Annotated in this window: 90 protein-coding genes, 1 pseudogene and 1 other annotated feature (1 of these 92 running past the window's edge); of the genes and pseudogenes, 19 read left to right on the forward strand and 72 right to left on the reverse strand. The window is 50.4% G+C overall.

Annotation, left to right across the window (positions count from 1 at the left end):
* Positions 1–247 precede the first annotated feature (247 nt).
* Positions 248–838 (reverse strand): TetR/AcrR family transcriptional regulator, encoded by a 591-nt coding sequence (locus Psch_RS07375; RefSeq protein ID WP_243124042.1) that lies wholly within the window; start codon positions 836–838, stop codon positions 248–250.
* Positions 839–1,084: 246 nt separating this feature from the next.
* On the opposite strand from Psch_RS07375, the gene Psch_RS07380 reads away from it, so the two are divergent.
* From Psch_RS07380 to Psch_RS07395, 4 genes are all read left to right on the forward strand, one after another.
* Entirely contained in the window at positions 1,085–2,374 is a 1,290-nt protein-coding gene (locus Psch_RS07380; protein WP_190239710.1) for an aconitase X, read from the forward strand.
* Positions 2,374–2,817 (forward strand): aconitase X swivel domain-containing protein, encoded by a 444-nt coding sequence (locus tag Psch_RS07385; protein WP_206663733.1) that lies wholly within the window; start codon positions 2,374–2,376, stop codon positions 2,815–2,817. Before Psch_RS07380 ends, Psch_RS07385 begins: the two co-directional genes overlap by 1 nt.
* A 22-nt stretch (positions 2,818–2,839) precedes the next feature.
* On the forward strand, positions 2,840–4,825 hold the full coding sequence (locus Psch_RS07390) for an oxidoreductase (protein WP_206663734.1): 1,986 nt from the start codon (positions 2,840–2,842) through the stop codon (positions 4,823–4,825).
* A gap of 62 nt (positions 4,826–4,887) precedes the next feature.
* On the forward strand, positions 4,888–5,694 hold the full coding sequence (locus Psch_RS07395; protein ID WP_486644310.1) for an aminotransferase class IV: 807 nt from the start codon (positions 4,888–4,890) through the stop codon (positions 5,692–5,694).
* Here Psch_RS07395 and ltrA read toward each other — a convergent pair.
* Complete coding sequence (gene ltrA / locus Psch_RS07400; protein WP_190239712.1) at positions 5,630–6,928, reverse strand: group II intron reverse transcriptase/maturase; 1,299 nt, start codon at positions 6,926–6,928, stop codon at positions 5,630–5,632. The genes Psch_RS07395 and ltrA overlap by 65 nt on opposite strands.
* 474 nt (positions 6,929–7,402) lie before the next feature.
* Here ltrA and Psch_RS07405 point away from each other — a divergent pair, with 474 nt between their 5' ends.
* From Psch_RS07405 to Psch_RS07415, 3 genes and pseudogenes are all read left to right on the forward strand, one after another.
* Positions 7,403–7,618: a hypothetical protein gene (locus Psch_RS07405; RefSeq protein WP_243123974.1), complete on the forward strand. Its 216-nt coding sequence runs from the start codon at positions 7,403–7,405 to the stop codon at positions 7,616–7,618.
* A 156-nt stretch (positions 7,619–7,774) separates the two neighbouring features.
* Positions 7,775–8,922 (forward strand): IS3 family transposase gene (locus Psch_RS07410; protein ID WP_243123975.1). Its coding sequence is split into 2 segments (ribosomal slippage): positions 7,775–8,027 and positions 8,027–8,922, totalling 1,149 coding nucleotides; the frame shifts between segments, so codons are not numbered across the junction.
* Between the two features lie 434 nt (positions 8,923–9,356).
* A pseudogene (locus Psch_RS07415) lies at positions 9,357–9,938 on the forward strand (transposase); the annotation flags it as partial.
* Between the two features lie 294 nt (positions 9,939–10,232).
* Here Psch_RS07415 and Psch_RS07420 read toward each other — a convergent pair.
* The 14 genes from Psch_RS07420 to Psch_RS07485 all read right to left on the reverse strand — a co-directional run bounded on the left by Psch_RS07420 (position 10,233) and on the right by Psch_RS07485 (position 27,588).
* Positions 10,233–11,441: an NADP-dependent isocitrate dehydrogenase gene (locus Psch_RS07420; protein WP_190239714.1), complete on the reverse strand. Its 1,209-nt coding sequence runs from the start codon at positions 11,439–11,441 to the stop codon at positions 10,233–10,235.
* 19 nt (positions 11,442–11,460) lie between these two features.
* Positions 11,461–13,386 (reverse strand): aconitate hydratase, encoded by a 1,926-nt coding sequence (locus Psch_RS07425; protein WP_190239715.1) that lies wholly within the window; start codon positions 13,384–13,386, stop codon positions 11,461–11,463.
* A gap of 142 nt (positions 13,387–13,528) precedes the next feature.
* The gene (locus Psch_RS07430; protein WP_190239716.1) at positions 13,529–14,188 is read right to left on the reverse strand and encodes a GntR family transcriptional regulator; all 660 of its coding nucleotides are present in this window, start codon (positions 14,186–14,188) and stop codon (positions 13,529–13,531) included.
* Between the two features lie 120 nt (positions 14,189–14,308).
* Positions 14,309–15,685, reverse strand: coding sequence for a 2-isopropylmalate synthase (locus Psch_RS07435; protein WP_190239717.1), 1,377 nt, complete (start codon positions 15,683–15,685; stop codon positions 14,309–14,311).
* Positions 15,686–15,928: 243 nt separating this feature from the next.
* Positions 15,929–16,645, reverse strand: a complete 717-nt coding sequence (locus tag Psch_RS07440) for an SAM-dependent methyltransferase (RefSeq protein WP_190239718.1) — start codon at positions 16,643–16,645, stop codon at positions 15,929–15,931.
* Between the two features lie 451 nt (positions 16,646–17,096).
* Entirely contained in the window at positions 17,097–19,046 is a 1,950-nt protein-coding gene (locus Psch_RS07445) for a serine hydrolase domain-containing protein (RefSeq protein ID WP_190239719.1), read from the reverse strand.
* Positions 19,047–19,076: 30 nt separating this feature from the next.
* Positions 19,077–19,646, reverse strand: coding sequence for a TetR/AcrR family transcriptional regulator (locus tag Psch_RS07450; RefSeq protein ID WP_190239720.1), 570 nt, complete (start codon positions 19,644–19,646; stop codon positions 19,077–19,079).
* Between the two features lie 244 nt (positions 19,647–19,890).
* On the reverse strand, positions 19,891–20,307 hold the full coding sequence (locus Psch_RS07455) for a Coenzyme F420 hydrogenase/dehydrogenase, beta subunit C-terminal domain (protein WP_190239721.1): 417 nt from the start codon (positions 20,305–20,307) through the stop codon (positions 19,891–19,893).
* Positions 20,308–20,415: 108 nt separating this feature from the next.
* Positions 20,416–21,651 carry a signal peptidase I gene (lepB, locus tag Psch_RS07460; RefSeq protein WP_190239722.1) on the reverse strand — a complete coding sequence of 412 codons (1,236 nt, stop codon included), beginning with the start codon at positions 21,649–21,651 and terminating at the stop codon, positions 20,416–20,418.
* A gap of 346 nt (positions 21,652–21,997) precedes the next feature.
* A complete protein-coding gene (locus Psch_RS07465; RefSeq protein WP_134220426.1) occupies positions 21,998–23,119 on the reverse strand; it encodes an IS91 family transposase in 1,122 nt (373 codons plus the stop codon).
* On the reverse strand, positions 23,116–23,988 hold the full coding sequence (locus Psch_RS07470; RefSeq protein WP_134220427.1) for a tyrosine-type recombinase/integrase: 873 nt from the start codon (positions 23,986–23,988) through the stop codon (positions 23,116–23,118). The genes Psch_RS07465 and Psch_RS07470 overlap by 4 nt, the downstream gene beginning before the upstream one ends.
* 232 nt (positions 23,989–24,220) lie before the next feature.
* Positions 24,221–25,381, reverse strand: a complete 1,161-nt coding sequence (locus Psch_RS07475) for an ABC transporter permease (RefSeq protein ID WP_190239723.1) — start codon at positions 25,379–25,381, stop codon at positions 24,221–24,223.
* The gene (locus Psch_RS07480) at positions 25,378–26,532 is read right to left on the reverse strand and encodes an ABC transporter permease (RefSeq protein ID WP_190239724.1); all 1,155 of its coding nucleotides are present in this window, start codon (positions 26,530–26,532) and stop codon (positions 25,378–25,380) included. The genes Psch_RS07475 and Psch_RS07480 overlap by 4 nt, the downstream gene beginning before the upstream one ends.
* A gap of 3 nt (positions 26,533–26,535) precedes the next feature.
* Positions 26,536–27,588, reverse strand: a complete 1,053-nt coding sequence (locus Psch_RS07485; RefSeq protein ID WP_190239725.1) for an HlyD family secretion protein — start codon at positions 27,586–27,588, stop codon at positions 26,536–26,538.
* Between the two features lie 208 nt (positions 27,589–27,796).
* Here Psch_RS07485 and Psch_RS07490 point away from each other — a divergent pair, with 208 nt between their 5' ends.
* A complete protein-coding gene (locus Psch_RS07490) occupies positions 27,797–28,096 on the forward strand; it encodes a TetR/AcrR family transcriptional regulator (protein WP_190239726.1) in 300 nt (99 codons plus the stop codon).
* Between the two features lie 259 nt (positions 28,097–28,355).
* Here the strand turns inward: Psch_RS07490 and Psch_RS07495 are convergent.
* Positions 28,356–29,503, reverse strand: a protein-coding gene (locus Psch_RS07495; RefSeq protein ID WP_243123975.1) for an IS3 family transposase whose coding sequence is annotated in 2 segments (ribosomal slippage) — positions 28,356–29,251 and positions 29,251–29,503 — 1,149 coding nt in all. Because the reading frame shifts where the segments join, the coding sequence is not laid out codon by codon here.
* On the opposite strand from Psch_RS07495, the gene Psch_RS21650 reads away from it, so the two are divergent.
* Positions 29,483–29,890, forward strand: a complete 408-nt coding sequence (locus tag Psch_RS21650) for a TetR-like C-terminal domain-containing protein (RefSeq protein ID WP_427910078.1) — start codon at positions 29,483–29,485, stop codon at positions 29,888–29,890. The genes Psch_RS07495 and Psch_RS21650 overlap by 21 nt on opposite strands.
* A gap of 80 nt (positions 29,891–29,970) precedes the next feature.
* Here Psch_RS21650 and Psch_RS07505 read toward each other — a convergent pair whose 3' ends face one another.
* The 6 genes from Psch_RS07505 to Psch_RS07530 all read right to left on the reverse strand — a co-directional run bounded on the left by Psch_RS07505 (position 29,971) and on the right by Psch_RS07530 (position 36,352).
* Positions 29,971–30,627, reverse strand: coding sequence for a nitroreductase family protein (locus Psch_RS07505; protein WP_190239728.1), 657 nt, complete (start codon positions 30,625–30,627; stop codon positions 29,971–29,973).
* A 17-nt stretch (positions 30,628–30,644) separates the two neighbouring features.
* Positions 30,645–31,223, reverse strand: a complete 579-nt coding sequence (locus Psch_RS07510) for a hypothetical protein (RefSeq protein ID WP_190239729.1) — start codon at positions 31,221–31,223, stop codon at positions 30,645–30,647.
* On the reverse strand, positions 31,217–32,272 hold the full coding sequence (locus Psch_RS07515; RefSeq protein ID WP_190239730.1) for a type IV toxin-antitoxin system AbiEi family antitoxin: 1,056 nt from the start codon (positions 32,270–32,272) through the stop codon (positions 31,217–31,219). Before Psch_RS07515 ends, Psch_RS07510 begins: the two co-directional genes overlap by 7 nt.
* Before the next feature lie 219 nt (positions 32,273–32,491).
* The gene (locus tag Psch_RS07520) at positions 32,492–32,950 is read right to left on the reverse strand and encodes a TetR-like C-terminal domain-containing protein (RefSeq protein WP_190239731.1); all 459 of its coding nucleotides are present in this window, start codon (positions 32,948–32,950) and stop codon (positions 32,492–32,494) included.
* A 348-nt stretch (positions 32,951–33,298) separates the two neighbouring features.
* Positions 33,299–34,921: an SWIM zinc finger family protein gene (locus Psch_RS07525; RefSeq protein WP_190239732.1), complete on the reverse strand. Its 1,623-nt coding sequence runs from the start codon at positions 34,919–34,921 to the stop codon at positions 33,299–33,301.
* A 993-nt stretch (positions 34,922–35,914) separates the two neighbouring features.
* Positions 35,915–36,352 carry a PaaI family thioesterase gene (locus Psch_RS07530; RefSeq protein WP_190239733.1) on the reverse strand — a complete coding sequence of 146 codons (438 nt, stop codon included), beginning with the start codon at positions 36,350–36,352 and terminating at the stop codon, positions 35,915–35,917.
* 634 nt (positions 36,353–36,986) lie between these two features.
* On the opposite strand from Psch_RS07530, the gene Psch_RS07535 reads away from it, so the two are divergent.
* The gene (locus Psch_RS07535) at positions 36,987–38,027 is read left to right on the forward strand and encodes an MBL fold metallo-hydrolase (RefSeq protein WP_190239734.1); all 1,041 of its coding nucleotides are present in this window, start codon (positions 36,987–36,989) and stop codon (positions 38,025–38,027) included.
* 157 nt (positions 38,028–38,184) lie between these two features.
* On the forward strand, positions 38,185–38,592 hold the full coding sequence (locus Psch_RS07540; RefSeq protein WP_190239735.1) for a molybdenum cofactor biosynthesis protein MoaE: 408 nt from the start codon (positions 38,185–38,187) through the stop codon (positions 38,590–38,592).
* Positions 38,593–39,515: 923 nt separating this feature from the next.
* Here the strand turns inward: Psch_RS07540 and Psch_RS07545 are convergent.
* Positions 39,516–40,070, reverse strand: coding sequence for a TetR/AcrR family transcriptional regulator (locus Psch_RS07545; protein WP_190239736.1), 555 nt, complete (start codon positions 40,068–40,070; stop codon positions 39,516–39,518).
* Between the two features lie 178 nt (positions 40,071–40,248).
* Here Psch_RS07545 and Psch_RS07550 point away from each other — a divergent pair, with 178 nt between their 5' ends.
* Both Psch_RS07550 and Psch_RS07560 read left to right on the forward strand, forming a co-directional pair.
* Entirely contained in the window at positions 40,249–41,307 is a 1,059-nt protein-coding gene (locus Psch_RS07550; RefSeq protein WP_190239737.1) for a DUF1786 domain-containing protein, read from the forward strand.
* 305 nt (positions 41,308–41,612) lie between these two features.
* Entirely contained in the window at positions 41,613–43,484 is a 1,872-nt protein-coding gene (locus tag Psch_RS07560) for a heavy metal translocating P-type ATPase (protein WP_190239738.1), read from the forward strand.
* Between the two features lie 105 nt (positions 43,485–43,589).
* Here Psch_RS07560 and Psch_RS07565 read toward each other — a convergent pair whose 3' ends face one another.
* The 16 genes from Psch_RS07565 to ilvE form a co-directional block, all read right to left on the reverse strand.
* A complete protein-coding gene (locus tag Psch_RS07565; protein WP_243123977.1) occupies positions 43,590–44,024 on the reverse strand; it encodes a DUF3795 domain-containing protein in 435 nt (144 codons plus the stop codon).
* A gap of 637 nt (positions 44,025–44,661) precedes the next feature.
* Positions 44,662–46,491: a glutamine--fructose-6-phosphate transaminase (isomerizing) gene (glmS, locus tag Psch_RS07570; protein ID WP_190239739.1), complete on the reverse strand. Its 1,830-nt coding sequence runs from the start codon at positions 46,489–46,491 to the stop codon at positions 44,662–44,664.
* Between the two features lie 634 nt (positions 46,492–47,125).
* The gene (gene glmM, locus Psch_RS07575) at positions 47,126–48,463 is read right to left on the reverse strand and encodes a phosphoglucosamine mutase (protein ID WP_190239740.1); all 1,338 of its coding nucleotides are present in this window, start codon (positions 48,461–48,463) and stop codon (positions 47,126–47,128) included.
* A gap of 138 nt (positions 48,464–48,601) precedes the next feature.
* On the reverse strand, positions 48,602–49,564 hold the full coding sequence (locus Psch_RS07580; protein WP_190239741.1) for a CdaR family protein: 963 nt from the start codon (positions 49,562–49,564) through the stop codon (positions 48,602–48,604).
* Positions 49,565–49,568: 4 nt separating this feature from the next.
* Positions 49,569–50,402 carry a diadenylate cyclase CdaA gene (cdaA, locus tag Psch_RS07585; protein ID WP_190239742.1) on the reverse strand — a complete coding sequence of 278 codons (834 nt, stop codon included), beginning with the start codon at positions 50,400–50,402 and terminating at the stop codon, positions 49,569–49,571.
* 229 nt (positions 50,403–50,631) lie between these two features.
* Complete coding sequence (gene cimA, locus Psch_RS07590; RefSeq protein WP_190239743.1) at positions 50,632–52,239, reverse strand: citramalate synthase; 1,608 nt, start codon at positions 52,237–52,239, stop codon at positions 50,632–50,634.
* Positions 52,240–52,304: 65 nt separating this feature from the next.
* Complete coding sequence (locus Psch_RS07595; protein WP_134219132.1) at positions 52,305–52,664, reverse strand: four helix bundle protein; 360 nt, start codon at positions 52,662–52,664, stop codon at positions 52,305–52,307.
* 48 nt (positions 52,665–52,712) lie between these two features.
* Entirely contained in the window at positions 52,713–53,792 is a 1,080-nt protein-coding gene (gene leuB / locus Psch_RS07600; protein ID WP_190239744.1) for a 3-isopropylmalate dehydrogenase, read from the reverse strand.
* Positions 53,793–53,849: 57 nt separating this feature from the next.
* Positions 53,850–54,341, reverse strand: coding sequence for a 3-isopropylmalate dehydratase small subunit (gene leuD, locus Psch_RS07605; protein WP_190239745.1), 492 nt, complete (start codon positions 54,339–54,341; stop codon positions 53,850–53,852).
* Entirely contained in the window at positions 54,342–55,604 is a 1,263-nt protein-coding gene (gene leuC, locus Psch_RS07610; protein WP_190239746.1) for a 3-isopropylmalate dehydratase large subunit, read from the reverse strand.
* A gap of 29 nt (positions 55,605–55,633) precedes the next feature.
* Positions 55,634–57,175, reverse strand: a complete 1,542-nt coding sequence (locus Psch_RS07615; protein ID WP_190239747.1) for a 2-isopropylmalate synthase — start codon at positions 57,173–57,175, stop codon at positions 55,634–55,636.
* A 283-nt stretch (positions 57,176–57,458) separates the two neighbouring features.
* Positions 57,459–59,120: a biosynthetic-type acetolactate synthase large subunit gene (ilvB, locus tag Psch_RS07620; protein ID WP_190239748.1), complete on the reverse strand. Its 1,662-nt coding sequence runs from the start codon at positions 59,118–59,120 to the stop codon at positions 57,459–57,461.
* 183 nt (positions 59,121–59,303) lie between these two features.
* Positions 59,304–60,296 carry a ketol-acid reductoisomerase gene (gene ilvC, locus Psch_RS07625; RefSeq protein ID WP_134219126.1) on the reverse strand — a complete coding sequence of 331 codons (993 nt, stop codon included), beginning with the start codon at positions 60,294–60,296 and terminating at the stop codon, positions 59,304–59,306.
* Positions 60,296–60,817, reverse strand: a complete 522-nt coding sequence (ilvN, locus tag Psch_RS07630) for an acetolactate synthase small subunit (protein WP_190239749.1) — start codon at positions 60,815–60,817, stop codon at positions 60,296–60,298. Before ilvN ends, ilvC begins: the two co-directional genes overlap by 1 nt.
* Before the next feature lie 226 nt (positions 60,818–61,043).
* Complete coding sequence (ilvB, locus tag Psch_RS07635) at positions 61,044–62,702, reverse strand: biosynthetic-type acetolactate synthase large subunit (protein ID WP_190240264.1); 1,659 nt, start codon at positions 62,700–62,702, stop codon at positions 61,044–61,046.
* A gap of 113 nt (positions 62,703–62,815) precedes the next feature.
* Entirely contained in the window at positions 62,816–63,718 is a 903-nt protein-coding gene (ilvE, locus tag Psch_RS07640; protein WP_190239750.1) for a branched-chain-amino-acid transaminase, read from the reverse strand.
* 113 nt (positions 63,719–63,831) lie between these two features.
* Positions 63,832–64,077, reverse strand: a binding site (T-box leader).
* A gap of 176 nt (positions 64,078–64,253) precedes the next feature.
* On the opposite strand from ilvE, the gene Psch_RS07645 reads away from it, so the two are divergent.
* Both Psch_RS07645 and Psch_RS07650 read left to right on the forward strand, forming a co-directional pair.
* Positions 64,254–64,604 carry a ferritin family protein gene (locus tag Psch_RS07645; RefSeq protein ID WP_190239751.1) on the forward strand — a complete coding sequence of 117 codons (351 nt, stop codon included), beginning with the start codon at positions 64,254–64,256 and terminating at the stop codon, positions 64,602–64,604.
* Between the two features lie 27 nt (positions 64,605–64,631).
* The gene (locus Psch_RS07650; protein ID WP_190239752.1) at positions 64,632–65,183 is read left to right on the forward strand and encodes a hypothetical protein; all 552 of its coding nucleotides are present in this window, start codon (positions 64,632–64,634) and stop codon (positions 65,181–65,183) included.
* Positions 65,184–65,284: 101 nt separating this feature from the next.
* Here the strand turns inward: Psch_RS07650 and argH are convergent, their stop codons facing one another.
* The 29 genes from argH to Psch_RS07800 form a co-directional block, all read right to left on the reverse strand.
* On the reverse strand, positions 65,285–66,667 hold the full coding sequence (argH, locus tag Psch_RS07655) for an argininosuccinate lyase (protein ID WP_190239753.1): 1,383 nt from the start codon (positions 66,665–66,667) through the stop codon (positions 65,285–65,287).
* 14 nt (positions 66,668–66,681) lie between these two features.
* Complete coding sequence (locus Psch_RS07660) at positions 66,682–66,852, reverse strand: hypothetical protein (RefSeq protein ID WP_190239754.1); 171 nt, start codon at positions 66,850–66,852, stop codon at positions 66,682–66,684.
* A 305-nt stretch (positions 66,853–67,157) separates the two neighbouring features.
* Positions 67,158–67,337, reverse strand: a complete 180-nt coding sequence (locus Psch_RS07665) for a hypothetical protein (RefSeq protein WP_134219120.1) — start codon at positions 67,335–67,337, stop codon at positions 67,158–67,160.
* A 718-nt stretch (positions 67,338–68,055) separates the two neighbouring features.
* Positions 68,056–69,261, reverse strand: a complete 1,206-nt coding sequence (locus Psch_RS07670; RefSeq protein ID WP_190239755.1) for an argininosuccinate synthase — start codon at positions 69,259–69,261, stop codon at positions 68,056–68,058.
* A 204-nt stretch (positions 69,262–69,465) separates the two neighbouring features.
* Positions 69,466–70,392 carry an ornithine carbamoyltransferase gene (argF, locus tag Psch_RS07675; RefSeq protein WP_190240265.1) on the reverse strand — a complete coding sequence of 309 codons (927 nt, stop codon included), beginning with the start codon at positions 70,390–70,392 and terminating at the stop codon, positions 69,466–69,468.
* Between the two features lie 259 nt (positions 70,393–70,651).
* Positions 70,652–71,851: an aspartate aminotransferase family protein gene (locus tag Psch_RS07680; RefSeq protein WP_190239756.1), complete on the reverse strand. Its 1,200-nt coding sequence runs from the start codon at positions 71,849–71,851 to the stop codon at positions 70,652–70,654.
* 216 nt (positions 71,852–72,067) lie between these two features.
* Complete coding sequence (gene argB / locus Psch_RS07685; RefSeq protein ID WP_190239757.1) at positions 72,068–72,955, reverse strand: acetylglutamate kinase; 888 nt, start codon at positions 72,953–72,955, stop codon at positions 72,068–72,070.
* 376 nt (positions 72,956–73,331) lie between these two features.
* The gene (argJ, locus tag Psch_RS07690) at positions 73,332–74,549 is read right to left on the reverse strand and encodes a bifunctional glutamate N-acetyltransferase/amino-acid acetyltransferase ArgJ (protein ID WP_190240266.1); all 1,218 of its coding nucleotides are present in this window, start codon (positions 74,547–74,549) and stop codon (positions 73,332–73,334) included.
* A 174-nt stretch (positions 74,550–74,723) separates the two neighbouring features.
* Positions 74,724–75,767: an N-acetyl-gamma-glutamyl-phosphate reductase gene (gene argC, locus Psch_RS07695; RefSeq protein ID WP_190239758.1), complete on the reverse strand. Its 1,044-nt coding sequence runs from the start codon at positions 75,765–75,767 to the stop codon at positions 74,724–74,726.
* A 198-nt stretch (positions 75,768–75,965) separates the two neighbouring features.
* Complete coding sequence (pdaA, locus tag Psch_RS07700; protein ID WP_190239759.1) at positions 75,966–76,949, reverse strand: delta-lactam-biosynthetic de-N-acetylase; 984 nt, start codon at positions 76,947–76,949, stop codon at positions 75,966–75,968.
* A 574-nt stretch (positions 76,950–77,523) separates the two neighbouring features.
* Positions 77,524–78,390, reverse strand: a complete 867-nt coding sequence (tsaA, locus tag Psch_RS07705) for a tRNA (N6-threonylcarbamoyladenosine(37)-N6)-methyltransferase TrmO (RefSeq protein WP_345789061.1) — start codon at positions 78,388–78,390, stop codon at positions 77,524–77,526.
* A 13-nt stretch (positions 78,391–78,403) separates the two neighbouring features.
* On the reverse strand, positions 78,404–78,607 hold the full coding sequence (locus Psch_RS07710; RefSeq protein ID WP_243123979.1) for a hypothetical protein: 204 nt from the start codon (positions 78,605–78,607) through the stop codon (positions 78,404–78,406).
* 238 nt (positions 78,608–78,845) lie between these two features.
* Positions 78,846–79,418, reverse strand: coding sequence for an ECF transporter S component (locus Psch_RS07715; RefSeq protein WP_190239761.1), 573 nt, complete (start codon positions 79,416–79,418; stop codon positions 78,846–78,848).
* A 64-nt stretch (positions 79,419–79,482) separates the two neighbouring features.
* Positions 79,483–79,773 (reverse strand): hypothetical protein, encoded by a 291-nt coding sequence (locus Psch_RS21105; RefSeq protein WP_243123980.1) that lies wholly within the window; start codon positions 79,771–79,773, stop codon positions 79,483–79,485.
* 46 nt (positions 79,774–79,819) lie between these two features.
* Positions 79,820–81,100: an Ig-like domain-containing protein gene (locus tag Psch_RS07730; RefSeq protein ID WP_190239763.1), complete on the reverse strand. Its 1,281-nt coding sequence runs from the start codon at positions 81,098–81,100 to the stop codon at positions 79,820–79,822.
* Positions 81,097–82,620, reverse strand: a complete 1,524-nt coding sequence (locus tag Psch_RS07735) for an S-layer homology domain-containing protein (RefSeq protein WP_190239764.1) — start codon at positions 82,618–82,620, stop codon at positions 81,097–81,099. The genes Psch_RS07730 and Psch_RS07735 overlap by 4 nt, the downstream gene beginning before the upstream one ends.
* Before the next feature lie 103 nt (positions 82,621–82,723).
* The gene (locus tag Psch_RS07740; protein WP_190239765.1) at positions 82,724–83,314 is read right to left on the reverse strand and encodes a molybdopterin-dependent oxidoreductase; all 591 of its coding nucleotides are present in this window, start codon (positions 83,312–83,314) and stop codon (positions 82,724–82,726) included.
* Between the two features lie 112 nt (positions 83,315–83,426).
* Positions 83,427–85,277 carry an S-layer homology domain-containing protein gene (locus tag Psch_RS07745; RefSeq protein ID WP_190239766.1) on the reverse strand — a complete coding sequence of 617 codons (1,851 nt, stop codon included), beginning with the start codon at positions 85,275–85,277 and terminating at the stop codon, positions 83,427–83,429.
* A gap of 34 nt (positions 85,278–85,311) precedes the next feature.
* The gene (locus Psch_RS07750) at positions 85,312–86,886 is read right to left on the reverse strand and encodes an S-layer homology domain-containing protein (RefSeq protein ID WP_190239767.1); all 1,575 of its coding nucleotides are present in this window, start codon (positions 86,884–86,886) and stop codon (positions 85,312–85,314) included.
* 11 nt (positions 86,887–86,897) lie between these two features.
* Positions 86,898–88,721, reverse strand: coding sequence for an S-layer homology domain-containing protein (locus Psch_RS07755; protein ID WP_190239768.1), 1,824 nt, complete (start codon positions 88,719–88,721; stop codon positions 86,898–86,900).
* An 810-nt stretch (positions 88,722–89,531) separates the two neighbouring features.
* Complete coding sequence (locus Psch_RS07760; protein WP_190239769.1) at positions 89,532–90,107, reverse strand: hypothetical protein; 576 nt, start codon at positions 90,105–90,107, stop codon at positions 89,532–89,534.
* Positions 90,108–90,316: 209 nt separating this feature from the next.
* A complete protein-coding gene (locus tag Psch_RS07765; RefSeq protein ID WP_190239770.1) occupies positions 90,317–93,631 on the reverse strand; it encodes a cadherin-like beta sandwich domain-containing protein in 3,315 nt (1,104 codons plus the stop codon).
* A 73-nt stretch (positions 93,632–93,704) separates the two neighbouring features.
* Entirely contained in the window at positions 93,705–99,236 is a 5,532-nt protein-coding gene (locus tag Psch_RS07770; RefSeq protein ID WP_190239771.1) for a cadherin-like beta sandwich domain-containing protein, read from the reverse strand.
* 223 nt (positions 99,237–99,459) lie between these two features.
* A complete protein-coding gene (locus tag Psch_RS07775) occupies positions 99,460–99,678 on the reverse strand; it encodes a hypothetical protein (RefSeq protein WP_190239772.1) in 219 nt (72 codons plus the stop codon).
* A gap of 38 nt (positions 99,679–99,716) precedes the next feature.
* The gene (locus tag Psch_RS07780) at positions 99,717–100,211 is read right to left on the reverse strand and encodes a hypothetical protein (protein WP_190239773.1); all 495 of its coding nucleotides are present in this window, start codon (positions 100,209–100,211) and stop codon (positions 99,717–99,719) included.
* A 109-nt stretch (positions 100,212–100,320) separates the two neighbouring features.
* Positions 100,321–102,021, reverse strand: coding sequence for a purple acid phosphatase family protein (locus Psch_RS07785; RefSeq protein WP_190239774.1), 1,701 nt, complete (start codon positions 102,019–102,021; stop codon positions 100,321–100,323).
* Positions 102,022–102,105: 84 nt separating this feature from the next.
* Positions 102,106–104,844, reverse strand: a complete 2,739-nt coding sequence (locus Psch_RS07790) for an S-layer homology domain-containing protein (RefSeq protein WP_190239775.1) — start codon at positions 104,842–104,844, stop codon at positions 102,106–102,108.
* 38 nt (positions 104,845–104,882) lie between these two features.
* Complete coding sequence (locus Psch_RS07795; protein ID WP_190239776.1) at positions 104,883–106,559, reverse strand: chitobiase/beta-hexosaminidase C-terminal domain-containing protein; 1,677 nt, start codon at positions 106,557–106,559, stop codon at positions 104,883–104,885.
* A gap of 276 nt (positions 106,560–106,835) precedes the next feature.
* Positions 106,836–108,161, reverse strand: a complete 1,326-nt coding sequence (locus Psch_RS07800) for an S-layer homology domain-containing protein (RefSeq protein WP_190239777.1) — start codon at positions 108,159–108,161, stop codon at positions 106,836–106,838.
* 840 nt (positions 108,162–109,001) lie between these two features.
* On the opposite strand from Psch_RS07800, the gene Psch_RS07805 reads away from it, so the two are divergent.
* From Psch_RS07805 to Psch_RS07820, 4 genes are all read left to right on the forward strand, one after another.
* A complete protein-coding gene (locus tag Psch_RS07805; RefSeq protein ID WP_190239778.1) occupies positions 109,002–109,199 on the forward strand; it encodes a hypothetical protein in 198 nt (65 codons plus the stop codon).
* Between the two features lie 61 nt (positions 109,200–109,260).
* Positions 109,261–109,647, forward strand: coding sequence for a GntR family transcriptional regulator (locus Psch_RS07810; RefSeq protein ID WP_190239779.1), 387 nt, complete (start codon positions 109,261–109,263; stop codon positions 109,645–109,647).
* Entirely contained in the window at positions 109,644–110,543 is a 900-nt protein-coding gene (locus tag Psch_RS07815) for an ABC transporter ATP-binding protein (RefSeq protein ID WP_190239780.1), read from the forward strand. The genes Psch_RS07810 and Psch_RS07815 overlap by 4 nt, the downstream gene beginning before the upstream one ends.
* Entirely contained in the window at positions 110,518–112,590 is a 2,073-nt protein-coding gene (locus Psch_RS07820; RefSeq protein ID WP_190239781.1) for a DUF6449 domain-containing protein, read from the forward strand. Before Psch_RS07815 ends, Psch_RS07820 begins: the two co-directional genes overlap by 26 nt.
* Positions 112,591–112,979: 389 nt before the next feature.
* Here Psch_RS07820 and Psch_RS07825 read toward each other — a convergent pair whose 3' ends face one another.
* From Psch_RS07825 to Psch_RS07835, 3 genes are all read right to left on the reverse strand, one after another.
* Positions 112,980–114,320 carry a phenylacetate--CoA ligase family protein gene (locus Psch_RS07825; RefSeq protein WP_190239782.1) on the reverse strand — a complete coding sequence of 447 codons (1,341 nt, stop codon included), beginning with the start codon at positions 114,318–114,320 and terminating at the stop codon, positions 112,980–112,982.
* Between the two features lie 90 nt (positions 114,321–114,410).
* Complete coding sequence (locus tag Psch_RS07830; protein ID WP_190239783.1) at positions 114,411–115,139, reverse strand: ABC transporter ATP-binding protein; 729 nt, start codon at positions 115,137–115,139, stop codon at positions 114,411–114,413.
* Positions 115,132–115,343, reverse strand: the end of a protein-coding gene (locus Psch_RS07835) for an ABC transporter ATP-binding protein (RefSeq protein ID WP_190239784.1). 556 nt of this gene lie beyond the right edge of the window; only the last 212 of its 768 coding nucleotides appear in the window; its start codon lies beyond the right edge, outside the window; its stop codon occupies positions 115,132–115,134. Before Psch_RS07835 ends, Psch_RS07830 begins: the two co-directional genes overlap by 8 nt.

Below are 115,343 nucleotides of genomic sequence, written 5' to 3' on the forward strand. Positions count from 1 at the left end.
GTTCATATACTGAGATTTTATAAAGATTTATTTAAAATAAAGTTTGTTGAAAGTATAGACATATTCCTTAATATGGTAGGGGTTTTTATAATAAAGTTTGTAGTATTTCACTAGGGGACAAGGGGAAAGTTCTTCTGTCTTCTTGGGCTGGTATTTGTCCGGGTAACAAAGAAAGTGCAGATAAAAAAATAACCCCAAATTTCATGCTAAACGCAGGTTCGCATAGCTAGATAGAGAATGCATTTTTCTATTCAGTTTTGCAGCAAAGGCCGGCAAAGATTACATTCAGATCTTTGCCCACGTATTCCATGAGATTATAGGAATATTCATGCAGGCACCAGTCGATGATATCGCCCCGGACAACGCGAATTAAAAATTCCGTAAGGTAGTCTGCCGTAAAGGAGGCATGAAATTTTCCTTCCTTAAGGCAAAGCTCGATTGCTTTGCGTACGGTCCGGTAATAAAGCCTGAAGGTATCAATCGCATACTTGTCGTTTGAAGAGAGCAGCGCGCGGTAAAGCTCCGATGTGAGGGAGCCGGTCTGCTTCATTACATATTCAGTTTGATTGAGCAGTACAAAGCGCAGAAATTCAAGGGGGTCCGGGTTTTCGTAGGTTTCCAGAACCTCAGCCAGGTATTCGTCATAAGTGCCGAACCCTATATTGAGCATATCTTCCTTGGACTTGAAGTGGTGATAAAAGGCACCTGTAGAGATCCCGGCTGCGTCGCATATCTCGCGGATGCCGACATTTTCGTATCCTTTTTTCCTCATCAGGGAAAGTGCTGTGCGCACTATTTTTAATTCTGTTTCAATCGACTGCTTTTGCCGTGAATTCATAGTCTCCAAATATTGCCCTCCCGATGCCGCCATATGCTTTTCATGCAAAGTAGACAACCTACATATTTACTATTTTTAAACAATTTATTATTATATCACAATTTCCTTTTAATTAAAATCTTATCAAATTTTTTTAAAGCGGTACAGAACTTGGTTGTAATGGATATTGACATAAATATAACGAAATGCTAGCATTAAAACAGAACAGCGTTCGGCGAACGTGATTATGTAAAAGGGAGTGATCGGATGATCAAGACCAATATGAAGCTGACGCCGGAAGAAATCGATATTTTAAACGGCAGTCAGGGCGAAACCATGAGAAAAACAATGGAAACACTGGTTCGCTACGGGGATGCTTATCACGCTGAATGCCTTGTGCCTCTGGATGGAGCAATCCATGTCGTTTGTTCCTTCGGCATGCCTACTCTGCGCCCGTTCTTTAAAATCATGGAGCAGTATGTGGCGGAAGGCATTAAGACCAAACTGCCTTTTACTGCTGACCCCCGGCCTATGGATTATGAAAATGTGGAGGCCACTGAAAAAGAGAAACAGGTTTTTAACATGATCTACGCCGACCAGGAGAAGTATGAAGAAACGCTTAGAAAAGTCGGCCTCAAGGATAAAAATGCATTCAGCTGCGCCTGCTATTTCGACGAGGTCGGTAATATTCCGAAACGAGGCGACATTCTGGCCTGGGCCGAATCTTCTGCGGTTGTTTACGCCAACTCTGTGATCGGGGCCAGGACCAACCGGACTTCCGGCGTGATGGAGCTGTTCAGCGGAATTGTCGGAAAAACTCCGAAGTTCGGTTTCCTGACGGACGAAGGACGCAAAGCCGACTGGATCGTCGAAGTCAAAACCGCCAAAAAACCGCGCCCGCAGGTACTTGGCAGCGCTATCGGCATGAAGGTTCTGGAGCAGGTTCCCTATATCAGGGGGCTGGACCGTTGGATCGGCACGGAGCTTACATCAGACGCGAAGGACTTCCTGAAGGATATGGGCGCCGCAACCGCCTCCAACGGAGCGGTGGGGCTTTATCATGTGGAACATCTTACCCCCGAGGCAAAGGATTTCGGTGAGAGCCTCATCCGCCCGAATGCAAAAACCTACATTATTGACGATGCGGAACTCGAACGTGTCGTTGCTTCCTACCCGATCATGTGGAAAAATGTCGACGACTCCCCCGAGATCGCGTTTGTGGGCTGCCCACATTGCTCATTTGTCCAGCTTTGTGAATGGACACAGACCTTGGAGCAGGCGCTGAAGGAAGCAGGAAAAGAAAAGGTGATCATTCCCACTATTTTCACCACGGCGCCCGACGTAATTGCTGAATTTAAGAAATCGGAATTTTATCCTCGCCTGATGGCAACGGGTGCGCATTTAACCTATATTTGTCCGCTGATGTACATGTCCAATCCACTTTGCTCGGCTAAAAGGGTAATTACGAATTCTAATAAGCTCCGGACTTATTCCGTGGCACGTTACGTTGACGATGCCGAACTAATCCATGCAGTTGTAAAAGGAGGCTTGCACTGATGAAAGAGTTTCATGGACGTGCGGTTATTCCCGGGGAATTAAAAGGCAGCGCTCTTGTCTCCCATACCGGATTCAACGTGCTTGCTTCGTTTTGGAAAAGCCTGACCGAAGGCCAGAATCCTTCCATTTGCGTGGATCAGAATAACAAGGAATTTTTCGGAAAAAAGCTGACCGGGGAAATCCTTTGCATTCCCCAGGTGGTCGGTTCCACAACGGCCGGCATGATTATCCAGTCGGTAGCGGCCCTCGGCACTCAGCCCAAGGCAATGCTTTTCTCACACACGGCCGAATCGCTTGCAATTTCAGGCGTTTTGCTGGCCGATATCTGGGAAAATAAGAAGATTATCACGGTCGACGGGCTGGGAGACGAGTTCCTGAACTATGTCAAAGGAGGCGAACAGTTGGAAATTACGGCGGACGGTACTGTACGAATTTACGAATAAAAAATGGAAGGGGAGATTTTTTGTGAATCCGAAGTATGCAAAATTATTCGAACCTGTTTCCATAGGAAAACTGGCCATCAAAAACCGGACCTCAATGGCTCCGATGGGGCTTGTTTGCTACTCCGACGTAAACGGAGGATTCAACAGAGAAGCGCAGGATTATTATATTGAACGGGCAAAAGGCGGAGTCGGCCTGATCATCACGGGAATCTGCGCGGCGGACTACAGTGAAATGCCGGAACAGGCTTTGCCCTGCCCGACATACAATCCGCTGATGTTCTGTAAATCCACTTCCCCCATGATCGAAAAAATCCATGCCTATGACGCCAAAATCTTTTTGCAGATTACAGGCGGGCTGGGGCGCTCGGCCATACCGGGACTGATAAAAAAGGCCATCGCTCCTTCAGAAAACAGCAACCGTTTTGATCCCGCCAAACAGCATCGGGCGATGACGAAAGAGGAAATCCAGACGCTGATTCAGAATTTTATTAAAGGCGCGGCAGTTGCAAAACAAGCCGGTTTTGACGGCGTCGAGATTCACGCGGTGCATGAAGGCTATCTGCTGGACCAGTTTGCCATCGCCTTTTTTAACAAAAGGACGGACGAATACGGCGGAGATCTTCGCGGCAGGCTGAAAATCGCCACCGATATTGTCCAAGGGGTCAAAAAGGTATGCGGAGCCGATTTCCCGGTTTCGCTTCGCTACAGCGTGAAGAGCTTCATGAAAGGGCTTCGCCAGGGCGCCCTGCCCGGAGAAACCTTCACGGAAGTCGGCAAAGATTATGATGAAGGCGTCGAAGCCGCCAGAATCCTTGTGGAGGCCGGGTATGACAGCCTGAATGTGGATGCGGGCACCTATGATTCCTGGTACTGGAACCATCCTCCGATGTTCTTCAAAAAAGGAATGTACCGCGAATTCGGCCGCAGGGTAAAGGAAGCGGTGAATGTTCCTGTCATCCTGGCCGGCCGGCTGGACGATCCGGATCTCGCAATCGACGCCCTGAATGGCTGCTGCGACCTTGTTTCCTACGGTCGCCCGCTGCTGGCCGACCCGTATCTTGTTCAGAAGATAGAAACAGATCGTCTGGACGAAATCCGCCCCTGCCTTTCCTGCCATGACGGCTGCATGGGACGGATAGCAAAAGGGCTTCCGCTTTCCTGTGCCGTAAACCCTGCGTGCGGAAGGGAAACGGTCTACGGGCTTTCCCCGGTGGATGTGAAAAAGAAAGTTTTAATTATCGGCGGAGGTATCGCCGGGTTGGAAGCTGCGCGCGTCAGCGCGGTGCGCGGCCACAGCGTTACGCTTGTTGAATCCGGGGACCGTCTGGGCGGAAACCTGATTCCCGGCAGTGTTCCCGATTTCAAGACGGACGACCGCAGACTGATTGCCTGGTATGAGAACCAGCTGCGCAAGCTGGGCGTGGAGGTTAAACTGAATACAAGGGCAGACCGCGCCTATGTCGAAAAATTCGGAGCGGATGTGGTGGTCACGGCAACCGGTTCCAAACCGATTGTGCCTGATTTCGGAGGGGAAAATCATATCTGCACCGCGACGGACGTTCTTTCCGGCAAGGAAAAGGCCGGGGACAAAATTGTTGTGATTGGTGGCGGTCTTGTAGGATGTGAAACGGCGCTGTGGCTCGCCCAGCAGGGCAAAAAGGTGTCCGTTGTGGAAATAATGCCCGATATTCTCGGCGGTCCGCACAATATGCCGTTTATGAATTATGACATGCTCAAGGATTTGCTGCCCTTTAACAAGGTGGATGTCTACTGCGGAACGAAACTTACGAAAGTGGACGACACTTCCGTAACCGTTGAAAATAAGGAAGGCGCCAAAGAAATCCCGGCTGACACGGTTCTTGTCGCCGTGGGCTACCGCAGCGAAAACAAGCTTCAGGAGGAGCTGCGCGGAGTGGGTATTCCGGTTTACAATATCGGGGATTCTCGTGAAGTAAAAAATATTATTCACGCGGTTTGGAATGCCTATGAGGTTGCCCGCAGCCTCTAATCAATGATAAATTTTACAGAAAACCGGAGCGGAAATTTTCGCTCTGGTTTTTTTATTCAGTAATGAGTACCGGTTTTAATTCCGGTCGACCACACCAAAATTGCACCGTATGGGTTCGGCAATCGACCGCAAAATTACTTTGCATTCCCCCAATGGATGTTGAACAAATCCATACAGCTTTATTAAAACTTTTAGCTTTAGAAAAGGATTGGATCCCAGGTAAGCCAGGTACTTCTCTTTATATCAGGCCCTTTGTTGTGGCTAATGAACCGCAACTTGGCGTCAAGGTAGCGGATAGCTATAAATTGCTTATTATCCTTTCACCAGTCGGTGCTTACTATAAAACCGGCTTTAATCCCGTTAGCATTAAAGTAGAAGATAAATATGTTCGGGCTACTAAAGGGGGGCTAGGTGAAGCAAAAACACCAGCTAATTACGCCATGAGTTTAGCTGCACAACAAGAAGCTTATGCTGAAGGTTTCGGACAAGTTCTCTGGTTAGATGCAGTCCACCGTAAATATATTGAAGAAGTAGGGACCATGAATATTCTCTTCAAGATTAATGGTGAAATCATTACACCTGCACTCAATGGCAGTATTTTAGGAGGAATAACCCGTAAGACCGTCCTGGAATTATGCCGGAGCTGGGGGATGAAAGTATATGAACGCCAGATTTCTATTGAGGAAGTATTTGAAGCCCATGGTCGAGTAGATGTATGCCTCACGGCATACACCCCTCACAGATCCGTACGTGCCCAATTAAGGCATACGGCTCCTCATACCATCTTTTACAGAGTTGCTATGATCAGCCATAGATATTCACATAAATTTTGGGCTCGGGTAAAGGGTTGCGTTTCAGAAAGAGATTAAATTTGTCATAGGTGAAGCTTCTTCTCTGGCTCCTGCGATTTAGCCATTTGAATAACGCTTTGATGATCTGAAATTTGTATACGGACAGCGCCCGGCTATTGTCGGTTACCCCATAATAGCGGTAATGTCCTATTAGCTTGGCCCGTATTGTTTTCATTAATCTCTTCACGTCTTGATGGCGTTCTGCTTTCAACCATTCCTTGAATGCTTTCACTTTTGACTTAAACTTCTTTCCGCTTGTTTTCCTCTTTACTCTGAATTTACCCTTGCTGCTTTTGCTGCAATAGTGAGTAAAACCTAGGAAATCAAACGTCTTGGGCTTCCCTAGTCCTTTTCGTTTCCGGTTTTCTTCGGCGAAGCGTCCAAATTCCAAGATTTTCGTTTTCTCTTCTGCAATTTGCAGGTCGAATTTGGCCAGTCGCTTAACTAACGCTTGGTAGAATCGCTCTGCATCGTCCTTGTACTGGAAGCAGCACACGTAATCATCGGCATATCTGATCATACTCGCATCGCCACGGCACGCTCTCTTTACTACAATCTCGAACCATAAGTCCAAGGCGTAATGCAGATAGAGATTTGCCAGTATCGGCGAAATCAGCGACCCTTGCGGGGTGCCGGTTTCCGTTAGTTCCCATGTGCCTTGTTCCATAACCCCAGCCTTCAGAAAACGCCGGATCAGCCTTTGGATATTAGGGTCTGTTACTCTGACTCCAAGGAATTTCATGAGCCATTCGTGATTGACATTGGTGAAGAAGCTACGGATGTCGGCGTCCACGATATAGCTGGTTTTTCCATACTCGATGATGCGATTCAGGGCTTTAAGCGCGTCGTGACAGCTTCTTCCCGGTCGGAAACCGTAGGATAGGTTTAGAAAGTCCTGCTCGTAGATGGCTTGTAAAATCTTGTTCAGTCCCAACTGCACGATTTTGTCCTCGTAAGAAGGGATGCCGAGCGGCCTTTTGCTCTTTTCATCCTTGGGTATATACGTTCTTCTTACGGGCTGTGGTCGGTAACTTTTCCTCTTTAATCGCTCTACCAGGTCCTTGATGTTTAATTCAAGATTTTCCTCATATGCTGCTTTCGTGACTTGATCGACACCTGTTGCTTTATTGCCGTCTAGTTCCCGATGGCATTGTGTCAGCAGTTCCTCGTTCAAGAGGTGATACAGCGATGTGAATTGCTCTTTTGGATTTTCTTTCGCGATCTCTGCTATTCTTGCTAGTTTTGTTTGCACTTTTGGCCTACCCCTGTGTGTAGAAAATGTGTCCTTAGCAAGATCGGTGATATGTCACTGCCTTCCCTCTGCCGACATTACTCGGTTTCATTGGTAGTATGCAGTGATCCGACTCCCTGTCCATCATTTGACATTCTCCCTTGTTATCGGTTGTTTGTCATACTTCCTTTCAGAAGAATGGGCAGGGTCTCCCAAGTTGCTGTAAAGTCATTGTATAGCATGCCTGGCTCTTCGACCCCGGGAGAGCTCATTCATCCTCGTCTTTAACGCATGAATGAGTGTTGTCTTCCGTGCTTTCGAAAACGTCGACCTCTCCAGTTTACTCTTTTCGAGGCTCAATCACTTTCAGGCCTACTACCTGGCTGTCTACGCTTAACGTCTGGAATTACTTCCAGCCGTCCAAGACTCGCTATTGGTGGCTTGACTTAGCCTTTCCAAGCAGGATTTCCACCTGCTAAACTTCACGACCTAGGCTTGGTCGCACCGAAAGGTGAGTTAGAAGAAGTTTTCGGTTCCGGTACCGCTGCGGTCATCTCCCCTGTTGGCGAGCTATCTTGGAAAGGACAAAAAATCGTAATCAACAATAACCAAACCGGTGAATTTGCTCAAAAACTCTTTAATTATGTCACTGGCGTACAGTCTGGTAAAATTGCGGATCAATTTAATTGGATGGAGGAAATAACAGGTTAAACGTCTACTGATTAATCATATCTCAAGCATAGACTACCTTAACATATTAAAGAAAGATATACAGAACCCTTACCACAAAGTAACGCTACTAAACCTGACCCGATTTGATGGACACGGTAAATGGCTGGTACAATAAAACCAGTGGAGGTGTCCATCATGAAACGTTACGATAAGCATTTTAAAGAAGAAGCGGTCCGCCTGGTAGTAGAGTTGGGGCGATCCGTGGCAACGGTGGCCAAAGAACTCGGTATCCATGAGAACACCCTGCACAAATGGGTTAGTCAGTATAAAGAACATAAGGAAAACGCTTTTCCAGGCAGCGGCAATCTACTGCCAGAGGACGCAGAAACCAGGCGTTTAAAAAAAATGATAGCTGATTTACAAGAGGAAAACGCCATTCTAAAAAAGGCCACGGCCATCTTCGCAAGACACCAGAAATAGCTTATAAGTTTATTAATCAGCACCGCTTCAAATTTCGGGTGGAGAAGATGTGCCAGGTTTTTGGAGTCTCTCGAAGCGGTTACTATGCTTGGCTGAAAAGGCCGGAAAGCCGGCGAAAAATCCGGAATAAAGAACTAATTAAAAAGATCCGTAAGGTTCATCAGATTTCCCGGGGTACTTATGGTAGTCCGAGAATAACCAGGACCTTGAAGAAACAAGGCATTACTTGCAGCCGGAACCGGGTGGCCCGCCTGATGCGGGAGAACGATATAGCCGCCAAGACAAGGAGAAAATTTAAGGCTACCACTAACTCAAAGCACCATTATCCGGTTGCTGAAAACATTGTTAATCAGAACTTTACTGCCAGCCATCCTAATCAGGTCTGGGTTGCTGATATTACATATGTCGCAACGGATGAAGGGTGGTTATACCTTGCAGCTATTGAAGACCTGTTCCAAAGAAAGATTGTGGGCTGGGCTATGGACAGTACAATGACTCGCCAGTTGGTCCTGGATGCTCTCAGACAGGCAGTTTGGCGGTATCGGCCATCAGCAGGACTTATTCATCACTCAGACCGCGGGAGTCAATATGCCAGTCATGAATACCAGCAAGCTTTAAAGGACTACGAAATGAACGCCAGTATGAGCCGCAAAGGTAATTGTTATGACAACGCCTGTATGGAATCGTTTTTTGGAACCCTGAAGAGGGAACTGATTTATGGTACCCGATTTAAAACAAGAGCTGAAGCCCGTCAAGCCATCTTTGAATATATTGAAGTCTTTTACAACCGGGTTCGGCTGCATTCAGCCCTTGGATATATGTCGCCAGTCGAATACGAACAATCCTTTAAAACAGCAGCGTAAGTGGCCGTTCATCGTAGCGAAGCGAAGACCCTTTACATGGAGAATGCCCGTGTTAGCCTTGATTGGCAAGGGCCATAAGCAAAGCGATACTGGCCCCTTGGTCCTTGGCAACACGGGTGCGAGGCTCCATGTCAAGGGCGGCCACGGCTCTTATTCGATACTTGGTCGAACATGAGAAAGAATTTGCTAAGCCTCATTCCCAGCCTAAAATTGAAAATCTGTGAAAACAGAAGATAATCCGCCATTTTCTATGTCTATTTTAATGGGGCAAGCTCACTACCATGAGGGGCGTGTGGGTGACCGTATGGGTTCAGTCCCACCCTAGACACCATAAATGGGGCTTAAACATAGGTTATTTACATTCTCTAAGTAATTATGTGTGGGTCCTTCGACACTAAAAAACTTGATTTTAATGGGCTGTAGGTTTATACTGCCAGAATTCCTGGCAGGAACTTGACAACACATATGCGGTGAATGAAATCACCGTACCGCTTCAAAGCTGGGAACGGGCCAGAAGATTTGTTTTCATTAGAGAGAAAGTTAAAACAACCTCCAAAGGTAACCAAGACACTTTTGCATTTACAGATTTATATGATTACGAAGCCATCGTGACAAATATGGAAGATCTCTCACCTGAGGAGATCTGGCACTGGTACAATAAGCGCTGTAATGTGGAAAACAAAATCGATGAGCTGAAAACCGGCGTAGGCATCGAGCAAACCAGCCAGAATGAAATGTTAAGGAACAAGGCCTTTATGTGGATCAAGATATTGTCTTACAATCTCCTGAACTGGTTCAGGCTGTCGCTGTTACCGGCTGGCGCATCCAGCTATGAGATCCCAACCATAAGAAGGTTAATTCTAAATGTACCAGGCAATGTGGTTGGCAATGGCCGCTACCGTCATGTAAGGCTGGCAGCCAATCAGTGGTTGCAGGAGGTTGTAGATAACACTAAAAGCAGGCTAAAGGAATTCATATGTCAAAGAGCATGGTTACTTGTCTCACCATCTGGATGATAGCACCAAAGCTAAATTATAGTGATATTTTTACTCCCGGAATGGCCCCGGCTTGTTTGATGCACCCTTTTCAAAAGCACTATAAGCTCAACTCTTTACTAAGGGAAAATCAATGCTATTTGATTCAATAATTACCAGGAATAATGTGAGCCTACTTCCTTTTATTAGGTGATCACTTCACCACGAACAAAAAAACGGGAGTTACTTACCGGATCCAAGTTAACTACTTTGTGTTAATTTTTGTTGACAATTCCATTCTTCTATTTTTTGTGCGATTACTTGTCAGGGTGGAGTTTATATCTTTTCCAAGCGTTCTTTTATCTTATATATAAATTCTTCTGTATCGACAACGGTCCTATCGGCTGAAGTTAACAGATGATCAAGATCCTTGGTGATGACACCCTCTTCAATAGTCTGAACAGAAGCTTTTTCCAGCTTCTGAGCAAATCTCACAAGATCCTGAGAACCGTCCAGCTCCCCGCGCTTTTTCAGGGCTCCGGTCCAGGCAAAGATGGTGGCCATGGAATTCGTAGAGGTTTTCATCCCTTTCAGATGCTTGTAATAATGCCTCTGAACGGTCCCATGAGCAGCCTCAAATTCATAATAGCCCTGCGGTGAGACTAAAACAGAGGTCATCATGGCCAGGCTGCCAAAAGCGGTGGCCACCATATCAGACATCACATCGCCGTCATAGTTCTTGCAGGCCCACAGCACACCGCCTTCAGACCGGACAATACGAGCAACCACATCGTCAATGAGGGTATAGAAGTACTCTAAGCCAGCCGCTTCAAATTCGGATTTGTATTGTTCTTCATAAATTTCCTGGAAAATATCTTTAAATTGATGGTCATAAATCTTAGATATAGTATCTTTTGTTGAGAACCAGAGATCGATCTTCTGATCAAGCGCAAAAGCAAAGCATGCTTTGGCAAAGCTTCTGATGGATGCATCAAGGTTGTGCATCCCCATGACAACGCCCGGGCTCTTGAAGTCGTGAACAAGGTATTTCTCTACCTGCCCATCCTCCGATGTATAGACCAGCTCAACTTTTCCCGGCTTATCGACACGGTACTCCGTATTCTTATAAATATCTCCGTAAGCATGTCTGGCAATGGTAATGGGTTTCTTCCAGGTCGGTATATAGGAAGTCAGGTTGTTGACAAGGATCGGCGTGCGGAAAACTGTTCCGTCCAAAATACTTCTGATGGTACCGTTGGGACTTTTCCACATCTTTTTAAGTTTATATTCCTCAACCCTGGCTGCATTGGGGGTAATGGTTGCGCATTTTACACCAACGCCGTATTTTTTTATGGCGTTGGCAGCGTCTACCGTGATCTGATCCTCGGTCTCATCCCTCTTCTCAAGTCCAAGATCATAGTATTCCGTATTCAGTTCCACATAGGGCTCTAAAAGGATTTTTTTGATCATCGCCCAGATGATTCTGGTCATTTCGTCGCCGTCCATCTCGACCAGCGGTGTTTTCATGATGATTTTTTCGCTCATTTCAATTCCCCCACACCTTTTATTCTGCTATATTCTTTCTGATCCAGGAAAGCTTGCCGCCCATCTTTAAGATCTCAGCGTCCAATTCTGAAAGGGTATGCAGTAATTTAATCTTAGTTCCCTTTGTTATATTGTGCAGGAATACTTCACTCTGAAGATTGCCTATTTCCACCTCTAAAGAATCTCCAGCCTCGATCTTGTCATAATCATCAGGATTTTCAAAGGTTAAGGGTACGATACCAAAGTTAATCAAATTTGCCAGGTGGATGCGGGCAAAGGATTTCACGATAACCGCTTTAATTCCCAGGTGTTTGGGTGCCAACGCCGCGTGCTCACGGCTTGAACCCTGTCCGTAATTATCACCGGCAATGATAAATCCGCCATTTTTTTCGACAGCCCTTTGATGAAAATTATTGTCGACCACCTCCAGAACATATTTGGATATTTCTGGTATGTTACTGCGCAATGGCAATATTTTTGCGCCTGCCGGCATAATATGATCGGTGGTAATATTGTCCCCTAGCTTAATCAGAGCCTCACCCCGCAAAACATCGGGCAGCGGCGGGAATGGAGGTAAAGGCTTAATATTAGGCCCATAGTGAACCTTAATGTTTTTAGCTTCCTCAAAAGGCCGCGGCCTGATGATCATGTTATCGTTGACAAAAAACTTTTCCGGCATTTCAATTTTAGGATATTCGCCTAAATCCCTGGGATCAGATAAAACACCTGTCAGCGCTGTTGCTGCAGCCACTTCAGGACTGACCAGATAGACCTGAGCATCCTTTGTTCCGCTTCGACCTTCAAAATTTCTATTGAAAGTCCTGACAGACACCCCTTTGGAACATGGCGCCGAACCCATTCCAATACAAGGCCCGCAGGTGTTTTCCAGGATCCTCGCTCCAGCCTGGATAAGATATTTCATTTCGCCGCTGTCAATTAAGTGCTCAACGACCTGCCTGGAGCCTGCGCTAATAGTCAGATGAAGGTTTTGGGACACCGTTTTGCCTTTTAACGCATTGGCAACAACTTTCAGATCTTTTAAAGAGGAATTGGTGCATGACCCGATTGCCACCTGGTCCACCTTTAAACCAGCAACTTCCCTTACCGTTTTAACATTGCCCGGGCTGTGGGGCAATGCCACCAAAGGTTCCAACTCACTTAAGTTGATTTCAATTACTTCATCATACTCAGCATTTTCATCAGGCACTATTTCCTGCCAATGTTCTCCTCTGCCCTGTGCTTCTAAAAAACTCCTGGTTATTTCATCGCTGGGGAAAAGACTGGTTGTGCAGCCGGTTTCCGTTCCCATGTTCGTGATGGTTGCCCGGTCCGGAACAGTTAAATTTTTCACTCCGGGCCCAAAATACTCCAATACTTTTCCGACTCCTCCATTTACATTGATTCGTCTTAAAACTTCCAGGATCACATCTTTCGCAGAGATCCAGTCAGACAACTTACCGGTAAGCTTTACACCAACAACTTTCGGAAATTTTATTCTAAAAGTTTCGCCGGCCATGGCGGCAGCAACATCAAGTCCGCCAGCTCCCATAGCAAAAGAACCAATGCCACCTGCAGTAGGTGTGTGGCTATCAGAACCTATCAAAGTTTTTCCCGGACGGGCAAACCTCTCAAGGAAAACCTGATGACAAATCCCATTTCCGGGTCTGGAAAAGTGGATCCCATATTTTTGTGCTGCAGATTGCAAAAACAAGTGATCATCAGAGTTTTTAAAATCTGTTTGCAGGGTATTGTGGTCTACAAAGCTGACGCTTAACTCCGTTTTAACACGGTCGATGCCAATTGCTTCAAATTGCAGATAGGCCATTGTTCCAGTGGCATCCTGCGTTAAAGTGTGATCAATTTTTAGCGCTGCCACTTCACCTGCAGCAGCTTTCCCCTCAACAATGTGCTGTCTCAAGATTTTTTCCGTTATTGTACCGGACATGTATATTCTCCTTGTATCTCATTTTTTAAATAAAATCCATAGACTCCAAATTAAGCTTATTGACATCTGCTGCCATTAATCAGTGGAGATTTCTCCTTTTTTCATGTGAAGGTTGGTCTTGTTTTGAAGAGGCGGCCCGCTGTTATTTATGTGTCCTGATAATATGCAAGAGATTTTCTTTTGCATGGACAACATGTTCTATGGTCAGCTTCTCGGCGGCATCTTGGTCATGATCTGCGAGAGCCAACAAAATCTGGCGATGCTCCTTTATGGCTTTTTCAGCTCGTCCACCGGAGTTGAAAGAAAGCTGCCGGTAATACTGGATCATATGGTGCAGATGCGAAAGGGTATGCTGCAAAGTCCGGCTGTTGCTGTATGCGAAAACCCTTTCATGAAACTGAGAATCCAGTTGGTTGATGTGTTCCATGGCATTTTTTATTTGATAGAATTCTTGCAAATCAACAATTTCCGTCAACTCTCTAATTTGTTCTTCGGTAATATTGGCGGCAGCCCACCTGGACCCCAATCCTTCGATATACATACGGATGGTATAAATATCTTCCAGATCCTTCTCGCTGATTCCTAGAACGACAGCACCTTTATTTGGGATAATTTGTACCAGGCCTTTTTGCTCCAGCATCCGAACTGCTTCCCGCACCGGCGTCCGGCTAACGCCCAATTCCGCACAAAGCTTCATCTCAATGAGATTCTCTCCGGGTTTAATTATGCCGTTCAAGATACTCTCTTCCAGTTCTTCAAAAACGCGTACGCTTAATGAATTGGAACTGTCCGGGCTTTTCATAATCGTTTTGCCTCCTATAAGGAATATCTGGCAGGTAATGAAAAGAAGGTGCATGTTCAAAGCATTTCCTGTGGGTTTTAAACCTGTTATAGCAGCTCTATGGATAGAGCAGCTAACAAGTTATGCTTTTTTTTCAAAAGACAAATTATATTCTTCGATAACAGATGCCAGTTCTTTATCGCTGATGTTGGTGGTTCGGCCGTTGCTATATTCTTTGTCCACCCATTCTTTCACATATTTAACCAGGGGATTATTTTTACTAACTTTTTTTTCATCAGGCAAATCATAATAGGAATTTATCCAGTAAGCAATACCGGCCGAACCGGAGGTTTTGCTCACAGCTACCACTGGTGTACGATTCAACAATAGTTTTGTATCAAAAATGTTATATATTTCTTCATCTTTCAGCAAACCATCGGCATGAATGCCGGCACGGGTTAAATTAAAGTTTTTACCCACAAAAGGTGTCATGGGCGGAACGTGATAACCGATTTTCTTATCATAGTATTCAGCTATTTCTGTGATTACAGTGGGATCCATGCCGTCAAAAGCGCCTCTTAAAGAAGCGTATTCAAAGACCATAGATTCCAAAGGAATGTTTCCGGTCCGTTCCCCGATGCCCAACAAGGAACAGTTTATGGCAGAGCAGCCGTAAAGCCAGGCAACGGTTGCGTTTATCACAGCTTTATTAAAATCGTTGTGGCCATGCCATTCCAACAGTTCTGAAGGCACGTCGGCATAATGCTGGAAGCCGTAAATCAGACCGGGGACGCTTCTGGGCAATGCAACGCCGGAGAAAGGAATGCCGTAGCCCATGGTATCACAGGCACGAATTTTGATTGGGATACCTGACTCTTTTGACATGGCCATTAATTGATTAACAAAGGGTACGACAAAGCTGTAGTAATCTGCCCGGGTGATATCTTCTAAATGACAGCGAGGCTGTACACCTACTTCTAATGCTTGTGCTACCACAGACAAATAACTGTCCATGGCTTGCTTGCGGGTTTTGCCCAGCTTTTTAAATATGTGATAATCAGAGCAACTGACCAGGATGCCGGTTTCTTTGATACCCATATCTTTAACCAGTTGAAAATCTTCTTTGGTAGCTCTGATCCAGGAAGTAATTTCCGGAAAATCATAACCGAGATCCATACATTTACTGACTGCTTCCCGATCTAGTTTACTGTAGATAAAAAATTCTGTCTGCCGGATAATACCGTTAGGCCCCCCCAAACGATGGAGCATCTTATATAGATCAACTATTTGTTCCACAGTATACGGGGCACGGGATTGTTGCCCGTCCCGAAAGGTGGTGTCGGTAATCCAGATTTTCTCGGGCATTCCTATTGGCACAAGCCGGTGGTTAAAGGGTATTTTGGGCACTTCCGTATAAGGAAAGATATCTCTATAAAGATTGGGTTCTGCCACTTCCTGCAATTTGTATTTATAAGGATCCTGTTCTAATAGGTTACTGTGTTTGTTTGGCTCGATCATAAAAGCACACCCTTCACTGTATATTATACTTGTATACAATAATGCAATATATAGATTATATTGTCGAAATTTAGGATCGTCAAGAGTACTCACGGCTCTTGTCATAAATCGATCCTTTCTCATTTGAAATTAAACGGCACACATTTGGCATGTCCGTAATCAGATTTACGGGTCTTGCCCAAAGTGTGCCGTTACATCAGCTAATAATATAGCCCTTTTGAGGAGGCTCGATTTGTTAGCAACTTACTTTCTGCGTATGATTATTGCTATAAAGTTCATATACTTGCCTGCACCAGCGTTCATGGACTTGCGATCATTAACGGCATATTTATTGTCACAGACAAGCCAATCATTCCAGCATTCGTCAAAGCTTTCCATTTCGCAGACTGATATAATTTCGATGCCATCAGTAATCTCAAGCATCTTCCGCCAATATGTGGTATCATGTAAAGTTTCTATATCTTCTGCTGTCCATGAAAGCAACATTTCAGGCGGCAGATTGGCGTGAATATCCTTTTTAAGCCCAGGAACGGCAAACAGCAAGTATCCTCCATGCTTCACTAAAGGCAGCAAATGCTTACCCAGGTACTTCTCATCACGTCCAAAATAGTGATAGGAATCTATGCTTACCACTGCGTCAAAGAATTCTTCGGCATACGGCAGGCTGTGCGCCTCCGCATGGATTGGAATAATTTGCTCAGAAGTCAATCCCAGATCATCAAAACGCGTTTTATTATCGGTTGCGCTGACCCATAAATCGGTTGCAAATACACGCAGACTATACTCCTTAACCATAAAGACAGACGTAACTCCACGCCCGCATCCTAGATCAAGCACGGTTGCGTTTTGGGGAATACTGTGAAGTGCAAGTAATTCCTCCAGCAGCTTTATGGGATTTGGTCCCATTATATTTTCTTTTATATAGTTACTGTCATATTTTCCTGATTTTGTATACTTCATAATTTATCTTCCTTTCTAATAATGAATAAGCGATTTTCAATTTGGAACACACTTTCCATACAGAAAAGAAAAAAAGCATAGTACAATACTATGCCAAACCCAAGATCATATCTTAAGATCAGCTTGACATAGTTCTGTATGAAGACAAAAATTGCACACAAATAAAAGCAATCGCAATTGCCTTTTCTAACATGTACAATTATGTGTTCCTTACAGGACAATAGCCAAACAGACACTACCTTTTCGATTTTAATATGATAAAAGTTTATAGTAACTCCGATACATTGTCAAGAGAAATGGTTTTGGCTTACCTGGGCTCCATGCCAGCAGTACGCCAACAAGAATGAGTATACAGGCCAGTAAAATAGAAAGCGTGATTAACACGATACGTCCCGCCTTTCGCATAGGGGGTATGGCTCAAACTCAATTAAGGGGCTTAATAGTTAAGATATCACTTAATAAATATATTCCAATAATTAAGGATCCAGATCAATCCCATAACTGCCAGGGTAAATATACTATAATGCACCCGGGCAATCCGCCCCCAAAGTCCCTTCCACCAAGCAATCACCGTAAAAGGCACCAGTAAACAACTGAAAATCCACATAAGGGTTGGTATAAAATCAAGTAATGGATTTCCTTCTACAGGCATATACGCTTCTTTTGGTAATTGGTATACAGGATCAATGCCTGAAGAAAACAGGCTGGCGAATAAAATCAGGATGGTGATGCTCGTACAAATTCCAACCCAAAAAGCAATGGCAGAAAACCCGGAGTTTTTATTTTTTCCCCTTTTAAACCAACCTGATATCATCATGATTGCCCAGCAAATAAGCGAACTTATAGTGATTAATAATATGATTATTGCAGCTAATGCTGTAAAACTCATAGTTGAATAAAATGGAGCTTTCGAATATGTCAGGGGTCCATCGGTGGTTAACATTATTCTGCCAAAGGGATCTGTTTTAAAAATAATTTTATGAAACGGGCCAAAGGCATCCTGAGTTCTTCCTTCTCTAAGGTTCTGATACACACCAGGCTCAATTTCAATAAATTTATTTGTTTCTCCGCCATTAGTTACCAGAAGATATCCATCTTCATCCACATCAACATTAATAATACCCCCAGCCAATATGCTGGCAATTTTCTCATCAGTAGTAACGCTTTTCCGGTTCATCTGGTATTCACCTGTAAACTTCTTAGCCCTTTCCCGGCTGCCTTCGCCAGGTACTCCCTTTATTTGAGCTGTAATTGGATAGTAAAAATCCATAAACTCTTGAAAAACCTCGGAATGAAGAAGATGATTACCACCACTGTAGGAAATAAAAATTCCTGTATTCACTTCCGGCACCAGGTAAAGACCTGAGTTATAGAGCATAGTACTTCCACCATGAAAAAGCACATCTTTGTCATTAAAGACCCCCTCCATATATCCAAGAGTCATGCCTCCCAACGTCGGATCATAGGTAAAGTGCTGCTTATGCATTTCTTTTGCGGTTTCTTCCTTAAGGATTCGTCCTCCGCTATAAGCACCACCAGATAAATGGGCTATCATGAAATTGGCCATATCTGAGGCAGTACTGCTCATACTGCCTGCTGGTTCGAGCATTATGTATTCGAAACTTGCTTCAGTATATGACCCATTAATAAACCTGTAGGGTTTAGCAATACAGGCAGGCGAGTCTAATGTTGGAGGTTGCCGGTAGGTACTGTTATTCATATTTAAAGGCGTGAAAATATTTTTTTCAACATAATCTGAAAAGGGCTGACCAGATAATCTTTCTACAATATAACCTGCCAAAGCAGTACCATAATTTGAATAGGCAGCAACTTCACCAGCGGGAAATATCCTTGCAGGCAGGTAGTTCTTTATATATTCATTCAGAGGTAAAAGATCATCTTCCGAAAGCCTGAAAAGTATGTCGGGGTAATCTTCAAAACCTGGAGTGTGGGTCATCAAATGGGTCATTGTTATCGGTTCTGCTATAGTTTTTTGGAGGGGTTTTTCAAGCCGTGGTGATATTTCAAAATCCAAATATCTGTTAATATCGGTATTTAGATCCAGTCTGCCCGCTTCAACAAGCTGCATTACTGCAGTCCAGGTAATTAATTTGGAAGTAGAACCAATACGAAAAAGGGTAGTATCGGCATCAACCGGAATATTGTTCTCAATATCTGCCAGGCCGAATCCTTTCTTATATACAATTTCGCCATTCTTCACGACAGATACGGTTGCATTGGGAATATGATATTTCTCCAGCTTGGATTTCATTGTATTGTCAAAAAAGGCTTCTAAGCTGATATCTTGAATGTCGTTTGCAGAAGCAGCCGCTGCAGATAGGGCTAAAATCAAGCTTATCAAAAAACTAACGAACGTAAGATATTTAATCCTTTTAAACATTTTATCACTCCGTTCCGTTTTTTATTTTGATTAACTTTTACTTAGCCGGGAGGATAGTATTACATCATTAGCCGCACTTGATAATAAATCCATCAAATCCTGTATTTCATAATCTTTGGGCAGTAAGCCGTGGGCAACCATTACCGAGAGGCCCAATTGAAATATCTTCATTTTTAATAAAATAGTTTTTAACTCATCCACCGTGAAACCTTCCAACTCAGGGTCCTTTTTCATCTGTTCAATCAAGGCCGGTATTATTTTCTCATCATAGACTTTTATGCGGCTATTATTGGTCATGACTAAATCTCTGAAAATTATGCTGTATTCTGAGGCAAACCTTAGACTTGCCCTCCCTATATCATGAAATGGGTTTCCTGAACTTTCTTCGCTTAAAAGCTGTTGACTGACACTTATTATCTTCTCTATTAAAGCTTCATTCAGTTCATCAATGTTTTTAAAATTTACGTAGATGGGGGCTACAGAACTGCCCATTTGTTCTGCGATTTTTCTGATGGTTATACCATCAATTCCTTCTGTTTTAGCTATTTCAAAGGCTGCATCAATTATTTGCCCCTTGGTAAATTTAACCTTAGGTCCCATAGTAACACTTCCTTCTTGTAACATAAATTATATATCATATGTTATATAATTTATGTTACATCATATGCTAATTTTTTGCAATAGTTTTTCCAAATTCCTATATACTTCTTCCTCTGGGGAAGGTTGGTTTTATGGTGAATAGGCATGAAAAAACCACTATCTTTCAAGTGGCTTCTTCCAAACAATTAGGCTTATTATTAATCAGGTACTAAAAATTCATGCTTTAATTATTAACTTTCGGCACTTATTTCTTACCGTTTTTTGTTTCCGGAGCCAAGTGCTGTTCCTTGACAAAGGGAGTGTGGTCAGTTTCCCTGTGATAGTCAGGCACCGGCCAGCCAAAACGGCGTCGCTGCCTCAACCGGAAAGCAGCCGCATGTTTTTTTAATTCAAAACCCACCCCGGCCGCCAGCCGGGAAGCTTCCAGGCCGGCTGTTTCAATGTATTTATTTTTGACAGCCCTGTCCAGAATATCTTCACCTATAGGTGTGCGCACCAGGCAGGAAGAGGTCCCTATGGTCTCACCGGCTTGAGCTTGGGGATCCCAGTAATCCCCCACGGAGAGGTCTGCCAATTCCGCCGACCAGTCTACACACATCTCGCAGGGAGCCCGCTTGAAGGCCGGCATGAGATGGTGATACATATACTGGTGCCGGTCCATCTGGAAGCTTGAGCTTTACACGCATATCAGCCCAGTCATTTAAAGGCATCTTTTCAACTTTTTAATACTTAAAAAAGGAACATCCGCCAGACAGGTATTTCCTTCCAATCATTTCAAGCTTTCATTCTTTGTATTATCTATTATTTGTATAACTTTACCTGTAATCAAATCTTGAGGCAAAAACCCCCATACACGGCTATCATCACTGTTATTGCGGTTATCACCCATTACAAAATACATGCCATCAGGTATCGTCTTTGGGCCGTAATCAGAAAACTGTAAGTCCTTGGGCAAATACTCTTCAGGCACTTCTAGTCCGTTAATAAACAGGTGACTATCCTTCAAAGAAATAGTTTCGCCTCCAAGGCCAATAACTCTCTTAGCAAATACCCTCTTGGTATCTAATGGATACTTAAAAGCGATTATATCCCCACGTTTCAGTGAATTTATATTTTGATACTTTTTTACTATTATACAGCTGCCAGCAGGGATAGTCGGTTCCATAGAGCCACCAGGAAAACTATATATGTCCTGGTCTTGCCATGTTTTTTTGACTTCATCCACGGTCTTGGTATAATCATCGAGTGAACTTGGCCTGAAAGTAAACTTTGTTAGTTCATCATTTTCAGCGTACTGTAAATTCAATACACCATGTTTTATAGATCCAGTTATATCAATTACAGGAACGGTTTGGTAATGAACTGTTATGCTGATGTCAGGACCATTTTTAGTGCCTTCAAATGGAACTTGTGCACTCATTATTTCACCATTATTGATTTGAAAGCTATGGAATTCCCCTTTAAGTTTTGTGCCTGACTCTGTCCAAGTTATATAAAACACTTTATTATAATGTACAGCGAGATAGCCATTTTGCTGAGAGGATTTTGAACTCTTGTCATCATTGTTGGGTGGAGTTTCAGCAGGGTTATCTGTAGAAGAAATAGTAATTATCTGTCTAGAATCATCCCAATTTACTGTACAGCCCATAGCCTCTGATATAAACCGTAGTGGTACCATTGTCCTATCGTTGATAATTTTTGCCGGAACGTCAAGTTTTACTGGTACACCGTTCTTATATGCAGCGTCTCCGATGACTAGTTTTACTTCAGTACTATCTTTTATTGCAATAACCGTTTGAGTAGATTCGTCCCAAATAACACTTGCACCTAAGGCTTCAGATATTGCTCGCATCGGAACCAAGGTGCGACCGTTTTCAACAGTTGGGGGTATATCAAATTGAAGGGTTTCACCGTTTAGTGTTACTGTAGTTGCACAAACCAACCCCACTGGAAACAAGGCTAAACATGTTATCACAACCAACATTATTAAAACTATCCTCGACATGATAATCCCTCCTCGTTATTATTATGATATGTTCTATGCCTTGTAATATTTTACCTTTAGGGATAATGAATAGCAAATTATCTGAAGCCCAAAAAAGAAACCCCATGTAAGCAGAGGCTACGTAGGGCTTCAGATAATTTGATTGAACGGAACCGCCGATGTCGGTAGGTGCTATGGGGAAAAAGGAACTGTATAAGTTGCAGAATTTCTGGCGCTAAAAGGGTTCCGATGTTATGGGGCGAAATCTCAGTCAAAGAACAGGGTCATTATTGGGAAATTCGCCTGTCGATGGGCATAGTTTCCCCCTCCCCCATAGAAGGGGCTTTTTTGTATAAGGAATTTGTTTTTACGGAAGAGGAGATGCGCGTATCATCATTCCTATTCTGCAGCAGGGACATTTACGAAATGTATCATTGAACTTGTCAATGAGGATTTCGAATAATGAACGCGGCTTAGAGAATATGCTAAAAGGTGTATTCGTAAGTTGCCGGCATAACTGTATCCGTTTGGTTTTCCCTCCGGAAGCCAAAAGTCCGTAGTGTCGTATCTTCCGGAATCCTCGAGGCAGTACATGGAGCATAAAGCGGCGGATAAATTCTTCGGCTGTAATAGTCATCTGCTTGACCTTGTTATGGTCGGCATAGTCCCGCCAACTAAATGTGACTTTATCATCTTGAAGCGCCAGAATCCGATTGTTGGAAATAGCCACGCGATGTGTGTAGCGGCTTAAATATTGAATCACCTTGCCGGTATTGCCGAAGGGCGGTTTGCAATAGGTTACCCAGTCCTTGTTATACAAATCCTGCAGAAAGAGGGCATATTCTCTCGAACTATTGAGTTTGTTCGTAGATTCATCGAAGCGTAATTGAGCCGCACGCATGAGAGCGAGAAATTTCCCCCGGAATTTCTTGGACAATACCTTAACCGGAATGAAGAACTTCTTGCGCGAGTTTTTCCAATGACCGGCGCTGGTCAACCCGCCGCCCGGTACAACACAATGGATGTGGGGATGATACAGAAGGTTCTGCCCCCATGTGTGGAGAATTGCGGTTACTCCGAGTTTGGCGCCGAGATATTTTGGATTTTGGCCTAACTCTAACAAGGTTTCCGAGACAGCTTTGAAGAATAAAGTGTACATCGTTTCCTGGTTCTGCCGGAATACCATATACAATTCGTTCGGCACCGTAAACACGACATGGAAATAGCCAATGTTAAGCAGGCAACGTTCCTGGCTTTCGATCCATTGTTCTTTGGCAAGCATTTGGCATTTGGGGCAATGTCTGTTTCGGCAGGAATTATAAGAGATACGTTGATGGCCACATTGGTCACATGTATCTATATGCCCGCCCAAAGCATGAGTCCGGCAGTTCAAGATAGCGCGATATGCCTTTATTTGAACGGTATTAAGCGGATGCTGGCGCAAGTATTCATCGCCATGTTCCCGAAAGATGTCCTGCACTTCAATCATAATGGGCAGTCCACAAACTTCTGAGGCATGTTGTCCGCCGGACTGGTTATTCCGTTCGTGGTGTTTGCCAGATGAAGATAGATCGTGGTTGAGGAAATGCTGGCGTGTCCGAGCAAAGCCTTTATTTGGAGTAGACTTAGCCCGTCCTCTAATAAGTGAGTGGCGAAACAGTGCCGAAGGGTATGCGGCGACACACTCTTTTGGATAGCTGTCTTGGCAAGCGCTTCTTTAATCGCTCGTGCTACTGCGCTTGTTGTGATATGCCCAACATTTTTGATTCCGGGAAAAATGTATCCATCTGAGCTTTTCGGGCGGTACTTGCGCCAATAGTCACGCAACGCGAATAAAGCGCTTTCGGGCAGAAGAGTATAGCGATCCTTTTGGCCTTTGCCGCCGCGCACCAAAACCCGCATGGATGCCGAATCAATATCCGTCGTTTTGAGACTGGCAAGTTCGCTGACTCGTAAGCCGGAACCGTACGCCATTAAGAGCAGGGCTTTGTGTTTGGCATTCGTTGTCTGGGAAATTAGTTCTGCAACTTCATTCCGCGTTAAAATCTCCGGTAGCTTCTTAGGCCGCTTAAGGCGTGGAATTTGTAGATAGTTCATCGTCCGGTTCAGCGTAACTGCGAAGAAGAAGCGAATGGAAGCACTGTAAACATTGACCGTGCCTGGCGATAATTTCTTTTCGACAATCAAGTGTCCCAGGAAACTTCGAACGTCCATTTCATTGAGCTTCTCGATAGGTTTTTTGAAGTGATTAAGGAAGATCCCAACATGAGTCGTATAGGAATCGAGTGTGTTTCTGGATAGCCCCCTAAGCTGGATGTCAGCTTTCAGGCGTTGCAGCGCCTGACGGTTAGTCATCATTAAATAAACAACCCCTTTGTTTGATATTGCGGACAGGCCGCATTCTCATTTTAAAGGGGTTGTTTTGTGTTAGCCATGACTTTTGTATCTACTATGAGCAGATCGGATCATTTCGCTTTGATACTATCTTGGGTTTCTATCCACCGCGGAGCGGTTTCGTTCAATGTCGATAATTCTCACATAAAGTGTCAGTAAAAAAGTTGGCATTATCCGTCTTAGAAGTCTACCCTTTTTAATTAGCCAAAGGGTTTTTTTTCTTACGGTATATTTTAAATGCATGCAGGAAAATTGCAATCACCAGCCAGGCAATGGAAAATAAGAGGCCATTCCTGATGTAGGGCCATAATATATCCCAGCCGATTCCTTTTAAACTTAAATATTTCCAGGCATTTGCCACATGGATATACGGCCAGATGCATTTCACAACCTGGGAAAAACCTGCCGGCATCATGTATTCCGGCCAGACAGCGCCCGAAGTAAGAATAAAAAGTGTATAAATAATAGAATAAAATTCTACAAAGTAGGTGTAGTTTTGTTTATTCAGAAAAGATATAAGTACCAGGCCCATTACCGTCAGGGCCAGTAAAAATATTATCATCAGGATAAAATAAGCCAGAATATTACCCCTGACCGGTAAACTGTAAATTCTGCCGCACAGGCATAAACCGGTGAAACTGGAAATACAGATCGTGATCCACATGGTTCCGGTCCGCACCAGTAGAGACTTGCCTCTTAGTATAAGCACTTTCAAGCTGATTTTATCGTTGGCCAGAAATTTTTTCTCTTCAATTAGAGCTGGTAGGAGATAAATAATTAGATAGAAAAATTGAATTATCAAGAGAGTGGCAACATACGTTAAATAACACATATAACTTAATTGCGGGTCATATAAAGTCCGGTCTTTAAAGGCAAAAGCCGCCATGGCCTGTTTTGCTGCCTGAGGAAGCATATTTTTACCTTCAAAAATATTAAGCTGAAACTGTGCGTTGAATGTCCCTAAAATCGCACTGCTATAGCCCTGCGCATTATTTGCGAGCAATAAGTTAGTACCGTCAATCAGTAAAATTACTTTGGGCATTTTCTTCTGGCTTAAATCCTGGCTGAAATTATTCGGTATAATAATTCCGCCAATGATCTTTTTTGCTTTTATGGCATCCTGCAGTTCAATTTCAGAAACCGCATAATAATTGACGTCCAGTCCAGGATGATTTTCAAAACTCTGAACGATCGTTCTTGAAAGTGAAGAATTATCCAGATTTGCAATCCCAAAGGGTATATTTTCTATATAAACTCCTCCCAAAAAGTAACACAGCCCCAACTGGACAAGGATTGGTATTGCCAATAAGACCAACAGTAACTTTCCGTCCTTGCTTATACATTCTGCCAGTTTCATACTTCTTTTGCCTCTTTTCCCCGGCGCGTCGAAATAAAACTGCTGATCAGGCTGCGCAATTCACCAAATTTACATGCGAACAGAATACCCAACCAGGTATACAGCATGAATTTTAGCAGCCAATAGATGTCCGGTAATACTTGCTGTAACGTTGTTCCCAGCAAGGTCACATCTCTCAGGGGAATCACGTAATAGGAAATAGGGATAAATTTAGATACCTTCTGAAAAAGATCCGTCATCGCAACGACAGGAAATGTGTATCCGGCAAGGAGTAATGTGGCCATGATCAGCGTTGCAAATTCTACTGCGAGTTGCTTTTCTTTTGTAAGCAGGCTGAGCAAAATACCAATATTGGCCATGCCGGTCATGTTGAGCACAGTCAATACCAGTACCGGAATTGCGCTGCCGTTAAAGGGACTTTTAAACAAATTTATGTGAATCCATAGGGTACCCACGGCTGATAGCGTACCTGCCAAACCACAGAAAATCCCTTTTTTGAAATAGGCCGAAAATCTTTTATTTTTTTTGTCGAACATTTCTATGCCGAGAAGGAAAACTGCAACCTGCACAATATTTACCAGGATTCCCTGCAGGATAAAAGTAGGCGTACTTTTAGCAGGATTACCGAGAATTCTGGTCGTATAGGCAATTGGTTGAATATAGTTTTGTGCTTCCGCCGGTGTTAAGTTCAGTTTCCCCTGCATTACCTGCAAAAGATAGCCGCTTCTGATTGTTCCCAACACTTCAGAAATTCCTGTTTTTACAGCCCCTGCCATTGCCATTTGGGTGCCGTCATATATGACTAAAATCTCGGGTGCTTGTCCGTTAAGCATATCCGAAGAAAAGTTTTTGGGTATGATGATGCCTGTTGCAATCTCTCCAGATTCAATCAATTTTTTTACGACATCGTTTTCTTGGCCGAAGTACTTGATGTCAAAAGCATCATTTAAACTGATTTTATCGGTTAAGTTCCTGCTTAATGTAGAATTGTCATGATCTACAATGGCGGTAGGAACATGGGTGACTCGCTGACCGCTGAATTCATATCCTAATATTAAACTGCAAACTGGAGGGAGCAGCAGGGTAAATAGAATGGGTATCAAAAGACCCTTGTTGATTATATGCCTGTTCTTCATTTGCTGATTCTCCAATATTCATTTTTTCTTTTCCTCTCCGAAATTAACGAAAACAGTCATGCCTGCATAAAGCGGGACATCAACGTCTTGCAGTTCAACCTTGACCCCATAAGCTAAAATATCAAATTCGCCATTTGAATTCGTTGCTCTCTTTACGGCAAAATCAGCGCTTTTATTGATTTGTGTGATCCTTCCCTGAAATACTTCACCAGGATATGCTTGAAAGGTGACTTCGACAGATTGATCCAATTTTACTTTGCTTAAGTTGTCTTCCATCACTTTGCACTCCACCCACGGCGCAGCAGTGTCGGTAATTACAGCGATAGGCAATCCTGTGGAAATCAACTCTCCTTCCTCCACACTTAGCTGAGTAATGCCGTCGGTCGGTGCAGTGATTTCAGTTTTGCCGATATTGACTTCAACCTCCGCAAGAGCTTGCTCTAACTGTCCCTGCAGCGTAGTAATAGATGCGCTTGCCGCGTCAAGATTTGCCTGGGCCTGATCAAGCTCTTCCCGGGTTGCTCCATTTACGACTAAATTATATTGCTGTTTGGCCACTTCATACTGAGCAGCAACAGAGTCCAGTTCAGATTTGGAGATCGCACTATTTTCAAAGAGGCTTTTCTTTCGATCATAGTTTGCCTGCGCCAGATCGAAGTTTGCCTTTGCCTGGGCAATTTCTTCCGGTTTCGCCCCGGTTTGCACTTTCTTCAATGCTGCCTGAGCCCCTGCCTTTGCTGCTTCTGCCGAACTGATCTGTCCATAAACGGTGGCAATGGCGGCTTGTGCCTTTTCTCTCTGCGCCAGCAGATTATCGCTATCTATAACCGCTAAAATCTGGCCTTTTTTTACTGTATCTCCTTCCTTTACATTCAATTGCTTTATTTGTCCTGCAACCTGGGAGTTAATGTTGGTTTCTTTCATTTCCAAGGTTGACTGCACGACAAGCTTCTTGGATTCTTTAGCAATAATGTCTTCCCCTGTTAGGTGATTCATAACAGTTCCCAGCACAACCACCAGGCAAATCACCAGGAAAATGATAATGCTTTTTTTTATAACTTCTTTTTTCATAAGATTCCCTTCACTTTCGTGCAAATTATGTTACATTATAGTAAACACCGTGTATGCTTATTACCTATTGTGCTACATAAATTAATTTAAGTTTTTTGTTAGTACAAAACAATGGTCAAAAAACCAAAATGTGTGGCATATCCATGAAAACCCGTGCCGAATGTTACTTATCATTGAAAAATTTTACAGGACAAGAGGAGCACTACCCATGGTGAATCAGGCCGATCTTCGTGTTGTCCGGAGTAAAAAAATGATCAAGGATGCGTTTGTTGATTTAATTGAAAAAGAAGGGTATGAAAATATTACTATCAAGGACATTGCAAAACGGGCCATGATCAACCGGAAAACCTTTTATTCTCACTATGAAAGTAAAGCTGTTCTCTTTGATGAAATAGTCAAGGATACCCTGGATCTGCTTATGCAAAATTTACAGTATGAAAAATTGGATTTTGACGATGCTCTTTTCTCTATTGATTTACAAAGGGAAATCCTGAGCTTGCCCCATTAAAATAGACATAGAAAATGGCGGATTATCTTCTGTTTTCACAGATTTTCAATTTTAGGCTGGGAATGAGGCTTAGCAAATTCTTTCTCATGTTCGACCAAGTATCGAATAAGAGCCGTGGCCGCCCTTGACATGGAGCCTCGCACCCGTGTTGCCAAGGACCAAGGGGCCAGTATCGCTTTGCTTATGGCCCTTGCCAATCAAGGCTAACACGGGCATTCTCCATGTAAAGGGTCTTCGCTTCGCTACGATGAACGGCCACTTACGCTGCTGTTTTAAAGGATTGTTCGTATTCGACTGGCGACATATATCCAAGGGCTGAATGCAGCCGAACCCGGTTGTAAAAGACTTCAATATATTCAAAGATGGCTTGACGGGCTTCAGCTCTTGTTTTAAATCGGGTACCATAAATCAGTTCCCTCTTCAGGGTTCCAAAAAACGATTCCATACAGGCGTTGTCATAACAATTACCTTTGCGGCTCATACTGGCGTTCATTTCGTAGTCCTTTAAAGCTTGCTGGTATTCATGACTGGCATATTGACTCCCGCGGTCTGAGTGATGAATAAGTCCTGCTGATGGCCGATACCGCCAAACTGCCTGTCTGAGAGCATCCAGGACCAACTGGCGAGTCATTGTACTGTCCATAGCCCAGCCCACAATCTTTCTTTGGAACAGGTCTTCAATAGCTGCAAGGTATAACCACCCTTCATCCGTTGCGACATATGTAATATCAGCAACCCAGACCTGATTAGGATGGCTGGCAGTAAAGTTCTGATTAACAATGTTTTCAGCAACCGGATAATGGTGCTTTGAGTTAGTGGTAGCCTTAAATTTTCTCCTTGTCTTGGCGGCTATATCGTTCTCCCGCATCAGGCGGGCCACCCGGTTCCGGCTGCAAGTAATGCCTTGTTTCTTCAAGGTCCTGGTTATTCTCGGACTACCATAAGTACCCCGGGAAATCTGATGAACCTTACGGATCTTTTTAATTAGTTCTTTATTCCGGATTTTTCGCCGGCTTTCCGGCCTTTTCAGCCAAGCATAGTAACCGCTTCGAGAGACTCCAAAAACCTGGCACATCTTCTCCACCCGAAATTTGAAGCGGTGCTGATTAATAAACTTATAAGCTATTTCTGGTGTCTTGCGAAGATGGCCGTGGCCTTTTTTAGAATGGCGTTTTCCTCTTGTAAATCAGCTATCATTTTTTTTAAACGCCTGGTTTCTGCGTCCTCTGGCAGTAGATTGCCGCTGCCTGGAAAAGCGTTTTCCTTATGTTCTTTATACTGACTAACCCATTTGTGCAGGGTGTTCTCATGGATACCGAGTTCTTTGGCCACCGTTGCCACGGATCGCCCCAACTCTACTACCAGGCGGACCGCTTCTTCTTTAAAATGCTTATCGTAACGTTTCATGATGGACACCTCCACTGGTTTTATTGTACCAGCCATTTACCGTGTCCATCAAATCGGGTCAGGTTTATCCAGACGATTTTGCATAATGTCACCGAGAACAGGAGGTTATTTAGAATTCTCTTTAGCAGCAGCTCAAGCTATGAACTTACTATGCAAATAGAACGGCTCTTACAGACAAAAATTATCTATAAATTAATTAAGGCAAATCCGGCTAAGGACCTCTCTGAAATACCCCAAGAGTTGTTAACCAGTTCAGTGTCCTCGGTTTTTATGATCATTATAAAGTGGTGGATCAATCAGGATGTATATTCAAAAGAAGACGCTGCTAAAATTTTCTTGAAGCTAGTTTCTACAGGATTTACGAAATCGTTTGGTTTTACTAATTAAGAGAATTAAAACTGCGAACGTTACCAGGCAAAATAAAAGCACCCGCAAAAACTCTGCAGGTGCTTAATTTAAACAAGAGCTTATTCTACAAATATTACCATTTCATCCAGCGGTTTTTTTCCAGGACTTTTTGCTTCACCATCTGGAACACCTATGGGGAGCATAGTTGCGAGAAACCAACCTTCTCTTTCAAATCCTAATTCTTCTTTAACAAAAGCCTCAATCTCCCTGTGTGCCCAATTCTGACTTGTCATGGTGCAGGAGCCGTAGCCTAAATCCATTGCCATGAGTACGCCATTTTCTACGGCAGCACCCAAACTCTGCATACCGCAGTTCTGCAGAAACAGATGATCTAATTCCTCATGCGGCATGTTTATCATTTTATATTCAGTGTATGCAGCTGGCGGTGCCGTATACGAATAGATCATCACCAGTACGGGAGCATTAAGTGCAAAGAGCGTGAAAAGCTTCGTAAACTTTTCAAACCGTGCGGCTCTTTTTTCATCGACCTCAGCAACTCTGCTGACAACTTTCGCAAGCTTTGTATTAATGACATCAGCCAGTTTATTCATGAAATCCTTGTTTTTAACTACGATGAAATGCCAATTTTGATCGTTCTCCGCGGATGGACCTACTCGTATCGCATCAAGTATTTTCAGGATGTCTTCTTTTGGGACATCTGTATCCTTGAATTTTCTGATACTATGCCTCGAATAAATCAAATCTTTTAGTTCCACAGTCCTCTCCTCCATTCTCAAAATTCGTCTTTCTCCTTTAATCGGTCATGCAGTGCCATACCTTTCATAATAATAAATGGCACAATGGAAGCCACCCGGATGGTAGTAGTATCATTACCGCCACCCGGCAGTTCCCCTTGTATGGCTACTTCCTGGTACATTTCAAAAGACAAATCACAACCACGTGCTTTACGTGCTTTTATTTCCTGAATCTTCTGGGTGCGATGGCTTTTACCTGTTCCTTGGTATTCCCCGGCTAAAAAGTCTACTTCAACCACAACATCCCGGCCATTGACGGAAACAGTCCGGTAAAAAATAAAAGGTTGTTGAGCTCCCTGACGGTAGCCTCTCTCCAAGAGAAGTTCCATAATTGTTCTGTAATGAGTATCCATAAGCGTACGGTGATTTAAAGCCATATCAATGTCCATACTTCCAATATGTCTTTCCTGGCTTTGAGGAAGCAGAAGCTCCGGAACCCACCCCCCTACAAGCACGATATCTTCCCGGTATTGACCAAGCAGGTGGGTTAGTTCCAGCAGTACGGACCTCGCCGCTGCTACTGCATCAGCTGTATAATCTGTGCGTGTGGCTACCATTGCGACTTAATAACCTCCTCTAAAAGAACACTTGCAGCCTCTTCACCGCGTCCTCGGATCTCACGAAGATCTAAATAAACTTGGACGGGCGTCGCTACCTTAACCCAATCGTAGTTCTTGGCTCCATAAAAAACACCGTCGTCGTAAGGAACCAACAAACTGACATTAGCACCGCTAGATACTTTCTTAAGGTTCATCTGTAGAGCCAGGTTTTCAATGGCTTCCTGCTGGACATAGGCCGTAACGCGCTGGTATCGAACAGAAGGCGCCATTCTTGCAGCTCCGGAAAATCCGGTTAAAACGTAAACGTATTGGATATTTTTCATGTCACAGATTCTAGCCAGTTCATATTCAATTTCGCTTACGGATTTTAGTGAATAAAAATCATGAACTTGATTGCGCCGGAAATCGTAATTCTCTGCCCATTCAAACAACAACTGTTTCGGCTTGTTAAGCAAAAGTCCGTTCATATTAAAGCTGAGCCATTCTCGGTCAGCCAGCAGACTTTTCACGTTGGCAACCTGCCCTAAGCTTACCTCAGACTCTTCTGCCAAAGCCTGCATTTTCCACTCCCTGCCGGGATTGCTCAGAAGAACCCGCAATACTCGCGTTGCTTTGGGAGAATACAGTGACCGCAAGTCCCGCTTATGGTTAAATGGATTAGCCTTTCCTTCCTTGTATATGTAAACCTGGCCAAAACTAAGACGGCTGTTCCCCGCCAGATCGATATAACCAACTCCTTCATTGACACATATTTCCGCAGACTGTGGGGAGATGTAAGGAGCAATAAGTACAGGATAGCTATTGGGAAGTGCGTTTTTGTACCTTAATAACTGATTAATAGCATCACGTACAAGCCTCGGTTGCCCGTTGCTTTTTACTTCGACAATAAGAAACAGATCACCATCTGGAAGCTTGAGCTTTACACGCATATCAGCCCAGTCATTTAAAGGCATCTTTTCAACTTTTTTAATACTTAAAAAAGGAACATCCGCCAGACAAGTCAACAGAGCTTTTTCAGCCTTATTCTCCAATTGTTCATATTTCATTATTATCACCATTTTCAGCATTTGCTGAAAATGATTATATCAGTGAAAATACTTATTGTCAAGTTTAGGAAATTCCACAGCCCTCTGCGTATGAGTTAGATAAAATATGATGTACCCTTCGTTTTTCCAACCCGCAACACGGGTGGTGAGGGTGCTGTACTCAGTGGCCGAAATTGCTGTATTTTATGTTACCGCTAACATATAATTTGCATTTTCATTTTAATGATATAATCGATGTAATATGAAAAAATACCTGGTTAATTCTTCCGGAGACTGTGCCATATCATTTTGTATCCACCATTTGACGGTTTCAACAAAACCACCAGCCATATGATTAACAACATACTCTTTAGGGATTCCATCCAAACTTTCGTTTGTCATAAATTCATTGAACAACTGCTCCAGATACTTTTTAAATAAGCTTAAAAACAACTCTCCACTTTCACGCGTGAGAATTCCTTTCATATCTCTTTTGCTATCTTTTAAGTGATATAAAATATGCGTGATTTTAGCCTCCAGGTCGTTATTAGAAGAGGAAAAATCATGAGTGTTTTCAGAAATTAGATCCTTAGAGAATACGTGGTCAAATATATCGCTGCATAATGCCTTCAATAAACCGTAGCCATTGTTCTTTCGGTTTTGGGTCTTCTGAACCCCATTACAGGCGCTTTGGTGCATAATGCCGGATCGGTGTTGGTAGTTTTAAATGCAGCTCTTCTTTACGATAGAAATTTTGCTCAATAAAAGAAACGTATCCCTCAAGTACTCAATCTCGTTGCTTGGGGGGTACGTTGTTTTAATTATACTATTCATACACTCCGATTTGTATCTATATTGCTCTCGTTTGCCAAAAGTAGTGGTGCCGACAAAGGTTTGATTCGTAATAACCGGTTTTCCTGCTTATTTAATTCGATTTTACAGGTCTGCGCCGCTCAGAGTCCAGCTTTTCTCAATTCGTCCTGTAAGGCGGGCAAATGGGCGTATCTATTTTTTAAAGCGCCATAATATTTGGTCCAACCGGTGCTGTCACCGAGTCGCACATAAAGTTCCCCAACATGCCGTAACAACCTTGCCGCATAGGAATAGCTTTTTCGTCTGCTTAAAAGCGATAGCCTCTTCCGCCATCCCCTGGTATAACTTGATGGCTTCCCGGGGATGTTCGGACTCTGCCGCCTTGGCCACTTCACCTTTGTAGCTGTGCCCCGAGACAACCTGGGGTAACAGCTCCAGCGCCCGTGCTACATCGCCCTCGTCCAGTGCAATTTCAATCAGCAGGCCACCATTTTTCTTTTGCGTTACTGTTTCTAAAGCCTCGGTGCGCGCCTGCGGCCATACCCCCACCTGTTCACCAAGCTGGCGCATCGCTTGAAATGATTTTAGGGTGGGGAGTTGCTGAAAAACCTGGCGCTGCCATGCCAGGGCCACCTCCGGCTTATCCTGCCGGTGATGCGCTACCAGCCATTCCAGGTAACCGGAATACGCTTTTTCCGCTACCAGTTCAGTCAGAAAGCTGACCGCCAACTCCCCGGCGCTGGCTTCCACCAAGGCATCAGCCAGTTGCTTTATAGCCCCCGGCTTGTCACGCAGATGCTGCTTGGCCAAAGTCATTGCCTCTTCCGGCCTGCCTTCTTCGACTTTAAGAAATATCTGCTGTTCGAGAGTACCAAACTCCCGGACCAGTTGCCGGGCTTGCTCCAGTTTTCCGTGCTGTTCTTCCCAGCCCGCAAGGAGATTAACCAAGCACTCTCGCTGCCAGCGATCGCTTTTCGGTATCCGTTCCCGGATTGAGGCCGCAAGCTGCTCCCAGTCCTGCTTATCGGCATATCTGAGAATGACGTCCCCAACCTCAGGAGCAAAATCGATACCACCCATCTCGATGTCGGCCAGTTCAGCGTCCAAAAGAGTGATCAGCCAGCCCCGCTTTGTCTTCTTATCGATAACACCTGATTCCAGGCACTCCTTCAACCCCTCTTCGCAGTCCTGGGCAATACAGGCGATGTCCCCCGACTCATCCATTTCCTGAAGTTCATCGGGGTAGCTTTGCGCCATGGCGTCCAACACTGCGGCATAGACCATCCCCGCCCCCCGCCAGTCTTCCTTTTCAGCCAGGCGTTCGGCCATCTGCAGAATCTGGCGCAGATCCGTCTCGATATCATAGGGGTCATGCCGGCGCAATGTTCTCTGTACCTCACGGTTCAAGGCAGCCACATCCAACAGCTGTCCCTTGGACGTTCCCGCCGCCAGCCCGACCACGGATGCCAGGGAAGGATCTCTCAGTACCAGCTCGCCGATCAGGGCGATCAGTTCCTCCTTGCTAAGCCGGGCAAGGATGGTGTTCAGCGATGCCACATCTTCGAAGGAATCGGGCTCGTGTATGTATTGCAATAACAGGGCGACGATATGTTTGCAGAACCCGCCCCGCGGGCAAGAGCATGATGCATCCTCGATACCGTTCTTCTTCAAGACCACCCTGACTCTGTACGGCTGGTCGCGCGACCCGTAGCACTCCCCGCGCAGTTCTTTTCCTTGGCGGACGGGGTTGGAGATATTGCCGGACTCGTAATAATCGATCCCACGTCTGAAACTGGACCCATCAGCTAACTTGCGGATCTGTTCCTCTGTCAAGAATAATATCTTGTCGTCTTTCATATACCTTCCTCACACTGTCTCCATAAAATCCCACACATCTTCGTCAATCTAAATCCGATGTAATTCAGTAACCTGATATCTTTTTCTACATAATTTGTGCATGTTCCTGCAACTCTCTCGTCAACGTTGGCAGGACGAGAGAAGGCATGCGTCTCGCTAGCGGTCACCACCCTGCTCATGGTACCGGAACTCGTGAACACCTTTAACTCTCTTCAGTCTAAGTCTCTTCCAATCGACTACCAGGAGATGATGGACCGGCTGAAATCCAATTTTGTTTACGTTTTATAGAAAACAACTGTCAGTTGTTGTTAGAACTGCCTTAGACCAAAAGCCCCATAGAGGGGCTTTGGGTACAAAACTTTATTGTTCAACAACTGGTGTTGAACAATAAAGTTTTGTACTGACTGAAGCCTCGATACCAGGAATTACGCCATCTATGCCCTTTGATTTCTGTCCTATATTAAAATAAAGTTGTGAACTGAAACGGCAGCAAAACTGACCGGCTCAAGCCGAAATAACAATAAAGTTGGATACTAACTACTATACAAAACTAATCTGTAGTACAAAAAATAACCGAATCAGAGGTTCAGGATAAGGAAGAATGGGAATATTTGTTGAAGAGGATATCTGAATGACAAATCTACCTCCTTCAAATTTACCCTTTCTAAAAAGAGTTATAATGACATTATTCAAGGTGAGAGAGATACAGATCAGACGGGCAAGAATTCCTCTTTGATTTGTCAAAGGAAAACTTTTGTTTTTTCTGACGATTCTTTTCTATCTATCACCGAGTTTTTAAAGAATGGAAAAATTGACTATTATCATTACGATTGGTTTTCTAAAAGCAAAAAATCTTTGTTAAAGTTTCATAGGTTTTTCATGACAGTTTAATTTTACACCCTGAGGCAGGTTCTTCGGAACTTGTCTCTTGCCTTTTTTGCCATAAAGATGGGGCTGCCTCAAATTTTTTATTGAGACAGCCCCTTTTTCACGCTATGGTCGGCTGCTGTCGGCAGCGGGGACCTTAAGGGGCTTGTCGCCGACCAGCACCACCGTGGACTTGCCTTCGGCGGCAACCGTGCCGTCGGCAAACGTCACCTTTCCCTCCAGTTCCATCAGCTTGCCGTTCCGGCCGGTAATCCAGCCGGTTACCGTCACCGGCTGGCCGACAAACACCGGGTGGCGGAACTGCACCTCAAGGCGGGCGGTTCTAGGGCCCAGCCCTTTGAAAAAAGGATACCCTGTCATTATTTCATCAAGCAGCGTGCTGATGATTCCCCCGTGCACAACATCGCCATAGCCTTGATGTTCGGGCCCCGGGGTAAAAGCGGCGATAAACTTGTCGTTCTCCTCGCGGCAGTCGAGTTTCAGACCGATGGGGTTTTGCGTGCCGCAGCCAAAGCACCAGGGGCTGCGTTCCTCTCGTTTCATCCGATTTGCTCCTTTCGTTCGCTTCAGAGGAACCAGCATCCGTGTTTGAATAACCGGCCGGCGGACAACGCCGGCGTGCCGGCACGGCCGAAGCGACAGCTATCAGTTACGACGTATCGACGCTAATATTTTACTATTTGATGGAACACTTTACAATTGAATTGTTTTGCGTGTGCAGCATCCAGCGGCCTGAAATACTGTTCTTCCTGTAACGCTCTCCGTAACAGTAATTGCAAAGTATATGTGTTGGCCCTCCGACACCACAAGCAAAATAAAGCGTAGGACATTGTTCCAACGCTTTATTTGTTTTCTAAAAAGTAGCCTAGATAAAGTACCACATTACATTGGCTTGCTCTGGAGCATCAGCTTCACATGCTGCATCTGTTAAAATGGATCTTGACTGCTTGTTCTATTGATGCTGCTTGAATTATAATATACATATACTATATTATATAATACTATTATTAAAAACAAATTGGTGCTTTACGTGTTCGAGCGCAATAGAGTTTGAACCACCTTTTATATCGTACTAATAAAATTTCCGTATAATCACGAATAATGAATATGATGCAAGTACGCAATACTTTTTGTAAAACGGCTGATGCTACACTAACAGCCGCAGGGAGGTAAAATAATGGCAACAGAATTAATGAAAGATATTTACAGACTTGAAGTCCCTCTCCCGAAAAATCCGCTGAAATTATTGAACTCATATCTGATCAAGGGCAAAGAACGCAATCTGCTGATCGATACCGGATTCAACCGTCCCGAATGTGAGGCAGCACTTATGTCAGAGCTGGCCTCACTGGAAGTGGATTTTAATAAAACAGACATTTTTATCACTCATTTGCATGCTGATCATAGCGGCCTCCTCTTCAAAATCAAAACTGACAACAACACCGCATATTGCCAGAGGTTAGACGCAGCTATAGTAAACCGCTTGTCAGACCCCACATACTGGGATTATCTTGCAGATGAATTTATAAAAACCGGGCTCAGGATGTCACCGGAACTTGCAGTGGAGACTCACCCCGGCTGGCTATACAGGCCAAATAATAATGTAGATTTTACATATATCGAAAACGGCGATAAGCTCGTTGTCGGCAGGTATACCTTTACGTGCATTTATACACCCGGCCACTCGCCCGGCCACATGTGCCTGTATGAAGAAAATGAAAAAATATTGTTTGCGGGAGACATGATCCTGGGGGATATCACACCGAACCTCTGTATAGAACTTTATCTGGAATATCCTCTGACAGACTATCTGGAAAGTCTGGACAAAGTGGAGAAGCTCGATATCAAACATATATTTGTCGGACACAGGAGCATGCTCAAGGATGTTTACGGTAGAATCAAGGAACTCAGGGAACATCATGCCGCGCGCTGCCAGGAAGCTCTGATGGTCCTGGAATCCGGACCACTCGATGCTTGGGAGGCTGCTGAAAAAATGACATGGGATATCCAGGCAAAAGACTGGAATGCTTTTCCGCCTTCCCAGAAATGGTTTGCAACTGGTGAAGCTCAGGCCCATTTGCTTTATTTGTGGCAAAAAGGCAAGGTTCGCCGCAAATTTCGAGCCAACGGAGTAAACTATTTTGAGCTGGAAGACGGCGTTCCGATCGAGCGTGAACTGATAAGCGCATGGAGAAAAGAATTTAAACACAAAAAGTAACTGGAAAAACAACTGAGGAGATAGTGATTCCCCACGAAAGGCAAAAAAAAAAGAATGTATTGCTTGTAAATATTATGACGGTATGGAATTGATTTTCATGGAAACTTATTGCAGGCAGACCGCAATTATTTTTAATAAATAAGGAGTGTATTGATTTATGATTAATGAAAAAATAAAAAAAGTATCACCATCTATCGATAAATGGCTCAAAGAAGCAAAAGCGGATCCAATGGCTTTACAGGAAGGGATGTTTTTAGTCCATAATGGCGTTGTGCGTCAGACGCCCAAAGCCAAGGTCCGCCAAGGGCTTGATGATGGTTCGTTGGTAAAAGGAATGGAATTTGCTTATGATGCAATGAAAGTGGATGCGGCGATTGCGGAAACTTATAAAATGGATGGTATCTTCTATGTTAAAGTTTGGCTTAATGAAGGCCGGCTTGAGGTTGGTGACGACATAATGTATGTACTGATAGGCGGCGATATTAGACCACATGTTGTAGATGCCCTCCAATTCCTCATTGGAAAAATCAAAAACGAATGTGTTACGGAAATAGAGCAAAAATAATAATTGACATTAGGTCGTCCAGGCAGACATAGAAATTGCTTGTCAAAACGTTTCAAAATGGACACCTCTACAAAATTCTCCTTTTAACAACAAACCTCCGATACAAGAAAGAAATACCGACCATAAAAGGTGGGTAAGATTTTTATATGGTAATTTGGCATACATTTCTGACCAACTCCCGCCTCCGACACCAATTGAAATGCAACGTAAAGGCCAAAAATTCAATCTATCTGTGATTTTGAAAAAGCCCCATAGAGGGGCTTTTTCAGTACACAACTTTCTTGTCCAACAACAAATGTTATTGAACAATAAAGTTGTGTACTGACTGAAGCCGCTATACCTGATATTTAGCCATCTTTTCTCTTTTGATTTCTTAATAATTATAAAATAATGTTGTGTACTGAAACAGCAGCAAAACTGACCGGATCAAGCTGAAAAAAACAATAAAGTTGTGTACTGGGTTCCATGTATTACCACAAGGGTGCTGACTCAAAATGTTTAATTTTAGTATTCCAGAGGAAAATTTTTATGACGGTCCCTGGTTGCAAAGATCTAATACAGGATTCAACTCTTTCCAATAACCACCTCCCTCATTCGTAAATAGAACGGTCAATCAATAAATCTCACACACCACACTTGTTCTATATAGAAATGTCTACGTACCCAATCTTAATTTTTCACCTTTTCATAAATCAGTTTTGAGCCTACAGAGAACATATGCCCACCCCCAACCATGTTTACTGTTCGCTGTTCCAGATGATGCACACTTACTAAATAGTAACATTTCTGATTACACAATATTCAACTTCAAAATGCCTGCATTGAGGATATTGACTACTTAGCTGACAGGCCTATTCCTTCAGCTTGTTTATTGAGCAGGAACAGAACATTGTGGTAAACCACTATAAATTTGCATTTTCATTTTACTGATATAATCGATGTAATATGAAAAAATACCTGGTTAATTCTTCCGGGGACTGTGCCATATCATTTTGTATCCACCATTTGACGGTTTCAACAAAACCACCAGCCATATGATTAACAACATACTCTTTAGGGATTCCATCCACACTTTCGTTTGACAAAAATTCATTAAACAACTGCTCCAGATACTTTTTAAATAAGCTTAAAAACAACTCTCCACTTTCACACGTGAGAATTCCTTTCATATCCCTTTTGCTATCTTTTAAGTGATATAAAATATGCGTGATTTTAGCCTCCAGGTCGTTATTAGAAGAGGAAAAATCATGAGTACTCTCAGAAACTAGATCCTCGGAGAATACGTGGTCAAATATATCGCTGCATAATGCCTTCAATAAATCGTCTTTTGTTTCAAAATGGGAATAAAAGGTACTTCGACCTATATTGGCTTCATCAATGATTTCCTGCACCGTAATTTTAGAATATCGCTTATGTGCCAAAAGTGAGCTGAAAGCACTAAAGATTGATTCCCTCGTTTTTTGTATTCGTCTATCCATATCCGATCCTCTATTCCGTACAAATGATAATATTTTATTCAGTATCTTACATTTCATCTCTTTTGATTGTTGTTGCTTGATAAAAAAACCGTATAATAATTATTGAACATTATGTTCATTACAGTATGAATTGTACTATATTTTTTATATTAAGTCAATTTAAAGCAAAGGGGCATCAATGGTGACTGTATGTGGAAGCAAATCATTATTATTTAAGCAAAAAGATATCCTGGTGGTTGATGTTGGTTCAGGGACCCAGGATGTGCTGGTCTATCAGGCCGGCAAAAATATAGAAAATTGTCCAAAATTGGTTATGCCCAGCCGGACGCAGCTTGTCGCTGGGCAGATCCGTCGGGCAACGCAGCAAGGGCATAGCATTTGTCTTCATGGTCATGTGATGGGCGGTGGGGCCTGTTATCTTGCTTTGAAACAGCACCTTGCAGCAGGCTTTAAGGTCTACGCGACAGAGCAGGCCGCCTATACCTTCAATGATAATCTAACCAAAGTCCGCCAGATGGGGATTGAACTGGTCGAAGCTGTACCAGATAACGCAGATAAAATATGGCTGGGAGATATCGACCTGCCAGCATTTCGACAAGCTCTGACCGCCTTTGAACAGCCCCTGCCTTCCCAGCTGGCCGTAGCTGTTCAAGACCACGGCTTCAGCGCTGAGGAGAGCAACCGTACGCTCAGGTTCCGCTTATGGAAAGAATTCATTGCTAAAGGCGGTTTTCTGAGGGATTTAGTCTTTACAGAGCAAATACCGGAAGTTTATACCCGGATGAAAGCTATTAGAGCGATAGTGCCCGGCGCGGTGCTCACAGATACCGGGGCAGCGGCTCTGTTGGGCATTACAGCGGATCCGGCTGTGCGGCCGCAGCTGGAAAAAGGGATACTCGCTGTCAATATCGGCAATTCGCATACACTGGCAGCAGCTATTCGCGGCCAGCGTGTCTATGGACTATTTGAGCAACATACCGAGTACTTGAGCACTGAATTGCTGGCATCGCTGGTTAAACGGATGCAAAACAACGAATTAACCAATGACGAAATTTATAATGCCGGCGGGCATGGCGCAACCTTGCATCCGGATATGGGTCTGGGCTGGGACTATATTGCGGTTACCGGACCACGACGGACTATGGCCAAACCATTGGGCTGGCATGAGGCAGCACCCTATGGTGATATGATGCTGACAGGCTGCTTTGGTCTATTAATTGGGCTGGGCATAATCTAATCCTGCACTGGTTTTCTGGCCCAGCGGAGGTGTCGCGCAGGCCGTATTTTTCCAGCATGCGGGCAAAAGCATCTCCCAAATAATAAACAGGATATCAACCATCTACAGGCCGTATCGCCTTCCACCTCACTTGGCTTTTTGGATTTTTCGCCGTAACAGTGGTTACTTCCCGGGCCAGTTCCCAAACTTCTTCAATCAAGCACAGCATCATCGAAGAAGGCTCCCAATAACATTTTTCAAACTGGGAAATCCACACATCAACTTGTTTTTGCCAATCTTTAATATCCAAATAGGAGGAATGGACTATGGAGAAAACTATGGACTTTCTAGCCGGATTAAAGATGACCATAGTTTCAGGTGTTTTCTTAGCCGCCAGTTTAATTTTAATGCTAACCGGAACGGAACTGCCTGTTGACCCAGCTTGGGTTACAGTTGTGATTTCCGGCTTACCGCTTTTATATCTTGCAATTACAAGATTGGTTTTTGAGAAATGGATTTCATCCGCTCTGCTAATTTCTATTGCTATGGTTGCTTCAATCGCAATTGGCGAACTCTTTGCAGCAGGCGAAGTTGCTTTTATTATGGCAATTGGCGCTATTCTTGAAGACATGACCGTTGCTCGTGCCAAAAAAGGTATCGGTAAACTGATTTCACTTTTACCACAGCAAGGCAGAAAATTGATTCATAATGCTGACGGTGTTCGTGAAGAGTTTGTCCCCATAGAACAGATATCAAAAGCTGATCTGCTTCGTGTTCTTCCAGGTGAAACGATTCCTGTTGACGGCATCATTATCTATGGTAATACCTCTGTTGATCAATCTGTTATGACTGGTGAATCTCTGCCTGTAGATAAAAAAGAAAACGACAGCGTTTTCTGCGGAACGATGAATTGCTATGGATCAATTGACATCCGTACTACCCAAGTAGGTAAGGATTCGTCGCTGCAAAAAATGATTGATATGGTTAAGGCAGCAGAATACAAGAAAGCGCCTATGCAGAAAATCGTTGATGTATGGGCAGCATGGCTTGTACCTATTGCCCTTCTGATTGCAATAGTTGCATATATCACCACAAATGACATTGTCAGAGCAGTCACTGTATTGGTCGTATTCTGCCCCTGCGCATTGGCTCTTGCAACACCAACCTCGATTATGGCAGCCATCGGTCAGGCTACTAAACATGGTGTACTGATTAAGTCCGGTGAAGCCTTAGAACGCATGGGAAATGTAGACTGCATTGCCTTTGATAAAACCGGTACTCTTACCTATGGAAATCTGAAAGTATCGGATATTATTCCTCTGGATGAAACTATTAGTAATGTTGAATTACTCTCAAAGGCGGCATCCGTTGAAAAACGATCTGAACACCCTCTTGCAAAAGCAATCATCAAGTACGCTGAAGATAATGGATTGGTTATTAACGAAGTAGAAGATTTTCAGATGATACCTGGAAAAGGCGTGACGGCAACAATATCCAGTAAAACAGTGATTTGCGGCAATGCTCTCTATATAAAGGAAAACTCGATTGCCGAAACCGATAAAATGCAGAATATCTTAGTCAATTTAAGAAATCAAGGCAAGGCATCTATCATCGTGGCTGAAAATGGTAATGCAATCGGAATCATAGCTCTTTCTGATACCATTCGCCCAACTGCAAAAAATCTTGTTGCGAAACTTGGTGCTATGGATACCGATGTTGTTCTCCTTACAGGTGACAATCATCTGACAGCGAAATATATGGCAGAGCAGGTTGGGATCAAGAATATCCGTGCAGATCTGCTTCCGGCACAAAAGGTTTCAAGCATTGAGGACTTACAAAAGGAAAACAAAATCGTCTGCATGATTGGCGATGGCGTGAATGACGCTCCTGCTCTAAAAATGGCAAATGTCAGTGTTGCAATGGGCAGTATGGGAAGCGATATTGCCATAGAAGCCGCCGACATCGCCTTGATGAGTGACAACATAGATAAAATACCGTATCTCAAACGATTGTCAAACTCCACTCTCCGTACAATCAAAGGCAACATAACCGCATCCATGGGTATCAATGCCGTAGCCATTGTTCTTTCGGTTTTGGGTCTTCTGAACCCCATTACAGGCGCTTTGGTGCATAATGCCGGATCGGTGTTGGTTGTTTTAAATGCAGCTCTTCTTTACGATAGAAATTTTGCTCAATAAAAGAAACGTATCCCTCAAGTACTCAATCTCGTTGCTTGGGGGGTACGTTGTTTTAATTGTACTATTCATACACTCCGATTTGTATCTATATTGCTCTCGTTGCTGTTAATATCTGGGCAATTTACTTTGTTCCAGATAATAATTCTCAACGCCTATTTCCTTCATTCGATTGTTTCGCTCCAACCATTTTTCTCTGGTTTTGCCTTCAAATTGTTTGTCACATGGATACTCGTTGCATTCAAAACAAAAACCCACACCATGTTGTCGATGACAAGTTTTCGCATGACATTCGATAGGGCACCGTAAATTATCACTACGGCAACCACCACAAGCTCCTTGGGCAAAGTGCTGTAGAAATTCGAGAAATATAGGATATTCATTGAAGAGGGGGTTATTTACCGACTTCAAACTTGCCACTCGTTCATAACCTCTAAGCAGCTCTGCCAGTCTCGCACTTAAGATCTTGATCTCGCCGTTTTCATAGTCCGCACATCTTGTACAATCCAATCCACAAACAGCTAATTCAGTTCTATTCATCATTTTATTCCCTTTCTTCTAATTATCACACGGAGTTTGGCTTCTACCATTAATGTAATCACGTTGTTTATAGTATGAAGCATCCTAATTGAAAGTATTTTCATAAATTATACATCTTAAAATTCAAAGCATATAGTATATTATTGCAGAGTTACAGGTTTTAATTGAACGGCAAGACAGACAATTAGGGAAGTCAATTCAAGGATACTTTCCGGCAGTTGGAAGTTACCTATATTTTCGGACCTACAGACACTGGAAAAACACGGTCTGTAATGGAAACCCTATTTTTTAATCTATAAATAGCCCGAGGTTAAAACCCCGGGCGCCATAAAGCGGGTTTGATTATTCATATAGTAATTTCAGTATACATTTCTGACCAACTACCGCACTGGACACCATTTTAAATAGGGCTTAAACATAGGTAATTTATATTCTCTAAGTAATTGCAAAGTATATGTGTTGGCCCTCCGACACCAATTGAAATGCAACGTAAAGGCCAAAAATTCAACCTATCTGTGATTTTGAAAAAGCCCCATAGAGGGGCTTGTTAGTACACAACTTTATTGGCTTAGTACACAACTTTATTGTCTAGTACACAACTTTATTGTCCAACAACAACACAACGGAAGATTACCTTCACTCACTCCACCGTCACCGATTTCGCTAAATTTCGTGGTTTATCGACATCACAGTTTCTGGCTACGGCGGTGTGGTAGGCCAGCAGCTGCAGCGGGACCACGGTCAGGATCGGGGCCAGCACCTCGTAGGTCCTGGGGATATAGACGACCTTGCGGGACACCTTCTCCACTTCCTTCAGACCTTCCATGGCCAGAGTTAGCACGGCGGCGCCGCGGGCGTTGACCTCCTGGATGTTGCTGACCATCTTCTCAAAGAGAGTTTCCTGGGTGACCAGGGCCACCACCGGCGTATCCTCTTCGATCAGGGCCAGGGTGCCGTGCTTCAGTTCACCGGCGGCATAGGCTTCGGCGTGGATGTAGGAGATCTCCTTAAGCTTCAGCGAGCCCTCCATGGCCACAGAGTAGTCAAGGCCCCGCCCGAGGTAGAACAAATCGTCGCTGTTGGCGATTTCCCTGGCAAAATCCCTGATTACTTGAGAATCGTTGAGAATTTCCTGGGTCTTTTCGTCCAGGGTCTTCATCTCGGCCAGGAGCTCACTGATTTTCTCAGGCGCCAGCGTCCCGCGCAGGCCGGCCAGGTGCAGGGCCAGGAGATACATGCTCACCAACTGGGTGGTATAGGCCTTGGTGGAGGCCACGGCAATCTCGGGACCGGCCCAGGTGTAGATGACATCGTCAGCCTCACGGGCCACGGAACTGCCCACCACGTTGGTCACGGCCACAATCCTGGCTCCCTGCCGCTTGGCTTCCCGCAGCGCGGCCAGAGTGTCGGCGGTCTCGCCGGACTGGCTGATGATAACCACCAGGGTGCCCGGTTCAATAATCGGCTGGCGGTAGCGAAATTCGGAGGCGATATCCACCTCCACCGGCAGCCGTACCAGCTTTTCAATGATATATTTCCCCACCAAACCGGCGTGATAGGCCGTACCGCAGGCGGTAATAAAGATTTTCTTCAGTCCTTTTATTTCTTCCGGGGTGATTGTTACCTCTTCCAGGTTAACCCGCGAGTTGTCCGCCTCAATCCGGCCGCTTAAGGTATCCCTGAGGGCTTTGGGCTGCTCATGGATTTCCTTCAGCATGAAGTGGTCGTAGCCGCCTTTTTCAGCCTGCTCAGCGGCCCATTTTACTTCAAAGATGCTTTTGCGGATTTCCTTGCGGTCAAGATCCATAACCTTGACCCCGCCCTTTTCCAGCACTGCCACTTCACCGTCATTTAGGATATAGGTAAACCTGGTGTGCTTCAAAAGAGCCGGGATATCCGAGGCCAGAAAGTACTCACCTTCACCCAGGCCCACCACCAGCGGACTGTCCTGGCGAACCGCCACCAGTTTATCCGGCTCTTTGGAGGAGACTACCGCCATGGCGTAAGAGCCCACCAGCTTCGACACTGACACCAGCACGGCTTCCAGCAGATCCCCGTTATAAAAGTGCTCGATTAAGTGGGGCAGTACTTCGGTGTCGGTCTGGGAACGAAAGACATGGCCCTCAGACTCCAGCCATTCCCGCAGGCTGAGGTAGTTTTCAATGATACCGTTGTGCACCACGGCAAACTGCCCGGTGCAGTCCGTATGCGGGTGGGCGTTGGTATCCGAAGGCCTGCCGTGGGTGGCCCAGCGGGTGTGCCCGATACCGACGTTGGCGCAGTGTTCCTCACCGTTTAATTGATCCTTGAGGACGGCCAGTTTGCCGACCTTTTTTAATATTTCCAGGTTTTCTTCACCAGGGATTGCCACCCCGGCGGAGTCGTAGCCCCGGTACTCCAGCTTTTCCAGTCCGTCAACCAGAACAGAAACGGCCTCTTTGGGACCGATATATCCTACAATACCACACATGTTTTATTTACCTCCACGTGTTTCCCTGTTTAAACTCCAGGTAACAACCCTGAAAATGTAGGTGCGAATTCATTCCCCACAAAAGTTATTTTAGATGCCCAAGTTCGGCGCTGGCGCGCCGTCGTGCGATTAAACCCGCACCTACATCACTGGTGTATTTTTATGATACGTGGCGCCGCCGGCGACATAGCCAACTATTCCGAACATATACGGAGCCTGCCATAAAAATATGGGCGCAATTGCTAAGTTTTCATGTACGCATAGGCAGTTAAAAAACAAAAAAACCGGGCATAATTAGCCACGGCATATAAACCCGCGTATTTAGGGCTGTCAAAAAAGCGACACTTACCCCTTGCATATTTAGCCGCTGCTGCCGCAGGCACTTTTGTCCCACCGGTTACCCGGTGGTTTTGTCATGCCGTTAACGGTCCGGCTTAGACCGGGGGGCACCCGCCGAAAACTTCGATAAACCCCCTCCTCGTCAACCCTGGCAAGTGAAGCGGAACCGGCTTTCCTCAAAACTCACCGATCCCGCCACCACCCGAAAAACTACAAATAAAACTCGGGCAGGGTTCAGGCGCTTGCATATTTTATTATTGTTTGATATTTGCTGGTCCTCGATTTTTCACCCCCCTTACTCAATCTCTTGAATTATATTCGACAGCCTGCCAACTATTCCCTCCAGCTGCAGCATATCTTTTCCTTCGGCCATTACCCGCACCAGCGGCTCCGTACCGGACGGCCGGACCAGGATGCGGCCGGCGCCGCCCATTTTCTTTTCTTCCTCCTTGATCGCCGCCGACAGGACAGGGCTGTCCATTACCGCATTTTTGTCGGCTACCCGCACATTTACCAGGAGCTGGGGCAGGCGCTCCATCTGTGCCGCCAGCTTGCTCAACGGCTTGCCGCTTTCCTTCATCACAGACAGCAGCTGCAATGCGGTAATAATGCCGTCGCCGGTGGTGTTGTAGTCCAGAAAAATAATGTGTCCGGACTGCTCTCCCCCAAAGCGTGCTCCGGTACGCAGGAGTTCCTCAAGGACGTAGCGGTCGCCGACTTTTGTTTCAATCACGTTAATTCCGCAATTCCGTAAAGCCAGGTGCAAGCCGAGGTTGCTCATAACCGTGACCACTACCGTATCCTTTTCCAGCCGCCCCTTGGCTTTCAAATGACCGGCGCAGGAAACCATAATCTGGTCGCCGTCGACCAGCCGGCCGTCGGCATCCACGGCCAGGACACGATCGGAGTCCCCGTCGTGGGCCAGGCCCAGGTCAGCCCCCGCCTCAATTACAGCTTCCATCAGGTCCTCGGGGTGGGTCGAACCGCACCCCTTGTTAATATTCACCCCATCCGGATAGTTGAAGATGGGCAGCACTTCGGCTCCCAGTTTCCTGTATATCAACGGCGCCACGTAAGAAGCCGCCCCGTTGGCGCAGTCCACCACAAACCTTAAGCCCTTCAGGTCAGTGCTGACTGTGCTGCAGGCATAGTTCACGTAACGGTCGGCGGCGTCGGCCACCTGGTAGACACGTCCCACCCCGCCTCCCACCGGAGACGGCACGGAGGCGCAGTCTTCCAGCACCAGCGCCTCGATATCAGCCTCGGTTTCGTCGGGCAGTTTGTAGCCGCTGGGGCCGAAGAACTTGATCCCGTTGTCTTCCACGGGGTTATGAGAAGCCGAGATGACCACTCCTGCCGCCGCCTGTAAATCACGGGTCAGGAAAGCAATAGCGGGAGTGGGCATAACCCCTACTTTCAAGACATCAATGCCCGCAGAACAAATACCGGCCGCCAGGGCGGCCTCAAGCATATCTCCCGAGACGCGGGTATCTTTACCGATCACTATACGGGAGCCGGCGCCGTTTCCGGCCAGGATACAGGCCCCGGCCCGGCCCAGCTGAAAGGCAAGTTCAGGTGTCAGCTCACGGTTGGCCACACCCCTTACCCCATCTGTACCAAACATACCCGCCATATAACCGGTTCTCCTTTCATCCAAGGCAAATTACAACAACTTATTATAACTTTTAGGCTGGAGAATTGTCAATTTCTCTGAATCTACGTTATTGTATGTCAGCCATAGGTCCATGGTAACGTTAGAAAGCCCAACAATTTATGGTTTTGGCACGGAGGGATCTTCACTGTCTCCTCCCGGTGAAGGGGGCGTCTCATCCAACTTACTGATTTCCACCAGGACTTTTATCCGGGCAGGCTGTACGGTGGTCACACCTGCCGGCGCCAGCAGGCCCACTTCTTTGGTCACATTTTTATCGGCGCCATTGATATCGACAGGCTCGGTGCGGATCTCATCAATATTGCTGATAACCTCCACCGGCCCGTAGATTTGGACCGAAGCCGGATCTCCGGCGCTCCTTTTTACGGTAAACCCTGCCGCAACGCTGCCGGTTGTCTGTGGCGCCACCGGTACCTTCTTGGAAGCTATGCTATTGACAACAGGCACAACCACCTGTACCGTTGCCGGAATCAGGGTGACATTCGAGGAGCCCGCGTTTACCGGTACGGTCAGGGTAACATCGCTTGAAGCGTCCTGAATGTCAACTACCGCGGATGCCTGACCGATATCGTTAACCACGCGTGAGGGTCCCCTTACGGTTACCGTTTCCGGATTGTACGCGGGCGCCAGCGCGGAATAGCCCTGGGCCGGCGTCCCCTTCAGGCTGACCGCCACGGCAATTTGCCTTTCCACCATGCGGTCTAATCCAACTGTAACCTCCTCCGGGCTGACCTGGACCACCCGCAGGTTGGGCGGGGCGCTTACCTGTACCGGCAGAAGCACATCCCCGGTCTTGCCTTCCGGCAGGTTGACAACTGCCCTGAAGTCAGCCGGAGCGAGATTGGCTAAGTCATTGCGGTTGCCTTGCACCCTTACCCGGACGCTTTCAGGCAGGCCGCCCGTAATGATATAGTTTTGGGCCGGACCGGTGTGCTCCAGGGTTACAGTAAGGATCTTTTCCCTGACCGGGTTTTGTTCGTTGCTTACGTAAATCCACATGACAAAAGCCAGAAATATTGCAAGCAGTATTAGAGAGTTGTTTTGCCAGTCCAGACGACCCAAGTCATTACCTCCTGAACCAGAGTGATGAAAGCGAACTGCCGGCCTTCAGGTTTAATAAAGATGAAAGCCTGTCCATCAGGCTTGCTTCGTCCAGGTATCGTGTCAGGTCACCTTCAACGGCCAGGGAAACGCTGCCGGTTTCCTCGGAGACAATAACGGCCACCGCGTCGGAATGTTCAGTGATGCCGATGCCGGCCCGGTGCCTGGAGCCGAGGTCGCTGGTCAGGTAAGGGTTTTCGCTGAGCGGTAGAAAACAGGCCGCCGCAGCCACGCGTTCCCCGCGAATTACTACCGCCCCGTCATGCAGCGGCGTCTTGGGAATAAATATGTTAACCAGAAATTCGGCGGAAACCACGCCGTCTATTTTGACACCTGTGTCGATATATTCCTCCAGACCCGTCTCCCGCTGCAGGACAATCAGCGCCCCCATTTTATTTTTGGAGAGCAAAGTGGCCGACCGGCAAATTTCGGCGATAACCCTGGACGGGTCGACTTCACCATGACTGATGGTGTTGGTCGAGAGTAATCTTCCACGCCCCAGTTTTTCCAGGGCTCGCCTGAGCTCCGGCTGGAATACTACCGGCAGCGCCACCACCAGCGCGGTCATGGCCTGCCGCAGCAGCCAGTTGGCGGTGTTGAGGTTAAAAAGACTGGAAAGGGCGGTAAGGCCCAGCAGTACGATCAAGCCTTTAATCAACTGCACCGCCCTGGTCCCTTTGATTAAAAGCATCAACCTGTACATAACAAAAGCAACGATCGCAATATCGATAACGCTGCTCAGGTTAAATTTAAGTACCGCTTTAAGGTAGTCCAAATTCGGGAGCCAGAACTGCTCCACCGGTATTCCTCCCTTGAAAGGTTACAGGAAGTAGTATTTCTCCTGGATGGTGAAATACCCACCACTGTTAAATGTTTTATTTCTGTGGCGGGCATGTCGTTTCCTGCAGGAAAATAATAAAAATAGTCGTGGGAAGTGGGAATACATGATGGATCTCAAGGGTTTTAAGACCCCAAAGGAATGCAGTATATTCTCACGTCCCACGTCCCACGTCCCACGTCTATTCAAACTATTCTCCTGCGGCAGACTTTTCTGAACTGCTCTCCAGATTTGTCTTTTCCCCCTTCAGCAGACCGTAGGCGATGCTGTCGGCGAGCGCCTGCCAGCTGGCCTCAATAATGTTCTGGGAGACCCCGACCGTACCCCAGGAATTTTGGCCGTCGCCGGTCTCGATATGGACACGTACACTGGCCCCGGTACCGTCCTTCTCATCCAGTACGCGCACCTTGTAGTCGTTTAAATGCATCGAGCCGATGTTGGGATAGAAATCCTTCAAAGCTTTGCGCAGGGCGTGGTCCAGGGCGTTAACCGGGCCGTTGCCTTCAGCCGCTGTATGCACCACCTGGTCACCTACCCGTATTTTAATAATAGCCTCGGCATAGGCGGGGTTGTTTTCTTTCATTTCAACCAGGAGGCGCAGGGCCTCCAGGGAAAACGGCTCGGTGTAGTTGTCCTGGGCTTTGCGCATAAGGAGCTCGAAAGACCCCTCCGACCCCTCAAACTGAAAACCCTGGTTTTCCAATTCCTTAATTTCCGCCAGGATACGCTTGCCTTCAGGGCCCTGCCGGTCAAACCCGAGGTTCATCTCTTTATACTTGTAAAGCAGGTTGGACATGCCGGACAGCTCGGAGATCAGCACGCGGCGGTGGTTGCCCACCAGTTCCGGTTCAATGTGCTCGTAGGTCTTGGGCTCCTTCAAGAGGGCGCTGACGTGTACACCGCCTTTATGGGCGAAGGCGCTGATCCCCACGTAAGGCTGCCGGGCATCCGGGCTGAGATTGGCTACCTCGCTGACGTAATGGGACATTTCCACCAGGTGCGCCAGGTTCTCGCGAGGGATGGTATCGATGCCCAGTTTCAGGTACAGGTTGGGAATAACGGAGCAGAGGTTGGCGTTGCCGCACCTCTCGCCGTAGCCGTTGACCGTCCCCTGCGCCTGCGACGCTCCGCTCTGCACCGCCATGATCGTGTTGGCGACAGCCAGTTCACCGTCGTTATGGGCGTGGATCCCTATAGGTATACTGAGCCGCTGCACGGCCACTTCCACAATTTCTTTAATCTCCAGAGGCAAGCTGCCCCCGTTGGTGTCGCAAAGCACCAGGGTATCGGCCCCGCCCTCCGCGGCTGCCTCAAGCGCCGCCAGAGCATAAGCCGGATTGGCCTTGTAGCCGTCAAAAAAATGCTCGGCGTCGAAGAACACTTCCAACCCGTGGCTTTTGAGGTAAGAGACGGTATCACGGATCATGGCCAGGTTTTCTGCCAGCGTGGTACCCAGGGACTTGGTTACGTGCAGGTCCCAGGTCTTGCCGAAAATGGTGGCGCACCTGACCCCCGAAGCAAGGAGGGCCTTGACATTGTCGTCACTTTCAGCCGCCAGTTTCGCCCGGCGGGTGGAACCAAAAGCTGCCAGCCTGGCGTTCTTGAAGCTGTAACTGCGAATCCGCCAGAAGAAATCAGCGTCCTTGGGGTTGGACCCCGGCCAGCCGCCTTCAATATAATGGAAGCCCATTTTGTCGAGACGCTGGGCGATTTTTATCTTATCTTCACAGGACAAGGAAATGCCCTCAGCCTGCGTGCCGTCCCGTAACGTTGTGTCGTAAATCTTTACTGAGGGCATTGAAAAACCTCCTAAATTGGGCGTGAGACGTGGGACGTGAGACGTGGGAAAAACATTGTTTGTAGTTATCCAATATTTTTTTCCCTTAAACGAAAGATTTGTTTTCCAAGGACATCGTACTCCTCAGACAATTTTTTATAATACTCTTCCTGAATATAATTAAGCGCTCTAATGAAATCCAGCAGGACACAAATTTCGTTGCAGGAGCCTAAGGCATTCCTTAAGAAATGCTGAAATTCTCTTGAAGAATCTTTTCTACCGTATCCTTCAGCGATATTTAAGGCTACCGAAAGTGAAGCTCTTCGGAGTTGACTGCCAAGTTCATACTTCTCTGAGGTTGGAAATGATTGGGTAAATTTGTGTATTTCCAGTGCCAGTCTGTAAGACCTCTTATAGACCTCAAGGTTTTTATACCCGGTCCGCATATGTGTCTCACTTCCCTATGGATATTCCGGCTTCTCACGTCCCACGTCTCACGTCTCACGTCCTATTTGCTCTATAATCCGGCTTCCAATCTCATCCGTATTGACAAGTTGTTTGCCTTTTTCCATCAGGTCGGCGGTGCGGTAGCCCATGTCAAGCACGTCTGTGACGGCCTGCTCGATGCAGTCCGCTTCCCGGCCCTGTTCCAGGGAGAAGCGCAGGAGCATGGCTGCGGACAGGATGGCGGCAATGGGGTTGGCGCAGTTTAAGCCGGCCAGTTCTGGCGCGGTGCCGTGCGCAGGCTCGTACAACCCTATTTTTCCTCCGAGGCTGGCGGAGGCCAGCATTCCTAAAGAGCCGCCCAGTACGGAAGCCTGGTCGCTTAAGATGTCGCCGAACATATTTTCAGTCACAAGGACGTCAAACTGCCCCGGGTTCTTGACCAACTGCATGGCGCAGTTGTCTACATACATATGATTGAGTTCCACATCCGGATACTCCCGGCCGATCGCCACGGCCACCTCCCGCCAGTAACGCGAGCTTTCCAGCACGTTGGCCTTATCCACCGAAGTCACCCTGCCGCGGCGCAGCCTGGCCAGGTCAAAGGCCTTGCGGAGGATCCTCTCAATTTCCGGGGTGGTGTATTCCAGCGTGTCAACCACGCGGGTACCGCCGTCAGGCAGCGCCTCCCGGTATTTCTTGCCGAAGTAAAGGCCGCCGGTAAGCTCCCGGAGCACTAACAGGTCGAGGCCGGCAACCACCTCCGGTTTCAGCGTGGAAGCATTGGCCAGTGAGGGAAATACCTTGACCGGCCGCAGGTTGGCGTACAAGCCCAGCTTCTTCCTGAGAGCCAGGAGAGCCCCGAGTTCAGGCCGCAGGTGCAGCGGCAAACCGTCCCATTTGGGGCCGCCTACGGCTCCGAAGAGGATGGCCTCGCTGTTAAAGCAGAGCTCCAGGGTTTCCTCGGGCAGCGGCACGCCGGTCGCGTCATAGGCCGCTCCACCCACTAAACCCCAGGCAAACTCATATTTATGCCCAAAGCGTTGGCCAACCGCTTCCAAAACACGGACCGCCTGGTCGATAATTTCCGGGCCGATTCCATCACCCGGCAATACAGCTATTTTAGACATAACCTTTCTCCTATCCGGGAAGCAAGGGGACGGTTCTCCTGCTTCCTTCCTTCTTTATTACTTCACTTTTTCTTTAACGTAGTTAATCAGTCCGCCCGCGGCGATAATCTGCTGCATGAAGGGCGGCACCGGGGTGGCTGTGTATTTTTTGCCGGTGGTGAGGTTGGTGATCACGCCGGTGTCCGCGTCAACCGCGAGCTCTTCTCCCTCGTTCACCTCAGCCGCCGCCTCGGGCGATTCAAAGATGGGCAGGCCGATATTGAAAGCATTGCGGTAAAAAATCCTGGCAAAGGTGCCGGCAATGACGCAGGATACCCCGGCGGCCTTAATCGAGATAGGGGCGTGCTCCCTGGAACTGCCGCACCCGAAATTTTTCCCGGCCACAATGATGTCACCGGGCCGCACCTTGGCAGGAAAGCCGGGGTCGGCGTCTTCCATACAGTGTTTTGCCAGTTCGCCCGGGTCCGAAGTGTTCAGATAACGCGCCGGAATAATGGCGTCGGTGTCAACGTCCGCTCCGAACTTCCAGGCCTTTCCTTTGAGCTCCATCTATAGCACCTCCGTGGGACCGGCTATGCGGCCAAGTACTGCTGACGCCGCGGCAACGGCGGGATTGGAAAGGTAGACTTCACTCTCCGTGTGCCCCATCCGGCCGACAAAGTTGCGGTTGGTGGTGGCCACACAGCGCTCGCCGGCGGCCAGGATACCCATATGCCCGCCCAGACACGGCCCGCAGGTGGGCGTGCTGACAGCGCCGCCGGCTTCGACCAGGGTTTCAATCAAACCTTCCCGCAAGGCCTGCAGGTAAATTTCCTGGGTGCCCGGGAAAATAATTAAGCGTACGTTTTTATGCACTTTTTTACCTTTGATCACCATGGCGGCCGCCCTGAGGTCTTCCATGCGGCCGTTGGTGCAGGAGCCGATGACCACCTGCTGGATTTCCACGTCCCCCACATCGCTTATGGGCCGGCTGTTTTCCGGCAGGTGGGGGAAGGCCACCTGGGGTTCAACGCGGGAGGCGTCATAGCGGCGCACCTCTTTATAGCCCGCATCCGGGTCGCTCCGGTAAAACCGGTACGGACGGCGGCAGCGGCCCTCCACGAAAGCGCGGGTTTTTTCATCGGGCGCCACAATACCGTTTTTGCCGCCTGCCTCAATAGCCATATTGCACATGGTGAAGCGCCCGTCCATGGACAAGTTTTCAATTGCAGGGCCGGCGAATTCCATCGCCTGGTACCGCGCTCCGTCGACACCGATGTCCCCGATAACATGGAGGATCAGGTCCTTGCCGCCCACCCAGGGCTGCAGTTCCCCTTCGAAAACAAATTTAATTGTTTCCGGAACTTTAAGCCAGATTTCCCCCAGGGCCATGGCCGCGGCCAGGTCGGTGCTGCCCACGCCGGTGGAAAAGGCGCCCAGCGCGCCGTAGGTGCAGGTGTGTGAATCAGCGCCGATAATCAGGTCGCCGGGGCCCACCAGGCCTTGCTCCGGCAGCAGGCAGTGTTCAATACCCATCCGGCCGACTTCGAAAAAGTTGGGTAGATCGTGCTTCCTGGCAAACTCCCTCAGTATGGCGACCTGCCCGGCCGACTTGATATCCTTATTGGGGGTAAAGTGGTCGGGGACCAGCGCTACCCTCTCCCGGTCGAAAACACCGGCCACCCCTATTCTTTCAAACTCCCGGACAGCAACCGGCGCTGTGATGTCATTGCCCAGTGTCAGGTCAACACGGGCGTTGATCAGCTCTCCGGGAGAGACCCTCTTCCTGCCTGCATGGGCAGCCAGGATTTTCTCGGTGATGGTCATTGCCATGCTTTTTCACTCCGTTCACTGATAAATAATCATTCCCCTTCCGCGGCTTTAGCCTGCTCCGCTTCCCATATCAGCTTGTTGACAGCGTTGATATAGGCCTTGGCGCTGGCTTCCAGGACATCGGTGCTGATCCCGCGGCCTGTGTAAACCCGCTGGCCGTCGGTGGTAATCTTTAAGGTCACGTCACCCAGCGCGTCCTTGCCGGCGGTGATGGCGTTGATGCCCCAGCTGATCATGGTGCAGTTGATGCCGGTAATTTTATCCACCGCGCGGCAGATGGCGTCAACCGGTCCGTTGCCGCAGGCGGCTTCCTCCAGCCGCGCTTCATCCTTTAAAAGCCCGATGGTGGCGGTGGGAACGACCGCGGTGCCGCTGGAAATCTGCATATAGTCGAGGCTGTAGGTCTGCGGCGCCAGTTTCATTTCTTCCTCGACAATAGCCTCTATATCATCATCGGTAATGTCCGATTTTTTATCAGCCAGTTTTTTGAAACGTTCAAAGGACTTGTTCAGTTCTTCCTCGGAAAGGGCGAAGCCCATGTCCTCAAGCCTCTGGCGAAAAGCGTGCCGGCCGGAGTGCTTGCCCATGACCAGGTTGCTTTTGCTGACGCCGACCAGGGCCGGGTTCATAATTTCATAGGTGGTGCGCTCTTTTAAGACGCCGGCCTGGTGGATACCTGACTCGTGGGCGAAGGCGTTGTTGCCGACAATGGCCTTGTTGGACTGGACCTTCATGCCGGTCAAAGTACTGACCAGCCTGCTGGTACGGTAAATTTCCTCGGTATGAACACCTGTGTAAAGATTATTATACCTGTCCTTTCTGGTGTAAAGCGCCATCACCACTTCCTCCAGCGCGGCGTTGCCGGCCCTCTCACCAATGCCGTTAATCGCTCCTTCCACCTGCCTGGCGCCGTTTAAGACAGCCGCCAAAGAATTTGCGACAGCCAACCCCAGGTCGTTGTGGCAGTGCACGCTGACGGTCACCCGGTCAATGCCGGGGACCTCGCGGCAGATGGTCTCGATAAAGCTGCCCCACTCTCCGGGGACGGCATAGCCGACGGTGTCCGGTATATTGATCACCGTGGCCCCGGCCTCAATGGCGGCGGCAATGACCTGGAATAAAAAAGCGGGTTCGGTACGGGACGCGTCCTCCGCCGAAAACTCAACGTCGCCCGTAAAGCCTTTGGCGCGCTTAACCGCGGCCACGGCCGCTTCCAGCACCTGCTCCCGGCTCATGCGCAGCTTATGCTGCATGTGTATATCCGAAGTGGCGATAAAAGTATGTATGCGCGCCTGTTCGGCGTGGCGGACCGCTTCCCAGGCCCGGTCAATATCCTGGAAGTCGGCTCTGGCCAGGCCGGCTACCGTCACACCCTTTACTTCACGCGCTACGGCACGGACCGCCTCAAAGTCACCTGGCGAGGAAATGGGAAAGCCGGCCTCGATGATGTCGACCCCAAGCCTGGCCAACTGCCGGGCTATCTGAATTTTTTCACCAATATTGAGGCTGACCCCCGGAGATTGTTCTCCGTCTCTTAAGGTGGTGTCAAAAATGTAGACTCGCTGGCCCATGAAAGAACCCCCGTTCAGTTAAGCTGGTAAATGTTTCTGGATGTCGGATTGTTGTTTGGGTAAGTGTTTCTGGACGTCGTAAGGCGTAGGGCGTAGGGCGTATTATATCCTGCATTCCATCCGGGTCTTTGGATAATCTGCACATATCCTGAGAGATAACCCATCAAGCAACTTGTTTTTTTACGCCTTACGCCCTACGCCTTACGCCAATGCTTTTTCGCTTACATATATTTTTTGAGCCTGTAACTGTTTCTTGCGGATACGAGATTCACTTAGTATAGCTTTAGTCTATTGCTTCACTGATGGTCGAACCACTGAGGACCATTGGCATGACGTTTTCATTCGGGTCAATCATGCAGTTAATAATTACCGGAGCAGGAGATGCCAGGACCTGCGGCAGGATTGCTTCCAGCTGTTCCTCCGTGTTAACGGTGCAGCCTTCCATCCCGTATATTTTGGCAAGTTCGGCAAAATCGGGATTGAATTGCAGGTCCACGGCAATATACCTTTTGTCGCAGTAAAACTCCTGCAGTTGACGCACCATACCCAACCGGTGGTTGTTGAGGATGAAAATTTTCAGGTTAAGCCGTTGTTCGGCTGCTGTCCCCAGTTCCTGCATGGTCATCTGGAAGCCGCCGTCACCGATCACCACAATGACATCCTTGTCCGGGGCGCCCAGCTTGGCGCCGACCGCCGCCGGCAGGCAATAGCCCATGGCGCCCAGGCCGCCTGAAGACAAAAAGCTGCGCGGCTCCTTAAAGCGGAGGTACTGTGCCGCCCACATCTGGTGCTGCCCCACATCGGTAACGACGATGGCGCTGTCATCTTTTAGTTCATTCAACTTTTCAAGAACAAATTGTGGTTTCAAAAGGCCGTCGCGGCTGTACTGCAAAGGGTATTTCCTTTTCAATTCCTGGACACGCTCGACCCAGGGGGTGTTGTCCTTCATCTCCAAAAGCGGCAGGATCGCCCGCAGGACATTTTTGACATCCCCTACAATGGGCAGGTGAATACGGACGTTCTTGCCGATTTCAGCCGGGTCTATATCAACATGGATAATCCTGGCTGTTGGCGCAAACCCGCTTATCTTGGCTACCACCCGGTCGTCAAAACGGGCTCCCACGGCAATCAGGCAATCGCACTCTGTTACCGCCTGGTTGGCATGGCGTGTTCCGTGCAGGCCCAGCATGCCCAGGAAGAGGGGATGGCTGCCGGGAAAACAACCAAGGCCCATCAGCGTATGGGTCACCGGGGCGGAGATGGTTTCCGCGAGCTGCAGCAGTTCCGGAGCGGCGTTGGAGATCCTGATCCCTCCGCCGGCATATATAACCGGGCGCTCAGACTCCATGATCATCCTGGCCGCCTGCTGGACCATCGAGGGGTGTCCCTTGTAGGTGGGCTTATAGCCGGACAGTTCGACGGTTTTGGGATACTTGAATTTAATTCTGGATTCTGCCACGTCTTTAGGCAGGTCGATCAGCACCGGTCCCGGACGTCCGGTGGACGCGATATGGAAGGCCTTTTTGACGATAGCCGGCAGCTGTTCCGGTTCTTTCACCAAATAATTATGTTTGGTTACAGGCAGGGTGATGCCGGTTATGTCCACCTCCTGGAAAGCGTCCGTACCCACCTGGGTGGTCGCTACCTGGCCTGTGATTACCACCATGGGGACTGAGTCCATATAGGCGTTGGCGATACCGGTAATCAGGTTGGTGGCGCCGGGTCCGGATGTGGCCATACAGACCCCAACCTTGCCGGTGACACGGGCATACCCGTCCGCAGCATGAGCAGCGCCCTGTTCGTGCCGTACCAGGACGTGCTTAATAGATGTATGGTTCAAGGCGTCGTATACGGGCAGGATTGCTCCCCCCGGATAACCGAAAACCATTTCGACGCCTTCCTGTTCCAGGCAGCGAACCAGCGCCTCCGCCACAGTGATTTCCACAGCCAACACCCCCTTAAAATACAGATTTATATTTCCATCCTAGCAGGGCGTAGTTATTCTGCATTCCTCTTAGGTCTGTGCGAATGAATTCGCACCTGCATCAATATGGTCGTTGCAAAGCTCACGCGTCTGCATTTTTACGCCTTACGCCTTACGGCCTACGACTTCATCCCCAAATACCCTCTACTTTTTCAACCAGGACATCATTGAGCGGAGCCTGGCTCCGACTTTTTCGACCAGGAGCTCCTTCTCCTGTCTGGCAATTGCTTTAAAGGACGGACAGCCGGCCTGGTTCTCCTGGATCCAATTCTTGGCAAATACGCCGTTTTGAATTTCGGACAGGACTTTTTTCATTTCCTTGCGGGTTTCTTCAGTGATCAGGCGCGAGCCGGTCATATAGTCGCCGTATTCGGCAGTGTTGCTGATTGAATAGCGCATCTGGCTAAGGCCGCCCTCGTTAATCAAATCAACGATTAATTTCATCTCGTGAATGCACTCGAAATAAGCCATTTCAGGAGCATAGCCCGCCTCTACCAGGGTGTCGAAACCGGCTTTCATCAGGGCGGTGACACCGCCGCACAGCACGGCCTGCTCGCCGAAAAGGTCGGTCTCGGTTTCTTCCTTAAAAGTGGTCTCAAACACACCTGCCCGTGTCCCCCCGATACCCTTGGCATAGGCCAGGCCGAGGTCTTTGGCTTTGCCCGTATAATCCTGGTAAACCGCAACCAAAGAAGGGACTCCTTTCCCTTCCACATACATGCGGCGGACCATGTGGCCCGGTCCCTTGGGCGCTACCATGAACACGTCTATATTGTCCGGCGGTACAATCTGGTCAAAGTGGATGTTAAAACCGTGGGAAAACATCAAGGCGTTGCCTTCTTTGAGATAAGGCGCGATCTGCTCCCGGTAAATCCTGGCCTGCATTTCGTCCGGCAGAAGGATCTGGATGATATCCGCCTGTTCCGCCGCTTCGGGCACGGTCATAACTTTCAGCCCGTCCGCCTCGGCCTGCTGCCAGCTGGGCCTGCCCTTGCGCAGGCCGACGATGACCTCTACACCACTATCCTTGAGGTTCTGGGCCTGGGCATGCCCCTGGCTGCCGTAACCCATAACAGCGACTTTTTTACCCCTTAGCAAACTGAGATCCGCATCCTCGTCATAATAGACTTTTACCATTAGTTGGTATCCTCCTCTTTGTGGCTGTTATTTTTAGAACTGGTCTTTATGCCTCGCAGCATAGCGATTTTACCCGTACGGACCAGTTCCTTGATCCCAAACGGGCGCAATGATTGTTCAAAAGCGTCAATTTTACCTTCGTCTCCGGTTACCTCGACAGTGAGGGTTTTAGGTCCCACGTCGACGATGCGCGCCCGGAAAATGTCCACCAGCTGCATGATTTCGGCACGGGACGCAGGTTCGGCGTTCACCTTGATCAGCACCAGTTCCCGGTCAACATAGGGGCTGCGCGTGATGTCACTGATTTTAATAACGTCTACCAGTTTGTGCAGCTGCTTGGCGACCTGCTCAACGACCTGGTCGTCGCCCTCCACAATGATAGTCATTCTCGAAATGCGCGGGTTTTCTGTCCTGCCAACCGCCAGGCTGTCAATGTTAAAACCCCGCCTGCTGAAAAGACCGGCCACCCGGGTCAATACACCCGGGTTATTTTCCACTGTCACCGCCAGGGTGTGCCTCATCCTTCTACCCCCCAATTTGGACGTGAGACGTGGGACGTGGGACATGGGTATATCCTGCATTCCTATGAGGTCTTTTCCCAGCATGTTCCATGTGCCGTCTCATTTTTTACTTCCCACGTCTATTTTTTCGCCCTGCGCCTTACAGCCTACGATTTCAACAATCTACATATAATTCCACTATAAAACTCTCAATTCTCACGTCTCACGATCCACGTCCCACGTCCTATTAACCTAGCATTTTGCCGATTGACCCCCCAGGTGGTACCATGGGGAGTACGTTTTCTTCCCTGTCCACGACGAAATCTATCATCACCGGTCTGCTGGAGCGGATGGCCTGTTCTAAGGCCGGGGCCACCTCGGCCGGTTTGGTTACCCTGATCCCTTCAGCTCCGTAGGCCTCAGCCAGTTTGACAAAGTCCGGGTTGGACAGCTCTGTCTGGGAATAACGGCGGTTGTAGAAGAGTTCCTGCCACTGCCTGACCATACCCAGGACTCCATTGTCCAGGATAGCGACATTGACCGGCAGTTCGTAATTCACTGCCGTGCACAGTTCCTGGATATTCATCTGGATGCTGCCGTCACCGGCAATATCAAAGACCACCTCGTCCGGGCAGCCCACCTGGACGCCGATGGCGGCAGGCAAGCCGAACCCCATGGTGCCCAGACCGCCGGAAGTAATGAAAGAACGGGGCTTGGTAAAGGTGTAATACTGGGCCGTCCACATCTGGTGCTGTCCCACCTCGGTCGTCACCCGGGCGGCGCCTCCGGTAAGGTTGTATATTTCCTTGATGATCGCTTGCGGCTTCAGTCTTCCATTATCACAGTAGCTTAGGGGATATTCCTTCTTCCAGGTCTGGATCCTGTCCCGCCAGGCCTCCCCCAGCCCGGGCTGGAGGACTTCCAGGAGCTGGCTTAGGACCCTTTTTACGTCCCCTACGATGGGGATGTCCACCCGCACATTTTTCCCGATTTCAGCCGGGTCTATGTCAATGTGGATAACTTTGGCCTCCGGGGCGAAAGTCTCCAGTTTACCGGTAACGCGGTCATCAAAACGGGCGCCTACGGCGATCAGAAGGTCGCACTCACAAACGGCAAAGTTGGCGTACTTGGTCCCGTGCATACCCAGCATACCGAGGGAAAGCGGGTGATTGCCCGGAAAGCTCCCCATCCCCAGCAGGGTGTTGCAAACCGGCGCCATCAGCAGTTCAGCCAGTTGTAAGAGCTCTTGATGCGCTCCGGATATTACCACGCCGCCACCGGCGTAAATAACCGGGCGCTTTGATGCCGCAATAGCCCTGGCCGCCTCCAGCACCCGGCCGGGCTCTCCGTCTTTTACCGGACTGTAGCCAGGCAGCTGAAGTTCACCGGACGCTTCATAATCAAACATTCCGGAAGAAACGTCCTTGGGCATATCGATCAGCACCGGACCAGGCCTGCCGGTGGTGGCGACATGAAACGCCTCCTTGACAACCCGGGCCAGTTCGGACGGGTCCTCCACCAGGTAGCTGTGCTTGGTAATGGGCAGGGTGATACCGATGATATCTGCTTCTTGAAAAGAATCCCGGCCTAAAAGAGCGCGGGAAACCTGTCCGGTAATAGCCACCATCGGTACCGAATCCATGTAGGCATTGGCTATGCCGGTCACCAGGTTGGTGGCGCCGGGGCCTGAAGTGGCCAGACACACACCTGGCCTTCCGGTGGCGCGGGCATAGCCGTCGGCCGCATGGGCGGCTCCCTGCTCATGCCTGGTCAGGATGTGCCTGATGTCGGAATCGTAAAGCGCGTCATAAATTGGCAGGGCCTGGCCGCCGGGGTAGCCGAATATGGTATCCACACCTTCAGCCTGCAAGCTTTTTAACAGGATCTCCGCCCCGGATAATTTCACTCCACCCACAGTTAATCCTCCCGGTCATCAGTCGTAGTACAAAGTCAGTATAAGTAATAAAAAAGGCCGGAACGCGGCCGGCCGATAGCCCCGTTTTAAATTATTTCATATTATTATTTCGCGCAGCAGCCGCATTCAGCCTTCTCCTGATAAATCAGGGGACCGTCCACCTTGGTCAGTTCGTGAAAAGCAGTCCTTAATTCCCTGGTCATGGGTCCCGGCTGTCCGTCTCCAATAAGTCGCCCGTCAACCTGGACGGTTGGAATAATCTCGGCGGCGGTACCGGTTAAGAAGACCTCGTCGGCAGTGTAAACATCGTAAAGAGTAAACACTTTTTCTTCAACCTGTATGTTTCGCTCCCTGGCCAGGTCCATTACCGTATTGCGGGTAATGCCTTCCAGGAGTCCCACATGGAGCGCCGGGGTAATAAGAGCGCCCTTTTTGACCAGGAAAATATTATCTCCCGTCGCTTCGGCCACGTAACCCTCCTGGTTCAGCATAATGGCCTCAGGCGCGCCGGACCGGGCAGCTTCTATCTTGGCGTAGATGTTGTTCAGGTAGTTTAACGATTTGACACGGGGAATACAGGCGGTAGGGATATTGCGACGGGTTGCCACAGTGATCACCGACAGCCCTTTTTCATATAGCTCTTCGGGATACAGTGTAATAGAAGCAGCTATACAGAAAACAAAGGCTTTGGGGCATTTGCGGGGATCGAGACCCAGGTCGCCGACACCCCTGGTCACCACCAGGCGGATGTAGGCGTCACGCAAATCATTGCGCCGCAGTGTCTCAAGCACGATCTCCTGCATTTCCTCCTTGGCCACAGGTATTTCCAAGGCAATAGCCCTGGCCCCGTCGTAAAGCCGGTCCAGGTGATCACCCAGTTTAAAGACCCGGCCATGGTAGGCGCGGATCCCTTCAAACACCCCGTCACCATATAAAAGGCCGTGGTCAAAGACCGAAACTACAGCCCGCTCCTCTGGTACAAACTCGCCGTTAAGGTAAATTATCATGGTATCCACTCCCCCAGATGAATTAATTATGTTTAAACATGTTGATATTTCTCTCTAATATTAAAGTTATTAAAGAAATAAAACAACCCCTCTCCCGGCAGCTTGAATATACTGCCAGGGACGAGGGGCTTATAACCCGCGCGGTACCACCCTGCTTGCCCCCGCCAAAGGCGAAGGCCTCTTGATGTGCTTAACAAGCACGGCTTTTTTAACGGGCGCCAACCCGGCCCGGCTTACTAAATTCTTTCAGCCGGCGGCTCCGGGGTGATGTGCAAGCCTTGCACATAAGCGCCGGTTTTCAGCTACCCCAGCTCTCTGCCGCCATGATACTAAGCCTTGGTCCCCTTCACAGCCTTTACCAAATTGAATTTGTTATCCAGTATACATAAAACCCAAATATGTGTCAAGGATTTTTTCTTTGACGGCGTATACCCTGTAAACATAGCGTTTGTAAAATTTAGCTTCAGAGGGGAAGGTAACCACATTTATTCTTTATTCATATATATATAGCAAATTAGTATTGGGAGGAGTTCCTATGGATGCGAGTAAAGAAGGTCTTTTTGGAGGCATGACCGGCGGCATGATGGACGATATGATGTGTCCACGTGACCCCTGTGAAATTCTAAAAAGGCTCATACAGAGTGAACAAATGGAGATACCCGTCTATACCCAGCTTGCCCAGACCGCGCCAAGTTCCTGCCTCAGGCAAATGTTTGCCCAATCGGCTGCGGAGGAAGCCATGAAGGTGCAAAGATTATGTGCACTGGCAGGAGAGTTCGGCTGTGCCCCTATCGTTCCGGGAATGGGCGGTCCGGGTCACATGGTAAATCCCCCCGGCGGCCCGCCGCTGTTTTATGGCGAAGGAGAACAAACTGACAAAAAATAGACATGAGTAAAGGAGGTTTAAAAAATCATGCAGGAAAACCTGTTTATGGATCAGATATGCCAACTGCTTAACGTGGAACTCCGGCAAATCTGCATGGCGGCACAGCTGGCCATGGTAGCTCCAAACGAGTTGGCAAGAAAAAAGCTGCTGCGCTTTATGAGCGGTGAACTGCAAGAAGCTATGGTTTACCATAATATACTTTGTGCATACAGTGATATGTGTACGCCGGTATCCCCCGGCATGCCCTGCCCCAGCATGGGACCCGGTATGGGCATGGGTCCTGGCGTGCCCTGCCCTGATATGGGCATGGGACCCGGCGTTCCCTGCCCTGGCGTTGGCGTAGGGCCGATCCCCGGCGTTCCCTGCCCTGGCGTTGGCGTAGGGCCGATCCCCGGCGTTCCCTGCCCTGGCGTTGGCGTAGGCCCGATCCCCGGTATTCTTCCACCGGCCGGCCCCGGAGCAACCTTACCCCCATGGGTACCCATTTCCCCGCCAGGCATTGCTCCCGGTTTATCTCCAGGTATATATCCAGGCGTTCCTTACGCGGAAAAGGAAAAGGAAAAGAAAGAAGAAAAATAGCGCCGAATGAAACAAGAATTGTTTTAGTATGCCGGCCACTGCATGGATCAGCAAAGTCGCCTTCAGGGCGACTTTGACTTCTTTATACGGGCGCAGTTGTTTTATTTACTCGCCGCCAACCGCTGCCTGGCTTCGGCGATGGCTTCCCGCACGGCTTCCAAGGCGGGACCGCCCGGCACCCGCCGGGCATCCACACACCTTTTGAGGCTGATGGCGTCATACACGCCCTCCTCCACCAGAGTGGAAAATTTACTGTAATCATCAAGGCTTAACTGGTCAAGGGTAATTTTCTGCTGCAAACAGTGAAACACAAGTTTGCCCGCTACCTCGTGGGCTTCCCGGAAAGGCAATCCCCGGCGCACCAGGTAATCGGCCAGGTCGGTGGCATTGGTAAAACCCTTGCTTGCCGCGGCTTGCATATTATCCTCTTTGACCCGCATGGTTTCAAGCATGGGCCTGAAAACCAGGAGGCATTTTTTGACGGTGTCCACCGCGTCGAACAGAGCCTCTTTATCCTCCTGCATGTCTTTGTTGTAGGCCAGGGGCAGCCCTTTCAGCATGGTCAGCAAAGCCTGCAGGTTCCCAAACACCCGCCCGGATTTGCCCCGGATCAGCTCCGCAACATCCGGGTTCTTTTTCTGGGGCATCATGCTGCTGCCGGTACTGAACGCGTCATCCAGTTCAATAAAGGCGAATTCAGCTGAGGCCCAGAGTATAATCTCCTCACAAAAACGGCTCAAGTGTACCATCACCAGGGACGCGGCCGCGGTAAACTCAACCGCGAAGTCACGGTCGCTGACGGCGTCCAGGCTGTTCTGGGTGATGGCCGCAAAGCCGAGCTGTTCAGCCACATATTGCCGGTCGAGCGGAAAAGTGGTCCCGGCCAGGGCTCCTGCGCCCAGGGGCATTACGTCGGCTCTGCGGCGGCAGTCGGCCAGCCGGCCCTCGTCCCGGCCAAACATCTGGCAGTAGGCCAGGAGGTGATGGGCCAGGGTAACGGGCTGGGCGCGCTGCAGGTGGGTGTAGCCCGGCATTAAGGCGCCCAGGTGCCTTTCAGCCAGGTCCAGCAGGGCTTCCTGCAGCTGGCGCAACAACCCGCTGACCTGGTCGATCTCGTCCTTGAGGTACATCCGGATGTCCAGCGCCACCTGGTCGTTTCTGCTGCGGGCGGTATGCAGCTTTTTGCCAAGGTCGCCGATTTTGGCCGTCAAGAGCTGCTCAACGTTCATGTGGATATCCTCGGCCTCAACCGAAAACTCCACCTGGCCGGCTTTTATTTCAGCAAGCACCTCTTCCAGCCCGCGTACAATCGCGCCGGCCTCCTCTTCAGTAATAATGCCGCACCTGCCGAGCATCCGGGCGTGGGCTATGCTGCCCTTGATATCATATTGATAAAGCCTCTGGTCAAACGAAATAGATGAATGAAAATCCTCTACCAGGTGGTCGGTCTCCTTCTGGAAACGACCTCCCCAAAGTTTGGTCATATACCGCGCTCCTTCTAGAAAAACATAAAAGGTGGTCTACCTTTGAGCATGTTTAACACTACAAAGACAGGAATGACAAAAACAGCTATGGTAAGCACGAGAATAAAAATCTTTAAGCCTTTGTTGTTGCGGTAAGGATGGTCCTCCGTGAACTCGCGGCCTTCAATTCTCTCCTGTTCTTCCATTCTTTTTCACCTCAATGTAAGTTTTTATCTAATTTTAACATGTCCTGGCCTTTATGCAACTATAAACAAAAATAAGAAAGAGGAAGGCCATTTCACTCACCTACCTCCTCTTACTTTTGGCTAACCGGGATTTCGCGGCCGGCATTGCCCTGCCGGGTGTCTTCCTCCAACAGCTCCAGGCCTATACCGGCCAGGATTTCGTTGATTAACTCACCTGTCATCACTTTCCTCCTTCCGCAAATATTTGGAGCACTTCAACGGAATGCATTCATCATAACACCTAAATATTGGAAAGTCAATGATATCTATTTGTACCGGGTGCGGTAGATAAAATTTTTGCTGCCGCATTTCTTACACTGGCAGCCCTTGGTCTGCAGTTCCCAAATCTCATCATTGGTCAAATCGCCCCGGCGCGTCAGGTCTACCGTAACGCTCTCCACATCATGCCTGTTTTCACATACGAAGGTCACAGTCAGCTTCCTCAATTAGATTACCTCTTGTCACTACATTACCTCATATAATCATATACCAAAATCCTCCTCCTTAAAAGTACAGAAATTAATTATATTGTATACGAAGCAGTCCAAGAGACAACCATGGCAATGTTAAGCCAAGCTTAAATTCGGGTTAAGGAAAAGGTGATTGTAGAATGATTCGCGATAAAGCCTTTGGGAGCACACCGGGACGGTTCTCGTGTGCTTATCCGGAGGTTACAATTTTCTCTGTCAAATGTTCTCAAAAAGCCTCTGGGGCAGTGGGTACGGGGTTTTCCTCCGCTCTCTTCGCAATTCTACATTTGTGCAACAAGAACGTCATGCCGACCGCATCTACAGACAGCCATCCGGCAGCTACGCGCTATTCAAGCTTTTCTGCATGCAACGCACACGCTAAGGAACGCATCCAGGCGCAGGCTGATACTGCATTTCTTACCGGTCAGTCGTAGGGCGTAGGCTTATACTGACTTGTATCTGGGTCAGGCGTAGGGCGTAAGGTTATTAAAAAAGGTAGGGGGATGATCCCTTGCTATTATGTTTTACGCCTTACGGCCTACGGCTAATTTTAACCCCAGACCTGCAAAGTCGGGTCATTTCGAACATACTTTTTGAGATAGGCGTGACAGAGAAAGTTGGCGCCGTTTTGGGCGGCGCCAACTGTTAACTGAACCAATTTTCGGTTGTAACAGTATGACATTAAGTTCAGGGCCTACCTTAAGCCCGCCTTCTGCTCCATCATGGCGCGGACTTTCAAGGGCAGGCCGAACAGGTTGATGAAGCCTTCCGCATCCCGCTGGTTGTAAATTTCGTCGCGGCTGAAGGTGGAAAGCTCCTGGTCGTAGAGAGAGTAGGGAGACCTGGCGCCGGCCGGCGAGCAGTTCCCTTTATACAGCTTCATCACCACGGTACCGGTGACCGTCCGCTGGGTGCTGTCTACAAAGGCATCCAGGGCTTCCCTGAGCGGGGCGAACCATACCCCGTCGTAAACCAGCTCGGCGTAACGTAAAGCGACACCTTCCTTGAAGTGCAGGGTCGCCCGGTCCAGTGTCAGAAGCTCCATTTCGCGGTGGGCTGCAAAAAGCACCGTACCAGCCGGGGTTTCATAAATACCGCGCGACTTCATCCCCACCAGGCGATTTTCCACCATGTCGACGATACCCACGCCGTTGGCCCCGGCAACTGCGTTCAGCTTCTGGATCAGGGCTGCGGGGTCGAGAGTCTCCCCGTCCAACTTGACGGGAATCCCCTGCTCAAAATCGAGCGTGACGTAGGTTGGCTTATCCGGCGCTTTATGGGGCGGCGTAATCAGGACCAGCATATCGTCCTGCGGCTCGTTCCAGGGATCCTCCAGGTCCGCCCCCTCGTGACTTAAGTGCCACAGGTTGCGGTCCATGCTGTAGGGGCGGGCTTTGGTGACCGGGACTGGGATGCCCCTGGCGCCGGCATAGTCGACAGCGTCTTCCCTGGAACGGATATCCCATTCCCGCCAGGGCGCGATCACCTTCAAATCGGGAGCCAATGCCTTCACCGCCAGCTCGAAGCGGACCTGGTCGTTGCCCTTGCCGGTGGCGCCGTGGGCTATGGCCTCGGCCCCCTCCTTCCTGGCGATTTCAACGAGTTTTTTGGCTATCAGCGGCCGGGCCATGGAAGTCCCCAGCAGGTACTTGCCCTCGTATACCGCGCCCGCCTTTAAGGTGGGGTAAATATAGTCCTCGACGAACTCCCGCTGCACATCCTCGATGTATATCTTACTGGCTCCGGTTTTAACGGCTTTCTCGCGCAATGGGGCAAGCTCTTCCCCCTGGCCGAGGTCGGCAGCCATGGCAATAACCTCGTAGCCATAGTTCTCCTTTAACCACGGTATGATGATGGACGTATCCAGGCCCCCCGAATAGGCCAGCACTACTTTAGGCATTCAAACAACATCTCCTTATCCTTTTAAAATTAAACTTATTGCAATGGTTCTCGAAAAGCCCCCGGGGTAGTTGGTCCGGGGTTATCCGGAGCGAGCGGAGGATAACCCCGGACCCGCAAGTCAAGCCTTTTCGTGCAAGTGCGATCGCGCCCACATTGCCAGGTTGCTTTTCTGCTGGTTTCGCGTCGAGCAGGACAGATGTCTTTAGAGCAGGGCTGCCAGCACCGCTTTCTGAACATGCAGGCGGTTTTCAGCCTCGTCCCAGACGACCGAGTGAGATCCGTCAATAACTTCCTCCACAACCTCTTCGCCCCGGTGGGCCGGCAGGCAATGGAGGAAAATATAGTCGGGCTTGGCGTGCGCAACCAGCTTCCGGTTGACCTGATAGGGCGCAAAGACTGCAACGCGTTCGGCCTTTTCAACCTCTTGCCCCATGCTGGCCCAAACATCGGTCACCACTACGTCCGCCCCGGACACCGCTTCAACCGGGTCAGTGGTTATTCTAACCGCGGCCCCGGCCGACAGGGCGTCCTGTCTGGCCTGGTTTACGATTTGCTCCTGCGGCCAGTAATCTTTGGGAGAAGCTACACTGATACTCATACCAACCTTGGCGCAGCCAAAAAGCAAAGAATGGCAGATATTGTTGCCATCCCCCACATAGGCCAGTTTGAGCCCGGCCAGTTGCCCTTTATGCTCCTTGACGGTCATCAGGTCAGCCATGATCTGGCAGGGATGGTTCAGGTCGGTGAGACCGTTAATCACAGGTATGGCGGCATACTTGGCCAGTTCCTCGACGTCCGCATGAGAGTAGGTGCGGATCATTATTCCATCCAGGTAGCGGGATAGCGTCCGGGCGGTATCGGCGATGGATTCACCCCGGTTCAACTGCAGGTCGCCGGCGTTTAAGAATAGGGGGCGCCCTCCCAATTGGTACATGGCCACCTCAAAGGAAACCCGGGTACGGGTGGAGGATTTTTGAAAAATCATCCCCAGGGTTTTCCCCTGCAAGTAAGGGTGAGGCACGTTACTCTTTTGCTTTTCCTTTAGCTCTTCGGCCAATTCAAGTAAAGCGCCTATCTCCCCCGGCGTATAATCCTGCAGGTTCAAAAAATCCCGGCCTTTCATATTCATTCCTACAGATAGCAATCTAAATACCTTCTTTCTTAAGTAACCTAAACGTATGGCATGGTGCAAGAGACTCCGCGCCGCAGGTACGGCCAGCCGCAACATTGAAATGCAGGGCAATTAATCCGTCGAATATCGACTAAACAGCTCACCTTTCACTATCGGACGCGGTCACTTATATTTCGAATAGTCGCCTATACCGCCGGCGGCGCCACGCATCAATTGAAAACACCAGCGATGTAGGCGCCATTTCAACGGTTTATATTTATTCAGTTTTTAATTCTGCCATTACCTCATCGAGAATTCCGACCGCCAGGTCCACGTCCGACGTATTAATGGTCAGGGGAGGAATAAAGCGGAGAACGTAATCATTCACGCAGTTAATCAAAAGTCCTCTTGTATGGCAGCCTTCTACCAACGGCTTACCCTTGACCGACAGTTCCATCCCGAGCAGCAGGCCCATGCCCCTGACATCCTTCACGTAATCGTATTTGGCGGCCAGTCCTTTTAGCTGTTCATAGAAGTATTCTCCAACGGAAATGGCGTTTTCCAGGACCCCGCCGTAAAGCAACTCCTGCATGGCGGCCAGGGCCGCGACACAGGCCAGCGGGTTGCCGCCGAAAGTGGAGGCGTGGTCGCCTGGTTGAAAGGCTGCGGCGACCTTCTCTTTAGCCAGCGTGGCGCCAATCGGAAAACCTCCGCCCAGAGCCTTGGCCAGCGTGAGGATATCCGGCGCCACCCCGTAATGTTCATAGGCAAAGAAGCTGCCGGTCCGGCCCAGACCGCACTGGACCTCATCAAAGATCAACAGCGCCCCGTGTTCCTGACAGAGCCCGGCAACCCCTTCCAGGTATTCAGGCGCAGGCACGTTGACCCCGCCCTCACCCTGAATCGGCTCCAGCATAACCGCGCAGGTTGAGGGGCCTATGGCCTCCTCCAGAGCGCCCAGGTCGTTAAAGGGCACATATCTAAACCCGCCCGGCAGCGGCTCAAAACCCTTTTGGTATTTCGGCTGCCCCGTCGCGGTCACGGTTGCCAGGGTCCTGCCGTGAAAGGAGTTTAAAGCTGTGATGATCTCAAACTTCTCTTCGCCGTAGTTCAACCTGGCGTATTTGCGGGCCAGCTTGATGGCGGCCTCATTGGCCTCGGCGCCGCTGTTGCAGAAGAAAGCCTTGTCCAGGTCGGAGTTTTCTACCAGAAGCTTGGCCAGCAGAGCCTGCGGCTCTATGTAGTAGAGGTTGGAGCAGTGCATCAACTGGTGAGACTGCCAACTGATCGCGTCAGCCACGGACTGCGGGCAGTGGCCGAGTGAGTTTACGGCAATACCGCTGACGAAATCCAGGTATTCCAAACCGTCCGCATCCCACAGGCGCGCTCCTTCACCCCGCACCGGGGCCAGGGCAATACGCCCGACATTTTTCATCAGATATTTTTCGCTCAGTTCAATAATTTCCCTCGTGTTCATGAATAATCCCCCCAGTTGTTAGTCGTGAGTCGTGGACGTGAGACGTGGGTATATACTGCATTCCTTTCAGGTCCCACGACGAGACGCTTATTCTTATTTCAGCTTGCTACTTCTAAGTTCCTGTTATCAAATTACGACTTAAGACATAACTTACACTGTGCAAATACAATTCCGCCAAAATCCTCACGTCCCATGTCTCACGTCCCACGTCCATTTCTACTTCTCCACCATGGTTCCAATACCTTTGTCTGTAAAAACTTCTAACAGGATTGAGTGAGGGACTCTGCCGTCCAGGATGTGGGTCGTCTGCACTCCACTGGCCAGGGCGTCCAGGCAGCATTCGACCTTGGGGATCATGCCTCCGTCGATGACGCCCTTTTCAATTAACAGGGCAATTTCATCAGCACGTATGGATGAAATGAGTGAGCTGGGGTCGCTGCGGTCGGCCATGATCCCCTCCACATCGGTAAGTATAATCAATTTATCGGAGCCGAGCGCGGCAGCCAACCTCCCGGCGGCGTGGTCGGCGTTGATATTGTAGCTTTCCCCGCCTGCTCCCACAGCCACAGGTGATACCACCGGTATACAGCCCCTCTCGATAATCGCCGTTACAATTTCGGGATTAACCTTGCTGATGTCTCCCACAAAGCCGATGTCGGCCAGTTCTTCGGCGCCTTCGGGAGTACGTACGATACGGTACTTTTTAACTGCTTCAAAGAGCCCGTCGTCCTGGCCGGACAGGCCCACGGCCCGGCCTCCGATGCGGTTAATCTGGGCGACAATTTCTTTGTTGATTTTACCGATCAGGACCATCTCCGCAATCTCCATGGTTTCCCTGTCAGTCACCCTTAAGCCTCCTACAAAGTGGGACCTTTTCCCAATCCTTTGGAGCATAGCGGTGATGTCGGGCCCGCCCCCGTGTACTATTACCGGATGCATACCCACATACTTCATCAGTACCATGTCGGTAAAGACTGCTTCCTTAAGGTCCTGGGACAGCATGGCGTGACCACCGTATTTGACGACAATGGTTTTACCGTAAAATTTCTTGATGTAAGGCAAGGCCTCCACCAGTATTTTAGCTCTATCCTGGGCAGTAGTCACGATTTACCCCCCCCCAATATTTCACTGTAAGACGTTGCAGATGTCGTAAGGCGCAGGCTTATGCTGCATTCCCCTGTGGTCGGGCGTAGTTTTAACGCTGCATTCCTGTATGATGTCGTAGGGCATAAGGCGTAGTAGTATATATTTACTGTATCCCTTCGGGGACAGTCTACCGGCTCCCATGTTTGCATGATTTACTCTAGTATTTGGGACAAGATTTTATCAACGATCCGTATGCGGATGAATTCGCACCTGCATTTATTCGATCGTGAGGCGCAAGCCGTAAGTACATCTGCCACCTGTGGGGCCTTTTTAAGATATTCCTCGCCCCTTATCTAAATTCTTTACGCCCTACGCCTGACCCGTAAGATCCATCCTACGTGCGATAGTCTGCGTTTATTTTAATGTAATCGTAGGAAAGGTCGCAGCCCCAGGCGGTGGCGCGGCAGTCGCCGGAGTTCAGGTTCAAAGTAATTTTGACCGTATCCTTTTTAAGTATTTCCAGGGCGCGCTCTTCACTGAAGTCAATAGAGCCGCCGTCCCTTGCCACCTGCTCATCCCCCAGAAAGATATCAACCTTTTCCGGGTCAAAATCGGCCCCCGAGTAACCTGCGGCGCAGATGATCCTCCCCCAGTTGGCGTCCCGCCCGAAGACCGCCGCCTTGACCAGGCTTGAGCCAGCCACCGCCTTGGCCGCCTGGCGGGCGTCCTTTTCAGTGGCGGCGCCTAAAACCTCAACAATAATCAACTTGGTCGCTCCCTCACCGTCCCTGGCTATGTCCCGGGCCAGGCTGGCGCATACTTCGGTGAGAGCCTCCCGGAAGTTGACGTAGTCACTGTCCTCTTCCCGGATTACCCCGTTGCCGGCCCTGCCGTTGGCCAGGATTACCGCCATGTCATTGGTGCTGGTATCCCCGTCCACGGTGACCAGGTTGAAGCTCCGGTCCGCGGCGTATTTTAATGCTTGTTTGAGGCAGGCGGGCGCTACTGCGGCGTCGGTGGTGATAAAGCATAGCATCGTCGCCATATTCGGATGAATCATCCCGGAGCCCTTGGCCATAGCCCCAATGGTGACCTGTTTGCCTCCCAATTCCAACCGGACCGCGGCTTCCTTGGGGAAGGTATCGGTGGTCATGATAGCCTGGGCTGCCAGAGGACCGTTTTCCGGCGCAACCTGGCCGGCAGCCGCGCGGATGCCCGGCAGGATTTTTCCCATCGGCATTTTGCGGCCGATGACCCCGGTTGAGGCCACCAAAACGGCTTCCGCCGGTATGCCCAGGACCTCTGCCGTCACGGCGGCCATAGCCTGCGCGTCGCGCAAGCCCTGCTCGCCGTTGCAGGCGTTGGCGTTGCCGCTGTTGACAACCACGGCCTGGGCGGTACCCGTAGACAGGTTCCGCATGGTCACCAGCACCGGGGCGGCCTTGACCTTATTCAAGGTAAAAACCCCGGCGGCGGCAGCCGGGACAACAGAATGAACAACCGCCACATCCCTCTTGTCAACCTGCTTGATCGCGGCAAAAGCGGTACCGGCTGAAAAACCGGAAGCCGCGGTAACCCCTCCGGGGACCCAATCAAACTTGGACTCTTTTATTTCCACTTTAAAAAACCTCCGGTAAAAATGTTTGCCCACCCAAAATAAAAGACCCCGCTTGCATCCCGGCCCAACGCAGGCGCGCGTTCACTCGCGCCAATGTTGTCGATTGGCATATCTTCATTCCCTGCCGGCGCCGCGATAGCGGTATGGGTTTCTAAAGCTTCAGCGCCTCTACGGGTAAAGCGCGGGGCCGGCCAGGGCGGTATATTCGGGCAGGCCGCAGACGATGTTCATGTTTTGGACCGCCTGGCCGGAGGCTCCCTTAACCAGGTTGTCGATAGCGGAAATAACCACCACCCGCCCGGTGCGGGTGTCTACCGTGACTCCAAGGTCGCAGTGGTTGGTTCCGGCCACCCATTTTATCTGGGGCAGCATCCCTTGCGGCAACACACGGACAAAATACTCATCCTGGTAATAATCAAGGAAAATTTCCTGGATCTCTTCCTGCCGCAGGGGGGAGGCGAGCTCCGCGTAAACCGTGCTTAAGATACCCCTGGTTACCGGCAAAAGGTGCGGGGTAAATGATACGGTCACAGCCTCTCCCGCTATTTTCCCCAGTTCCTGCTCAATTTCCGGTGTATGACGGTGGATCGCCACATTGTAAGCCTTGAAATTTTGATTAACCTCACTAAAATGCGAACCAAGGGAAAGCCCGCGGCCTGCTCCGGAAACGCCTGATTTCGAGTCTATAATGATACTGCGCAGGTTGACCAGTTTGTTTTTCAGCAGGGGCGCCAGAGCCAAAATGGCGCTGGTAGGATAGCAGCCTGGATTGGCCACCAGAGACGCCTTGCCGACCGCCGCCCTGTTCACCTCGGGCAAGCCGTAAACTGCCGTCCCGAGCAGTTCCCTGGCTCCGTGCTCAACCTTGTACCACTCTTCATAGACACGGTAATCGTTCAGGCGGAAGTCTGCCCCAAGGTCGATCACGACCTTGCCGCGGCGCGCCGCCTCCAGGGCGACCGGCATGGCATGGCCGTGCGGCAAGGCTACAAATAACACATCCGATTGGTCCAGGAGCCTGGCTAAATCCATTTTTTCAGCTATGAGCTGATTATATTTATACAGGTGCGGATAAACCTCCCAGAAGGGCATATCCACGTAGCTTTGGGTGGTTAAAGCCACCAGTTCGGCTTCCGGGTGCCCGGACAGGAGCCTGACCAGCTCCGCGCCTGTATAGCCCGTGGCTCCGATAATACTTATTTTGATTGACAAAAGCTCTCCCTCCGTTAAATCACAAAACGTAATATTAATAATTATACAGATGACTGTATAATATTACAACAACCAAAGTTCCGATCAGAGAAAAAGATCGGCAAGAAAACGTTTCCAGCGGGAACCATCTCTATTGGCGCCTAAGAAATGAGAAAAGAGCGGCTGTTTGCCGCCCTGTTTTCTGCGCGTGAGAGCCGGTTAATTTCCGGCGAGGTCATCCAGGGTCTTAAAAGAATAACCCTGGGCTTTGGTATCTTTAAGGATCTTGTCCAGCGCCTCCGTGTTATCCTTGGAGACCGCGTGCAGCAGGATCAGGGCGCCGTTGTGCAGGTTGTCCATTACCGATTGGTAAGCCTCGTCCGGCCCGCCGGGCATGGGCACCCAATCAACAAAGGCCATGCTCCAAAAAATGTTGTGGTAGCCCAGTTCCCGGGTTACCGCGAGGGTCCGCTCGCTGTACTCGCCCATGGGCGGGCGGAGGTATTTCATACCCTTCCTGCCGGTAAGCTGTTCGTAAGCCTGCTCCACAACCTGTAGTTCCTTTTTTATTTCCTCATCTGATATGCCAGGCAGGCTGGGGTGGCTGTCGGTATGGTTGCCCACGATATGCCCTTCATCAACCATGCGTTTGACCAGTTCCGGTTGTGATTTCAAGTAATGTCCTGTGACAAAGAAAGCGGCCTTCACGTCATTAGCCTTGAGTATATCCAGGATCCGGGAGGTGTAGCCGTTTTCATACCCCTCGTCAAAGGTCAGGTACAATGTTTTTTCGTCGGGGCCGCCAATCCAGTAAGCGCCGTATTTACTAAGCCCGGCGCTGGTAGACGCAGACATCTCCGGCTGCTGGTGGGTGTCATTGCGTTTTAAGCCCCAGCCCTTCTTGTTGTTGGAGAGATTGCCGGTCACAACTGTGCTTTGTGCGGGCTTTTGTTCCGCTGCCGGCTTTTCTTCCGCTGGAACTCCGGCGGTTGCTCCATCTTCATCTATTGACGGCGCATCCCCGGTAATGGCAGTGGGAATAGTCTCGTCGACGTTGGACTGAGCCTGGTAAACCTCACCTGAACTGCTCGGCCCGGTTACGTTTGCAGGTTTTTTCAGGGCATAACCTGCTGCGCCGACCAGGGCAAACAGTACTACAATCAAAATGCTCACAGATACCTTTTTGTTTTTCAAATAATCCATAATATACTCCCGGCTGAAAATTGATTATAAAACTATGATTGACGAAAATCACTCTGATTATCCCTGATACGACAAAATCCCTGAATTATGCAATTAATAATTCGACAGAAAAATCCACTCTCCTTTTAGAAGCATGTTTTTTTCAGATGTATATACCGTTAGCCCTGCGGCCGCAGAGGAGAAAAACTAAATCCGCGACACTCATTGACGGGAACATGTATTTCGTCAAAGTTTAGTTGTATTTTTTTCTAACTCTCCAAATCCACTGGTTGTTTTTCCTGCGTACGATTTTGCATTTACATCCCTTAAAGCCTGTGCTTGAGCATGCGCGTAGTCCTTAACTGGGTTTGATTCGAAGTGGTCAAAAATTTGCTGAATGGTTCAAAGTTAAAAACAAAGAAGCCTCTCTGCACAGCAAGAGCTGTCTTGAAAGGCTTCATCGCCACCTCATATAACTTCGGTACGGCTCGCTTAGAGCCGTAGGCACTGATTCCCTTTTCCTTTTCCCTGCTGTTAGAACTGGCTTAGCTTGGTAATAATCAGCCATACGCTGTCAAACAAGATTAGTATATTATTAATCATTACGTTCACCTAAGTCTGGACAAGCAGTAAATCTAATTGTAAATATTTGATTATCATCAGCATGGAAAAATTCACCGTGTGTTGTTGGCTGTTTGGCAGTTATCGTCAAGCAGTCCCCATTTTTTTCCCAAATGCTTTGTTCCAAATCATTGGATTCATTATATCTAAACCGTGGGGGATTGGCCAAACGGGCATTGCTTAAACCTTGTACCACATCGGCCAAGCACGGTGAACCGTTTACTGTTACGTTTAACCCCCTTGAGTTGAGCTGACCCAAATAATCATCAGCTATAAGAGCCATGCGTACTCCCAACAATAACCCGGCACACTCCTCCTGGTGGTGGTGCAAGGCCTGTTTCATGAAAATTTCCTGGCGCATTTCCCTTTTTAACGGACGAATATATGGAGTAACCGGGGAGAAAACAATTTCCTGCTCATAATAGGGTTTGATGTCCAGCACAGGAGTCCCGTCCAGGGCATCCAAACCACTGACAAAAAGAAGATTGTCTTGCACCCGATCCAAACGGACTAATGACAAAGCAATTGGATTAGGCCGGCTAAAAGCACGGAGACAGAAAACTCCGTATTCAGGAAGGTTGGGATTAACCTTCCCGGGAACGACTGACAGGATATCGCGCTTCGCCTTGTGAAACCACAATTGAAGCCACAAATGAGAATTTTCCTCGATACGCAGTAACCCGCGTTTGTATTCAGGAAACACCTCAATCAAGGAACCTCCTCCTATAATCGGGACCTGGTCCAGCGCCTTAAAGTCAGACCTGACAATTCCTATTGGTTTTATGGTTATCACACCGGTTTCGTTGTATGAATTCACCTTCCAGCACATCCTTTTCTCCATAATAGGTTTTGCTTCAAATAATTTGCAGAACAATGAGCACGAGCGCAGGGCGCATCAGGCCCCTACCCAGCCGGGCAATTTTCTTTAAATACCCTTCCCGGATTCTTTTGCGGTAAGCATCCAGGCCGGCGGTGGACTCATCCAGGATCAGAAATTCAGGTCCATCGGCCAGTACGGCGGCAATCGCCAGGCTGTCTTGTAACGCTATTATAATCATAACAAAGGGTGCTTTTGCCGCAACCGCTCAAGCCAGTCACACTACCATTTCTCCCCTGGCCACCTGGAAATCGATTCTCTTTAAGACGAGGGCCCACGGCTGGTATCGATAAGCCAAGCCTTGAACCATCACAGCCTCCATCAGCGGGTTCCCGCCTCTATCAGTAAATTTGCCGGTCTGCCAGCAAAATGAAACCCCGCATATGAGTTGTCCCGCTTGTTCGAAAAACTAACCGGCCTCATCCTTCACGCATGTTCCAATCCCGTTTTTGGAATTTCCAAATCTGCTGTACGATTTTGAACGCAATAATTCCGCCCAACCCGCCGGACAGGGCAGCGACGCTCAAACTTAAGACCAGGGGAACAAGAGGAAGACGATAGTTAATGAAATTTACCATAGCGGTACCGGCAATGTTGCACAACATCCCCGCCAGAAAGGCGCACGGCAGGCAGCAAACCCGGTGACCGATGAGGAGCAGCCCCAGGTCAGCCAGAATACCCGGCGTAGTATAACTCAGTAAGCTCATCGCTCCTTGCGAGCCAACCATACCAGTGGCCATTACCAAGATGGCCTGGACCAAGCCAATCAGGGTCATCGTACCCCTTTTACCAGTAATCCCAAACCCCAAGACCAGCCACACCATATAGAAGCCGCCTGTTACTGCTCCCGGGGGGATTAAGAGCGGTCCGGTAAGGATATGAGACAAGGGTACTAGTACTGGTTTGATGGCAATTCCCAGAGCGGACATCATGGCTATGATGATCAAATCATAGAGAGAAAACTTATCCAGAAATTTATGCCAAACATGCACGGATTCTCACCTCGTTTTATCACTGGTTGGTTAGCATGAACAACTGCCCCGTGACGGGGTCTTTTTAGACTGTGCCCATCTTGTCATACAGATTACCCTGGCCCAGGTCAACATTCCAGCGCATGACCAGAGAGAGCGTCAACCCGCAGGCAAACACCAGTATGGCATCCACGATGTTGCTAGCTCCCTCAAGAGGATTGGTCCCTTCAGGTGTTTTACGCCTCCTGCTTCTCAATCCCCCGCCCACGGGAAAACACCTCCAATAAGCTTCCATCAAGGCCTCAAGTGAACTGAAGTAATCCTCATACCACCTCTTCCGCAGGCGGGAGATGGCAAAAGGCGACGCCGTCTGCACGAAATGGTACGCATTGTATCTCTGAGCGGCATCAACATAAAAATTGTCACATTGCTACCTCTCTCGTATATTCCATATATCTTCTCCCCAACCCGAACAGAAATAAGCTTCCAAATAATGCTGCGGCAAAAATATCCATCCTGTTCTGCTCCTTCTGCTGCTGCAGGGGCACGGCATCGGCCGACATCTCGAATACGCGCCAGGGTTGGTAGCCCGCCTGCCCTGAGGAGACACTGGTGGTTGTGGAACCGGCGACGGACTTATCCTTTTCCGCCAGGTAGCGCTGAGCAGGCGCCGGCGGCCCGGCAGGAGTCCTCTGCGCCCCATCCCGGTGAGAACCGGCGTCGGTGGGTGCGACACCCTGCGCACCGGCGTCCTGGTCCGGACCGTTCACGACGCAGGTGGCCGTCATGTTGCCGACCACAGTGCTCACGGTGATAACGGCCGTACCCGGGCCGACAACCGTCACCAGTCCTTTGTTATCCACCGTGGCCACCCTGGTGTCGCTGGAACTCCAGTGCACGCTCTTGTCTGTTGCTTCATCCGGAGCTACGTTCGCCGTCAGCCGGACCGTGCTGCCGACCTTCAGTTCAACCATGTTCCGGTCGAGGGTGACCCCGGCCGGCGGCATGCCGCCCAGCATTACCTCTATCGCGTGCACCCATTTGACAGACTGGGGAGCGGTATGCTCACCGGGGTCGCTCTGGCCAAACAGCAGCCTGAACCTGGTCGAGGTGTCGTAAGCGCTGAAATCCGGGGCAGCGTCAAACCGCTGCCAGTTGTCCTTGTACGCTATGATCGGCTCCACCCGGACCGCCCCGTATACCGCCTCGGGTGTGGACGAGGCGGTCTCATAATCCCAGCCTGAAGGCAGATTCGGATAATAGAAACGGGGGATGTCCAGCAGGAAAGACTTGTCTAAACATTGGTACCATCCCTTTTTGACATCGGTTGAGAAAAAATAAAATTTCTGCACGGAGTTTACGTCGATGCGGGCGTCTTCCAGCAAATCGGTCAACTTGACCCCTGTGGCCGCGTCCACGCACACCGCCGGCAGGCTGTCGATGAAGGTATAGGCCTGCCTGACCTGCGGCAATGCGTCCAGGTCGCTGAGCGTGTAGACCTTCTTCGTGTAATAGGGCCCGCCGAAATAGCCGACCTTAATCGTCAGCGTGTCGGCCGCCACACCTGTAACGCCGGTGCCGCAGCCGGTGCTCGCCACGGCCGGCCCGGCAATCCACAACGGGCTGAGCAGCGCGGCCAGCAGCATTACGCCGGCGACGGTTTTCCACGGCCTGGGTCTGAATTCCAGCCCTCTCAACTTCATTGCTCTTCACTCCAGCGCATCAAGCGCAAAATCATGGCCGCCGTTTCCGCCCGGGTGGCAGTCACTTGCGGGGCGAAGGTGTCTTCGCTCAAGCCGCTTACTATGCCGCAAGACACCGCCAGGTATATTTCATTTCCCGCCCACGGCGATATATCCCCTTTATCTTTGAACTTGTTGATTACCTGCTCAGTTACACTATGCGACAGATCCGCCGTCGACTTCATTTTCAGAGCCCGGGAAATAATCACTGCCATTTGTTCCCGGGTGATGTTGTCATCAGGAGCAAATATGTCGTCGCTATAGCCCATGATTAACCCCGCCTGAACTGCCGCCGCCACGTAATCGTGATACCAAGCCCCGGCGGGCACATCTTGAAAAGAAATACCCGTATTCTGCTCAGCCTTGATATTTAAAGCCGCAGTCAGCAGCTTGGCAAATTGGGCGCGGGTGATTTTTTCTTCCGGTTTGAATTCCGTGGCGGTCACCCCGTCGATTATTCCTTTTTCCGCTAAAGCTTTAATTTCGTCCCTGGCCCAGTGCCCTGCTATGTCCGCAAAATCCCTAGCTAGAGCAGGCATTGCCGTTCCTGCCGTTTCGCCTTCTGCTTCGTTTTCAGGGTTCTCTATGTTATATTGAAAAGTTGCCGTCTCACTGTCTAATTTGCCGAAACCAATGGTTTTTGCCTTGATTGTCAAATTGCCGTTGACCGGCACCGGCTTGTTCAGTTCCGGACGGAAGCTGGGGTAACTGATATTAAATATGTAACTTCCATAAGCAGGTTCACTCCCGTCAAGGGTGTAGTACACCATGACATTATCCGCGGCCTCATCCGGTTTCTTCAGAGTTACTTTCGTACCCGGGGCAACCGTGCCGGACGGGATATCGGCGGTGGGCGCCTCCCACTGATCCAGGGGCGCCGTCAACACTTCAATGACTCCCCCGTTGCACATTTCCTGAATCATCACACAATCGCCGCCGGTGGGTTCATTCGGCGCACGCTGGCCAAAACATATCCGGCCCTGGGAATCGTTCAGAGCAATTATCGTTTCAACCAGTGTTTTTCCCTTCTCGCCGCGAATGGGCGGCCAATCCGCCAGATCGCCGGGATTTTCACCCTCGGGGAAATAATACCGGGGTTCTTCCAGCAACTGTTCCCTGGTGAAATCAGCGTGCACAAACCTGCCGCCGGCTGGTTTTAACCTGAGCAAAGTAGCGTTATCTTTTAAGCCGGCCACGTCTAAAATGCTTTGCAGCGACGGTCCGGTCATATCTTGAAAAACTTTCAGCGCCGGCCAGTGGTTGTACCCGGAATAAGTGTAAGTTTTTTGCGGCAGCGCCTGTAAATCGGCCATGGTAAAGGTCACTTCTTTCTCAACCCCGTCGCCTGTCACCGTCAGCGCCGCCGGCTCAGCCGCGCACGCCCCCCGCGGCACGGCCATGACCAGCAACCCGGCGACCATGCTCAGCCCCACCACAGCAGCCAGAATTTTATGAAGTTTAAAACTCCTGCTGTTTATCATTGCTCTCCCCCTCGCACTAAATATTAAACGTATATTTTCAGCAAAGCCGCAACTCAACACTGTGTTTATCACCGCTCACTCCCGTGCTCCGCGCCGGCGGCGCTTACTGCAGCTCCAGGCTCACGAGCCATTTGGTAAAGCGCTGCCCGGATATGTCGTTGCAAACAATGACTTGCAGGCTCCCCTCCCCGCCCGCCTTGGTTTGCAATGATTTGCCATTATCGGCATAGACAATATACACATTGTCCGGTTGGAGGACTTCAGACATTTCCAGCACCTGGCTGTAGTAGTCGACACCCCTGGTAATGATTTTTTTGTGCTTTTGGGTCAGTCCGGGATCAATACTGTTCAACACACCCAGGAGCGGTGTGCCGGTGAATTCGTGCTCACTACTGTTTTCACCGCTATTTCCGCTATTATTGCCGCTATTGTTGCCGCAATTATTGCTGCAATTGGATTGAACCACCACTTTCTTCTCAACGGCCGGCAATTTCCGGAGGTCGGCGACGGTAAAGCTGCCTAATGTGGCGGCACCGGCTTTAATTACGACCGTTCCTTCTTGCGGGCCGCTTTTACCGCGGCTTACAAACAAGCAGACGGCAATAATCAGGACCAGCAGCCCAATCCCCAAAGCCGGCCACCTTTTGGAGTTAATAGCTCTATCTTTACTTTCATCAACATTGTTTTCAGTCATTCTGCCACCCCCAGATGGAAATTTCCGTCCGAACGGACTTTGACAGACACACGACCTACAGGCTCCATATAACTAGACAAAACCGGATTTACCTGCTAAACACCATATTCTCTTACTGAGCGGCAGGGGAATTGATATAATTCAAGAATCGTTTCAGGATCGCCGCGCTTTGGGCCCGGTCGGCGTTTGTCTGCGGTGAAAAGTCCCCGCCGGGCAGGCCCTTGATGATCCCGGCCCGGACGGCCAGGGCCACATCTTCCTCCGCCCAGGGTGAAATTAATTGCCGGTCCTTAAACTGAGCCAGCTGCCGTTCCAGCTCGCCGCCGGATAAAGCATCCTCTTTCCCGGCGGCACGCGCCGCCCGGGCGATCATGGCCGCCATTTCCTCCCGGGTGATGAAAGCATCCGGCTTAAAGAAACCGCCGTCATAGCCCGTGAGGATCCCTTCATATGTGGCGGCGGCCACACTGCCGGCATACCATGCCGTACCGGCGACGTCTTGAAACTGCCCTTCCTGCAAAACACCCTCCGGCAAGCCCAGAGCTCTCACCAAAAGGGCGGCAAATTCAGCCCGGGTGATGTCGCTGCCGGGTTCATAAGTAGTCTCGCTTTTGCCGTAGATTAGCTTCCTGGCAGCCATAAATTCAATATCCTCTCTGGCCCAACTGTCCTGGATATCGGAAAAGGCCAGACCTTTTTCAGCGACTGCAGCTTCTTGCCCGGCAGGTCTATCCTCAACAGCCTGTTCAGCAGCTGACTGACCAGACGGCGAATCGTCCACTGTGAACGTGAAGGTGACCACCTCGCTGTCCCGTTTGCCCCATCCGACGGTTTTAGCTTTAATAATGGTGTCCTTCTCCACGGCAATCGGCTTGTTTAATGTCGGGACGTGGAAGCTGACATTGTAGATCTTGCTTTCCAGGCCCGGTGTGCCGCCGTCGGTGGTATAATAAATTTTTACTTTCGGGTCGCCATCCAGAATGATTTCCGAACCTTTTTTAATCTTGCCGCCCGGCGCCGCGACTTCTTGCCGGGTATCAGGGTCGATAATTTTTGCCGAGGGCTGTTCCCACCGCGCCGGGGAATCCGTCGTAACGGTAATGGTCTTTAACCTTTTAACATACTCGCAAAGAATTTGTTCCGTCAGCGCCCGCTGGCCGAAACACAACACCGGCGTGTCACGGTCGCTCATCTTCGCAAAATCGTCGTCATCCTCCACCCGCTGCAGGGCAATCACCGGCTGCACCGCTTTTTTGCCGACGGCTGACGATTTCATCAAATTGGGGAAATAGTAGCGTCTCTCATTCAACAGTTCATCCACGGTGAAGTCGATACGGTAACCATCGCTGCCCCGGAAAGTAATCATTTGGGCTTCCGGTTTCATTTCAGCCTTTTCCAGCAGGGTCCGCAACAGAACACCCTCCGCAGCCACAAATAGATTGCTGGGCCAGTCACTGACCACTGAAAATATCTCTCTTTCCTGGCTCATTGCCTCCAGTTCGGCGCGGGTAAAAGAAATTTCCTTTTCCACCCCGTCGCCGTTAATGGTAAGAATAGCTCCCGCCGTCGTCTGGCCGCCGGAGCCATCCGCTGAAGCTACTGAAAATTTATATCTTTTTAATTCCGGCTGGCCCGCGCCGCCGACGATAATGGTGTATTTGCCTTCGGCCGCCGCCGGAGACAGCGTGAAGCCGGCTGCAAAAACACCGTTTTCCACTTGGGGTTGACAGCTATATACCAACCCGCCCTGTTCATCCTGGACAGTTATGGAAACTTCGGTTAGATTTTGCGCCGTTCCCTCCATTTCAACCCTGTCGCCCGGCCCGTACACGTGGTGGGAGCTGTGCGAAGCGAGATTCACCTTGACATCCCCGTCATCCGCGTAACCGGCGCCGGACAGCAGCAACATGGACAGAACCGTCAAAACACATAGTAAATACTTACCAATCCGGAGCGTTTTCATGATGTTTTCTTTCTCCCTTGTAAAACATTTATGGTCATTGTACTTGCTTATACAGCCGCAGAACCATGACCGCGGCCTCGGCCCGGGTGGCAGTAGCCTGCGGAGCGAAGGTGCCGTCGCCCATGCCGCTGATTATGCCGCACGATACCGCCAGCGCAATATCCTGCCTGGCCCACGGTGATATATCCTCTTTATCAGTGAACTTGTCAATTCCCTGGTCAGTGATACTATGGGATAAATCTTCAGTTATTTTCATTTTTAAGGCCCGGGTAATGATCACGGCTATTTGCTCCCTGGTTATGCTTTCATCCGGAGCAAAAGTATTATCGTCAACACCCATGAGCAACCCTGCCTTAACCGCCGCCGCCACATCGTCGTGATACCACGCACCCGCGGGCACATCGCTGAAGGAAAGGGCCACACCCGGCTTAACCTCGATGCGCAAAGCCCTGACCAGCCACTGGGCAAACTGGGCGCGCGTTGTTTTTTCTTCCGGATTGAATGCCGCGCCGGTCCCGTCGATCACGCCTCCTGCCACCAAAGCTTTGATATCGTCCCTGGCCCAGTGCCCGTCAATGTCTGCAAAATCTCCGGCAGGGGCGGCCGCCGCCTTGTCCTCCGCAGCGTTATCTAATTTATTTGCGCCCGCTTTGTCCGCGTCCGCCGGCTTGCCCGCGGTATTTTCTTCAACCGCGCCGGATTGGGCCGGTAACCCCGTATTGTACTGATAAGTCACCACCTCGCTGTCCAGCTTGCCCATGCCTATTGTTTTAGTTTTAATCACCATACTGCCGTTAATTGGTATGGGCTTGTTCAATTCCGGCTGGAAGGTGGGGTAGCTGATATTGAATATGTCGCTTCCATACGCGGGCCCGCTCCCGTCCAGGGTGTAATACACGATGGCGTGATAAGGCGTCCCGTCCCTGTGCTGCAGGGTTACTTTCGTGCCCGTGGCGACATGGCCGGGCGCGGGGTCGGCGGACGGCGCCTCCCACTGCGCCGGGGGCGCTGTAAATACTTCAATCGTCCCTCCCTCGCAAAGCCCTCCGAGCATCTGGTTCTTGCAGCAAGTCGGCTCGTTCAGCGCGCACTGTCCATAGATTATTTTTCCGTTGGACTCGTTCAGGGCGAGCATCGTCTCCACTGGCACTTTCCCTCTTTCACTGCGGGTGGGCGGCCATTTCCCCAGATTATCCTCGTCTTCACCATCGGGGAAATAATACCTGGGTTCGTCCAGCAACTGTGCCTTGGTAAACTCACTATACACGTCGTCAGACAATTTGCACCTGATCATGGTGGCGTTGTCCTTTAATCCCGCCGCGTCTAAAATGGTTTTCAACGTCGGACCTTTCATATCCTTAAATATTTGCAGGGAAGGCCAGTGGTTGTATCCGGAGTAGGTGTACGTTTTTTGCGGCAGCGCCTGCAATTCGGCCAGGGTGAATTGCACCGTTTTTTCAACCCCGTCGCCCGTCACCGTCAACGCCACCGGCTCAGCCGCGCCCGCACCTTGCGGCGCAACGACGACCAGCAACCCGGCAACCATGCTTAACCCCACTACAACAATTGCCAGCAGTTTATTAAGTCTAAAACCCCTGATGTTTATCATCGCTATCCACCTCACATTGTATTGGAATCAATATAAGTCAAAAACCGTTTCAGGATCGCCGCGCTCTGGGCGCGGTCGGCATAAGTCTGCGGGGAAAAGTCCCCGCCGGACAGGCCCTTGATGATCCCGGCCCGGACAGCCAGGGCCACATCCTCTTCCGCCCAGGGAGAAATCACTTGCCGGTCCTTGAACCGGGCCAGCAGTTGTTCCCGCCCGCTGACGGACAAAGTCTCCTCCTTCCCGGCGGCACGCGCCGCCCGGGCGATCATGGCCGCCATCTCCTCCCGGGTGATTTGAGCGTCCGGCTTAAAGAAGCCGCCGTCATAGCCCGTGATGATCTTTTCATCCGCGGCGGCAGCCACACTGCCGGCGTACCAGTCCGCAACATTCACATCCTGAAACCGCCCTTCCTGCAAAACTCCTTCCGGCAAGCCCAGAACTCTCACCAGAAGGGCGGCAAATTCAGCCCGGGTAATGTCGCTGCCGGGTTCATAAATGGTTTCGCTTTTGCCGTAGATCAGCTTCCTGGCAGCCAGAAATTCAATATCCTCTCCGGCCCAGTTGCCCTGGATGTCGGTAAAGGCCAGACCTTTTTCAGCGGCCGGCGCTTCTTGCCCGGCAGGTTTATCCTCAGCAACCTGCTGAGCAGTTGACTGACCAGGCTGCGACCCGTCCACTGCGAACGTGAAGGTAGCCACCTCGCTGTCCCTTTTGCCGAACCAGACAGCTTTAGCTTTGACCGTGGTGTCGGTTTGCACCAGGATCGGCTCGTCCTGGCCCGCCAGCGGTCCGCAACCGTGGGCGTTGTAGATTTTGCTGTCAAGATCCGGCGCGCTGCCGTCGGTGGTATAATAAATCTTTGTTTTCGGGTCGCCCGCCAGAGCGATTTTTGTGCCGCGCTTTACCACGCCGCCCGGCGTGGCCACTTTTTGCCGGGTGGCCGGATCGATGATTTGCGCCGTTGGCCCGGCCCACTGCCCCGGAGCATCAGTGGTTACGGTGATGGTTTGCAGGATCTTGACGAAACTCAAGAGGGTTTGCTCAGTCCGCGCCCGCTGGCCAATACATAATACCGGCGTATCCTGTTCGCTCATCTGGCTGAAATCAGTGGACCGCTCCGCCTTTTTCAGGGCTATTACCGGCTCCACCTCTGTCCCGGCGGGGAATATGTAACGTTTTGTTTCCAATAATTCATCTCTGGTGAATTCGGCCCTGTACCCGTCGCTGCCTGTAAAAGTTATCATCCGGGCTTCCGGTTTCATTCCGGCCTTAGCCAGCAAGGCCCGCAGCGGCACCCCCTCCGCGGCAACCGATAAATCCGCGGGGAAATCGTTTGTCGCGGAAAACACCGCGCTTTCCTGCTCCATCGCCGCCAGTTCGGCCCGGGTAAAGACAACTTCCCGCGGCACCCCGTCTCCTGTGATATACAGCAGGCCGATCTTCTGCGTCACGCGAGCGTCCGCATAGCCGCCGGCCTTGATAACGACGGCGTAATCCCCGGACGTCCGGAACACACTTTTATCGATGGTGATCTTGCCGGCGTCTATGGCGTATTTCCCGGCCTCCAGCGCCGCGCCGTCCACGCTGACCCCGCTGACCGCCCCCCGCCAGGCCGCGTCGTCCGCGAAGGTCAGTTCCACCGGCTTCCTGATCACGTTCTGCGCCGCGTCCGCCGCCAGGGCGGGCGCCGCTTTCAGCCCGCCCTGGGACGACAGCGCGTCGCCGGCGGCCTCCGCCGCCTTGACCGGCTGCGCAAGGTTATGGCTTAACAATATCGCCATAGCGCATACTGCCGGGAACAGTGCGCGCAATATCTTGCTTTTAAGGCTGGACAAAAACATCTCCTCCCAAGAAATATTGATGTATATGACGGGCATACCTACAGACCAGTAATGTTGATGGAATAGCTAAAGTAATCGTTGCAATGTTTTGCACCAGGTTGGGATTGTCGGTGGTTGCGTGCTTAGAGAGCACATCGTATTAAGTGGTTTTGAAGTATTTGAAGTGGCTTTGTTTAAGATGGCTTCGCGGCTGATAAATAATATCCAAATTATCATTTTCAATACATAAACAGCCAAACCTTTACAATACAAAGTATAAACCAACATAACATGATTGTCAATCAACGGCAATACTGTTTGATCATGTCATGTTGACTATTCCCCTGCGAGCACGCTGCTTGTAAAAAACAATGATATTTGTTATTATGTATATGTTTATTTTGTCGAAAAAATCTACCCGCGGCATGACCGCAGTTTTCAGACACGAAGTTTTCCTGCCGTTGATGGGAAAAACTGCCCTCCGGGGCGTTACTTTTTATAGATTGGGCCGCGGCAGCATTGACTCAATACACTCCGTTCCTTGACCGGTTTCCATTCGCTTATCCAATATGGGCCAGCTGGTTCACTTGCGGGACAATCCTTTCATGCTGCTGCGGCTTATTATTTCCGTTCAGGTCGATAATGTGATGGCCGGGATATTGATCACAACACCGGATTGAGTAAATTACAGAACATAAGGTTTCTCATTAGCAAGTTTAAAGGACCGCTCCCTGGGCGGTCCTTTAAATGGATTGGTCCGCAGCAGCTTGGGCTCAATCTACTTGGTTACTTGATTGGTTTCCATTCGCTTATCCAAATATGTGTTTACTGGTTCACTTTCAAGACAACCGTACTCAGACCTTTAACCCACATCTGCATGGTGTCCTCATCGGCGCCGCCTGTCGGACCCGGCTGACCGTAGAAATTCCTGGGACAGTTGGCAGGGCTGAAATCACCGGTATCACGAGTACGATACTGAGTGGCAATAATGGGGGCCACCGCAGTTCCCGGGGACGTAGTTGGCGAATAATAATAATATCCGCTCAAGTCGCCCAGGGTGATGGCGCCGTAGTCATCGGTATCGTAGCCGTCGCTGCCGATAAACTCGACGTAATCCACATCGCCGCTGCTAAAGCCCGATCCTGTCAAAGCAGTATTGATCATACTAAGCAAATTCTGGCCTTTGGCGTCATAATACTTGTAGGTACCCTGATTGCAGTAATAGCTGGAGTAAGTAAGTGGATCACCGGTAGTAGGATCAAGCGAGGTCAAAGTATAGGGCGCACCGCTGCCATCCTGCAATTGAAAGGTTACGCTCGCAAAGGCGGCCGGAGCCATCAAGCCAATCATTAAGGCCATACCGAACAGGATCCCGATGATTTTTCCGCTTTTTAGTCTCATTTGACAAACCTCCTAATTTTTTTTTTGCTGCCGCGGCCCAAATTGCTTTTCTTTAAGGTTAATAATTCAGCTCTATTCGCCCCCCCTTTCCACAATCAAAAAGCCATGAATTTTCTTTCATCACCCTGTGAGCTTGGAGATCAGGCTGAAAAAACATAGTCATAGAATTAAATCCACCATTCAGGAAGATATTATTCAATTTCTCAAGGTTATTTTTCAGCACCGGACAACACACTTACATCCTTAAGCTGCTCATTGATCTGGTCCATGTCAGAGCGTATGCCCAGTTTTTTGAGGGAACCGTCCCGGAAGATCACCGTGGCGTTTGATATAGTCAGCACATTGCTCAACCCGGTCACTTCCGCTTCATTAAAAGGGGGAAACTTGCCCCAGAGCGCGACCGTGCCGTCCTCCTTCACGGCAAAGGCCCCGGCCCACTTGGAAACGGCCACCACGCCGCGCAGCCCGGCCGGCACATTGCGGCTGCCATAGTAGTTGTCGCCCCAGACCACCACGGTGCCGTCGTCCTTTAAGGCGGCGCAGGTCGCGCCGTTGACGGCGATATCCACCACCCCGCTCAAGCCTGCCGGCACGTCGCATTGGCCGCAATAATACATTTCATCCGGGGAATTGTTGCTCCCCCAGGCGGCCACGGTGCCGTCATTTTTCAAGGCCAGGGAAAAATCGTTGCCGGCATAAACACGGGCCACGCTGTGCAAATCTTCCGGCACATCGCACTGGCCATGGTCGTTGTCGCCCCAGGCGACCACCGTGCCGTCTGTTTGCAGGGCCAGGCAATGGGTCTCGCCGGCGGCAATGGCGGTAACCTGGGCAAGGCCTGCGGGGACGTCGCACTGGCCGTTGACATTGCTGCCCCAGGCCACTACGGCGCCGTCCGCCTTTAAGGCCAGACAGCAGGCGTTAAAGTTATTAATCGCCAGCGCGGTAACATTTTTGACGTTTTCTGGCACTTCGCACTGCTTATCCCGGTTATTGCCCCAGACGACGACGGTGCCGTCCTCTTTTAAGGCCATCACATTGAAATAGGCGCTGGCTATGGCTTTGACTTTATTTAAGCCCGCCGGTATCTCAGTCAGCCCATAGTCGTCCTTGCCCGTAAGGGCCACTTGCACGGCGCCGTCCCGGTTCAAAACCGCGATGCCGTAATACAGCCAGCCGATCCTGGCGGCGGCTTGGCCGTACACGCCGGCGGCGTAAGCCGCGGGTGTTTGAGGGATGTCCGGAGACGGCCCGCCGTGCGCAGCGGCGCCGGCAAAGATGTTCAGCCCGGCGGGCACATTGCACTGGCCTTGAAAATTGCCTTTATAGTAGTCAAGCGGGTTGCCCCAGGCTGTCACCGCGCCGTCGCCGTTCAGGGCCAGCAGGTAGTTGGGGCCGGCGCTGAGAGCCAGGATTTCCCGGTCCGGCCGCAGCGGCAGATTGAAATCTATATTCCGGCCAAGATCATCTCCCCAGACCGCCAGGCTGCCGTCCCATTGCAGGGCGGCCGCGTAGTTGTCTCCCGCGGTAATGGCTTTGACATATTGAAGATCTGGACATTTGAATTTTGTTTCCTGTCCCCGCAAATCGCTATGGCTTTGCCCCCATGCAACCAGCGTACCGTCCGCTTTCAGGGCCAAGGCATGACTCTTGCCGGCGGCGACGGCCACCACCTGGTTAAGATTGGCGGGCACGTCGCACTGGCCGCTGCTGTTGTCGCCCCAGGCGCTGACCGTGCCGTCTGCTTTAAGGGCCAGCACATAGTTGGGGCCGCACTTGATCTCCACCACGTTTTCCAGCCCGGACGGTACGTCGCACTGGCCGCTGCTGTTGTCGCCCCAGGCGAAGACCCGGCCGTTTTGGTCCACGGCGGCGGAAAACAGGTCGCCGGCGGCAATACCCGCAGCTTGTCCCAGAGCAGCCGGCACATCTGCCTGGCCATAATCATTCATTCCCCCCGCCCCCCAGGCAGCCACCCGGCCGTTTTTTTTCAGGGCCAGGCTGTGGCAGGCGCCTCCGGCCACGGCAATGACCTCATCCAAGCCCGCCGGCATGTTGCACCGCCCGTCACTGCTGTTGCCCCAGGCGGCCACGGTGCCGTCCTCTTCCACGACCAGGCTGTGCTCGCTGCCGGCCGCCAGGCGCCGGGCCCAGGCGGCAGGCTCGCTTTCCCGGTAGGCCTGCGGGGTCTGCGGCAGGGCGTAGCCGGCCCTGACCCGCTTGACATGAAGCGTGTAAATGCGCTCGCTGCCGTTCTCCGCCTTTACTTTGACCTGAATGGGGTTATCGCCCTCCGCCAGATCCTGCGCGTCGATGACCGTGGCGGCGCCGGCCACCGCCGGCTCTCCGTTGATCTCCAGGCCGGCCTTGCCGCTGAAGGTCCCGGCGGTAAGGCGCACTTCCCTGGCCTCATAAGCCACATCTGTGACGCCTTCCGTCCGCTCACTGCTGAATTGAGGATAAATGCCGCAGGTATTGCGCTGCTCTTCACCCTCTATATTTGTCACGCTTTCCACGCTGAGGCTGCTGAGCCGGTTGTTGCCGCTGACTGCGTCAAACAGGTTCAGTTGCTCCGGCACGTCGCACTGGCCGTTGTTGCTGCGCCCCCAGGCGACTACCGTGCCGTCCCCTTGCAGGGCGTAAAGGCTGCCGGATCCGGCTGCCAGCGCCCGCACCTGCGCCAAATCAGCAGGCACTGCCAGCAAGTCGCTATTATCACCCCACACCGTCACCTTGCCATCCGCGGTAAGCGCCGCGGAGCAATCGCTGCCGGCGGCAATCGCCCGCACCCCGGACAGTCCTGCCGGAACACGGTCTTGATAATCGCCGCCGCTCCAGCTGACTACCCGGCCGTCTGCCTTCAGAGCCAGGACATGCCGGCTGCCGGCTGCCAAGGCTACCACCTTTTCAGGGAACCCGGCGGGCAATTCGCCGGTACGGAAATTGTCGCGCCAATCCCAGGCCGCTACCTTGCCGTCTTCCGTGAGGGCCAGCACGTACATGCTGTTTACCGCGACGGTCACGGGCGCTTTGGCGCTTTCCAACACCCGGCTGAAGCTTTTTTGTTCTTCTGTATCGTAGCCCCAGACCACGATCTTGTTGTCTTCGCCAAGGGCGGCGGATATGCCGCCCCAGGCGGCCAGCGCTTTAACCCGCGCCCCGGCCAGGGCGGCGGGAACGTCACCCTGGCCGTTCCGGTTCAGCCCCCAGCCGGCGATCGTGCCGTCCTCTTTTAAAGCCAGCGTGTGGCAGCCGCCGGCGGCCAGCGCCTTGACTGTGATAACCCCGGCCGGTACGGCCAGTTGGCCGTAGCTGTTGTCACCCCAGGCCGCCACCGTGCCATCCGCCAGCACCGCGGCCGCATGACTGCCGCCGCCCGCCAGCCGTGCGGCCAATTGCGCATAGCTGCCGGCGGCGTAGGCCGCCGGGGTCTGCGGCGGCAGGCTGCTTTCACTCGCCCCGGCTGCCGGCATGCAGGCGAATATCATTATGAAACAGGTCAATAGCCAAGATATTTTTTTCATCTATACCTATCCTCCTGTCTGCCCGGATTGAGGCATGCTGGCCTGGCCGCCGGCCATGGCGGCATGTAAAGGGTTAATTATCTATCCCGAAACTCAGGCTCTGATTGGCTGCGGCGCGGGGCACCATGGTGTCCCAGCCGTCCCAGACAAAGACGTCCACGTAGGCCGGCCCGCTGACGCCGGACGGCATGGTGAAGTCGGCGCTGACGCTGGAGCCGGCAACCGGGATGTCGCCGGCCAGTCCCACACAGCCCAACACTTGGCCGCCGCCGCTGCTGGCGGCGCCACTGCCGCCGCGCACCTGGATGATGGTCAGGCCGGCAGTCGGAACGGCGTTGTTATTGCCCACGAAGGTTTTGATGCGGTAGCCGCCCTGGCCGGGCACGGAACTGATGCTCTGGCCGGCCGGGTTGAGCAGTTCGGCCTTATTGACGGCAAAATAGTGGCCGGACAGGACGTTGAGCCCGGCCAGCCCCGCGTTAACGGCGGCTGCAACTGCACCGTCGCCAAACATCCTGAAGGCGCCGTCCCGGAAGATAATTGTATCATTCTTTATGGTTAAGACCTGGCTCAAGCCGGTCCACTCCGTATCGTCAGTCACAGGAGCATTGCCCCAGACTACTACTGTGCCGTCGGTCCTGATAGCCTTAACTCCGTCACCCAGCGCTACGGCGGCCACGTCATGCAAGCCGGGCGGCACGTTGCGCTTGCCGTAGAGGTTGTCACCCCAGACGACGACGGTGCCGTTGTTTTTCAAGGCGACGCAGGTGTTAGTGTCGATAACAATATCCACCACCCCGCTCAAGCCTTCCGGCACGTCGCACTGTCCGCAATAGTACGAACTATCTCCGTTATAATTGCTTCCCCAGGCCACCACGGTGCCGTCGTTTTTTAAAGCCAGGGAAAAGTTGTAGCCGGCGTAAATGCGCGCCACATTATTCAAGCCCGCCGGCACATCGCACTGGCCGCCGGTATTGTCTCCCCAGGCCGCCACGGTGCCGTCCGCCTTCAGGGCCAGGCAGTGCTTGTCGCCCACGGCGATGGCGGCGACATTGGCCAGATCCGCCGGCACCTGGCACTGGCCGTATACATCGCCGCCCCAGGCCGCCACGGCGCCGTCCGCTTTCAAGGCCAGGCAGCAAGGTGAAAATTGATTGCCCATCGCTATGGCGGTGACATCCCGCACGCTGGCGGGGACATCGCACTGCCCGTCTCCGTTATAGCCCCAGACCACTACCGTGCCGTCCTTTTTCAAGGCCATCCCGGTAATATCCGCAATTGCGATGGCGGTGACATTGTTCAGGCCCGCCGGCACGGCGTCTATATCGCCGTCAAACAAATTGTCCGCCTTTCTGATTGCCACTTTTACCGTGCCGTCCATGTTTAAAACACCAAGGCCACTATGCGCAGCGCATATTTTAGCGGCGGCCCGGGCGTAGTCGCTGGCGGCGTAAGCTGCCGGCGTCTGGGGGATATCGGGAGACGGCCCGCTATAAGGTGTATCGCCGGCAAAAAGGTTGAGGCCGGCCGGCACGTCGCACTGGCCGCTTACATTGCCATTGCTGTTAAATCCACTGTTGTCAAGCGGGTTGCCCAGGGCGCTGACGGTACCGTCCGGGTTCAGGCCCAGCAGGTGCTGGGATCCGCCGCTGACGGCCAGATACTCCCGGTCCTGGATCAGGGGGAGACCGAAATCGACGTTCTGGCCATTATAACTGCCCCAAACCACCAGGCTGCCGTCCCATTTCAGGGCGGCCGCGTAATCCTCGCCCGCGCTGATGGCTTTGACAAACTGCAGGTCGGGATGTCCGAAGGACTGGCCTGTATCAGTTTGCCCCCAGGCAACCAGGGCGCCGTCCGCCTGCAGGGCCACGCTGTGGCGCATGCCGGCGGCGACAGCCACCACCTGACTTAGACCGGCAGGCACGTCGCACTGGCCGTAGCGGTTGTCGCCCCAGGCCGCTACCGTGCCGTCTGCCTTGAGGGCCAGGATATGGTTGGCGCCGCACTGGATATCCGCCACATTGCTCAAGCCGGCGGGCAGGTCACACTGGCCGTAGGTATTGCTGCCCCACACATATACCTGGCCGTTTTGCGTCAGGGCGGCGGAAAAATTGCTGCCGGCGGAAATGTCCACCGCCTGGCTCAGGCCGGCGGGCACGTCGCACTGGCCGTCACTGTAACTGCTCCCACTGGGAGGTCCCCAGGCCACCACGGCGCCGTCCGCCTGCAGGGCCAGGCTGTGCACTCTTCCGGCCGCCACCGCCACAACATTGCCCAGCCCGGCCGGCATGTTGCACTGCCCGTTACTGCTGTTGCCCCAGGCGGCCACGGCCCCGTCTTTTTTCACGGCCAGGCTGTGCCTGTCGCCGGCCGCCAGCCGCCGGGCGTAGCCGGCCAACTCGCTCTCCCGGTAGGCATGCGGGGTCTGCGGCAGGCTGTAGCCGGACCTGACCCGCTTGATATGCAGGGTGTAGCTGCGCTCGTTGCCGCTTTCCGCCTTTACTTTGACCTGCACGGTATTGTCGCCCACCGCCAGGCTTTGCGCGTTGATCACGGCGGCGACCCCGGCCGCGGCCGGCGCTCCGTTGATCTCCAGGCCGGCCTTGCTGCTGAAGGGCTGCGCGGTAACGCGCACTTCCTGAGCCTCATAAGCCACATCCGCCACGAACTCGCTTTGTTCGCTGCTGAAGGCGGGATAGATGCCGCAGGCGGCGCCGTCACCGGTCGCGACGCTGAGACTGGCCAGCCGGTTGTCGTCGCTGACCGTACTGAACAGGTTCAGCCCTGCGGGCACGTCGCACTGGCCATAACTATTACGCCCCCAGGCCACGATCGTCCCGTCTTCCTGCAGGGCGTAAAGGCTGCCGCTTCCGGCGGACAGCGCCTGCACCCGGCCCAAATCAGCGGGGACGGTAAACAGATTGTAACTGTTTTGCCCCCAGACGGTAATGTTCCCGTCAGCGGTAAGCGCGGCGGAGTAATTGTAGCCAGCGCTGACAGCCCGCGCATCAGTCAGTCCTGCGGGTACGGCGTAAGCATAGCCGTCATGGCCCCAGCTTACTACGCTGCCGTCGGCCTTTAAGGCCAGGATATGCTGGCTGCCCGCTTCCAGGGCCACCACATTGCCGCTGAAACCGGCCGGCGCTTCGCAGGGTGAGAAGCTGTTTCGCCAATCCCAGGCCTTTACCGTACCGTCGTCGCAGAGCGCCAGCACATACCGGGTATCCATGGCTATGGACGTCAGGGTCTTGTCGCTAACAAGTATCTGGTCGATTAATGTTTGATTATAATTATTTAAACCCCACACACCTATTCTATTGTCTTCACTGAGAACGGCGGATAAGAGACCCGTGGCAGGAACAGCCACGGCCTTAAATTTGACCCCCGCCAGCTCGGCCGGGAGGTCGCACTGGCCGTAGCTGTTGTCGCCCCAGGCTATTACTGTGCCATCCTCTTTTAAAGCCAGGGTATGATTAACTCCGGCAGCCAGGGCTTTGACTCCGGTGGCCTCGCCTGGCACGTTTAACTGTCCGTAGGTATTATCGCCCCAGGCCCGCACCGCCCCGTCGGCCATAACCACGGCCGCATGATTGCTGCCGCCCCCCAGCCGGGCGGCCAACTGCGCATAATCACTGGCGGCGTATTCCGCCGGGGTCTGCGGCAATCCGCCGCTCCCGGCCCGCATGATGGTGATGGTGTAGGTCTTGACCGTGGTCCCGCCGGCCGCGGTTACCTCCACGGTCACCGCGTTGCTGCCCACAACCAGGTTGCCCACCGCCTGCGTGCTGCCGCTGGTCACTGCCGTCCCGTTGATCTTCAGGGTCGCCGCGGTGTCGGCGGCGGTTGCGGTGATATGCACGCTGCTTACTTCGTTGGGCACATTGACCGTATATCCGGTAGTCCCGGGGTCAAAAACCGGGGCCAGGTCGTAGTTGTACACCGCGCCTGCCACCGTGAGGCCGCTTAAATCGGCGCCGTTGCTCTGTGACGCCGCGGCCCGCTTGATGGTGAGGGTGTAAGTCTTGACCGTGGTCCCGTCCGCCGCGGTCACCTCCACGGTCACCGCGTTGCTGCCCACAACCAGGTTGTCCACGGTCTGCGCGCTGCCGCTGGTCACTGCCGTCCCGTTGATCTTCAGGGTCGCGCTGCTGTCGGCGGTGGTCGCGGTGATATTTACGCTGCTTACTTCGTTGGGCACATTGACCGTATATCCGGTAGTCCCAGCGTCAAAAGCCGGGGCCAGGTCGTAGTAGACCGAACCTGCCACCGAAAGGCTGCTTAAATCAGCGCCATGGTCTTGTGACGCCGCGGCCCGCTTGATGGTGAGGGTGTAGGTCTTGACCGTGGTCCCGTCTATCGCGGTCACTGCCACGTCCACAGAGTTATTGCCCACAGCCAGGTTGTCCACCGCCTGCGCGCTGCCGCTAGTGGCCACCGTTCCGTTGATCTGCAGGGTCGCCGCGGTATCAACGGTGGTTGCGGTGATATTTACGCTGCTTACTTCGTTGGGCACATTGACCGTATATCCGGTAGTCCCGGTGTCAAAAGCGGGATCCAGGTCGTAGTTGTACACCGAACCCGCCACCGTGAGGCCGCTTAAACCGGCGCTATTGCCGGTAAAAGAACTCGAGGCCGCGACCACAAACGTGCCGTCTCCTCGCATGGCGCAAATTGCCGGGCTTCCCAGCCCCCCCGATACGGTTGCGGCAAAAGCTTTTATTCCTGCGCTGGCCGGGATCAGTTCAATTCCATTTTTAGCCGTGCCTAAACAAGTCCTTCCCCAGCCTTTGACTGAGCCGTCGGCAAGCAAGGCCATCGCCGACTGCCAGCCCCCGGCAATGGCTCTTACATCGGCCTCATTTTTTATGTTTTGACAGTTATTGATCTGGGTGCTGTTTCCGGTTATTGATACTGTGCCGTCTTTTTTCAAGGCCAGCCAATGCCATTGCCCTGCAGCTATTGCTACTACCTCTCCGTTTAAGCCATCCGGTATTGTTGTGCAGGCGCTGGCCCCCCATACGTGAACTTCGCCCGCATCATCCAGGGTTAAGGCGACATTGGCGCTTATGGCTATTGCTACTATATTGCCTAAGCCTGCCGGTACTTGATCAAGGTTGTTAGTGGTATGACCCCAGATTATAACGTTATTGTTATTTGTCACCACGGCGGACATGCCGGTTCCGGCGGCTATCAGTTTGATGCTGCCCTGCACTGCCTGCACCTGTTCCGGTATGGTGACGGGCGCTATTGTACCGGATGCATCGGCGGTTGCGGAACCCCAGGCGTAGACCCGGCCGTTTTCGCTCAAGGCCAGGGTATGCCAGCTTCCTGCGGCCACGGCTTTAACTTTGACTCCGCTTAATTCCGCCGGCACTATGCACTGACCGCGAGTGTTGTCACCGCCTACCGCCAGGGATCCGTCCGCCTTGATCAGGGCCAGATGTCCTTCGCCTACGGCCATCCTGGCGGCATACCTGGCATAATCGCTGGCGGCGTATTCCGCCGGGGTCTGGGGCAGGGGGTTGGTTTCATCCGCCATCCCTGCGGGGATATATGAAAAAACCATCATTAAGCAGAGAAAGAGCGAGCATATTTTTTTCATCCAGGTTCATTCTCCTTTCCTCTCACATGGGTCTCTAAATCCTTTTTGGGCATGGCTCTGTTCGATCAGCTCCACCTTTTGTTGACTAATTATGCTCAATCGCTTAAATATTCCATATCTTTTCTATTCATAACATAACACTACACAGCTCAATAATCAACGATAATTTATCATGTTATATAATGTTATGTCTATTTGTGTTCCGCACGCTGTCTGTGAACAATCACGCTGACTTAAGCGGTCTGGTGGTAGGCGGGTATGACCTGGGCCCCGGCTTTTGGCCGGCTGCTATCGGTTTTACTCTTACCCCCTGCAATTCAGCAGGGATTGTATCTGTATAATCCACCAGTTGATTACTGTCATTATAGAGAGCGGCGCGCTTAATAGTAAGGGTATAGGTCTTGCCGGCGGCGCCGTTTCCCGCGGTTACCGCCACGGCCACCGGGTTGTCGCCCACAGGATAGTGTGTTGTTTTGCTTCCTATTCCGTTATGGTAAAACTCAATGTCTGGCTGGCTGCGGCGCGAGGCGCCATGGTGTCCCAGCCGTCCCAGACGAAAATGTCCACGTAGGCTTCTCCGCGCATACCCGCCGGCAGGGTGAAGTCGCTGCTGACAGTGGAGCCGGTGACCGGGACGTCGCTGGCTATCCCCACGCAGCCCAACACCCGGCCGCCGCCGGCGCTGGTGGCGCCGCTCCCGCCGCGCACCTGGATGATGGCCAGGCCGGCGGCGGGGGCGGCGTTATTATTGTGCACGGAGGCCCTGACGCGGTAGCCGCCCCCGCCGGCCACGGTATTGACGCTCTGGCCGGCCATGTTGAGCAACTCTGCCTTACTGATGACAAAACAATGGCTGTCGCCGGCGGCATAGGCTGTCGCGAGCAGTGGCGGGGAATTGGTTTCATCCGCCTTCCCCATGGACATATATGCAAAAAACATCATTAAGCAGAGAAAAATCAAGCATATTTTTTTCATCTAGGTTTATTCCCCCCAGTTAGTTGTCTAGGTTTCTTTTCGGCGCGGCTCCGCCCCAGTTCCACCTCCTTGCGCGGCATAGGGTTATTGCTTTTTTATCCCACGCGGTCTAAGACGTTATATCAAAGCTGTACTCAAATGGGACATTAATGGGCACTCCGGCGTCATCTAAAACGTACACGTCCGCGTAAGCCTTGCCCGGGGAAACATCGGACAAGATAATATCGGCATAGACATCCGCTCCCGTCGCGGGAATTTCCGACTGCAAGCTGACGATGCCCAGCGGTTCCCCGCCGTATTCCGCCGTGGCGCCGCTTCCGCTGCGCACCTGGAAGAGCACGTCCGCCGTCTGCGCTTTGCTGGTATAGTTGTTTATGCGGGCCTTCAGGTGGCAGTACCCGGAGCCGGATGCCGCGCTTATTTCTTGATAGTCACTGTTCACGAGTTTAACGCTGTCGACGGCAACCCTGGAGTCCATGTCACTGCTCTTGCTTATCTCAAACTCGTCCATGATCCCGCCGTCCAAACCCCTGGTTGTCATGGTCAGCACGTCGCCGTCTATATTTATGGCGGTATAGCCGGTGGATGCCGAGCTTTCCTTCACCACGGCGATATAGTCATGCGTCTCCGTTTGAAGATAGGTCTTGTTGCCGGCGTTGCCCAGCACGTAAGTAATGCCCTGGTCCGGTCTTTCCTGTATTACCCCGGCGCTGATGGGATAGGTGCGCATGTACAGATGCTGGTGCCCGACGAAGACCATGTCCACTCCGTTGCTCTCCATTATCGGCGCCCAGCTGGCCTTGATCATGTCGCTCAGGGTTGCGTCGCGGGAATCCACTCCATAGGGAGGGTGATGGAACATAACAAACTTCCATGTCTTATCGCTGCTTTGCAGGTCGCTCTCCAGCCAGTTCATCCCGGCTTCGCTGAGATCGCCTTCACTGCCCATCAGGTTGCTGTCCAATACCACAAAATGGGCGTTGCCGTAATCAAATGAATAATGGTGTTCTTTGAGCTCTTCAGGGCCGTTCTGGGGCAGGGCGAAGGATTTTAAATATATGCTGCTCGCATTCTCAAATTCATGGTTGCCGATGGCAGGCATGAAGGGTATGCGGTCAAACACGCCGGCCGCGGTGTTGAAAAACTCTTCCCATTGCCCGGTATCTGTAGTTTCATCAACCAGATCGCCGCCCTGCAGGGCAAATTTCAGGTCCGGGTAATTGGTTAAAGCATTTTCCAATAGCTGTTTCCACACACCGGCACTATTTGGGTCATAACCTATATGGAGATCGCCCATATACATAAAGCTAAACTTATCGGTATCGGCGGCGGTGGTGAAGGCGCCCGCCTCACTCCAGCCGCCTTCGCAGCCGACCCGGTAAACATAGGTGACGCCTGATTCCAGGCTATCCAGTTGGGCTTCAAAATGATTGAATCCCGTATAAAGCTCGCTGCTAACGGCTTCTTTTTCCAGAGCGCCGCTGAAGTCGCCGGTTTTTTCACTTTCTTTCATGTATTGAATCTTCCCGCCGGTAACGGCGTCGCCGGTCCGCCAGGCGATAGTCTGGGTAGTCCGCGGATCGCCGGTCCAGGATAGAATGACTTGCTCGGGCGCGCCGGCGGCTCCGTAGACAAATGTCTGAACGGCCGGGGCCTGCAGCCCGGTTGAACCATATACTTCTTGCCCGACGGTCTGCTCCGGCGGGTCGGTGTTGCCGGCCGCTCCCTGACCAATGAAGGCAGCGCCGGCAAGCAGCATTAAAACCAGCAATAATCCCATCCATTTCAGCCGGTCTCTCATTTTTAACATAGCTACTCTCCTCTCTGTTTCCTGGGCTTCACCCGTGGCATATAGCGGATTGCGCCGCCATTTTTATGACATGCGCAGGTTTTTTTACTGCGCGGTGATAAAATTGACATAAATCAAGAATCGCTTCAGGATCGCCGCGCTCTGGGCACGGTCGGCATTGCTTCCGGGGGAGAACGCGCCACCCGGCATGCCGCTTATAATACCCGCCTTAACCGCCAGGGCCGCGTCGGCTGCCGCCCAGGAAGAAATTTCCTGCCTGTCGTTAAACCTGGCCAACTGCTCTTCCTGCTCAGGAGCGGATAAGCTATCCTCTTTGCCGGCTACGCGCGCCGCCCTGGCAATCATGGCCGTCATTTCCTCCCGGGTGATGCAGGCGTCCGGCTTAAAAAGGCCTCCTTCATAGCCCTTAATGATGTTTTCAGCCGCGGCGGCGGCGACACTGCCGGCATACCAGTCCGTGCCGGCCACATCTTGAAACTGTCCTGCCTTTAAAACTCCTTCTTCCAGACCTAAAGCCCTCACCAGCAGGGCGGCAAATTCTGCCCTTGTTACATTGCTGTCAGGTTCATAGATGTTTTCACCTTTGCCGGCGATCAGCATCTTGGAAGCCAGCAGCTCAATATCCGCTTTGGCCCAGTTGTCCTGGATGTCGGAAAAGGTTTCGGCGGACTGCAGGACAGTATATAAACTGTTCGTCCGGTTCAAAATAACCGCGATATTTTTACCGTCCCTGGTTTCAAAGCGGGTGGGCACGGGCAGAAATCCGCTTTTCGCTTCATTCCACAGGGCGCCGGTGGCTTGGTTGACATTGACATTGTCACCAAGCGTGAGTTCCCGCTCCACGTATTTGCCGCCGAAAGACTTATACTCCACTTTTTTGCCGTTGGGCGCGGTAATTTCTATCCTGAACTCCACCGGTTCAACCAGCATCTGCTGTCCTTCCCGGACATGGGCGGCAAGTTCGCTTTTAATGTCTTCCGTCGCTTTGGAGATCACAATGTTCATGTTCAGCTCTTCCGGCTTTACGCCCAGCCCGGCGGCTATTTCGTCAAGATTGAGGGCCTCCAGAGGCAGGGTGTAATTCCCGGTCAGGCTGTTTATCCCCAGCAGCATCCCTTTTTCTTGAGCTTTTTGCAGCGCCGCGGCGGGTACTTCCACGATCACTTCATCCACATCGGCGGTGGAATTCACAGCCAGCCTGCCCCCCGGCTCTCCTTTTTCGATATCTTCCAGCACGCCCGCCAGCAAAGTAAGCTTTTCTCCTTTACGTCCGTTTTCCAGGTCTATTAATTCTTTTTTTATATTCTCCTCATTAATAGCAACCGCAGCAACCCCGGCAGCCCCGGTAGGCGCTGGCGTTGCTCCGGGGACGTTGAACGTCAAGGCCAGAACATCGCTGTTCCGCTTGCCCCGCCCCACCGCCATCGCTTTGACCGTGGTGGTGGTATTCACAACAATCGGATCAACCTGCCCTTGCTGCGGGCCACAGCCGTGTAGATTGAAGATCTTGCTGTCAAGGTCCGGCGTGGAACCGTCGGTGGTATAATAAGTATTGGATTTTAACTCAGTCTCCAGGTAGATTTCTGAGCCGCTTGCCACCTCGCCGCCCTGCGTGGCTACTTTTTTTGAGGAATCAGGAGTAATGATTTTTGCCACCGGCTTGGCCCACTGCCCCGGTGAACTGGTCGACACGGTAATGTACTTTAATCTTTTGACAAACCCCAGGAGGGTTTGTTCCGTTCGCGCCCGCTGCCCAAAACATAGTACCGGCGTATCGGTGGCATCCATATCGCCAAAGTCTGAAGAGCCCTCAACCCGCTTCAGGGCTATGATCGGCTCCACTTCCGTTTGGCCGGGGAACCTGTAGCGTGTTGTATGCAACAATTCATCTGCAGTGAAGCTGATCGTGTATCCGTCGCTGCCCTGAAAAGTGATCATCTTGGCGCCGCCAGTTCCGGCCTGATTCAGTAAAGTTTGCAGCAGCACACCTTCAGCGGCCACAGGTTTATCCTGGGGCATGTCGCTCGTCGTTGAATACAGCACCCTTTCCTGGTGCATCGCTTCCAGCTCAGCCCGGGTAAAAGAAACTTTTTGGGATACCCCGTTGCCGTTAATGAATAAAATAGCATCCGGTTTTGTTGGGTCATCCCCGCCTCCACCCCCTGTTACCGTAAAGCTGGAAGTTTGGGCGGCGGCCAGCCCGGCCCCGGTAATGGCAATGGTATATTCGCCGCCCACCGCGTCGGCGGCCAGGGTAAACATGGTCATGAAACTGCCGTCGACCACAGACGGCTGGGCTATATAAACCCGCCCGTTCTCGCTGTTGCGCACGGTAATGGCCAACTGGCTTACATTGGTGGCTGTGCCGGCTATTTCCACGACGTCTCCGGCTTTAAATCTCTGACCGCTCGACGGACTTTGCAGTCCAACTTCAGTCTCGGTAGCGCTTACTATAAACTTGTACTTTTTTACGGACAGTCCTAAACCGCTGAGGGAAATGGTGTATTCTCCCTGCGCGGCGCCGGCATCCAGGGTGAAGCTGGTAGCAAACAGGCCGTCTTCCACTTCGGGCTGGGCCGTATATACCAGGACTCCCTGCTCATTTTTTACCGCTATAGAGACCTCGGATATGCCCTGAGCGGTTCCCGCTATTTCAACGCTGCCGCCCGGCTGGAATACCTGCCGGGATTTGGGGGAAGTCAGGCTGGCCTGGACGCTGCTGCCCGCATAACCGGGGTATATATTGATACCTGACATCGTCAGCGCCAGGATTAGTGTCATTAAGGCACACAGGATCTTCTTCTGGTTTTGGTATAACTTCATTTATATTCTCCTCTCTCCTTCCCTTGGACCTGACGACGCTATTTAATGTCGAAACTCAGATCATGATTGCTATTGCCCAGAAGGTTATGGTCGATTGGGTTGTCCCAGACGAATACGTCGACATAGGCTTTACCGCTCAAACCATCGGGCAGGGTGAATTCTGCTTTCGCCGTACATCCATCAACATCTACCACGGTTTGGGCGGCTGTGTATCCAACGATTTTTCCCCCGCTGGCCGCGCCCGCGTCTTCTCCCGCGCGCACCTGGATGATCAGGAAGGTGTCTTTGGCGGTATTTACATCGTTAATCATCTTTGTTTCGATGCAGTATCCCCCGCCGGGGGCCACGGACGTTGCCGCCTGTCCGCTATAGTCCAGCAGCCGCACTTGATCTATGGTTACTTCGTCATCTACATTAACCAATTTAATGGTGTTGACATACCGCAGGCGGTTGGCGCTCAAATCGCCGCTGTTCAGATTGCGCAGGATTTGTATTTTCACGGTCTGGCCGCCCGACACATCGCTTACTTCCTGCCCGTTTACCTCGTAAGCCAGCAGGCATTGCTGATCTGTCAAGCTCTGCACGGTTCCGCCGTCATATTCTTCGCCGCCGGCACCGATGAATTTTACTTGCCAGTTGCTGGAGACATCCAGTTGTCCCAGCAGGGTGCTCAGCAGCACCCCTTTGGCGTTCAGGGTTACGGTCTGGCCGTTGTCGCTGCACTGGTAAGCCGCCTGGGTCTGGACCATGGCTTTTAATGTCTCAACGGTGTAGTCAATGGGGGTGGTAATCCCCGCGCCTTTGACGGTGCAAGCCAGCGACCCCAGGCTATAATGGAAGGTACTCACCTCGCTGTCCAGCCTGCCCAGGCCTATGGCCCTGGCTTTGATGGTCATATCTCCGGTTACGGGTATGGGTTTATTAAACTCTGGCCTGAAGGTCGGGTAGCTGATGTTGAATATATTGCTTTTTACCGTGGGTTCGGTTCCGTCCAGGGTGTAGTATATTCTGGTGTGCCAAAGGGAGTCGTCTCCGTAGTGCAATTTTACTTCTGTTCCCGGAACCACCGTGCCGGAGTCAGGCTCGGCCCAGGGCATGTCCCATTGCTCCAGGGATTCGGTGGTTACCTCGATCGTGCATCCGGGCAGCAGTCCTTCCATTTGTTCTCCTTTACAGCAGGTTGGCTCCAGCGGTGATTGCTGCCCGTAAATAATTTTGCCGCCGTTGCGAAAGGCAATCATGGCATCCACCGGCACGGCTCCTTCTTCGCTTCTCCCGGCCGGCGGCCATTCGGAACAGTCAAGGAAATTTTCGCCCGCTGGGAAATAGTAGCGAGGCAGATCCATTAAATCTCTTTTGGTGAAGTAAGCATAGGTGCTGGTGGGTGATTTTATTTTGATCGTGGTGGCGCTGTCTTTCAGACCGCCTGCTTGTTCAAAAAGTGTCTTTAAGGTTACGCCGGTGGTGTTTCTATAATCCTGCAAAGAGGGATAATAATTGTAGCCGGTATAGTCTGCTGTTGTTTGCATAGCTTTTAACTGATCCATGGTAAATTGCACCGTCTTATTAACACCGTCGCCTTTCACCGTTAACGCTATCGTGTCGTCCGCACTCGACACTTGCGGCGCCATCATGACCAGGAACCCGACAATAGCGCTCAACATCACCAGGCAGGCCGCCAGTTTTCGAAAATTAAATTTTCTATAAAATGCCATTATTCTCCACCTTTCACAGCTACCAAATTTGATGTTATGGAAAAGATAAAATTTGTTTTTGAGCAGTAAGAAACACTTTGGTTGCAGTCATTTGGTCATGCAAAAAAATGGAATCTGATGTTATGTGCTAGTACCAACAGAACCGTCCCCCCGGCATGCCGGCATCGCCCCTATTTTTCGTGAAGAGTTCACTATCTGTTCACTCCATGTTCACAATGGCGGGCTATAATCGTAATCACAAACAAACCATATGATAATGAAAAATAATATTTTCAACTACTTATTTAACGCGTTCACAATGACCGTAACCGCCTCCGCCCTGGTGGCGCTGCCCAGGGGCCGGACGGTGTTGTCGGGATAACCCTTCATGATCCCGTTCCCGGTGGCGGTGGCGATGGCTTCCCCGGCCCACCCGGAAATGCTGCCGCTGTCGGCAAACTGGCTCTGTCCTGTTGCCGGGGCCAGTTTGGCGGCCTTGACGACCATTACAGCCATCTGCTCGCGGGTAATCAGGTCGTCCGGGCCGAAGGTATTATCCTCATAACCATTCACCACACCATTGGCTGCTGCCGCGGCAATATAGTCTTTGGCCCAGTGCGCCGCGGTGTCGGCAAAGACCTTGCCGCCTTTGTTCTCAAGCTGGAAGGCCTTCACCAGCACGGTGGCAAATTCGGCCCGGGTAATGGTATTGTCAGGCTTGAAGCTGCCGTCTGGATAACCGTCGATCGCTCCCAAGGCCACCAGCTTGTTGATATTGCTCAAAGCCCAGTGGCCGGTGAGGTCTTTTAATGTTGCCGCCGTCGTCCCGGCCGGCCCGGTTTCTGCTTCCCTGACGGCGGCCAGCACGGCAAACTTGGTGAAGTGGTTCACCTGCACGGTCACGGTGTTGCCGGACACGGTGCCGCCGAGGTTCACCCACTGGCCCAGGGTTTCGTCGTAGTATCCGATCGCAGGGGTTTCACCCGCGCCGATTAAGTTGGGATCGAAGCTGAGCCTGATGGTTACATCCTTGGCAAAGCTGTAGCTGCTCTCGCCCCCCACGCTGAACTCGTACACGCTGCCGGCCAGTCTGAAGCCGGCGGGCACGGCGGGAGGGCTGGTTATTTTCTGGACTTTTACTTCCACTTTACTGGCGCCTGTCAGCGCGCCGGCCGGCACTACAACAGTGGCTTCATTGCCGAGGCTGATGGTGCCGCCGGCGGCAGGTGCGACGGTAGCCGTCCCGGTGGTGGAGGCAACTGCCTGCGGCGTTGCGGCGCCACCGCCGCCACCGCCGCCACTGGAAGGTGTATCGCTCTTACTAACCTTGAAAGTGAAATCAACCGGCACAGCTAATCCTTCTGCTCCAATTTTGATGGTATATTGACCCTCCACCGCGTCATCATTGAGTTGAAACTCCGTAGAGAAAGCGCCGTTTTCTACCGGAGGCTGCGCCGCATAGGCAATGCCGCCTCCAGCATTGCGCACTAGAATAGCGACCTGGTTAGTATTTTGGGCTTTTCCAGAAATTTGAACGTTATCTCCCGGTTTATAGCTTTGGGAAGAACTTGGCGAATCAAGACTGATTGACGCTTCGTCACCCTCGGCAAAAGCAACTTCCATTAACAACAAGCAAAATACTGAAACTAATAACGCCCTAAAAAGTTTTCTTGAAAATACCATCTTCTCACGAATCCTTCCTTTCTGATAAATGAAATTAACGTCCGCTAGTGCCGATCATGCCTGACAGAATATTTAATTTACAACTAGGTCCGGGCCTGCCTAAAATCCCTTGACGGCACATAATTTCTTTCTCTAGGCATTCCTCCTTAATTTGTTATATTGTGCATTGTCGATTATTGACCGGCGGTTGAAGGGAGCCCGTAGGGAGACTGGAATACCGCCCATGCGGACGGCGCAGCCGAAGGCCGCTCATGAGTTTAATACTCGGAGTGATTTTTCAGATAGTCCCGTGGTAGATATGTAGATTTATAATTATGAGATTGGGAGATACTTTCTTTTCCACATTGGCTTTACGACAAGAGACATAATAATGCATAGCAATGTATAACTTAATTCGTTTTAACCCAAAAACGACTTCATGTAAACAAAACGATACAAAAAGTTACATAACTAAATATAATATTATTACGTACAAGAAATATTTGTCAATAGGCTTTCCTGTTCAAGGAAATTTTCTTTATATCGGAAAACAACCCATAGCCATCATTGCCGCCAGCCGAAGTAGAGTAGGCCCTATAAAGACAATATCTTTCCCCCTCTGTTAGCTTGTGGTGGGAACCAGAAAATGCATTCTGTGAAGAATGCAAAAAAGATGTCGCCTATTCTGTCGAAAATGTTCTATGACAGGCACATTGAAAGGGGCTCCACAAAAGTACAACATTGGAAAACTTATGACATCGAGAATTATGCCCGGGTCATGTTTAGCAGGTCAATTAGAAGTTGACGAAGGTAAAGCTGTATAATGGCATTATAGAAACATCAAGAGCAAACAGCCCCTGCGGATGGAACCCGCCGGGGCTGTTCTCTTTCAGCAAACTAAATGCCGGCAGGCTGCCGGGGCCGGCCCGGGCGGTTATTGTACTTGATTTTCAAGGTATGGTTCAAGCCTCTTTACAAGGCCAAATAATGGGTATATAATTTAGAAGCGTACCAACTGTACTATTTGTATTAATACAATCTTATGGAAAGGAGGGGCACTATGTTTGAATTGGACCTGCGGAGCCGCGCGCCTATTTATGAACAACTGGTTGATAAAATCAAAGAGCTCATCATAAATAACGTCCTCAAACCTGACGAGCAATTACCTGCCGTACGGGTTCTGGCCAGTGAATTAACCATTAATCCCAATACCATCCAGAAGGCCTACCGGGAACTGGAGTACCGGGAATATATTTACTCTATTCCGGGAAAAGGCAGCTTCGTCAAGCCTGCTATTCCCGAGAACAACACAGCTCGCATGCAAACACTGGAAAACGAGCTTTCGAGAATTGTGTCGGAGATGCTTTATCTTGGCGCTTCCCCCCAAGAAATCATTACCCGGGTTAAAACGCGGTTAGCCAAAAATGGAGGAGGTAAAAACGGATGATTGAGCTGGAAAGTGTCAGCAAGAGCTTCCAGGATTTAGAGGCGCTTAAGGACGTAAGCCTGTCCGTGCGCAAAGGCTCTATTTACGGGCTGGTCGGCTCCAACGGAGCTGGAAAAACAACATTATTAAAACTTTTAGCCGGCATTTATAAACAAAATTCAGGCAAGCTCACGATTGACGACCAACCGGTATTTGAAAACGACTGGATTAAATCGCGCACAGTTTTTATTCCCGATCTGCTATACTATTTCCCTAATTTTACAATTCAAGACATGGCTCATTTCTATGCGCATATTTACCCCCGCTGGGACCAGGCGCGTTTCGAAAAACTCGGGGGCGCTTTTAATATCGAGGCCAAACGGCGCGTGAAAACTCTGTCCAAAGGGATGCAGCGCCAGGTCTCCTTTTGGCTGAGTTTGGCGCTGACACCTGATGTGATGATCTTGGACGAGCCTCTTGACGGGTTGGATCCGGTGATGCGTCAAAAAGTAAAGAACCTCATTATTCAGGACGTGGCTGAAAGAGAAATGACCGTCATGCTCTCTTCACACAATTTACGCGATCTGGAAGATATCTGCGACTATATCGGCATTTTACACCAGGGCAGAATGCTGATTCAGAAGGACCTGGACGCTCTGAAAGCGGACGTACATAAGATCCAGATTGCTTTTAGCGGAGAGACCCCCCCGGCGCTGCTTCAGGACATGCCGGCGCTCTACCGGGAAAAAAGAGGCAGCGTGCTGATCTTAATCGTGCGCGGCGCATATGAAGAGATCATGAAGCGCATGCAGTCCTATCACCCTGCCATTTTGGATGTCCTGCCGCTCACTTTGGAGGAAATATTCATCTATGAAATGGGGGATCATGGTTATGAAATCAAAAACATCCTTGCTTAACCGCGGCATATTGCTCAATGATTTTAAAAGATTCGCCTGGATAGGCGCCGGATATCTGCTGATACTGCTTCTGAGTGTCCCGCTGAAAGTGTTCATGCTGTACAGTAAATCCGAAGACATGATCATCAATAACACGTCTGTGTATTTGCGCATATTTCAGTTTGATACCAATGCCGCCCTGTTGCAGGTCATGTCGTTAATCATTGTTCCCGTTTTGACCGGCCTTTTGCTATTTAGATATTTGCAGGACAGTCAGGCCTCGGATATGCTGCACACTTTGCCCGTCAAGCGGGAAACCCTTTACCAGACTCATGTTATGGCAGGCATTATATTGCTGTTCGTACCGCTTATCCTTACTGCGCTGGTCACCTGGGCGCTGGCCGCCGGGTTGGGGATTGAACATGTGAACGGTACGGACATACTGAGCTGGCTGGCTGTCAGCCTGCTGATGAACCTGCTTTTCTTCATATGCAGCGTGGCTGTCGGCATGATTACCGGTATGTCCACTGTGCAGGGCGTGTTAAGCTTCATCCTGCTCCTATTGCCCAGCGGGCTGTCTCTATTGCTGCTGAATAATATGAGCAAGTATATTTACGGATTGCCGTATGGTTTCTATTACGATAACGTAACGCACCTTTCTCCCCTGATTAGGCTGACTGAAAACTCTATCCGCTCTATTACAGCCGTTGAAATCGTGGTTTATTTGGCAAGCAGCATCGCCTTGTATTTTTTAGGCAGGCGCCTTTACCGGAAACGCCGGTTGGAAACGGCCGGCGACGCCATTACCTTCGATATCCTGCGGCCGGTTTTCAAATACGGCGTCACTTTTTGCTTCATGCTGCTTGTGGGCAGTTATTTTTACAGTAACCAGGGCAATATGGGCTGGACCTATTTCGGTTATTTTCTCGGTTCATTACTGGCCTATTTCCTGGCCGAAATACTGCTCAACAAATCCCTGCAGGTTTTTCAGCTGCGTCGCCTTAAAGGCTACGGCATTTATTGCCTGGTCATTATCGCCTTGTTAGGTCTGCTTCATTTTGATTGCGCCGGTTATGAAAAAAGGCTGCCCGATCCGGTCGAAGTAAGAAGCATCTATCTGGATTACTCTTTTTACGCCTTAAAAGAAAAAGATAATAATATACGTACTGCCGTCAATGTGCGGGACGGGGTTCAATATAAGTACCAGCCGCCTGTCCCGGCCATATTTACCGAAAAGGATAATATAGCCAATATTTATGCAATGCACCAGAAAATAGTCGCCAACCGACTGGATGGAAAAAAAGCGTTCTTAACAAAACGTACAAATAATGATTCCCAGCAAATTTGTCTGGCCTACGAGCTGGAAAACGGCAGACATATTTACCGGCAGTATGAGATTGCCGCGCAGGATTATGCGGCATATCTGAAACCAATTTATGAATCGCGGGAATACAAGCAGCTGCACAATGAAATTCTTCGCATAAATATTGCTGATATAAATCTGATCGAGGTTAGCGCGTCCGGGATAAATAAGAACGTCCATATTATTGATCCGGAATTAATTGCGCAAGCCGTCGGCGTCCTGCAGAGTGATGTTTACGAAAGAAGCTATGAAGAAATGACGGACATGCGGCCCCCCTGGGCTCATATCAATATCTCTTTAAAAGATCATCGCAGTGTCGACCTGGGCTGGGAAAAATCATATGATAATTTCGGCAAGTGGCTCATTGATCTCGGCGCTTATAATCAGGCTCGATTGCTTCCGGATGACATCGCCTACGCAATTGTTGACAAAAGTCCTGATCTTAACAAGCAAGATATGTACAAACTGCCAAGCCAACTGGATCTTCAGGATTTAGAAGAGAAGCCGGGTATTCTAAAAATCACTGATCCGGAAAAACTGGAGCTTTGTTTACGAAATTTGCGTAATTATGGCAATTATAATAGAGGAAACATGGAACAGTCGGCGTATAGTGTGGTTTTCCTGCTAAAAAACGGCGCCACCTTTGCGGGACTCCTTTTTGAAGATGATGCGCCCGCTTTTGTTAAAGAGCACTTTGCCGGGTGAAAAGAGAGCGGAGGATAACCCCGTGTCCACTACGCATGAGGCTTTTCGAGAACGTTTTATAACCAGAACCGTTCCCATTGTCACTTGCCACAAACAGTGTTCTCGAAAAGGCTTGACTCGCGGGCATGGGGTTATCCGGAGTGAACGGAGCACCTGGGTGCGTTCCTTAGCGCGTGCGTTGCATGCAGCAAAGCTTGAATAGCGCGTAGCTTCCTGGTGGCTGTCTGCAGATGCGGGCTGCATAACTATCTTGTTATACAAATGGGAGAATTGCGAAGAGAGCGGAGGATAACCCCGTGCCCACTACCCCGGAGGCTTTTCGAGAACGTTTTATAACGAGATCTGCACAAAAGAATGACCGCTATTTTTTAGCGGTCATTCGTGAAAAATTAAAAAATAGAATTTTTAAGTTCCCGCCGGTCCATCACCCGCTTGGCCTTGCCTTCGCTCCTGGGAATGGTCCGGGGTTCTACGAACTTGATCTTGACGCTTATATTCAGGACGCTTAAGATCTTAGCGCGAATTCTTTGTTCCAGACCCTCGAGCTGTTTAATCTTATCCGAAAACATCTTCTCGGACAGCTCAACCCATACTTCCAGGTTGTCTAATTCACCCTTGCGGTCCACCACCAATAAATAATGCGGCTCGGTCTCGCCAAATTCCAAAAGCACGCTCTCGACCTGGGACGGGAAGACGTTGACGCCCCTGATTATAAGCATATCGTCGTTGCGGCCGGTAATCCGCTGCATGCGCACGTGGGTACGTCCGCAGGCACATTTTTCAGGTAAGAGCGCCGAAACATCATGGGTACGGTAGCGAATTAAGGGGATGCCTTCTTTGGTAATTGTGGTCAGGACCAGTTCTCCCTGCTGCCCGTAAGGCAGGGGTTCACCGGTATCCGGGTCGATAATTTCAGCTATAAAGTGGTCCTCATGGATATGACTGCCGTTTTGAACCGGGCATTCTACAGAAACTCCCGGACCCATGATCTCGCTCAGCCCGTAAATATCCAGGGCTGTAAGGTTGAGCTTCTCCTCAATCTGGGTCCGCATGTTTTCCGTCCATGGCTCGGCCCCGAAAAAGCCGGCCTTTAAGTTCAGTTTTTTGAAATCAACGCCGGCCGCTATTCCTTCTTCAGCCAGGTACAGGGCGTAGGAAGGGGTGCCGGCAATGATAGTCGCGCCAAAATCCTGCAACAGCATCAGCTGCCGTGTTGTGTTGCCGGTCGAAGCGGGTACAACAGAGGCGCCCAGCCGTTCAGCCCCAAAGTGCAGCCCCAGGCCCCCGGTGAAAAGTCCATACCCGTAAGCGACATGCACCACGTCGTCTTTAGTCCCCCCGGCCGCTGTCAGACCTCGACATATCATGTCCGCCCAGTTTTCGAGGTCCTTCCTGGTATAGCCAACCGTCGTCGGTTTGCCGGTTGTACCCGAAGAGGCGTGAATGCGTACAATATCGCTCATCGGCGCAGCGAAAAGGTCAAAAGGATAATTGTCTCTGAGATCCTGTTTATTCGTAAAAGGCAGATTTTTCAGGTCTGACAGCGACTTGATATCTCCCGGCTCAATACCTTTTTCTTTAAAAGCCTTCTGATAAAACGGCACCCGGGAAACCCTTTTTACTGTCTTCTTGAGCCGCTCAAGCTGCAGCTCTTCCAGGCCTTCCCTGGACATGGTTTCAATCTCCTGGTCCCAATACTTTGTTTTGCTTTCCTTGAGAATAGAAATCATCCAACATACACCACTTTCCATGATATTTTTATTTAAATTACAGCTTGCCAACATATTTTGCGCCCGTTATACGTCAACAGCTCAATGCTGTCAAGACACCGCCGGCCTGGCCCGGCCAAGGTAGGCTTCCTGCACCCTGGTATCCTTCAGCATATTATCTGCTGTTCCGCTTAAAGCCACCCGGCCCCTTTCCACCACCAGCGCCCGGTCAGCCACCTTTAAGGCGGCTTTCGTATTCTGTTCCACCAGGACCACGGCGACACCGGTCTTTTTCAAAGCCGCAAGTGACGCCATGATTTCCTTAACCACCAGCGGGGCCAACCCGGTCGAAGGCTCGTCAAGGAGCAGGAAGGAGGGCCGGGACATCAGCCCTCGCCCGATAGCCAGCATCTGCTGCAGGCCGCCGCTCAGCATGCCTGCAGGCTGGTCCTCTCTTCCCCGCAGGGCGGGAAAGAGGTCTAATATCATGCCGGCATCCCGCCTTATATCAGCCTTCCCGGAATGATAGCGGTGATAGGCCCCCAAGATCAGGTTGTCATAAACGGTCAGGGAAGTAAAAATCTCCCTTCGTTCGGGCACCAGCGCGATCCCCTGCCTCACCATATACTCCGGCGGCCTGCGGGTAACAGACCGGCCCTTAAGGATTATTTCACCTCCGGCAGGCTTGTAAAGACCCGCCAGCGTCCCCAGCAGGGTGCTTTTCCCGGCCCCGTTGGGTCCCAGAACAGCGACCAGCTCGCCCCTGGACACTTTAAGGGAAACGCCGTGCAGCGCCTGCACCCAACCATGATAAACTTCAAGTCCGTTAACCTCAAGCAACCTCTTCATCCTCCCCCAGGTAAGCGCTGATTACGTCACGGTCGGCCTGGATTTCGGATGGTGTTCCCTGGGCTATGGAACTGCCGAAATTGAGCGCCATGATGCGATCGGCCACTTCCATTACCGTTTCCATATCATGCTCAACCAGCACCATGGCATAACCCTTTTCCCTCAGCCTTTTTAAAAAGGCAGCCAACTCGCTGG

Source organism: Pelotomaculum schinkii, assembly GCF_004369205.1.
GTDB lineage: Bacteria > Bacillota > Desulfotomaculia > Desulfotomaculales > Pelotomaculaceae > Pelotomaculum_C > Pelotomaculum_C schinkii.

Bases quoted from the DNA above. Each gene is read 5' to 3' on its own strand.
- Psch_RS07375 (WP_243124042.1), bottom strand. From the start codon at position 838: ATGAATTCACGGCAAAAGCAGTCGATTGAAACAGAATTAAAAATAGTG.
- Psch_RS07380 (WP_190239710.1), top strand. From the start codon at position 1,085: ATGATCAAGACCAATATGAAGCTGACGCCGGAAGAAATCGATATTTTA.
- Psch_RS07385 (WP_206663733.1), top strand. From the start codon at position 2,374: ATGAAAGAGTTTCATGGACGTGCGGTTATTCCCGGGGAATTAAAAGGC.
- Psch_RS07395 (WP_486644310.1), top strand. From the start codon at position 4,888: ATGAGTACCGGTTTTAATTCCGGTCGACCACACCAAAATTGCACCGTA.
- Psch_RS07420 (WP_190239714.1), bottom strand. From the start codon at position 11,441: ATGAGCGAAAAAATCATCATGAAAACACCGCTGGTCGAGATGGACGGC.
- Psch_RS07425 (WP_190239715.1), bottom strand. From the start codon at position 13,386: ATGTCCGGTACAATAACGGAAAAAATCTTGAGACAGCACATTGTTGAG.
- Psch_RS07430 (WP_190239716.1), bottom strand. From the start codon at position 14,188: ATGAAAAGCCCGGACAGTTCCAATTCATTAAGCGTACGCGTTTTTGAA.
- Psch_RS07435 (WP_190239717.1), bottom strand. From the start codon at position 15,685: ATGATCGAGCCAAACAAACACAGTAACCTATTAGAACAGGATCCTTAT.
- Psch_RS07440 (WP_190239718.1), bottom strand. From the start codon at position 16,645: ATGAAGTATACAAAATCAGGAAAATATGACAGTAACTATATAAAAGAA.
- Psch_RS07445 (WP_190239719.1), bottom strand. From the start codon at position 19,046: ATGTTTAAAAGGATTAAATATCTTACGTTCGTTAGTTTTTTGATAAGC.
- Psch_RS07450 (WP_190239720.1), bottom strand. From the start codon at position 19,646: ATGGGACCTAAGGTTAAATTTACCAAGGGGCAAATAATTGATGCAGCC.
- Psch_RS07455 (WP_190239721.1), bottom strand. From the start codon at position 20,307: ATGGACCGGCACCAGTATATGTATCACCATCTCATGCCGGCCTTCAAG.
- lepB (WP_190239722.1), bottom strand. From the start codon at position 21,651: ATGTCGAGGATAGTTTTAATAATGTTGGTTGTGATAACATGTTTAGCC.
- Psch_RS07465 (WP_134220426.1), bottom strand. From the start codon at position 23,119: ATGATTGAAGTGCAGGACATCTTTCGGGAACATGGCGATGAATACTTG.
- Psch_RS07470 (WP_134220427.1), bottom strand. From the start codon at position 23,988: ATGATGACTAACCGTCAGGCGCTGCAACGCCTGAAAGCTGACATCCAG.
- Psch_RS07475 (WP_190239723.1), bottom strand. From the start codon at position 25,381: ATGAAACTGGCAGAATGTATAAGCAAGGACGGAAAGTTACTGTTGGTC.
- Psch_RS07485 (WP_190239725.1), bottom strand. From the start codon at position 27,588: ATGAAAAAAGAAGTTATAAAAAAAAGCATTATCATTTTCCTGGTGATT.
- Psch_RS07490 (WP_190239726.1), top strand. From the start codon at position 27,797: ATGGTGAATCAGGCCGATCTTCGTGTTGTCCGGAGTAAAAAAATGATC.
- Psch_RS21650 (WP_427910078.1), top strand. From the start codon at position 29,483: ATGCTTATCGTAACGTTTCATGATGGACACCTCCACTGGTTTTATTGT.
- Psch_RS07510 (WP_190239729.1), bottom strand. From the start codon at position 31,223: ATGGTAGCCACACGCACAGATTATACAGCTGATGCAGTAGCAGCGGCG.
- Psch_RS07515 (WP_190239730.1), bottom strand. From the start codon at position 32,272: ATGAAATATGAACAATTGGAGAATAAGGCTGAAAAAGCTCTGTTGACT.
- Psch_RS07520 (WP_190239731.1), bottom strand. From the start codon at position 32,950: ATGCACCAAAGCGCCTGTAATGGGGTTCAGAAGACCCAAAACCGAAAG.
- Psch_RS07525 (WP_190239732.1), bottom strand. From the start codon at position 34,921: ATGAAAGACGACAAGATATTATTCTTGACAGAGGAACAGATCCGCAAG.
- Psch_RS07530 (WP_190239733.1), bottom strand. From the start codon at position 36,352: ATGAAACGAGAGGAACGCAGCCCCTGGTGCTTTGGCTGCGGCACGCAA.
- Psch_RS07535 (WP_190239734.1), top strand. From the start codon at position 36,987: ATGGCAACAGAATTAATGAAAGATATTTACAGACTTGAAGTCCCTCTC.
- Psch_RS07540 (WP_190239735.1), top strand. From the start codon at position 38,185: ATGATTAATGAAAAAATAAAAAAAGTATCACCATCTATCGATAAATGG.
- Psch_RS07545 (WP_190239736.1), bottom strand. From the start codon at position 40,070: ATGGATAGACGAATACAAAAAACGAGGGAATCAATCTTTAGTGCTTTC.
- Psch_RS07550 (WP_190239737.1), top strand. From the start codon at position 40,249: ATGGTGACTGTATGTGGAAGCAAATCATTATTATTTAAGCAAAAAGAT.
- Psch_RS07560 (WP_190239738.1), top strand. From the start codon at position 41,613: ATGGAGAAAACTATGGACTTTCTAGCCGGATTAAAGATGACCATAGTT.
- Psch_RS07565 (WP_243123977.1), bottom strand. From the start codon at position 44,024: ATGATGAATAGAACTGAATTAGCTGTTTGTGGATTGGATTGTACAAGA.
- glmS (WP_190239739.1), bottom strand. From the start codon at position 46,491: ATGTGTGGTATTGTAGGATATATCGGTCCCAAAGAGGCCGTTTCTGTT.
- glmM (WP_190239740.1), bottom strand. From the start codon at position 48,463: ATGGCGGGTATGTTTGGTACAGATGGGGTAAGGGGTGTGGCCAACCGT.
- cimA (WP_190239743.1), bottom strand. From the start codon at position 52,239: ATGCCCTCAGTAAAGATTTACGACACAACGTTACGGGACGGCACGCAG.
- Psch_RS07595 (WP_134219132.1), bottom strand. From the start codon at position 52,664: ATGCGGACCGGGTATAAAAACCTTGAGGTCTATAAGAGGTCTTACAGA.
- leuB (WP_190239744.1), bottom strand. From the start codon at position 53,792: ATGTCTAAAATAGCTGTATTGCCGGGTGATGGAATCGGCCCGGAAATT.
- leuD (WP_190239745.1), bottom strand. From the start codon at position 54,341: ATGGAGCTCAAAGGAAAGGCCTGGAAGTTCGGAGCGGACGTTGACACC.
- leuC (WP_190239746.1), bottom strand. From the start codon at position 55,604: ATGGCAATGACCATCACCGAGAAAATCCTGGCTGCCCATGCAGGCAGG.
- Psch_RS07615 (WP_190239747.1), bottom strand. From the start codon at position 57,175: ATGGGCCAGCGAGTCTACATTTTTGACACCACCTTAAGAGACGGAGAA.
- ilvC (WP_134219126.1), bottom strand. From the start codon at position 60,296: ATGGTAAAAGTCTATTATGACGAGGATGCGGATCTCAGTTTGCTAAGG.
- ilvN (WP_190239749.1), bottom strand. From the start codon at position 60,817: ATGAGGCACACCCTGGCGGTGACAGTGGAAAATAACCCGGGTGTATTG.
- ilvE (WP_190239750.1), bottom strand. From the start codon at position 63,718: ATGATAATTTACCTTAACGGCGAGTTTGTACCAGAGGAGCGGGCTGTA.
- Psch_RS07645 (WP_190239751.1), top strand. From the start codon at position 64,254: ATGGATGCGAGTAAAGAAGGTCTTTTTGGAGGCATGACCGGCGGCATG.
- Psch_RS07650 (WP_190239752.1), top strand. From the start codon at position 64,632: ATGCAGGAAAACCTGTTTATGGATCAGATATGCCAACTGCTTAACGTG.
- argH (WP_190239753.1), bottom strand. From the start codon at position 66,667: ATGACCAAACTTTGGGGAGGTCGTTTCCAGAAGGAGACCGACCACCTG.
- Psch_RS07660 (WP_190239754.1), bottom strand. From the start codon at position 66,852: ATGGAAGAACAGGAGAGAATTGAAGGCCGCGAGTTCACGGAGGACCAT.
- Psch_RS07670 (WP_190239755.1), bottom strand. From the start codon at position 69,261: ATGCCTAAAGTAGTGCTGGCCTATTCGGGGGGCCTGGATACGTCCATC.
- argF (WP_190240265.1), bottom strand. From the start codon at position 70,392: ATGAATATGAAAGGCCGGGATTTTTTGAACCTGCAGGATTATACGCCG.
- Psch_RS07680 (WP_190239756.1), bottom strand. From the start codon at position 71,851: ATGAACACGAGGGAAATTATTGAACTGAGCGAAAAATATCTGATGAAA.
- pdaA (WP_190239759.1), bottom strand. From the start codon at position 76,949: ATGGATTATTTGAAAAACAAAAAGGTATCTGTGAGCATTTTGATTGTA.
- tsaA (WP_345789061.1), bottom strand. From the start codon at position 78,390: ATGGAGAAAAGGATGTGCTGGAAGGTGAATTCATACAACGAAACCGGT.
- Psch_RS07710 (WP_243123979.1), bottom strand. From the start codon at position 78,607: ATGATTATAATAGCGTTACAAGACAGCCTGGCGATTGCCGCCGTACTG.
- Psch_RS07730 (WP_190239763.1), bottom strand. From the start codon at position 81,100: ATGAAGTTGAGAGGGCTGGAATTCAGACCCAGGCCGTGGAAAACCGTC.
- Psch_RS07735 (WP_190239764.1), bottom strand. From the start codon at position 82,620: ATGATAAACAGCAGGAGTTTTAAACTTCATAAAATTCTGGCTGCTGTG.
- Psch_RS07740 (WP_190239765.1), bottom strand. From the start codon at position 83,314: ATGACTGAAAACAATGTTGATGAAAGTAAAGATAGAGCTATTAACTCC.
- Psch_RS07745 (WP_190239766.1), bottom strand. From the start codon at position 85,277: ATGAAAACGCTCCGGATTGGTAAGTATTTACTATGTGTTTTGACGGTT.
- Psch_RS07750 (WP_190239767.1), bottom strand. From the start codon at position 86,886: ATGATAAACATCAGGGGTTTTAGACTTAATAAACTGCTGGCAATTGTT.
- Psch_RS07760 (WP_190239769.1), bottom strand. From the start codon at position 90,107: ATGAGACTAAAAAGCGGAAAAATCATCGGGATCCTGTTCGGTATGGCC.
- Psch_RS07765 (WP_190239770.1), bottom strand. From the start codon at position 93,631: ATGAAAAAAATATCTTGGCTATTGACCTGTTTCATAATGATATTCGCC.
- Psch_RS07770 (WP_190239771.1), bottom strand. From the start codon at position 99,236: ATGAAAAAAATATGCTCGCTCTTTCTCTGCTTAATGATGGTTTTTTCA.
- Psch_RS07780 (WP_190239773.1), bottom strand. From the start codon at position 100,211: ATGAAAAAAATATGCTTGATTTTTCTCTGCTTAATGATGTTTTTTGCA.
- Psch_RS07785 (WP_190239774.1), bottom strand. From the start codon at position 102,021: ATGTTAAAAATGAGAGACCGGCTGAAATGGATGGGATTATTGCTGGTT.
- Psch_RS07790 (WP_190239775.1), bottom strand. From the start codon at position 104,844: ATGAAGTTATACCAAAACCAGAAGAAGATCCTGTGTGCCTTAATGACA.
- Psch_RS07795 (WP_190239776.1), bottom strand. From the start codon at position 106,559: ATGGCATTTTATAGAAAATTTAATTTTCGAAAACTGGCGGCCTGCCTG.
- Psch_RS07800 (WP_190239777.1), bottom strand. From the start codon at position 108,161: ATGGAAGTTGCTTTTGCCGAGGGTGACGAAGCGTCAATCAGTCTTGAT.
- Psch_RS07810 (WP_190239779.1), top strand. From the start codon at position 109,261: ATGTTTGAATTGGACCTGCGGAGCCGCGCGCCTATTTATGAACAACTG.
- Psch_RS07815 (WP_190239780.1), top strand. From the start codon at position 109,644: ATGATTGAGCTGGAAAGTGTCAGCAAGAGCTTCCAGGATTTAGAGGCG.
- Psch_RS07820 (WP_190239781.1), top strand. From the start codon at position 110,518: ATGAAATCAAAAACATCCTTGCTTAACCGCGGCATATTGCTCAATGAT.
- Psch_RS07825 (WP_190239782.1), bottom strand. From the start codon at position 114,320: ATGATTTCTATTCTCAAGGAAAGCAAAACAAAGTATTGGGACCAGGAG.